The sequence below is a fragment of the Streptacidiphilus sp. BW17 genome, from assembly GCF_041262485.1.
Classification (GTDB): Bacteria; Actinomycetota; Actinomycetes; order Streptomycetales; family Streptomycetaceae; genus Streptacidiphilus.
Genome location: NZ_JBGCCR010000031.1, coordinates 1 through 95764, shown reverse-complemented (window position 1 = coordinate 95764; position 95764 = coordinate 1). Strand labels below are relative to the sequence as shown.

Sequence of the window (95764 nt, the reverse complement as noted above, 5' to 3'; positions counted from 1 at the left end):
GACCCGGGCATGGGCGTCATCCGCCACGTCGACGCCGGCTACGACCTCGCCGCCGACGTCGCCGACGAACGCCAGGTCCGCATCCCGATGCGCGAAGGCGACGCCTGATGGCGAACAGCCTTGCTGTGGCCGTCGACGTGGCCCCGACCCTGTGGTCGGGCCGCGACGACGGCCCCGGCGCCGAACACCTTCGGTGGCACCACGTGGTCTCCCTCGACCACGCCGAGGCTGCTCCCGGTGATGCGGCCTTTGTCGGCTTCCGCAGCGACGAGGGCGTGCGGCGCAACAAGGGGCGGCAGGGCGCGGCCGACGGTCCCCGCACGCTGCGGGCTGCGCTCGCGTCGATGGCGCTGCCGTCGCGTCAGCAGGCCGTGGACGTCGGTGACGTGGAGGTCGCCGACGACGATCTGGAGGCCGGCCACCGGCGCCTCGGCAGCGCGGTCGCCGAGCTGCTCGACCAGGGCCTGCGGGTCACCGTCCTCGGCGGCGGCCACGAGGTCGCCTACGGCAGCTACCTCGGGATCACCGGCAGTGGGCTGCTCCGCGACGGCGCCCGGCTGGGCGTGTTCAACCTCGACGCGCACTTCGACCTGCGCGACGAGCCCCGGCCCAGCTCCGGGACGCCGTTCCTGCAGATGGCGCAGGACGAGGAGGCAGCGGGCCGTCGGCTCAACTACTGGGTGCTCGGCATCAGTCAGCCCAGCAACACGGAGACGCTGTTCCGCACCGCGGAACGGCTCGGCGTCCGCTACCTCACCGACACCGAGTGCGGCGCGCTGGACCGGGAGCGGGTCGACGCCTTCGTCGAGGAGTTCCTGGACAGCTGCGACGTGGTGCACCTGACGATCGACCTCGACGTCCTCCCGGCCGGTGCGGCCCCGGGCGTCAGCGCACCGGCCGCCTACGGCGTGCCGATCGAGATCGTCGAGCACGTCTGCACCAAGGTCGTGGCGAGCGGCAAGCCGGTCCTCGTCGACGTCGCGGAGCTCAACCCGGACCTCGACGTCGACACCCGCACCGCCCGCGCCGCCGCGCGCCTGGTCCACCGGATCCTGGTGACCTCGGCGCCGGACGCCTCGGTGCAGGACAGGGGCTGAGGCCCCTTCCCCCGGACCGGTCGCCAGGCTGCGTGACCATGGGACAGCCGTAGCCTGGCGGCCACCAACCTCGAACCGCGTTGGCGAGCGTGTGGATCGTGCCTCCCTGCGCTCTTGACGGGCCGTCCGTTGACGCACAACGGTGTCCAGGACCACTGATTGCCACCGCCCGTGGAGGGATCATGGAGCCGCTAGAGTACGTCGGCGTCGACCCCAGCACCGACGACAGGGACTCGCCGACCATCTGGGTCGACCACGAGAAGGACGAGATCGTCGTACAGGGATGGAAGGCCGGTGAGGAGCTGCGGCAGAGGGTCAACGACTGCCCCGCCCCGCGCCACCAGCCCGGCGTCCCCGCGCACGAGGACGTCGTCCGTATCCCGGCCCGCATGGTGCCGATCCTGAGGAAGGCATGTGATGTCGCAGAGGGACTGGACGGCTGACGACCCGTTCGAGGTCTGCCGCTTCTCCGCCGTCCACCTCGAGCTCCGTGACGTGTACGGCGTTCCCGGCGAGGCCGAGCGGTTCAAGCTGTTCCGGCAGACCGGCCGCCGTGACCCCGAGCTCGACCGGATCAAGCGCGCCGGGTGGATGACCACTGTGCGCGACATGGTCGCCCGGGGAGTCGTCGTACGTCGCGCCCGCATTGTGTCGGAGCCCGTCACCGACTACATCCGGTTCGAGCACGCCGGAACCGAGGACAACCTCAACGCCGGTGAGCTGGTCCGTTGGCTGCCCCGCCGCCAGGCCGCAGACATCATGCTGCCCGCTGCTGACCTGTGGATGTGGGACAACGAAGCGGTGCAGTTCACGTTCTTCTCCGGCGACGGCCAGGTCGTCGACCGGGAGTGGTGCCTCGACCCGAACACCGTCGACGCCGTGAAGGTCGCGTTCGAGACCGTGTGGGAGCGCGCCGTCCCGCACGAGCAGTACAAGCTCCAGTAAGCCTGACCGGCAGGCCCGCGAACCCATGGCCAAGTCCCCGTCGTCCAGCGCCCAGGCAGCCCGCGAACGGGTCGCGGCGCAGATGCGGGAGCTGCGGCTGGACGCGGGTCTGTCCGGTCTGGAGCTGTCCTCGCGGTGCGGCTGGCACTCGGCGAAGACCAGCCGGATCGAGCACGCCAAGATGGTGCCGTCCGATGCTGATGTCCGCGCCTGGTGTGCCGCCTGTGGGCAGGACGGTGCGGCGACGGACCTGATCGCGGCCAGCCGTCAGGCCGATCAGATGTACGTCGAGTGGAAGCGGCAGCAGCGTGGTGGGATGCGCCGGCTTCAGGAGAGCGCCCGGCCGTTGTACGAGCGCACTCGGGTGTTCCGCGTCTACTCCTCCACGCAGGTGCCGGGACTGCTGCAGACGCCGGGGTACGTGCGGGCGCTGCTGTCAGCCATCGCCGGATTCCGGCAGGTCCCGAACGATATCGACGCCGCGGTCGAGGTGCGGCGGGAGCGCACCCTGGTGCTGCGCCAGGGAAATCACCGCATGGTGGCCCTCATCGATGAAGGTGTGCTGCGTCGTCGGGTCGGCGGCCGGAAGGTGATGGCGGAACAGCTCGCGCACCTGCAGGAGGTGATGGCCTGGCCGTCGGTGGCGCTGGGGGTGATCCCCTTCTCGGCTGACTGGACGTCGATGTGGACCCAGACAACGTTCCACATCTTCGATCAGGAGACGGTGAGCCTAGAGACGCTGTCGGCGTCGTTGACGATCACGGCGCCGGGTGAGGTCGAGTTGTACGAGCGGGCATTCACCGAGCTCGGTCAGATGGCCGTGTACGGGCCGGCCGCGCGGAAACTGCTGGAGGCCGCGGCGGAGGCGTTGAACTAACTCGCGCGCAAAAGGCCGCAAAACCGTGGAGGGCGGTCACCGGCGCTCCCTACTTTCGGTCACATGACGGTTACCGCTCTCTCGATGGCGGACCCTGCGCCCGCACCATCGCCCGCCCCCGGCCCGCTGCCGCGCCCGTACCTGACACCCCCGTGCAAGGTCGGCGCGGATCGCTGGCCTGATCTCCACCAGCAGTGCCGGGCGCCGGGATACCGGCATCACGCGCTGGGGTGGGTGCCGGTCTCCTGCGTCTGCTCCTGCCACCAGGCCGATGGCGAGGTCCAGTGGTGAGTGCGACCGTGGAGTACGACGCACGCTGGGACGTCTACCGCATCCGCGAGGACGGCCAGTTGATGGCGGACGGAGACGGCTACCCGTTGGCGTTCGACCACCGCGCCGACGCCGAGGACATGGTGACCCGCCGCACCGAGCTGTTCGCGGAGATCGCACGGCAGCGGCGGTGCCGGTGAGCGCGCGCACGCTGCCTGGGCGCGGCCACGAGGCGGTCTCCCCGCGTCCGGACTACCCGGAGACGAAGCAGCCGTTCACGTGGCCCACGCCCGGTGTGCGGACGTGGCAGCCGTCCAACGGCGGCACCTGCGTCTTCCCCGGCTGCACCGGGGTGACGGACTGCGCCTGTGGCTGCGGCGTCGGCGTCTACAAGGTCAACGGCCGGGTGCACGGCTGTGACTGCCCCGGACACGACGCCCGGCGTGCCCGGCTCGTGCGTGCCGACTGCTGACGAGGAGGAGCGGCGGTGGCTGGGCGGTGCCGGCGCCTCACGCCTCCGGAATGATCAGCTCTGCGTGCTGGTCGGCGCCGAGCGGGAAGAACCCGAAGAAGACCACGTCGCTCTCGCCGACCGGCTCGAAGGTCGCGATACGGACGTCCTGCGGTTCGTAGAAGACGTCGCCGGGACCCAGGAGGGTCGGTTCCTCGCCCTCGATCTGGTAGAGCGCGCTGCCGGACTCGATGGTGCCGAAGACCGGACCGTTGTGGATGTGCAGGCCGGTCGAGTGCCCGGCGGCGATGGTGATGCGGCGGATCTCGACGCGCTCGACGGTCAGCGGCTCCAGCAGTTTCTGGTTCATGACGATCACTCGGCTGAGCGGCGGCGCGGACTGGTCGGTCTCGGTGGCCATGCTGGCGATGTCCTTCCTGGACGCGGTCAGTGCGGTGCGGAGGCGCGGAGCAGGGCGAGGATGCCCGCGACGGCCTGGTCGAAGGGCTGGGCGCTGTCGGCCGCGCGGGCGAGGACGTAGCCGCCCTGGAGCGTGGCGACGATGGACGACGCCGTGGCTGCCGGATCGAGCGCGGGGCTCAACTCCCCGGCGGCGATGCCTTCGGCGACGACCTGCGCCAGGCGCGCGCGCAGCCAGGAGAGGGTCCGGTCGACCGGCTCCCGGAGGGCGGGCGTGGCCATGACCTCCGCGTCCTGGGTGAGTCCGCCGATCGGGCAGCCGCGCAGGACCTCGCGTTCGCGGAGCAGGTAGGCGGAGATGCGCTCCAGCGCCGTGCCCGGACCGGCGAGCTGGGCGTCGACGGCCGCGCGCATCTCCTCGGCGGTGCGGTCGATGGCGGCGCGCGCCAGCTCCTCCTTGCCGGAGAAGTGGTGGTACATGCTGCCCTGCCCGGCCCCGGCCGCGTGCTGGATTGCCTTGGGGCTCGTGCCGACGTAGCCGCGCTCCCACAGCAGTTCGCGCGTGCTCTCGATGAGGCGGTCCTTCGTGCTCATGGAGCCATCTTACATACTAGTAGGTACAGACTGCGCGCGAACGAGCGAAGAAGTCCCGGAGCGGGACGACACCGCAACCGGACTTCACCGCAACGGGACGTCAATGCATCTGGCGGCGGGCCAGCTGGTGGAACAAGCCCTCGGTGTCGGCGAGGAGTTCGGCGGGTGCGCCCTGCTGGACGATGCGGCCGTCCGCCATGACCACCACGCGGTCCGCGTCCAGCACGGTGGAGAGCCGGTGGGCGATCACCACGCGGGTGGCCTGCAGTTCGCGGGTGCTCTCGATGACGATGCGCTGGGTCTCGTTGTCCAGGGCGCTGGTGGCCTCGTCGAGGAAGAGGAGGCGCGGGCGGCGGATCAACGCCTGGGCCAGCATCAGGCGTTGGCGCTGGCCGCCGGAGACGGTGCCGCCGCCGTCGGTCAGCACGGTGTGCATGCCCATGGGTAGCCGCTTGATGTCCTCGGCCAGGCCCGCCATCGCCGCCGCCTCCCATGCCTCCTCGACGGTGAAGGACTCGGTGCCGCGGATGCAGTCGAGGATGGAGCCGGTCAGCGGCTGCGCGTTCTGCAGCACCACGCCGCACTGGCGGCGCACCGCCGTCCGGTCCAGGGCGGTCAGATCCTGGCCGTCGTAGCGGACGCTGCCGGACACCGGCTTCTCGAAGCCGATCAACAGCCGCAGCAGGGTCGACTTGCCGCTGCCGCTCGCGCCCACCACGGCGACGAACTCGCCCGGCAGCACCCGGAGCGACACGTCGTCCAGCACCGACGGCCCGTCGCCGTACCGGAAGCTGAGGTGCTCCACCTCGATCGCGCCGGTCAGCCGTCCAGGGTCGGCGTCGCCCTCGGCGACCTCGGGGAGTTCGTCGAGCACCGGCTTGATCTGCTCGAAGAGCGGCAGCACCGCCACCGCCGAAACCAGCGCGCCGGTCAGCTGGGTGATCGACGCGAGCAGTGTGGTGACTGCCGAGGTGAAGGTCAGGAAGCTGCTCGCGTCCAGTGCGCCCTTTGCGGGACCGGCGAGCAGGGCGAACATCACCAGCGTCGTCAGCGGCAGGCAGACCGCGTTGAGCACGGTGGTCAGGTTCTTGATCCGGCCCACCTTGCGCTGCAGCTCCCGGCTGCGGGCGAACTCGTCCGCCCAGGCGGCGTACGCGAAGCTCTCGGCCGCCGCCACGCGCAGCTTGGGCAGCCCGCGCAGGGTCTGGAAGGAGCGGTTGCTGAGCTTGTTGGTGAGCTCCACCAGCCGCCGCTGCCACCGGACCTGCCACAGGCCCAGCCCGAGGAACGCGGCTCCGACCAGGATCAGCAGCCCGAGGGTCGCCAGCGCCAGCGGGACGCTGTAGCAGAGCAGCAGCACCAGGTTGACGGTGGCGGCAGCGCCCGCCTGCACGGCCACCGAGCTGATCCCGGACAGCACCTTGCGGACCGCGCTGATGCCCATCGCCGCGCTGGCCAGCTCACCGGTGGAGCGGTCCGCGAAGAAGGATGTCGGCAGCCGCAACAGCCGGTCCCAGACCGCCGGTTGGAGGGAGCCCTCGACACGCCCCTCCAGGCGCAGCAGGGAGACGTTCTGCAGCATCATGAACGCCGCGGACACGACCGAGGCCACCACCAGCGCCGACGAGACCTGCACGATCAGGTCGTTGCGCGCGTCGGGCACCAGGACGCCCAGCACCTGACCGGTCGCGATCGGGACCAGCGCGCCGAGCAGGACGGCGACCAGGCCGCCGATCGTCAGGTCGCGCAGGTCCGCCCGGCTGCCGCGGACGCCGAAGGCGAGCAACCGCCAGGCGGTGAGCGGGCGTTCCGGGAGCGGCCGGTAGAGCATGACGGCGCGCGGGGCGAACGACTCGGCGTTGCCCGCGTTCACCGTGGTGCGGCGACCCGAGCTGGGGCTGACCGTCCGGTACGCGCCACGCTGCCAGAGCAGCGCCACCGGCGTGCCGCTGGCCGCGCGGTAGCCCACCAGCGGGCCTGCGTTCTCCTTCCACCACGCGCCGCTGAGCCGGATCGTGCGGATCCGGACGCGTGAGCTGTCGGCGATCCGCTCGACCGGATCCGCACGGTCGTCCGCTCCGGTAGCGACCCCGGCACCGACCCCGGCACCGGCGTGCGGCGCGACGACGGTGATCCCGGCGACGGCGGCGACCTGGCGGAAGGCGGTCAGCGCGGCGTCGTAGGACTCTGCGGCGGAGAGCGGGTCGGACTTCTGGTGGGCGGCGTCGGCGGTCCTTCTGCGGCCCTCGATGGAGGTCAGCAGGGTCCGGTCGGCCTCCGCTCGGATCGCCTCGCCGGCCCGGAGACCGGCCGACGCGCGGTCCTCGTGGGCGCGTTCGGTCTCCTCGATCCAGCGGTCCATCGCGTGGAGCAGCCTGGTCTGCTGGTTCACCAGGTCCTGCCAGAGCGAGGGGTCGATCAGCAGGTCGATGGGCAGTCCGGGCACTGGCACGGTGCCGTACTGGAGTTGGCCCGCCGCGACCGGGACGTCCAGCACCTCGTCCAGACCGTGACCCGACGTCATGTCACGGGTGCCGAAGAGGATGCTCAGCCCGCGACCGAAGCCGAGCGAGAAGGCCTGCTCCAGCGGGCCGGGTGCGGCGTCCGTGGGCCACTGCTGGTACCCCTGGCCTGCCTGGCCGTAGTCCTGCGGGTACCCCTGCTGGTACCCCTGTGCATAGCCCTGCGGGTAGGTCTGCGGGTGCGTCTGCTGGTAGCCCATGGTGTTGAGCTGCCGCAGCGGGACGCGGTGCAGCACGCAGCCGGGGACGGGCCTGCCGACGAGGGTGTGCTGCGGGCCGGGGACCGCGCCCAGCAGCAGCGTTCCGGTCTCGAGGCGGCCGAGGAAGTGCCAGCGGCCCTCGTGGGCGGCGTCGACGGCGAAGAGGTCCATGGCGCCGTCCATGACCAGCCAGAGCGCCTCCGGCCCGGCCAGCGGGAGGGCGCGCACTCCCGTGCAGTCCACGACGTTGCCGAGGGCGCCGAAGGCGTGGACGACGGGATCGAGCGGCGTCTGCGGTGCGATCGGTGCGGCCGTCGGTGCCGTGGCGGCCTGTGCGGTGGCCTGTGCGGCGGCCCCGGGCTGGGCCCATATCTGGCCCGTTGCCAGCTGACCCGTCGTCGCAGGGTCGGTCCAGATCTCACCGGTGGACGCAGGGTCGGTCCAGATCTCGCCCGTGGACGACGGATCGCCCCAGGTCCCGTCCGCAGCCGTGTGGTCCGTGGAGGACATCTCAGCGCTCCCTGACCAGTTGTGCGTACGGGCCGCCGACGGCGACCAGCTGTTCGTGACGGCCGCGCTCGACCACGCGGCCGTGGTCGAGGACCAGGATCTCGTCGCTGTCGCGGACGGTGCTGAGGCGGTGCGCGATGACCACGCAGGCGCAGCCGCGTCGCCGCAGGTTGTCGATGATCTGCTGCTCGGTCTCCGCGTCCAGGGCGCTGGTCACCTCGTCGAGGACCAGGATGCTGGGGTCGCGGACCAGGGCCCGCGCCAGCTCCAGCCGTTGCCGCTGGCCGCCGGAGAAGTTGCGCCCGTCCTGCTCCACCCGGCTGCGGATGCCGCCGGGACGGCGGGAGACCACGTCCAGCACGGCGGCGTCGCGCAGTGCGGCGGTGACCGCCTCGTCGGAGATCGAGGGGTCCCACAGCGCGACGTTGTCGCGGACGGTGCCCTCGAAGAGGAAGACGTCCTGGTCGACGAAGGAGACCGAGGCCGACAGCGAACCGCGCGGGATCTCGGTGAGGCGGCGGCCGTCGATGCGGATCTCGCCCTCCCACGGCTCGTAGAGCCCGGCGATCAGCCGCGACACGGTCGACTTGCCGCTGCCCGACCCGCCGACCAGGGCGACCTGGCGGCCCGGCCCGACGGTCAGCGAGAAGTCGGTGAGCAGCGCGTCGTCCAGCGGGCTGTAGCCGAAGGTGACGTCGGAGAGGGTGAGGTGGCCGCTGAGGCGGCGGCTGTCCGGCGCCGCCTCCCGGCGCGAGAAGACCGGGTCGACCGGGTAGTTCTCGACGTCCTTGAGCCGGGCGACGTCGGCCGCGAAGTCCTGGACGCGTCCGGCCACACCGTTGAGCCGGGTGACGGGCGCGGTGAAGCTGGTGATCAGCGCCTGGAAGGCGACCAGCAGACCGATGGAGATCTGCCCGTCCACCGCGCGCAGCCCGCCGAGCAGCAGGATCAGCGCGCTGTTGACCGCCGCGAGGGTCGGCGCGACGACGGCCAGCACCGCGCTCGGCATGCCGAGCCGCTGCTGCCCGTCCAGGGTGGTCGCGTGCTGCCCGGCCCAGCGCCGGAACCAGCCGTTCTCGCCGCCGGTGGCCTTCATCGTCTCGATCAGCTGGATACCGCTGAACGAGGTGGTGGTCAGCCGCGCGCTGTCGACCCGCAGCTTCTGCACGCCGCTGGCCCTGACCCGGACCACCACGCGCAGCGCCACCACGTTGAGCAGCGCGATCAGCACGCCCAGCAGGGTGAGTTGGGGATCGTAGCTCCACAGCAGGATCGCGTAGACCACGACCACGACCGCGTCCACGCCGGCTCCGGCGAGGTCCCGGGCGAGGGTCTCGGCGACGCTGTCGTTGGACTGCAGGCGTTGCACCAGGTCGGCCGGGCTGCGCTGGGCGAAGAAGCCGACCGGTAGTCGGAGCAGATGGCGTAGGAACCGGGCGCTGCTCAGCGTGGAGGAGATCATGCGGGCGCGCAGCAGGTTGGCCTGTTGCAGCGAGGTCAGCACGAGCGTCAGCACCAGCGCCGCGCCCATCGAGGCGAGCAGGATCGGCAGCAACGAGTCCTGACGGCCGATCAGGAACGCGTCGATGAACGTCCGGCTGAGCGCGGGCGTCACCACGCCGACGACGACCAGCAGGAAGCTGGTCAGCAGCGCCGCGAACATCGGCCCGGACAGCCCGCGCAGGCGCAGCGGCACCGCACTGCCGAACCCCGGCTTCCGACCGCCGCGCCGGAAGTCGGGTCCGGGCTCCATGGTCAGCACCACGCCGGTGAAGCTGGTGTCGAAGTCCTCCATGGAGACGAACCGTCGGCCCCGGGCGGGGTCGTTGATACGCACCCCGGGACGGCCGAAGTGCCGTCCCATGCCGTCGTAGACGACGAAGTGGTTGAACTCCCAGAAGAGCACGGCCGGGGCCGGCAGCAGTGCCAGCGCGGCCGGCTCCATCTGCATGCCCTTGGCGGTCAGGCCGTAACCACGGGCCGCCTTCAGCACGTTGCTCGCACGCGAACCGTCGCGGGAGACGCCGCAGGCGACCCGCAGTTCCTCGAGCGGCACATGGCGGCCGAAATGACCGAGCACCATGGCGAGCGAGGCCGCCCCGCACTCCACGGCCTCCATCTGCAGCACGCTGGGGCTGCGGACGGGCCGGGGCTTGCGCTGGCGCGGCTGCTTGGGAGCCTTCCGCGAGGGGCGGGCGGTGGGCTGCTGCGCGGCGCGTCGTGCCCCGCTCATGACGGGACCTCCGCGCTCCGCTCGCCGCTCACGGCAGGATCCAGCTGATCGGATGCTGAGCTGTCAGGTGCACGGTCCCGCTCACGATGGTGGTGTCGGTGATGGCGTAGGGCGGGCCCGGCGGGCGGGACCAGGTGTAGCCGGAGGAGGTTCCCGGCGAGCGTTCGAGCTTGATCACCACGGCCAGCGGTTGGCCCTGCGCCGTGAACTGGGAGGCGAGTTGGGCGTCGCCGAGGAAGTCCGCGATCTGCTGCTGGGTCTGCGGGACCGTGCCGGCGGCGAGGACCTGGCCCTCCAGCACGCCGTACCGGTCCGAGGGGACCGACTGCACCGTCAGATCGACCGTGGCTCCCACCGGGATCGTCGGAGCGCTGCCGCTTTGCGGGTAGAGGACCGCCACCAGTGGGTCGTTGGGGCTGTTCACCTTTTCCAGGGTGGCCAGATTCGCGCCGACGGTGACCACCGCGCCGATGTTGGCGCCCAGTTCGGTCACCCGGCCGGCGGCGACGGCCCGCACGGTCTCGTCGGTGCCGCGGTCGGTGCGGACCGTCAGCAGCGGGGCGTTCGCGGCCACCAGGTCGCCGGGGTTGACCAGGAGCGTGGTGACCTGACCGGCCACCGGGCTTTGCAGCGTGTAGCTGCCCTCGCCGTAGGTGAGGATTCCCGAGGCGGTGAGAACCGGGGAGACGGAACCCTGGAATGCCCAGAAAATGGCAGCGGCCATCACCACCACGGTGACGGCGAGAACCATTCGTCCCTGCGGTCGCGCCAAATGCACCGGAAGATCGAGATCATCAGGTGACTGCAGCTTGGAAAGCGCCTTCTGTCGAAACTGCACTTCCCTGTTCCTTCAACCGCATTACATGTTCGTGAATTCTTGCAGAACCGCCGGCGCAGGCGCGGACGGACACGACTCCGCCGCCCCGGAGCACGAGTGCGTCCGGGGCAGCGGAGTGAGGTATCACAGACCGGCGAGACCGGTGACCTGCGACGGGATCAGCGCGCCGGCGCCGGCGACGAGGCCGCCGACCGGGAGGACCGACTCGACAGCGCCGAGGACGGGGGTGACAACACCAGTGGCGTCCAGGCCCAGCAGGCCGATACCACCGGAGACGTTGTCCAGCTCGTTGTCGGAGATCTCACGGGTCTCGACCTGGGGGGTGACGTTGCGCACGTGCGTTTCCCTTCGTTGCTTTGGTGCACTGCACTTGGTTTCGCCGAATCGCTTCGGCGGTAATCGACGGAGTAGCAGGGCGCGGGCGGTCAGGCTCGGCCGGATTCCTGAGAATTCCGATCGCTCCCTTGCGGTTCCGTGATTGGAATGATCCAAGCACGGCAGCCCGAACCGCGTCGAGTTGGGGTGCCGGATATTCCGTGAAAGTTTTCGACCGAAAAGTGGGGGTGGCGGCCACGGCTTGTGTGTGGCGTCGACACGTTCTTCACACTTCGGTGCGGATGCCCGGCAGGTGCGGATAAATCGTGCATGTCGTACGCAGTGGATCTGTACTAAATCGAACGGCCTTGTCCGATTTGGGTGGTGCGGCGGGTGAGGAGAGATGTTTGTTCAACTGTCCGCACAGGTAAGAGGTCAGATGGGCAGTCATGCCAGCCGGTCGAGGTGGGCCAGGACGCCGATCGTGCCGTCCTCGGCGCGGATGAGGGCGCCCAACTGGCGTGCCCGGTCCCGGTGAAGGCCTGTGCGCGTGGCCCGGCGCAGGGCGACGGCCAGTGCGTCCACGGTGAGGCGGCGCAGCGGGACGGCGTCCGGGGCGACGCCGAGCGTGGTCAGACGACGTGCCCAGAACGCCGCGTCGAACTGGACCGGTAGCGGTACGGAGGGAACGCCGGCACGGAGCACCGCGGCCGTGGTGCCCGCACCGGCGTGGTGGACCACGGCCGCGGTGTGCGGGAAGACGCGGGAATGCGGCAGTTCGTCGACGGTGAGCATGTCGTCGCCCTCGGCGTGCAGCCCGGCCCAGCCGCGTTGGACCAGCCCGCGCAGGCCCGCCGCGCGCAGTGCGGCGACGATCAGGGCGCTGGTGCGGTCGGGGTCGGGGACGGTGGCGCTGCCCAGGCCGACGAAGACGGGCGGAGGCCCGGAGGCGAGGAAGTCCCGTAGCTCGGTGGGGAGTTCGACATCAGGCCGGTCACCTGGCCGGTGCGGCTGGTCATCCGCCGGGTCGTACGGCCACCAGTAGCCGCAGATCTCCAGGCCGGGCCGCCAGTCCCGGGGGCGGGGGACCACCAGCGGGCTGAAGCCGTGCAGGACCGGCCATCCCTGCTGCTCGCGCGCGCGGCGAGTCGCCCGCACGCCCGCGCGCGGCAGGCCCAGGCGGGTGCGCAGCATCCGGGCGGCCTCGACGAAGATCGCGTCGACGCCCGCGTTGACCAGCCGTCCGCTGACCCGGTTGCCGACCGGCCCCCAGGAGTGCGTGCCCGTCACGGGTGCGACGAACTCGCCTGTGGGAGCCAGTGGTTGGAGATAGACGCCGAGAGTGTGCAGGCCGATCCCCTCGGCCAGGACATGGCCCAGGGGTGCGAGCACGGCGGAGAGCAGCAGCACGTCCGCGTGCTGTGCGGGCTCGACGAGCGCCTCGGCGAGGTCCATCACGCTGCTCCGGGCGAGCGCGACCAGTCGGGCCAGTTTGCCCGCGCCGGTCGCACTGCGGTGCAGTCCGCGTCCGGCCGAGGACTCCAGCACCGCGCGCGGGTCCACGGGGAGGGGGTGGAAACCCAGTCCGGCGGCGCTCGCCAGCGGTGCGAACCGCGCGTGCGTCACCAGGGTCACCTCGTGACCGGCCCGGAGCAGGGCGTGGCCAAGTCCGGTGTAGGGGGCGACATCGCCCCGCGATCCTGCCGTCAGCACTGCCACGCGCATGACGCCACTATCCCGCGTCGGTCGGCCTTCCGGCAGACGGCGCGCCCCGGCCGTGGTGCGGACGTGGTCCGGAAGGGGCGCGTCGACCGGGCCGGCCCGGGTCAGGACGCCGGGCGGCAGTTGCTCAACTGCATGGGCAGGAAGGCGGGCAGCGAGTCGGAGGCGCCGGCGATGTCGTTCGTCTGGACGACCGCGGTCGTGTCCGAGTCGTTGACGTTGCACACGTACTTCTGCGTCTGCGGGTACGACGAGCCCGAGTCGGCCGAGTCGGCCGACGCTGTCGTCGGCGCGGCCGCCAGGCCCGCGAGGGACAGCATCCCGCCTACCAGAAGTGCGGCGATCCGCCGGTTCATGACGTCTCCTCATACTCACGGAACGATGGTGAGAAACCGGTTAAAGTTACCGCTTTTCGCCCATACTGTGGTGAGTACGACACGCCGACGGAGGGTGACCGTTCCGGACAGCATGCCCGGACGCTGGTGCCACGGCGGCGTCCGGTCAGCGGGCCACGATGCGCAGCGTCAGATCGGAGTGCATCGCCTCCGCAAGGCGCGCCAGCATGTCCACGGTCGGGTTCAGGCGTCCGGACTCGATCCTCGACACGACGGACTGCGCGGTCCCTGCGGCCTCGGCCAACTGTGCCTGGGACCAGCTGAGTTCCTCACGCCGTCTGCGGATCAGGGCCCCGGGGGTCACGGCCGGTCCGCGTCGTCGTACAGGGGAAGGACGGAGGTGTCGATCCGCAGGTCACCGATCGGAATGACGTCACCGAAGCTGTAGGAGACCTGGTTGTCGTACACCGGGCGGCCGTCCTTGACGACGATGTGCCACAGGTGACGGGCCGTGCCGTTGCGGGGGTCGACGATGAGGTAGTCGGGGATTTCCATCGCCGCGTAGTCGGCGACCTTCCTCACGTAGTCGTTGTCGGGGTTCGACCGCGAGACGATCTCCACCGCGAGGGCGATCTCGCGCGGATCCAGAGGGTTGGCCGTGTTCATGACTTCCTCTGCCACCACCACGATGTCCGGGATCCGCAGCTTGCCCAGATGCTCGTCGTCGGTATCGGTGTTCCTGAACGCCGCCAGCGGCACCGGCAGCTGGGCGTCGAGCTGGCGGACGATGCGCTTGGCCGCCAGGCCGTGCTGCGGCACCGGGCTCATCATCATGACGACCTCGCCGTCGCTGATCTCGCCGAAGCGGCCCGTCTCGGCGGCAAGGTGATCGCGAAGCTCACGCAGATGCCGGTAGATCTGCTCCCTCGTCTCCATCACCCCACTATGTATGACCTATCAGTCATGGAACGGCCGCCGGCACGCCGGAAGCACGCCGAAGATGAACCCGACCAGGTGACGGACACGCGCTGACCTCAGATGGTGACCGGTCCGTGCGCGGTGTCGAACTCGACGGCGACCAGGCCCGGATCCTCGTCCTCGACCCAGGTGACGTCGACCTGGTCGAGCGGATGGTCGGCGGGCTCGCCGAGGAACTCCGCGATCGCGGCCGCGTCCCCGGCGATGGAGAGGCCCTTGATGGTCGACGCGGTCCGCGGGTCGGCCGAGGGACGCTCCGCCGGGTCCACCAACCACTGCAGGAAGTAGGGGAGTTGCGGGTCATCCAGCAGCTCCAGCAGGCCGATCTGCTTCCAGCGCAGGTCGAAGCCGTCCGGTCGGACCCGGTGGCCCTCGGCCGCCTGGCGGCCCAGGCGGGCCTCGACCGGAGCGATGTCGTCGACCGAGACCACCCAGCCGAGCCAGCCGCCGCCCTCCTCCGCGCGCCGGGCCACCGCGCGTCCGAACGGCGCGCGGTCGGCGGCCGGGTGGTCGAGCGTGGTCACCACCTCGACGTAGGTGCCGGAGGCGAGGGGGAGCACGAAGTTCCGGGTGCCGAAGCGCGGATGCACACCCCCGTCGACGAAGCCCGCGCCGAGCGCCGAGCCGAGTCGCTGGACGGTCGAGACGAAGCTGTCGCGGGCCACTGCGTAGGACACATGATCAAGTCGCACCCGGCCATCATCAGCCACGCGTTCGCCCGAGCGGCCCCGCCGCGCCCACGGTTAGCGCGTCTGGCGGAGCCGACGGTCTACTGACCGCCGGGCGTTCAGTGCCCGGGGCGGACCAGGCCGGACTCGTAGGCGAAGACGGCGGCCTGGGTGCGGTCGCGCAGACCGAGCTTGACCAGGATCCGGCTGACATGGGTCTTCACCGTCTGCTCGGCGACGACCAGGTTGGCGGCGATCTCCGCGTTGGAGAGGCCCTGCGCGATCAGCGACAGCACCTCGGTCTCACGCTCCGTCAGCTCGCCGATCCGCTCGCGTGTCGGCTGACGCGGAGTGCCGGGCATCCGGGTGAACTCGGAGATCAGCCGCTTGGTGATGTTCGGCGCCAGCAGCGCGTCGCCTGCGGCCACGACCCGGACCGCCTGGGCGAGTTCGCTCGCCGAGGCCTCCTTGAGCAGGAAGCCGGACGCGCCCGCGCGCAGCGCCTCGTAGACGTACTCGTCCAGGTCGAAGGTGGTCAGGATCAGCACCTTGACGGTGTTGTCCGTCGCGGGTCCGACGATGCGCCGGGTGGCCTCGATCCCGCCGAGGCCGGGCATCCGGATGTCCATCAGCACCACGTCCGGTCTGAGCTCGGCGACCTTGGCGATGGCCTCGTTGCCGTCCACGGCCTGGCCGACGACCTCGATGTCCGGCTCCAGGTTGAGCAGCACGGTGAATCCCTGGCGGACCATCATCTGGTCGTCGGCGATCATCACGCGGATCGTCATGAGCGGTCCTCCGAGAGTGGACGCAACGCTGTGGCGGCCGGTGCGGCCGGTGCAGCCAGGGGAAGCAGGGCCGTGACCTGGTAGCCGCCCTGCGGGGTGGGTCCGGCCGTGAGCTCGCCGCCGAGCATCGCCGCGCGTTCGCGCATCCCGAGCAGCCCGTGCCTCGCGCCGGGCGAGGGCGGCGCGGGGCTCCGCGGCGGCTCGTTGGCGACGGTGACGCCGAGCGCGGCGGGTCGGTAGTCGAGGGTGATCGCGACGGCCGCGTCCGGCGCATGCCGCATCGCGTTGCTCACCGCCTCCTGGATGATCCGGTACGCGGAGAGTTCGACGCCCGGTGCGAGCGGACGCTCTTTGCCGGTCACCGTGACGTCGACGGTCAGTCCGGCGCCGCGCACGTTCTCCAGCAGGTCGGGCAGCCGGGCCAGGGTGGGCTGCGGGGCCTCGTCCACGCCGTCGGCGAGCGGGTCCTCGGCGCGCAGCACGCCCAGGACGCGGCGTAGTTCGGTCAGTGCCTCGACGGCGTTCTGCCGGATGCCGTCGAGCGTCTCGCGCAGCTCCTGCGGCGGGTCCTCGACCAGGTGCGGGGCGACCTGCGCCTGGATGGAGATCACCGACATGTGGTGGGCGACCACATCGTGCAGCTCCCGGGCGATCCGGCTGCGCTCCTCCAGCACGGTGCGCCGCGCGCGCTCCTCGGCGGTCAGCTCCTCCTGGGCCACCAGCTCGGTGCGGGCGGCCCGCAACCCGCGCAGGGAGGAGCCGACCAGCACGGCGACGGAGAAGGTCAGCACGGCTGCCCCGATCGACGAGCTCTCGTCGGGCGAGCGGTAGAGCCCGGCCAGCAGCCCGGCGAAGAGCGAGAGGCCGAGCGCCTCCATCGCGACGCGCGGGCGCAACCGCAGCGCCAGGAGCAGCAGGACGCCGGACTGGAGCAGGATGGTGACGGCAGTCCAGCCGGGCTCCCCGAGGCTCACGAGGCCGGCGGTCACATCGCCGTGGAGGGCCGTTGCGGTCAACGCCCCGGCGAGCATGGTGGCCGTCGACAGCCACCAGGCCGGGACCGGCTCCCACAACGCCCAGACCAGGGCGAAGGACTGACCGGCGGCCAGCACGATGCCGACCGGCAGCCCGAGGTGGAAGGCGAAGGCGTACTGGTTGCCGTTGAGGATCAGCGCGGCGGCGCCGAGCAGGACGAGCAAGGTGACGACCGACTTCCGGACCCGCCACGGCGGTTCCCGCATGTCCGCGGTCGGTGCGGAGCGGTTGAGGACGGGCCGCACCAGGTCCTGCCGGACATTCCGGCCGAGCAGCCGGGCCAGCCCCCTGAGTTGTTCCGCGCGTTCCGCCCACGCCGTCCCGTTCGGCCCGTTCGGCCCGTTCACGCCACCCTCCTGGTGCCCGTTCACGTCGCCACCTTATGGCCATCGGTCGAACGGGCGTCGGAGTTCGCGTGTCGCGAGGACCGGACGATGTGGCTGCGCCTGCGGGCGCTGCGCGGCCTGCGCGGCTGCTCGTAGTGCCGGAAGGCGGCCCAGCATCCGGCCAGCACGGTCGCGAAGGCGGGCAGCCAGAGCAACCGGGCCAGCACCCAGGCGCCGGTGTCGGGCGCGGTGTGCAGACCGACGACCGGGCCGCCGGCGACGAGCAGGCCGAGCGCGGTGGTCGCGATCATCGCCGTCTGGTGCCACAGGAAGATCGTCATCGCGGACAGGTTGACCAGCGCCACCAGCGCCCACGCGCCCGGCCGCGCGAGCCACCGGCGCAGCGGGCCGAGCAGCAGCAGAGCCGCGCCGCACTGGGCCAGGCCGAAGGTGACCGAGGCCAGCGTCGGCGGGTTGAGGTTGGAGATCCGCCCGCCGGGCACGCCCACCATCGAGGCGGGGTAGCCGGCGTAACGCACCAGCAGGACCGTGGCCGCCGCGCCGCCGAGCAGCAGCACCCAGCCGGTGCGGCGGCTCGACATCCCCTCCCTGGCCCAGGCCGCGCCCAGGCAGTACGGGACCAGCCATCCGGCGGGCAGGTTGAACCAGCCCAGCCAGCCCGGCTGGTGGAAGCCGAACCGTGCGAGGTCGACATAGAGGACGACGGCCAGCGGCCAGAGCGGGTGCAGCCTGCGGACCAGCGGGGTGGCCGCCGTCAGCGCGGCGAAGACGAGCAGGAACCAGAGCGGGGAGAGGACCAGCTTCACCAGCATCACCACGGTCCCGGTGTTGACGCCGCTGACCAGCAGCGCTCCCGCGACCACGGCCCAGACCACCAGCACGGCCGCGACCGGCCTGGTCAGCCGGGCGAACCGCGCGGCCAGCCAGCTCCCGTACCCGGTGCCGCGGGCCTGCGCGGCGGCGTAGCTGCGCGCCGCGACATGGCCGCCGACCAGGAAGAAGACCGCGAGGGTCTGGAACAGCCAGGAGACCCAGTCGAGTTGCGGCAGGTGCTGGAGCGGGCTGCTGTCCTTGAGCGTGCCGGAGTCGAGGACGAGCGCGGTGACCAGCCAGTGGCCGAGCACCACCCCGAGGATGGCGAAGGCGCGCAGCGCGTCGATGGCCCGGTCGCGCTGCGGCGGCGTGGCAGCGTCGATCCGCGCGGCGACGGAGCGGTAGGTGGCGCGGTAGGGGGAGAGCGGACTGGTCACAACGCACCCCCCTTGCCGTTCGCCGAGCCGTCCGCCGTGCCGTTCGCCGTGCCGTCAGCCGTGCCGGAGACGATGGCGGCGATGCTGCGCAGAGCGGGCGAGCCGGGGCTGAGGTACTGGCTGTGCGTGCCGCTCCCGGCGGCGAAGATCCGTGCGCCGAAGCCGGGCGCGACCGGGTCGGTGCCGAGACCGAGCGTGGTGAAGCCGAGCGGGACGCGGACGTGCGGCACGTCGGCGATCCAGTCACCGCTGCTGCGCCCGGCCCAGACCGTGGCGGTGGTGTGCAGACCGGCCACGGTCGAGGCGTCGCTGCCGACGCCGGGGCTGCCGTAGAGGACCAGGTCCGCGACGTGGAGCCCGCTCGCCGCGCGGGCACAGACGACGGAGCCGTAGGAGTGGCACGCGAGCGTGGTCCGGGCGTCCGGTTCGAGCCGTTGCAACTGCCGTACGAAGGACACCAGTTGCGGGGCGGCCTGGTTCGCGCGGCCCACGGTGAGGACCGCCGGCGAGACGGTCTCGGGCGTCTGGTAGCCGAGCCAGGCGACCACGGCGGTGTGCGTCGCGTCGCCGCCCGCGGCCTGTTCCAGTGCGGCGGCGTCGGCGTGGAAGCGCTCGTAGGTGTCGAGGTTGGTGTCGGAGCCCGGCACCAGCACGGCGATGCGCCGGGCGTGGGCGAGGTCGCCGAGCACCTCGACGGTGCGACCGCCGTCGCGTCCGTCGAAGGAGAGGAAGTGGCGCGACGGCCCGGCGAGGACGCGGAGTTCGGCTGCGCGGGTGGGATCGCCCGCGGCGTCGGCGAAGCGCTCGGCGGCCTGGATGTCGGCGCGGGACGCGGCATAACGGGCGCCGAGGGCGGCCACGCCTCCGTTGGCGAGCGGCGGTTGGACGCCGGGCACGGGCGCGGGGACGTCCGACGCCTGCGCTGCCCCCGCCAGCGGTACCACGACCGCCGCCGCGAGGAGCGCGCCGGCCAGCGTCCGGCGCGCTCGTGGGCCGAGGAAATGCTGTGCCATGACCGGTCCCCCTTGTTCCTGCTTCGGTTCTTGCTGCGGACGCGTTGGTGCGTCGCTCTCGAAGCTAGGAATCGGGGCCCCTGGTCGGCGTCACGCTGCGGAGCGCTCCTGCGGCGTAGTCCGGAAGTACTACGGGGATGCAGGGCAGGGGAGTTCGGGGTTCGCGGTTCGCGGTCTGCTGTCGGACGGTCAGATCAACGCTGCTGGCGGCCCGCCGCCTGCCATCGTCGGCCGGTGGGGTCGTCCCGTGGTCAGCCGAGCGACTCCTGGAGCGCTCCGGCGAGGATCGCGCTGCCGGTCATGTCGAGCGCGGGCTCGCTGGACTGCCAGGAGCGGACGTCGTCGACGTACTCGCCGCCATGACCGGTGAAGGCGGTGAAGCCGTCCCGCTCGCAGGACTTCATGCCGGATTGGAGCGATCCGAGGCCGCCGCTGAAGTTGTCCGTCCCGTTGGGGCCGTTGACGACGGCGCCGCTGTCGATCGGGCTGCGGCCGTCGGTGGAGCCGGACAGGTTGGGTATCTGTGAGCCCATGCAGTCGGGGAACGTCGTGCCCTCGCCGACCATGAAGCTGGTGCCCCAGGCGTTGCCGCCGAGCAGCCAGTCGCGCTGCTCGCCCGCGAAGGCGGCGAACTCGGTGTCCCCGCTGGCCTGCTGGTAGAGCGCCTCGGCGGAGATGAAGCCGAAGGTGTGCGAGTCGACGTCGAAGTTGGCGTAGTCGCCGCCCTCGCGGAAGATGTCGGCCGCGGAGGTCTTGGCCGCCGAGGCGACCTGGGACTTCAGATTGGCGATCAGCGCCGCCTTGGTGACGGCCAGTCCGGACGGACTCCCGGTGCTGGTGATCGCCGCGGCGAGGTCGGCATGGGCGAGGGCGCTGACGTCGTAGAGGTTGAGTGTGTCCTTGCCCGAGTCGTGGGCGATGTAGTCGGATGCCCAGGTCGCCGCCTGCTTCAGATAGGGCAGCGAGGTGGAGCCCGGGTCGCCGAGGGCCTGCTGGGCACGGGCGATCTCCGTTGCGCCCAGCTCCATGGCGTCGTGCCAGATCGTCTCGGGGTAGTAGGCCGAGGGCAGCGCGGACTCCAGAGTGCCCGAGGGGCTGGTGTTCGCCATCGCGTAGAGCGAGGTGGCGTCGGCCAGTTCGGTCCTGGCGCCCGAGGTGTTCCCGGCAGCGGCGTCGGACCGGGCGGCCAGGGCGAACGCGGCGGCGACGCGGCCGACCACGTCCGGGTCGATCCTCCCGCCCGGAGCGGCGGCCTCGAAGACCGGGCGGTGCGCGGCGGCGTAGTAGTCCGTCTTGGCCGTGTCCGAGTCGTCCGCCTGCGGCAGTCGCCACAGGTCGTGGTCGCCGTAGTACGTCGTCTCGTTGCCCGCGCCGATGCCGACCTGGAGGTAGAGCGTCTTCGTCGACGGGTTCCACATGCGATTCAGCCACGACGAGCCGTACGCGGCCTCGGCGGTGAGCGAGGCGGGAGCGGTGTGGCCGAGCGCGAGGGCGGAGGAGTAGAGCAGGTCGTCGGCGTAGGCGGCGGTGAAGGTGAACTTGAGGTAGTCGCCCGCGTCGAACCAGCCGCCCTCGACGTCGATCCTGGGTGCGCCCGCGATCGGCACCAGGTTGCCGCTGATCTGGTCCCCGGTGCCGCCGTCGCTGTTGGGGATGAAGGCCGGGGTCCGGTAGACCGTCGCACTCGCGTCGTTCAGGTGCGACGGCTTCCGGTTGAGGGCGCCGGAGATCACGTCCTTGCCGTCGCGGTGGTTCTGATAGAACGTCACCCCGTCGGTCACCAGGGAGCCGTAGAGCGCGGCGGCGCTCTCCACCCGGAAGGTGTCGGACGAGGCGCCCACCGCGCCGCTGACGACCACGCGGTAGCTGCCGTCCGCGGTCACCTTGGAGAAGTCGATCGGATAGACGTCCCGGTAGGCCGAGTTCCACGAACCGCGGCTGGTGGTGGTCACCGTGCCGCCGGCCACCGTCGAGCCCGCGGCATCGACCACCTTCCAGTGCTCGCCGGAGACCGTGGCGCCCGTCATCAGGTACGCGATCTTCGTGTCCGTCGGCAGATAGCCGACCTGGTCGATGCGCAGTTGCGCGGCGGTGCTGGCGTGGGCGGCCGTGGTGGGCGCGACCAGTGCCAGGAGGAGGCCGGCGCCGGCGGTTGAAGCGGTCAGGGGACCGCGTCCCGGTCGAATTCCCATGGGGGCTCCTGAGGACGGTCAGTTAAGTAGTAAAGGTTCCTAACTGAATCGCGGGAACCGTATCGACCACCTCACTGACCGTCAAGAGCCGTGGCGGCTCACTGAGTCAGGGCGTAGGCCCCGGCAGCGATGTCCTCGAAGAGCGTCGGGCCGGTGGGCGTCCAGTCGAGCAACTCCCGGGTGTGGGCGCTGGATGCGACGATGTCCATCCCGAAGAACCGCCCGATCCAGCCGAAGTGGGCGTCTGCCTCCTCCGGGGCGACCGAGACCGTGGGCACGCCGAGCTGGTCGCCGATCGCGGCGGCGATCTCGCGGGAGGGCAGGCCGCTCTCCGCCACGGCGTGCAGTCGCGCCCCGGCCGGGGCCTTCTCCAGCCCGAGCCGGACCATGCGGGCCGCGTCCGAGCGGTGGACCGCCGCCCAGTGCGTCGAGCCGTCGCCTATGTAGCCGGCGGCCCCGCGCTCCCTGGCGATCTTCGTCAGCTGCGCGGTGAAGCCGTGGTCGCGCATGCCGTGGACGGTCGGCGCGAAGCGCAGCGCCACCGGGCGGACGCCGCGCTCGGCGTAGGAGAGCGCGAGGTTCTCGCTGCCGCCGCGCATGGAGTCGGCGCCGTGGAACGGCGATGCGTCCTCCTCCGTCACGGCACGCCCGGTGACGCCGGTGGCGAGGCCGGAGGCCACCAGGAACGGCCGGTCGCTGCCCTCCAGGACGTCGAGCATCCGCAGGACGGCGGCGTGCTCGCTGTGGCCCGCCCCGACGTAGTCGGAGAAGTCGTGCTTGAAGGCCAGGTGGATGACCCCGTCGGCCGCCTCGGCCGCGGCGGCGAGGCTGTCGAGGTCGTCGAGGCTGCCGCGGTGGGCGACGGCGCCCTTGGCGTCGAGGGCGGCCGCGGCCTCGTCCGAGCGGGCCAGGCCGACGACCTTGTGGCCCTGGGAGAGGAGTTCGTCGGTGACGGCGGAGCCGATCCAGCCGGAGGCACCGGTGACGAAGACGCGCATGGCGGACTTCCTTCCACTGGAATGCCACTGCGATGTCAGTGACTGTCGTCAACGGTAGCACCGATGTCAGCGACTGTCATGCGATTCGCCGGGCCGCTAGACTTCCCGCATGGGGAGATGGCAACCGGACGCGCGGGGACGGATGATCGGCGCCGCGATGGAACTCTTCGCCGAGCGTGGTTTCGAGCAGACCACCGCCGGTGACATCGCCGAGCGCGCCGGGGTCACCGAGCGCACGTTCTTCCGGCACTTCGCGGACAAACGCGAGGTCCTGTTCGACGGATCGCCGATCATGGTGCAGACCGCGCGCGACGCGATCCTCGACGCGCCGGAGAGGTTCACTCCGCTGGAGGCGGCGCTCGCCGGCATGGTCGCGGGCGGCGGCCTGCTGGAGGACCGGCGCGAGCACGCCGTCCGCCGCAGCGGGATCATCGCGGCCAACCCCGGGCTCCAGGAGCGCGAACTGCTCAAGCTCGCGACCCTGACCGAGACGGCCACCGACGCCCTGCACGAACGCGGTGTGGCCGAGCCGGTCGCGAGCCTCGCCGCCCACAGCGCGGTGACGGTCTTCCACGTCGCCTTCGCCCACTGGGTCGCGGCCGACGAGCCGCCGACCTTCGCCGCCTGTGTCGACGAGGCCGCGGCGGCGCTGCGCTCCCTGACCTGATCCGCCGGGCTTGCCCTGCTCTGACCCGCTCTGACCCGCTCCGCCCCGGTGGTCAGCCGGTGACGGCCAGAGCCGGACGGCGACCGGCCCAGGGGAGCGCGGCCTCCAGCGTCCCGGACACCTGGAGCAGCAGGTCCTCGCGCCAGGGTGCGCCCACGAGTTGGACGCCGACGGGGAGCCCCGTGGCGTCGTCGTGGTGGAGCGGCAGCGAGATGGCCGGCTGTCCGGTCACGTTGAACACCGAGGTGAACACCCCCATCGGGTAGCTGTTGTGCAGCGCCCGGAGCGGGTCGTCGTCGGTACCGGCCCGCCAGGCGCCGATGCGCGGCGGCAGGCAGGCCATGGTCGGCGTGACCAGGAGATCGAACCCGGCCAGGAACCCCTCGACGATGCGCCGGGACAGCTGTTGGGTCGTCAACACCGCTTCCGCGTAGGTCCACGAGTCGATCGACCGGGCCGCCTCCCGCAGCGCGCGGTTGTGCGGCTCGATGCGGTCCGGATCGGCGAGCGGGACGCCCGCGGCGCCGCAGTTCCAGAGGGTCGTGAACGCCCCGAGCAACTCCTCGGTCGGCGGCAGCGGGAGTCGGGCGTCGACGACGTGGTGACCGAGGGATTCGAGGGCGCGGAGCGTCGCGTGGACGGCCGCCGCGCACGCCGGATCCACGGGGACTCCCTCGACCGGGGAGTCGGTGAGCGCACCGATCCGCAGCCCGGTCGGCGGCCCCTGCCGCACCGTGGCGGTGTACGGCGTCCGCCGATCCGGTGGTGACCACCAGGCGCCCGGGTCGTGGCAGGCCAGCACGTCGAGGAGGGCGGCGCTGTCCGTCACCGTGCGGGTGACCACGCCGCTGACCGCCAGGCCCTCGCCGACCACGGTGGTCCGGGGCACCAGCCCGCGGGTGGCCTTCAGCCCGACCAGGCCGGTGCAGGACGCGGGGATGCGGATCGACCCACCGCCGTCCTCGGCGTGGGCGAGGGGCGCCATCCCGGCGGCGACGGCCACGCCCGCTCCGCTCGACGAGCCGCCCGGCGACCGGTCCGGGGCCCAGGGGTTGCGCGTGACGCCCAGGGCCTCGCTCTCGGTGAAGGGCACGGCGCCGAACTCGGAGGTGGTGGTCTTGCCGAGCAGGACGAAGCCGGCGTCCACGAACCGCCGCACCACCAGGTCGGACGCCGTGGCCGGGCGCCGGTGCGCTCCGGCCGATCCGTAGCTGGTGGGCCAACCCGCCACGTCGAGAAGGTCCTTGATCGGCAGCGGCACGCCGAGGAACGGCGGGAGGTCCTCGGCGGAGTCCGCCCGCGCCACGGAGTCAGCCGCCGCTGCAGCCGCCTTGCGGACGTCGTCGTCGGCGCGGTGGCAGAAGGCGTTCAGCGCGGGGTCGAGCGCGTCGATCCGGTCGAGGTAGCAGTCGGCCACCTCGACCGGGCTCACCTCCTTGCGGCGGATGGCCTCGGCGAGTTCGACGGCGGGTGTGAACGGGTCGATCGACGGGTGGGGCATGAGTGCTGGTCCTCTCCCGAACGGAGCGGTGCGTGCCCGGTCTTGAACACAGTCCTGGGCACGGTCCTGCGCTCAGCGTCGTCGGGTTCGGGGTCCGGGTCTTGGACGAATGTCCGCTCGTGGGTACACGCGTCCGGCAGTGCCGCGGCGCGTAGCCTGTTCGGTATGCGAGCCGTCGAGTCGGCGCAGGACGCCGTGGACGTGTGGGACATCGCAACGCCGTCGCGGCCAGGCCGGTTGCGCGGGGTCGGCATGGCCGGGTTCCGGGCGCGGACCGCGGATCGCGTCGACCTGGCCGTGGTCCCTTACCCGGCCGTCACGCTGGCCTTCGACGTCGGTGCCGGGACGCTCGCCGTCGTCGACTCCGGGGGGCGCGAGCAGCACGACAGCGCCGTCATCGGCATGGCCGCCGACGGTGTGCGGGGCCTCGGGCGCGATGTCGCCTGCCTCCAACTGCGGCTGTCGCCCCTGCTGGCCCACGCGGTGCTGGGTGGCGCCTCGGCGGAGTCGGGCGGGAGCGTGGTGTCCCTCGACGACCTCTGGGGGCGGGAGGCCGCACGCCTGCGGGAGCGACTGTGCGCCGCAGGCACCTGGGAGGAGCGGTTCGGGATCGCGGAGGCCGCGCTCGCACAGCGGTGCGGGGAGGGCCGCATCGTCGATCCGGAAGTCGCCCACTGCTGGCGGCAGATCGTGAGGCACCAAGGAGCGGTACGCGTCGACCGGCTGGCGGACGAGGTCGGCTGGAGTCGCAAGCGTCTCTGGTCCCGGTTCCGGTCGCAGCTCGGCGTCAATCCCAAGCGGGCCGCGCAGTTGGTGCGTTTCGACCACGCCGCGCACCACCTGGCCGCCGGGCACGCCGCGGCACGGGTCGCGGCGGAGATCGGTTACGTCGACCAGTCGCACCTCCACCGCGACGTCATGGCCTTCGCCGGGGCGACGCCCAGGGCGGTCGCGGTCGCCCCCTGGCTCGCGGTCGACGACATCGCCTGGGCTGCTCCCGGCTACCTGCGCGGTTGCTGACGGATCATCAACGATGCCCGGCTGGCAGGTGGGAGGAACATTTCTCCAAGACGGCCGACCGCCGGGCCGGTGACACTGCGGGCATGTCCGAGAACGAGACTGTGCCCGAGAACGAAAAGCTGAACGACCCGCCACTGCCGCGCCTCGACCGGCCACGCTACGGCGTCGACGCGCCCGCCTTCCCCGCCGCGATCGCCGCCCTCGGCACCGCGTCCCTCCTGGCCGCCACGCGGTGGCGCAAGGGACGCGCCGTGACGGCTGCCACCGGCGCGGTGCTGCTCGCCAGCACCGGCGTCTACCTGCACACCACGCTGTGCGGCAAACTGCGCGTCTGGGAAAGGGAACTGGACCGGATCGGGCTGAAGGGCCACGAGCAGCTGCTGGACCTCGGCTGCGGCCGTGGCGCGGTGCTGATCGCCGCGGCCCGGCGGCTGCCCGAGGGGCGCGCCGTCGGCGCGGACCTGTGGCTGGGCAAGGACCAGAGCGGCAACACCCCCGACGCCACCCGTGCCAACGCGTCCGCGGCCGGGGTCCTGGACCGGGTCGAGGTGCACACCGCCGACATCACCGCCCTGCCTTTCGCGGACGCCTCCTTCGACGTCGTGACGAGCGCGCTGGTGATCCACAACATCCCGGCGGACGAAGACCGGTACCGCGCGCTCGACGAGGCCGTGCGCGTGCTCCGTCCCGGCGGTCGGCTGCTGGTCGCGGACTTCTGGCCGATGGCCAGGAAGTACGCCGAGCACCTGCGGCACGCGCACCTGGCGCAGGCGACGCTGCGCCCGCTCGGTCCGGCCTACTGGTACGGCGGCCCGTGGTTGGGGATCACGCTGCTCGACGTGATCAAGTGACGGGCGGCCTCGGCAGCTTCAGTGCAACTGCGCAGGTGACAGGGTGTCCATGCGCCCGACGGCAGGGCCGTGATGCTTCGGTGGGCGCCGAAGCATCACGGTTTGGTGAGGTTCACCTGCGCCCGTAGCGGCGCTCGAAGCGCTCGACGCGACCGGCGGTGTCCATCACGCGGGCGTTGCCGGTGTAGAAGGGGTGGCTCGCCGACGAGATCTCGACGTCGACGACGGGGTAGGCGTTGCCGTCCTCCCACTCGACGGTCTTGGTGCTCGCGATCGTGGAGCGGGTCAGGAACGCGACGTCGCCCGCGCGGTCGCGGAAGACGACGGGGCGGTAGGCGGGGTGGATTCCGGGCTTTATGGGGCTGTGCCTCTCAGTAGCGGGCTGCTGGGTGGTGGCGCGTTGCGGGTTGCCGGGTGGTGACGGGACGTTCCGGCTCGCGCTCAGCGCTCCTCGCGGAACTCGGTGTGGCGGCCGAGGACCGGGTCGTACTTGCGCAGGACCACGCGGTCGGGGTCGTTGCGGCGGTTCTTGCGGGTGACGTAGGTGTAGCCGGTTCCGGCGGTGGAACGGAGCTTGATGATCGGGCGGAGTTCGTTGCGTGCCATGGTCGGCGGTTCTCCAGTCGGGGACGGTGGCCGGTGCCTGTCCGGATCACTCCGGACCGGTCCGGCTCACTCCGGATCTCTCGGTGTCACTCCGGTGGGCTGTCCATCGGAGTGAAATGGAAGTCATTTTCATTTAGTGTACCGTCAGAACGCCCGCCCGCCGTCGCGTATTCCCGCCGTCGACCGGGTGCTCGGTCCTGTCCGCCACGCCAGCTCCGGGGAGACCCACCGTGTCCGCCCACTGCCAGTTGACCGGCCGCAAGCCCGGCTTCGGTCACTCGATCTCGCACTCGCACCGGCGCACCAAGCGCCGTTTCGACCCCAACATCCAGCACAAGCGCTACTGGCTGCCGAGCGAGAGCCGGTTCGTCCGGCTCACGCTGAGCACCAAGGGCATCAAGACCGTCGACAAGATCGGCATCGAGAAGGCCGTCGCCCGCCTTCGCTCCCAGGGGGTGCGCGTCTGATGGCCAAGGCAAGCAAGATCGCCAAGAACGAGCAGCGCCGCGTGATCGTCGCCCGCTACGCCGAGCGCCGGACGGAGCTGAAGAAGATCATCGCCTCCCCGCGCAGCAGCGAGGACGAGCGCGCCGCCGCCCAGCGCGAGTTGGCGCGGCAGCCCCGCGACGCGAGCGCCACGCGCGTCCGCAACCGCGACGCCGTGGACGGCCGCCCGCGCGGCTACCAGGGGGCGTTCGGCCTGTCCCGGATCAACCTGCGCACCATGGCCCACGCGGGCCAGCTGCCGGGCGTGCGGAAGTCCAGCTGGTGACGGGGGACTCGACGGCGCGAGCGCCCAGGGACGGCGGTGCCCTGCTCCCGGTCGTGGTGGTAGCCGGGCTGCACGCCGAGGTGCGGCGCTGGTCCCCATGGAGGAGCGCGGCCCCTGGCTGGCGGCTCTCGACGACGACCAATGGGAGCTGTATCCGCCGCAGCGCCGCGCGACAGCCGCGCTGGAGTGGCATCCCACGTACGGGGACCGGATCCAGCAGCTGGTCTTCACAGCCGCCGGGCTCGACGCCGAGGGCATTGTCGAGCTGCTCGACTCCTGCCTGCTCAGCGACGAGGAGTTGGGCGCCGGCGAGTCCGGCTGGAAGGCGCTGCCCGACGCCTTCGAGGACCTCCTCGACCCGTGACCTGACCCGCTACCTGACGATCTGTCACCACTCTTCCAATGAACGAAGGAACGACCAGATGGCCGTGCCCAAGCGCAAGATGTCCCGTAGCAACACCCGGCACCGCCGGGCCCAGTGGAAGGCGACCGTCCCGCAGCTCGTCCCGATCACCGTGGACGGCCAGGAGCACCTGGTGCCGCAGCACCTCGTCAAGGCCTACCAGCGTGGGCTGTTGAAGCCCTGAGAAGGAGGTCCGTGTGTCCGTGAGCTACCTGCGGGTCCGAGCCCGTCACCACCGTGGCCTGTGCAGCAGTCCCTGCCGCCGCAACGCCGCAGCGGAAGCCGCCCGCCCCTGGCCCGGGCCGCCTGACCTCGGCCCCGACCCGACCCGGCCCACCGGCGGCGGCGTCGTCATCGACCCGGGCCGCCGGACGGCCTGGGCCGGGAGCCGGGCGCTGGAGTTGACGCGGCGTGAGTTCGACCTGCTGGCCCACCTGGTGGGCCGTCCCCAGCAGGTCTTCTCGCGGGCGCAGTTGCTCCATGCGGTGTGGCAGCAGCCCGACGTCGGCGACGGCCGGACCATAGACGTCCACATGACCCGCCTGGCGGCACAAGCTCGGCGACGCCCACCGGGAGTTGCTCGTGACCGTGCGCGGCGTCGGCTACACGTACGAACCCGCACCCACCTGAACGAACGGAGCAGTCCACCACGTCCAAGCGCATCACTCCGCCGTTCGGCGGAGGAGGCGGGGACAGGTCGGTCGCCGGTTCCTCCGTTCGGCGGTGGGCCTGCCACCGGACGGAGGTACCGCCCCACCGGGCGGATTCGGCAGCATGGAATGCGGAACGCCCGCCCGCGCCCAGTGGGCGGGGGCCGCCCCGGCCGTCGTGCTCGGCCGGGGCTTTTGCGTGCCCACGTTCCTCGGCGTGCTCAGAGCGGCTGGTCCAGCGGGAGTTGGGCGGCGCTCGGGAGGTGGCGGTCCAACTCGCCGGGCTCGAACCGGCTCATGCCGATCACCTGCCAGAACTCGCCCGCCGTGGACCCCTGATGCTTGTAGCGTCCCGACGGGGTGAACATGGCCCAGCCCTCGGCCGCGCCGATCAGCGTGGCCTGCGGCACCGGTGCCGTCGTCGCGTCCGGCTCGACGGACCACAGCCGGATCGTGCCGTCCTCGCCGCCCGCCGCCAACTGACCGCCGTCGGGGCGGAAGGAGAGCGTCAGCACGCGTCCCACCGGGCCGGTGAGGGTATGGAGCAGTGTGCCCGTGCGGACGTCCCAGAGGCGGACCACCCCGTCGTCGCCGGCCGTGGCCAGCAGCGGGAGACTCGGGTGCGCGGCGGCGGTCCAGATCGCCCCGGCGTGGCCTCGCAGCCGGTGCACCGGCTCGCCGTCGCGCCAGACGACGGCGGTGCCGTCCCAGGAGGCGCTGGCCATCCAGTGGCCAGCCGAGACCTCGCCCGAGGGTCCGCCGCCGTCGCGGCCGTCGTCGCTGCCGAAGGTCCCGAAGACCACGGTGTAGACGCGGTCGGTGTGCCCCGCGAGTTCGGCGACGAGTTCGCCCTGGAGGTCCCACACCCGGACCAGCCGGTCGTCCGCGCCGGTGACGACGTGGCGGCCGTCGGGGCTGAACGCGATGGACCGGACCCGGCCCTGGTGCTGGGCGAGCGACGTCACCCGCGCGCCCGTGGTCCGGTACCAGAGCTGGACCGAGTCGTCGTCGTTGGCCGTGGCCAGGATGTCGCCGGTCGCGTCGAAGGCCTCGGCCCAGGTGTGGTCGGTCTCGGCGTCGATCTCGCGCTGGAACTCGCCGGTGACCGCGTTCCACAGGTAGACGTCGCCGTCGTTGCTTGCCGTGGCCAGCAGCGCGTCGATGGGGCCGAAGACGGCGGAGACCAGCTGGTCGTTGTTGCCCCGCAGCGTCGAGGTGAGCACACCGGTCGCCGTGTTCCACACCCGGATCCGGCCGTCGTTGCCCGCGACGGCGAGCAGGGAGCCGTCGGGGCTGTAGGTGAGTGAGAAGACCTTGCGGCCGTGGCCGTTGAGGATCCGGCGGCTGCGGCTGGTCGCGGTGTCCCAGAGCCGCACCGCCCCGTCGTTGGCGAGCGTGACCAGGACCGGTCCGGCTCCGGCGGGTTCGCCCTCGGTCGGCGGACGGAACCGGCAGACCCAGACCGAGCCGCGGTGCTGCGGCGGCTGGTGCGGGAGCGGGCTGAGCGGCAGGTCGGGGGGCAGGTCCGGGTCTCGCTCGGAGCGCGGGCTGACGGAGGTGACACCGGGGCCGACGGGCTCCGGGGACTGCCAGGTCCGCACCAGGCCGGTGCTGTCGCCCGCCGCGAGCAGGCCGCCGTCCGGCGAGAAGCTGACCTGGTAGACGGAGCCGACGCAGCCGACCCCCACCCCCGCCGGTCGGCCGGAGACCAGGTCCCACACCCGGACGCTGCCCGCCGTGTCGCCGCTGGCCAGCAGCGTGCCGGAGGGGTGGAAGTCGAGGGTGTAGACGCGGCCGGGGTGGCCGGTGAAGTGGTGCAGCAGGCTCCAGTCCTCCGTGGACCAGACCCGGACGTTGCCGTTCCGTCCGCGTCCGCTGCGTGGGGAGACGCCGATGCCCTGGTCGCCGGTGGCCAGCAGGCGGCCGTCTGGGCTGAACCTGGCCCGGTAGACCGTGCCGTCGTGGTCTTCCAGGCTCGCCAGCCGTCGTCCGTCGGTGGTGTCCCACACCGTCAGCCTGGAGCTGGCGTCGCCGAGCGCCAACAGCCGTCCGTCCGCGCTGAACTGGGCGGTCAGGGTCAGCTTGCCGTGGCCGGGCAGCTTGAGCCGGACGGTGCCGGTGGCCACGTCCCACAGCGTCACCGCGCCGGTCGGGTCGCCGGTGGCGAGCAGGGTGCCCGACTGGTCCAGGGTGACCGGCCAGACGCCGTCGGGGTGCACGTCGAGCCGGTGCAGGCAGGCGCCGGTGACCGGGTCCCAGAGCCGGACGGTGCCGTCGGAGGCGCCCGTCGCCAGCACCGTGGGGCGGAACTTGACCGAGTAGACCCGGCCGGTGTGCCCGGACAGCGTGCGCAGCGCGGCACCGGTCCCCGCGTCGCAGACCAGCACACTGCCGTCCTCGTTGCCGATCGCCAGCAACTCGCCGTCGGGCGCGTAGGTGAGCGGCTCGGGCAGGCGGGCGACGTTCGAGCCGAAGCCGTAGGGGACGCCGACCTTGGCGGGCCGCAGCCCGACCTCGACCGGCATGCCCGGGCTGATCGCGGCCGTGGCCAGCTCCGGCAGTTCGGTCAGCGGGCGGTCGGCCCGGCAGTCGATCAGCGACGCGCGGTTCCAGCGGCTGCCGGTCAGCTGGGCGCCGCTCAGATCGCTGCGGCCGAGGCGGGAGCGGCGCAGGTCGGCGCCGGTGAGGTCGGCGTCGGTGAGCCGGGTGCCGTCCATGGTGGTGCCGACCAGCCGGGCGTCGCGCAGCCGGGCGCCCTTGAAGTTGGCGCCGTCCAGCCGGGCGTCGGACAGGTCGGCCCCGGTCAGGTCGACGCCGGTGAAGTCGCGGTGCGACAGGTCCTCGCCGACGAGCCGCGCGCCGCGCAGATCGGTGTGGGCGGGTATGCGCAGGCGGCTGATCACCCTGGCGGCGTTGGCCCGGGCGACGGCGGAGCGTTCGCCGGGGTCGGCAGCGTCGGCTGCGGCAGTCGCCGTAGCGGGCCGCTCGTCCGTCCCGGTGTCCCGCAACACCGACTGGGCCCAGGTCAGGCAGTCCTGACGATCCGCCAGATCGCAGAGGAACTCCACCGTCAGCTGGCTGAGCACCCGGTGCTCCAGCAACTCGTGGTCGCCGCCCGCCAGTCGCGCCGCCGCCTCCCTGGCGACCAGCCAGTCGGCCACCGAGCGGTGGATGAAGTGGAAGGTTCCCTCGGGCGAGCGGATCAGCAGGGTGCCGGAGCCCATCGCATGCGCCGCGTGCGGGACCGAGAGGCGGTGCTCGGTGAGTGTGCTCAGTATCTCGGCGATGTCGGTGAGTTCGTCCATCCGCAGCGAGGTCCGGCCGGTCTCCCACAGTCGCACCGCCAGCGCCGAAGCGGCGTGCCAGAGCTGATCGATCGTCAGTCCTGGTGGCGCGCCCGGGACGCTGACGCGCTCGCGCTCGTACTGCAGCCAGGCGTCGAAGACCTCCTGGTAGAGGCCGGCGGCGCTCAGCGCCCGGCCCGCCCCGGCCACGGCGCGCAGCCGCTCCTCGTCCAGCTGGGAGACGAAGCTGAGCAGGCGCGGGTTGCCGCACAGGGCCAGCAGGTCCGGGATGCCGTGCAGCAGCCGCATCCGGTCGTCGGCCGCCTGGGCGTCGCCGTAGCGGTTCTCCAGATAGCGGCGGATCTGCTGCTCGTTGAAGGACTCCAACTGCATCACGCGTCGCTGCGGCAGCAGTCCGACCCGCTCGCCGAGCGCGGTCAGCACCTGAGCCTGGGACTTGAAGTGCTGGGTGCGGCTGCTGACGACGATCTTGGCGTTGTCGGTGGCCGCGTCGAGCAGGATCTGCAGGTGGTCCGCGGCGCGGTCGTAGCTGATCTGGTTGACCAACTCGTCGAAGCCGTCGAAGAGCAGGATGATCCGGCCCTGCCGCAGCATGTAGCGGAAGGCGCGCAGCTCGATGGTGTCGACGCCGTGGGCGGCCAGATGGGCGGCGACCAGCCCGTCCAGGGTGTAGGCCTTGTCGAGGGTGCCGAGGTCGATCAGCAGCGGGGTGATGTGCGGGAGCTCCTCCGGCAGCCGCCGGGCCAGCTCGTGCAGAGCAAAGGTCTTTCCGTGCCCGAAGTCGCCCAGCAGCAGCAGGAACCGGCCGTGGTCGGTGTCGAGCAGCCGGATCAGGTCGCCGATCAGGTCCGGGTACTCCACGCCTCCGGCGGGCGCGGTCTCCCGGTAGCGCTGCGGCAGGTAGAGGTGGGGCGGGTACCGGAGGTCGCGCAGCAGCCGCTCGGTCTGCGCACGGGTGTACTCGCGCAGGTCCAACAGCCCCTGGAACTCGGTGAAACTGCGGATCCGGACACCCAACCGCCGGGCCCGGTCCCGCAGTTCGGGCGCGGGGGGCGGGCCGAGATGGACCAGCTCGGCGTCCGGCTCCGTGCCCGAGGCGCGGACCTGGTCAGCGAAGGCCTCGACCAGGTCCGGACCCGGGGTGCCGACGACGGCGGCGATGCGCTCCTGGCGGACGAAGCCGGACTCCTGCCAGGTGGCCAGCAGTTGCGGCGGTGTGCCGCGCAGCCGACGCAGCGTCACCGAGTCGTGGCGGGTGCGGCAGACCTCGGCGATCCGGTCCAGCAGTTCGTCCACCGGCGCGGCCACGGTCCGCGGCTCCCGCGCCGCACCCTGGCCGCCGAAACCCTGGCCGCCGAACGGCCCGGACGACGCGGTCGGCCCGGCCTCCGTCGCGGGCGTGTCGTCCGCAGCCTCGGCGCCGTCGGCGCTGTCGCCGTCGTCCGTGCCCGCCGCGCTGTCGGTGCCGTGCCCGGCGGGCGGGAAGGCCGTCTCCGCGCGGCTCCAGCGGGCCGACAGGTCGACGGTGTCCGATCCGGCCTGGCGGCAGCGCAGGCCGTCGGCGCTGAGCTGGATCAGCCGGCGCTCGGCGGGGTTCTTCGCGCCGAGCACCAGCAACTCGCCACCGGTGACCGCGATCCGGTGCGGCGTCCCGGCGTCCGGGGCGGTGTCGGGGCCGTGCAGCAGCAGGTTGAGCCGCGGCGCGGCCAGGCGCAGGAACAGGTCGCTGTCCCGCAGCGCCTCACGACGCGGACGCGGCGCCTGGTCCAGCGGATGCCGGACCGCGCCGATCCGCAGCCAGCCCGCGTCCTGGTAGGGGCGCAGTGCCTGGGCGAACCAGGTGATCTGCTCGTTGCCGAGACTGCCGAACTGCTCCTCGGTCCGATGGCTGTACGCCATCGAGGAGTTGAAGCCCGCCACGACCGTGTGCAGGTCGGGCACGGGGAAGAGCGACCACGGCTGGTCGGCGTCGAAGACCAGGTCGAGGCCCTGGTAGAGCTCCTGGAAGAGCCGGGTGTAGTGGCGCCACTTGGGCCAGTACGGCGCACGCGGATGGATCTCGTCCGCCTCGCAGCTGTGGAAGTACGCCCGGCACGCGGCCTGGCTCACGTCGTGGCCGCCCGGGACGACGGCCAGCCGCTGCGGTTCCAGGGCGAGCCGGGAGCGCAGCTTGGTGAGGAAGTCCAGCGCCTGCTCGCACTCGCGCGGGCTTCCGGAGGCGGTGAGGTCTCCGGTGACGACGACCAGGTCCGGTGCGGGCGCGCCGCTGTCGGTCAGCTCGACCAGGTCGCTCCAGATCGCGGCCCGCAGCGTGTCCGGCTCCTGACCCCGCCCGAAGGCGGGACCGGCCAGATGCAGCACGGTCAGCGTCTCGCCCTCACGTGCGGTGTGCGGCGCGGCCGGATAGCGCGGCGCGACGGTGGGACGCCGGCGGCCTCCCCAGCCCAGCCCGCCGAAGGGGCTGCGCTGCGAGGGTCCGCGCTGCGACGGTATGGACGCCGTGCGCGGGCCGGAGAGACCGGAGACGCCGGAGACGTCGGGCAGGCCCGGCAGACCGGGCCCGGCCGGGTCGCCGGGGAACTGCGGTCGCTCCTCGGGCCGGGACCGGCCGGTCACGGTGCTCTCGATCCGGGTGAGCAGCAGGTCCTTGGCCGCGGCGGCGTCCTGCACGCCGACCAGGTCGATGTAGGTGATGGTGGCGAGCAGTCCTTCGACTGTGGTGTCGGCCACACGCACGGTGAGTAGTCGCGGGTTGGGCGGCTGCGGTGAGGAGCGCAGCGCGGCCTGCCACTCCATCCGCCCGTACGTCGAGTTCTTGTAGTGGTCCGACAGCACGGCGATCACGGCCGTCGACTCGGTGACCCCGCGGTCCATGAAGTCGATGAAGTCGGTGCCGGGGACGAAGTCCCAGGCCTGGAGCAGCGTGCGGTGACCGGCCTCCTCCAAGGTCCAGGCGATCCAGGCCGCCCACCGTTCGTCGGCGGGCGAGTAGCTGATGAAGAAGTCGAACGGGGCCGAATCACTGTTCGCCATGGGAGAATGGTAGATCCGGCCGCCGTCCGCGGTGGCGGATCGTGAGCGATTGGTGACGTAATCTGTTGACGTGGATGCGGAAGTGACGGATTCTCGGGGCGTGGGGACGCCAGGCCCGGGTGATGTCGAGGACCGGAAGCCCGACCCGTCCTCCGGCCGTTCCGTCCCGACCCCTCGGGGCCGGCTGCATCCGCTGGACTGGCTGGCGCTCGGCCTGCTCGCGGGCGGCCTGGTGGCCGTCGTCACCGGCCTGCTGCCGCACGCGTCCGCCTGGGACGCGATGCAGCGCATCGCACCACTGCTCGGCTTCCTCGCCTCGGTCATCCTGCTGGCCGAACTGACCTCCAAGGCCGAGGTCTTCGACGTCCTCGCCACCCGCGTCGCGCGGTGGGGCGGGGGCAGCTACGTACGGCTCTTCGTGCTCTGCGTGCTGTTCGCCTCGGCGACCACGGTGGCGCTCAACCTCGACACCACCGCCGTGCTGCTGACGCCGGTCATGCTGGCCCTGGCCACCCGGGTCCGGATCCCGCCGGTGCCGCTGGCGATGACCACGGTCTGGCTGGCCAACACCGCCAGCCTGCTGCTGCCCGCGTCCAACCTGACCAACCTGCTGGCCGCCAACCGGGTCGCGCTCTCCCCGCTGGGCCTGGTCTGGGTGATGTGGCTGCCCGAACTGGCCTCGGTCGCGGTGACCATGGCGCTGCTGTGGTGGTTCTTCTGGCGCCGCCGCCGACGAGGCGCGGACGCCGGGAGCTACACCCCGCCGCCGGACCACCGGCCAGGAGACCCTCTCCTGTTCCGGATCTGCGCCGTGGCCACGGCGGGATTCCTCGTCACCGTGCTGACCGGCGCGGTGTCGCTGTGGATGGCTTCCACCGCTGCCGCGCTGCTGGTCGTGGCGGCTTTCGCGGTGCGCCGGCGGCAGGAGCTGCGGCTCTCGCTGATCCCCTGGCGGCTGCTGATCATGGTGCCGGGCATGTTCCTGGTCGTCGAGACGCTCGACGCGCACGGCCTGCACCAGGTGCTCGCCGCGGCGATCGGTTCCGACGGCGGCACCGGCGGGGTCCTGCGCGCCTCGGCCGTCGGCGGCGGGCTGTCGAACGTGCTGAACAACCTGCCGGTCTACCTGGCGGGAGAGTCGGTGGTGCCCACGGCCAACCACCTCCAGCTGCTGGGCCTGCTGATCGGCACCAACGTCGGCCCCGTGATCACCCCGTGGGCCTCCCTGGCGATCCTCCTCTGGTTCGAACGCTGCCGCGCCTTCGGCGTCCGGATCCCCCTGCGGACCTTCATGCTCACCGGCACAGCGCTGGCGATCGGCACGGTCGCCGCCGCGACGCTGGCGCTTACAGCCGTGGGCTGAGCAGACAGTTGCACTACTCAGGGCGCGGGCCTCTGCTTGATCAACTGCGCGCGCGAACAACCACCCTGTGCGGATGGCCCTGACGGTTCGGCCTGCCACCTGCGTGGGTGGCTTGTCGCGCAGTTCCCCGCGCCCCTGGGAGTTGCCACCACCTGCGGGATCGAAGACCTCACCCCTGCGCAGCGACCAACGCCAGCAGCTCGTCCACCACTTCCCGCCGCCCGGCGACAAAGCTGAGCTCCGCGCCCGGCCCCAGGCGGTCCGCGAACGGCGTGCCGTCGAAGCCGCGCACGTCCACGCCCGCCTCCAGGGCGAGCAGCAGCCCCGCCGGTAGGTCGACGTACTCGCTGCGGTAGCCCACGAAGCCGTCGATGGTGCCGCCGGCGAGCAGCGCCCATGCGGACAGCGGTGCCCACAGCTGGAGCAGGCGGCGTGCCCGCAGCTCCAGCGCCCCCTTGAGCGCGCTCGCGCGCTCCTCGCCCCGGCCGACGGCGTAGCCCTGCGTCCACGCGAGCAGCGGTCCGGCGGCAGCTCGCACGGACGGACGCGGGGGAGGGCCGGTCATGGGTCCGTCCGGCCCCTGGGCTCCGCCGCCCAGCCGCGCGCTCCAGGTGCGGCCCAGGACCGGATCGTGGACGACACCCACCACCGGTCTGTCCGCCACGCACAGGGCGATGCCGACGCTCCACACCGGCAGTCCGATCGCGACGTTGTTGGTGCCGTCCAGCGGATCGACCAGCCAGGTCCTTCGGGCGTCCGTTCCGGCGTTCTCGAGGACGCCCGCCTCCTCGGAGACGATCCGGTCGGCCGGGTACCGGGCCTGGAGTCGGGCGACGATCAGCTCCTCCGCCGCCAGGTCCAGATCGGTGACCACGTCGCCGCGGTCGCCCTTGGGATGGACGGCACAGGCGCCTAAGCCGCTGCCGAGCCGTCGGCGCAGCAGTCTGCCCGCCGCCCGCGCCGCCGCGACCGCGGTGTGCTGCTCATCCGCATAGGCCGGGAGGAGTGCCGGGATCGGCTCCGGTACCGGAGCGTGGGCCGCGCTCGGGACGGCCCGGTCTGGGCCGAGGACGGGGAGCGGGTCGTGCCGTGGGGCGTGATGCGGACTCATCCATCCTCCTGAGAACCCCTCGAGCGATGTCAGCCGACCGGGCCGGAGCCAGTCTTCGGCGCTCCACCCGGTGCGGCAGACCGTGCAGTGGCCCGAGGGCCAGATCCACGGCATCCTCGACGGACCGGCCGAGCACGACGGTGGCACTGGCCCCGTCGGACTCCCCGGAGACGCCCACAGTGCTGTGGAACTCGCCCGCGGCCATGGTGAAGATCTGTTCGGGGCCGTGCTCCCGCACCGGCTCGGCGCTGAAGCGCACCAGACGTGCCGTCGGCCGCAGGTCGTCGACCCCGTCGGGCGTGCTGGCCACGGCGAAGATCCGGTGGGTCGGCCGGCGCTCCTCGTCGACCACCCGTACCGGTACGTTCCCTATCGCGCCGAAGAGTACGCAGCTGATCAGGTCCCAGCTGTGCGCGTGGATCGCCGAGGTCGTCAGCGCGCCGGTCCCGGGTCGGCCGCCACCCCCCGATGACCCGCCGCCTCCGGATGACCCGCCGTGCAGGTGGACGCAGACGCCGTCCCCGCCCTCGCGCAGTACCGGGAGGCAGACGAAGCCCAGCGGGTGTACCACCGCCCGGAGTCGGGTGCGGCCCTGGACCACCGCTTCGAGGGCCGCGCGGGCGTAGCCCAGGAGGCAGGCGGTCTCGCCGCGCTGCGCCGCCCGTTCCAGGGTCGGGTAGTCCGAGCCGCTGTCCATCATCCATCGCTCCGGTGGCGTTGACTGATCGGCCGTCAGGTGCGCAGCTGTCAGGAGTACGGGTTCTCCGGGTGCAGGGCCTTGTCGACGATCTCGCGTACCTCCGCGTCCGACCAGGACATCGGCAGGGGCAGGTCGACGGCGCGGAAGAACTGCTGGACCTCGGACACGGTCGGCTCCTGCGACAGCTGCTCGGGAGCTTTCAGGTCGAGCCGCCGGGCCTGGTCGCAGGAGAGCCGGAGCTCGGTGACGTAGTAGTCGTAGAGCGCACGGTCCCGGTCCACGCGGAGGCTGACGCGCCGCGGGTCGTCCTGGGTGATCACCAGGCAGGAATCGGAGAGGTCGAAGCGGAGCGAGGACGCCACGGACGACAGATAGACGTCGATCTCCATCTCGTTGGTCCACTGCCGGTACCAGCAGGCGGCCAGCACCGTCGCACAGGCCTCCTTGCGGGCCCGGTCCTCGGTCCACTCGCGCTCGGTGCCGATGTCGCGCGGATCCGCGTGCGTCCGGCGGAAGTGCGCATAGGTCCGGCAGGCCGCCTCGTCGGAGGGGTCGATGATGTTCACCTTCACCTCGAGCGGGCGCCGCGTCCGCTGCGCCTCGCGCACGCACTCCGGCAGCGTCACGGCCCGGAGGTAGGTGCCGGTGCCACCGCGGAACCACCAGCGTTTGGTGTCGGCGCGCGCACGGCGCAGCGCCTCCTCGACGTCGGGGCCGGACAACGACCGCACCATCGCCGTGTCGCTGATGGCCAGCCGGGTCTCGGTCAGGGCCCGCCGCATGTCCACGGTGCGCCGCTTGCGCTCCGCGAGCGAGGCGTACACCAACGAGGCCAGGACCAGCAGGATCGAGCCCGAGGTGACCGAGCTGCTCAGATTGTTGGAGAAGATGTCGAGCAGGCCGACGACGACCGCGACGCCCAACCCGACCAGGCCGTCGAGGTTGTGCAGCGCCCACATCACGGCGCGCTCGACCCGACTGCGCTCCTCCAGGCTCTGCTGTTCCACCCGCTGCTGTTCGGCGCTGTGTTGCTCGGTTGCCATCGTCCCCCTCAGGTGCCCGGCACTGCTTCCGGTCGGACCCGGTCGTACCCAGTCGTGCCCAATTCGCCCAGTAGCGAGTCGAGTTCGCGCAGATGGTTCGTCCCGACACTGCTTGGCATGAGCATCCCGCAGGGGACCGATCACGCGCAACGCTCGGGATGTGCGCGTGCTGTGCGCGACAGCTCGTCGAAAATATGACTTGAAGCTTCAAGTTGAACGGTCTAGGGTCGAACTTGAAGGTTCAAGTCGTAGGAGTCGCAGGAGTCCGTCCCGTTCAGCCGAATCACCGAAGGGAGCGTTCGACATGAGCACGCTCAAGATCGCCGTGATCCTTGGTTCCACCCGCCCCGGCCGCAACGGGAAGGCCGTCGCCGACTGGATCGTCGACCGGGCGGGCGCGCGCACCGGCGCGGAGTACGAGCTGGTCGACCTGGCCGACTGGCCGCTGCCCTACATGGACGAGCCCATGCCGCCCTCGATGGGGCAGTACCAGGGCGAGCACACCAAGTCCTGGGCCGCCAAGATCGCCGAGTACGACGGGTACGTCTTCGTGACGCCCGAGTACAACCACTCCATCCCCGGCGTACTCAAGAACGCGATCGACTTCGCCTACGCGGAGTGGAACAACAAGGCCGCCGCCTTCGTCTCCTACGGGACGGTCGGCGGCGTGCGCGCGGTCGAGCACCTGCGCGGTGTCGCCACCGCGGTCCAACTCGCACACGTCAACGCCCAGTTGTGCTTCTCGCTGTTCACGGACTTCGAGAACCTCCAGCTCTTCAAGCCCGGCGGGCACCACGACGCCGTCACGGTCAGGCTGTTCGACCAGCTCGAGGCCTGGTCGACGGCGATGCGAACGCTGCGCGAGGGGTCCCGATGAGCTCCCCCGAGGCCGGAGCCGCCGCTGCCGCACAGCGAATGGACGCCGCAGGGTCGTTCGGGATCGGTCCGTGGCAGGTGCGCCGGATCGGCTACGGCGCGATGCAGCTCGCGGGCGACAACGTCTTCGGGCCGCCGCGCGACCGCGACGAGGCACTGCGGGTGCTGCGCGCCGCCGTCGCGGGTGGCGTCAACCACATCGACACCGCGCAGTACTACGGGCCCGGCGTCGTCAACGAGCTGATCCGCGAGGCGCTGCACCCCTACCCGGCCGACTTGGCCCTGGTCAGCAAGGTCGCGGCCCGCCGCGACGAGAACGGCGCGATCCTGCCCTTCGACGAGCCGGACCAGCTCCGCCTGGGCATCGAGGAGAACCTCGCCACCCTGGGTGTCGACCGCCTGGCCGCGGTCAACCTGCGCATGGTCGACCGGTCCGCCGCGCCCGGCAGCAGGTTCGACGCCCAGGTGGAGGCGATGGTCCGGGCCCGCGACGAGGGCCTGATCGACGGGATCGGCCTCAGCAACATCTCGCGGGCGCACCTGCTCCGCGCGGTGGACCGGACGGAGATCGTCTGCGTCCAGAACCTCTTCAACCTGGCGGACCAGGGCTCGCGCGACGTGCTGCAGGAGTGCACGGACCGCGGCATCGCGTTCGTGCCGTTCTGCCCGCTGGGCTGGCCGCGCGGCGAACAGCACGGGCTGCTGGCCGACCCGGTGCTCACGGCGGTGGCCGAACGGCTGCGGGCCACCCCGGTGCAGACCGCCCTCGCCTGGCTGCTCGACCTGGCGCCGAACATCCTGCTGATCGCCGGCACCCGTTCACGCGGTCATCTCGCCGAGAACCTCGCCACCGCCCAGGTCGCGCTGGACACCGAGGCCCGGGCGGCGCTGTCCCGTCGCTTCCCGGGCGGGCAGCCGTGACTTTCCGGGCGCAGGAGCGTTTCCCTAGTGCCTGGAATGCGTGGGAGTCGGCAGACGACAGGGCGTCCGTGGTGGGTATGGTGCACGACGTTTACGTGAGCGACGTGTAACAGTCCGTCCACAATACGGGCCCGGGCTCAGATCGTTGCGACAGGTCCCATACGATCTCCACGCTCCACTTCGTCCATCCGCCGCGCGGCAGGCCGGGCTCGTCCGAGTTCCGGGCCGAGGGCCGCGTCCAGCTCCCGGGGAGATCATGCAGCGCGATCCCGACATGCCCATGTGGCCGGGTCAGGAGGCCCCTGGTTCCCGGCGGCGGAGCAGCAGGAAATGGGTCATCGGCGCGGTGGCCGGTGTGGCCCTGGTCGGTGCGGGCGGCGTGGCCGCCGCGTTCGCGCTGCAGAGCCCCGCGAAGAAGCCCTCCGACAACCTCTCCGCGGACCAGGCCCGGGCGGCCGTGACCGTCACCACGCCCACCGCCGCGCAGGCGGCGGCGACCACCCAGCAGTTCCTCGCCTCCTGGGCGGGAGCGCAGACCACCGCCGCCGCGCAGGCCACCGACCAGCCCGGCGCGGCACAGTCCGCCCTCCAGGGCTACGCCACCGGCCTGCACGCCACGAAGGTCGCCTTCACCGGGGTGACCGCGGGCGCCGCCGATCCGGGGGTCGCGCACGCGGTGCGCACGACGTTCCACGCGACGGCCACAATCGACGGCGGCAATGCCCTCAGCTACGCGGGCTCCGCCGACGTGGTCGTCGTCAACGGCAAGCCGGAGATCCACTGGCAGCCGAGCGTGCTCTACCCCGGGCTCCAGGCCGGGCAGACGCTCACCTACGGCAAGATCTCGGCCACCTCCGCCACGGTGGTGGACCGCCACGGTGCGACGCTGACCGTCAAGGCGTACCCGTCGCTGGTCGGTGTCATCAGCGCGCTCCAGGCCGAGGACGCGGGCAAGGTGACGCAGACGCCGGGCGAGGGCATCGCGATCACCGGGGCGGACGGGAAGACCGTCAAGGTGCTCAAGACCATCCGCGCCGCGGTGCCGGGGACGATCAAGACCACGCTGGACGCGGGGATCCAGGCCGCGGCCGAGCGGGCCGTGAACGACACCAACATCGGCAAGATGCCCGCCGACGTGGTGGCGATCGACTACACCACGGGCGAGATCCGCGCGGCGGCCTTCCGGGGCGGCGACGCCGCGCTGAACGGTGCGGCGGCGCCCGGGTCGACGATGAAGATGATCACCTCGGCCACGCTCTTCGACAAGGCGGGCGCGCTCCCGAGCGACAAGGCCCCCTGCGTCAAGAGCACCGTGATCAACGGGCAGACGTTCCACAACTTCCAGAACGAGATGGACCCGACCGCGGACCTCACCAAGGACTTCGCGATCTCCTGCAACACCGGGTTCATCGACGAGGCCACCGGCAAACTGCACTCCGGCGACCTGCGCGAGGAGGCCCAGGACGTCTTCGGCATCGGCGACTGGCACATCGGCGTGCCGACCACCGACGGCAACGTGCCGGACGAGAACGGCAGCACCAACCTGATCGCCGCCCAGTCCATCGGGCAGGGCCAGGTGACCATGAACACGCTCGCCATGGCCTCGGTGGTCGCGACCATCGCGGACACCGGCTTCCACCAGCCGATCATCGTCCCCGGCCTGCCCCAGCAGACCGCCAAGCGTCCGATCTCCGCCACGACCGCGGCCGAGATCCGGCAGATGATGGTCGTCACGGCCACCGCCTCCTACGGCACCGCCGAGCCGCGCATGCAGGGCATCAACGGTGGCGCCAAGACCGGCACCGCGGAGACGGCGACCGGCACCAACGGCTGGTTCGCGGCGTACGACACCAGCAACCACCTCGCCGTCGACGCGCTCGTCATCGGCGGCAAGGAGGGTGTGCTCACGGCCGGTTACGTCGCGCGCGACGTGCTGCTCGCCGGCTGAGCCCGCGTCAGAAACCGCCTCTCGGCTCACGACCTGGTACGGCCGCCGCTCCCTCACCGGAGGGCGGCCGTTGCCGTCAGGGCGTTGCCCTCGGACGGCCTATGCATCAGGGCGCGTGCACGTCCGCGCGTTCGATTGGGAAGCCTCAAGCCGAGCTGTTCCGTCGTGGCCACCGAAAGGCGTACGTCATGGGCTTCGGGATGCAGGATTTTGCTGTTCGGGTACACAGACCGGTCTTCCGCCCCGCGGAGTGCACCGCGACCGTCGACGAGGTGGTCGAACTTGCGGCCCTCGCCTTCGACCGGGGCGTGCTGCCCGAACGCGTCGAGCGGATGATGCGGGCGACCGGCGTCGAGACGCGGGGCTTCGTCCGTCCGGCGAAGGCGATCTTCACCACCGGTTCCGGGCCGGCCTTCTGGGACGAGACGGCCGACCTGCTGACCCGGATGGCCCGGGAGGCCGCCGAACGCGCCCTGGCAGTGGCCGCTTTGGCGCCGGACCAGATCGACGCGCTCGTGCTGACGAGCGTCTCGGGCTGGTCCATGCCGGGCGTCGACGCCCGGCTGATCCGCAGTCTCGGGCTGCGCCCCACCGTCCGCCGACTGCCGGTTTCGGTGATCGGCTGCGCCGGTGGCGTCTACGGACTGATCCGGGCGCGGGAGCAGGTGGCCGCCCACCCGGACGCCAGGGTGCTGGTCGTGGCCACCGAGGCGTTCAGCATCGGCTTCCAGCCCGGGAACACCAGCACGCCCTCGATGATCTACAAGGCGCTCGGCGGGGACGGCGCGGCGGCTGCCGTCGTCACGTCCGTCGGCGACGTCCGTCCCGGTCCGGCGGTCGAACTGCGGGACCCCTTCGAGCTCCTGGTGCCCGACACCGAGGACGACTACCGGATGACCGTCGATCCCGGAGCGGGGCATCTCGGCTTCACCTCCACCGCCGAGGCCCCGCAGGCGATCCTGAAGGCAGAGGACCACCTCGCCGCCTGGCGCGGCCGATCGGGAGCCGTCGAACCGACGTTCATCGTGGCGCACCACGGCGGCCCGGCGATCCTCGAACGCACGGCGCAGGTCTTCGGCTGCGACCGCCAGCAGTTGCGGCATTCGTGGGAGTCGCTGCGCTGCCACGGCAACATGACGTCCGTCTCCGTGCTCGACATCCTCGCCCGCACTCTCGACGACGCCGACGGACCGCGTCCGGGGGAGGAGGGCCTGATGCTCGGCATCGGCCCGGGGGTGACCATCGCCGCTGCCCGGCTGCGCCGCGTCCCGGCGGTCTGACGCGCCGACAGACGCAGCGGGGCCCGGTGATCGGATCGGATCACCGGGCCCGCCGGGTGTGCTCGGGTGTTCTTCGGCGTGCTTGGGCGTGTCCTGCTGGGTGACCGGGTCAGCCGTGCCAGAGCAGCAGGCTGTGGCTGGAGGCGACGGTCGTGGCGAGCACGACCAGGTCGGCGACGCCGAGGGCGATGCCGAGGCCGGCCCGGAACGGGCGGTTGGTGCGGCGGACCAGGGCGAGCGTGGCCAACACGATCGCGCACGGGCCGAGCACCAGGTTGAAGACGATCAGGCCCGGCAGGCCGAGGATGAACGACGCGACGGCCATCTGGTCGGCGTCGAAGGCGCGTTGACGTTCGGTGAAGGTGTCCACGGGACGGCTCCGAAAGGTGGTCACTGCTGGTGCTTCCGGCGGGCGAGGCCTTCGCGGACACCGAAGACGAGCAGCCAGGCGGAGATCGCCGTGGCGGCGATGAGGAAGGTGGACAAGCTGCTGTGGACGGCCGCGCCCGCCAGCAGGCTGAGGGCGACGAGAGCGATCAGGAGACTCATCGAGAGGCTCTTCTCTCTTGGAGAGTGCAGACGACGGCTGAAATCTCGGCGAACACTTGTGATGACAACTGTTCGCTGACTTCTTCACTCTACGCCGAGTGGCGCATTTCGGCAAACAGTTGTTTACTCAATGGCGTGAGTCACACGCCAGGGGTCCGGGAGGCCCAGAAGCAGCAGTCCCGCCGGGCACTGATGGACGCGGCGCTGCAGTTGCTGGAGCATCAGAGCTTCTCCGGTCTGGGCATGCGCGAGGTGACCCGCGAGGCGGGCATGTCACCGGCGGGCTTCTACCGGCACTTCCGCGACCTGTCCGACCTGGGCGTCGCGCTGGTCGAGGAGGCCCTCGCCAACCTGCACGGGATGGTCCGTGCGGCCTTCGCCGAGCAGGGCGACACCGACGAACTGATCGACCACGCCGTCGATGTGATCGCCGACCACGTCCGGAGGCACCCGGCGCACATCCGGTTCATCGCGCGCGAGCGGTTCGGGGGAGTGCGACCGGTCCGCGAGGCGATAGCCGCCGAGTTGGAGAGCTTCACCGACGAGGTCGCCCAGGAGCTGGGCTCGCAGTCCAACTGTTCGGGTTGGAGCCCGGAGGACGTCCGGATGGTCGCCCGGCTCTACGTCGACCACATGGTCCTGACGGCGGCGGCGCTGCAGGAGGCCGACGCGGAGACGGCGGAGCTGATCATCGCGACCGCCCGTCGCCAGTTGCGACTCGTCAGTCTCGGTCGGCGGCACTGGACTTCGGGCTGATCGTCCGGTGGGGCTTGTCATCCGGCTGTGACAGAGGACGGACATGACCGTCGATCTTGGTCCGATATAAATGTTGGTGCCAGAACAGTCAGTAAGCCTTCCTGGCACCACTTCTATCGGGGAACTCTCATGCGCACTGCTTCACGTCTGTCCGCCGCCGCCGTCGTGCTCGCCGCAGGTCTCGCTCTGACCGCCTGCGGCTCCAGCGGGTCCGGCTCGTCCAGCAACGCGGGCGGCACCTCGTCCCCGGTCGCCTCGACCTCGACCTCGGCGTCCGCGTCGGCCTCGACCGGGACGTCGGGCAGCACGGGGAGCACCGGCACCACGGGCAGCACCGGCGGCAGCGGCACCACGGGCAGCACCGGCGGGTCGGGGAGCGGCTCGGCCAGCAGCGCGAAGTGCACGGTGCAGGACGTGAAGATGACCGTCACCGGCCCCGACGGACACGCCAACGACCAGCAGGCGGCCCGAGCCACCCTGCACGTGGTCAACAACTCCGCGCACAGCTGCACCCTCACCGGCTTCCCGGGCATCGAGCTCGCCGACGACCAGGGCAAGTCCTCGCCGATCAACGCCGACCGCCACACCGGGATGCAGGTCCAGACGGTGAACCTGGTGCCGGGTCAGTCCGCCCAGGCCGACCTGACGTTCAGCGACGTCAACACCCAGGGCACCTCCTCCGCTCGCTACGTCTGCGCGGTCCAGGGCTCCAAGGTCCAGGTGATCCTGCCGGACACCACCACCCCGAAGTCGGTGCCGGTCTCGGGCGGCATCGACAACGGCGTGCTCAGCGTCTGCGGCTCCCTGACCGTCGACCCGTTCTCCGGTCTGGCGGACTGATACCGCTTGCAACCGCATGTATCAGCTGGCTCTGACAGACCTCTGACGGTCCGTCAGAGCTGGCTGCGGCAGTCGTAGAGGGTCTCGACGCCCTGGTAGGGCATTCCGTAGGCCGCGGGCGAGACCACCGCGCAGTGCGAGGTGACCCACTCGCTCGCCGCCGTCTTCGGTCGGATCGAGGTCGTGATGACGAACCGGAGCCGGCCCTGCTGCACCAGCGTCGCCATCTGCTGCGCGGACGGGAACGGCGTGTTCCCGGTGAAGCCGCCGGTGACCAGGATCGGGTCGGATGTCGCGCGCAGCAGTGGCTCCGCGGGCTCCGCGCTCTGGGTGGCGACCAGGTAGTAGGTGGTGCCGCGGTTCTGCTGGAGGTAGGTCAGCAGCTTGCCGTAGATACCGGCCGGGGCGCCGAAGTTGATCGGGTTGCCGGGCCCGTGGTGCAGCATCTGCGTGTAGCCCGACCCGACCGGTCCCGCCAGCGGTGAGGTCGAGACCCCCGCGTACAGCGGGTTGAGGGCCGTGGAGAAACACCACGCGGCCGGTGCCAGTACCAGTGCCAGCAGGCCCGTCGCCACCGATGCCCAGGTGACCTGGTCGATCCGGGGCCGGGGCTGCGTGCCGCCGCGGGCCAGGCCCGCCGCCGCGCCGAGGGCGAGCAGGCCGACGACGGGCACCAGCCAGACGTCGAAGCTCTTGTACTTCGAACTCACCACCACCGCCCACAGCACGCCGACCAGCAGCGCCGCGAGCAGCGCCCGGGACCGGTCGCCACCCTCCCGGTAGGCGGACCAGGCCGTGGTCAGACCGGCGGCGGCCAGCGCGGCCAGGGCCGGGGCCAGCACCACCAGGTAGTAGTCGTGGATGCCCGAGGACGCCCCGAAGGCGAGGGTGTTGATGACCAGCCAGCCGCCCCAGAGCAGGTAGCCCGCGCGTCCCTGGTCGGTGCGCGGCTCCGCCCGCCGCCAGGCCAGGCCGAGACCGAGGCCCAGCAGTGCGATGGGCAGGAACCAGCTGATCTGCGGCGCGGCGGTGTGGTTGAGCAGCACCGTCCAGCCGGAGCCGCCCACGGGACGGCTCGCCGCGGTTCCCGCGACGCTGCCGAACCCGGGGTTGCTGCTCGTCGCGCTGCTGCCGAAGCGGGACAGGCCGTTGTAGCCGAAGGCCAGCGCGAACGGGTTGTTGCCGGTCGTCCCGTCCAGGTACGGGCGCTGCGACGCGGGCATGATCCAGACCCAGAGCATCCACGAGCAGGAGACGAACAACGCCGTCACGCCCGCGACGACCACATTCCTGAGCCGGCGCCAGAAGTCCCCGGGGGCGGCGAACACGACGACCAGGGCGAAGACCGGGAGGACCACCCAGGCTTGGAGCATCTTCGCCTGGAAGGCGAGCCCGGTCCACACCGCGCAGGCCAGCAGTGGACGCAGACCACCGGTCCGCACCGCGTTCATGGCGCTCCCGGCCGCCAGCACCAGCAGCAGGGTGAGCAGCGTGTCGGCGATGTCGCCCCGGTCCAGGGCGGTGGCGATGGGGGTCACCGCCAGCATCAGCGCGGCCAGCAGCCCCGCCACCGCGCCCGCCCACCGGCTGACGACGCGGTAGAGCACCAGCACCGTGGCGACGCCCTCGACCGCCTGAGGCAGCGCCACCGCCCAGACGTGCAGCCCGAAGATCCGCACCGACAGCGCCTGCGGCCACAGGTAGCCGGGGAGCTTGTCGACGGTGATGCTGCCGCTGGAGTCGAGCCCGCCGTACCAGAAGGCGTGCCAACTCGTCGCCATGGAGCGCACGGCAGCGGTGTAGTACGGGTGCACGGACGTGCCGCCGAGACCCCACCCGTAGAGGTACGCGGCCAGCAGGCCGACCAGCGCCAGTCCGACGGGGACCCAGACCGGCGTCCGTTCGGCGGCGCGGCGCGCCGCACGGGTCCGGCTGCTGCCCGCCTCGGCCGACGACGGGCCGAGATCGGTCGTGGTCATGGGGTGGCACCTCTGCGGCTGTGACGAGGAAAAGGAAGTGGTGCAACCGGAGTGTAAAGGCACTCCCGTCCGCCGAGGTCCGCGGCCTTGAATAAAACCCCCGAGGAACGGCGAAACCGGACAGGCCCTTTGGGGAGTCTTCCACAGCGCGGACACAGCCTCGAACGCGATGACGAAATTCTGGTAGGAAAGGAGTCCCTGTTGTGACGTTTTTGTGCCCCCGGGCCCGATAGCGTGCGGTTGACTGTAGGCCCCCACCGGTCGCCACGTGCCTTTCTCTCCTCCGAGAGGTGAATACCCTGTCCACGCCCGCCGTGACGCCGGGGCCGTCGCAGTACGGTCCTGGTCGGCCTCGTCGGCACCGCACCCGGCTCCGGGCCGACATGCCGCTGCTGGGCGGCGTCCGTCCTCCCCTCGCCGCGCTGCTGTGCCTGCTCCTCGCCGTCGTCGCCCTCGCCATGCTGGCGCTGGGACAGACCGTGGCCGAGGACGTGGCGCCCGCCGTGCTCAACTCGTCGCAGCACATCGCCTCCGACACCGCCTCCGACATCCGCGCCGCCGTCAACCAGGACGTGGCGGCGGTCCGTGAGGACGCCACCGCGATCGAAGGCGACCCGGCGACCACCGACGCCGCCTACCTGAAGACCCTCACCGCGCTCGGCACGTCCTGGCGCGGCGCCGCCCTGGTCGACCCGACCACCGGTCAGGAGCTGGCCACGACGGGTGAGGCGTTCCCGGCGAGCGCGGTCTCCTCGGTGGCGGCGAACGAGTCGATCCCGCCGAAGCTGGTCACCCTGAGCAACGGTCAGACCCGGCTGCTGGTCTTCGCCTCGGTCGACCTGCCCGGCCAGGGCACCCGGCTGCTGGTCGGCTCGGACGTGCTGACCGCCCCGGCGCCGGGCGGCGACCTCACCCGCACCGTCGAGGTGGCCGACCGGCACGGCAAGGTCGTCGCCGCCTCCGGCCCGGCGCTGACGACCACGCAGGACCGGCGAATACCCGCTGACGCGTCCTCCGCCGCGGCGCAGCAGGGCGACATCGCCAACAGCTCGACCCGGCCGTCCGGTTACCTGCTGGGCAGCCTGGTGGGTGGCCGCCGGACCGTCGCCGGCTGGGCGGACGTCGCCACCGTCTCCGACGGCGGCGCGGACGCCCTGCACCTGGTCGCCGTCGTGGCCGTCTCCACCCCGCAGACCTCCGCCGTCACCGGCAACTCGCTGGTCGCCCTGGTCGCCGCCGCCTCCCTGCTGGGCGCCGCCCTGCTGATCACCGCGCTGCTGATGCTCGGGTTGCAGCGCCCGCTGCTGCGGCTGCACCTCGCGGGCGCCCGGATCGCCCGCGGCGACGTCTCCCGGCCCGCACCGCAGCCGCGCCTGGGCGAGGCCGCGCGAATAGGCCGCGCGCTGGAGGGGCTGCGCCGCCAGCAGGTCGGCTCGTCCCCCAAGGTGTTCCAGCCGCTCAAGCGGACCTTCGGCGCCCGTGCCCTGGTGCTGCTGTGCGGGTTCGTCCTGGTGGCCTGGTCCGTCCCGCTGCTGTTCGTGCTGGACCGGCCCGCCGGGCCCGAGCAGGTCCCGGTGCAGCTGATCAGCGATCAGCAACTGCGCACCGTCGCCGCCGCGAACCGGGTGGAGAGCAGCCTGGCCACCGGCTACACGGACGCCGCCTCGGTCGCGGCCTCGCTCTCCGCGTCGAGCACGACCGGGCGGATGCAGCAGCTGCTCGGCAGCACGCTCAAGGAGCACAGCCGCTACCGCGCGCTCTACGTGCTGGCCCAGGACGGCTCGGTCCTCGCCTCGGTCGGCCTGCCCCCGCGCCAGCAGCTGCACCACGTCCCGCCGGGCGGCGGTGTGCTGCAGCTCAACACCGGCGGCAAGGTGCCGTCGACGGCCGTCTACGCGGTCGTGCCCAAGCCCGCGCCCGTTGCCGGGAAGCAGCCCGCCGTCACCGGGCCGGGGACGCCGGTCGCCGTGGTCGGCGAGTTCGACACCAGCTACCTGAACAGCGTCCTCAACCACGCCGGCATGGGCCATGTCTGGCTGGTGGACGCCGAGCACAAGGTGATCGGCTCCGACGGCGGCTTCCGCGCCTTCCAGAGCCTGCCCGACTCCTCGCTGACCGGGCTCGCGGTCGACAACCCGGTCCAGCCCGCGAACGCGGTCGTGCCCACCTCCGACGGCACCGCGATCGCCGCTGCCGCGCCGGTCGACGTCATCGCGAACGTGTCGCGTCAGCCCAGCTGGCAGGTGGTCAGCTCGCAGCCCGAGTCCTGGCTGGACCTGAGCGCCAACCGCACGGAGCGGCTGACCATGCTGGTCGGACTGCTCGGCCTGACCGTCTCGGTGATCTGCCTCGGCTGGCTCTTCGTCGTTGTGGTCCGGCCCCTGCGCGACCTGGCCGAGGTCGCCGAGCGCCTGGCCTCGGGTGACCGCCGCACCGTGCTGTACCCGGTCCATCACGACGAGGTCGGCTCCATCACCCGGAGCCTGGAGATCATCCGCCAGCGGCTGGGCGGTGGGAGCCGCGCGTCTGCGTCTTCCAAGGCGACCAAGGCGGGCAAGGCCGGCAACGCCACCGCGCCCCGGAACTGACAGACCATAAGGCCCTAAGGAACGATTCGGTGCTCTTCCTCTACTGCGTGCTGGTGATCTGCTGCGCCGGGCTGCTCCTGGCCGGCATCGTCGAGCAACGACGCCACTACATCTCGCTGGAGCAGATACCGGTGCGGGTGCTGGTCAACGGCATCCGCGGCAAGAGCTCCATCACCCGGCTGTGCGCGGGCGCGCTGCGCGGCGGCAACCTGGTCACGGTCGCCAAGACCACCGGTACCGCCGCTCGGTTCATCCACCCCGACGCCACCGAGGAGCCGGTCTACCGCAAGTTCGGCCTGGCCAACGTGGTCGAGCAGATCGGCATCGTGCGTCGTGCCGCCGTCTACCGGCCCGACGCGCTGGTCATCGAGTGCATGGCCGTCATGCCGGCGCTGCAGGAGATCAACCAGCAGAAGCTGATCCGCTCCACCATCGGCGTCCTGTGCAACGTGCGCGAGGACCACCTTGCCGAGATGGGCCCCACCCTGGACGACGTGGCCCGGTCGCTGTCGCGCTCCATGCCGGAGGGCGGCATCTGCGTGACCGCTGAGCGCGACCGGCTGGCGATCCTCCAGCAGGAGGCCGACAAGCGGAACTGCCGCCTGATCGCGGTGGATCCGGAGACCGTCAGCGACGAGGAGCTCCGCGGCTTCAGCTGGTTCACCTTCAAGGAGAACGTCGCCATCGCCCTGGCCGTCGCCGACCTCCTCGGCGTCGACCGGGAGACCGCCCTGCACGGCATGTGGGAGGCCCCGCCGGACCCGGGCGTGCTGTCGGTGGAGCGCTACCGCACGGACGACGACAAGCGGCTCCGCTTCGCCAACGTCTTCGCCGCCAACGACCCCGAGTCGACGCTGATGAACGTGCGGCAGCTGCTCGACCTCGGCGCGATCCGCCGCCCGCTCAACGTCGTGATCAACTGCCGTCCCGACCGGGTGGAGCGCAACGGCCAGATGGGCGCGATCGTCCCCGACCTGGCCCCCGACACGGTCTTCCTGATCGGCCATCCGACCAAGAGCGCCCGGGACGGCATCCCCGACCACTGGCAGGGCCGGATCGTCGACCTGGGCGGCGACCGGCGCGACCCGGAGGAGCTCACCCGGGACCTGCTCGCCGAACTGCCGGAGGACTCCTCGCTGGTGGCCGTCGGCAACATCCACGGCCAGGGCGAGCTCTTCCTGGACTGCCTGGCCGAGCTGCCGGCGGACGAGGAGGAGGACGACGCCTTCACGCCGCCCGCCCCGGAGGGCCGGTACGCCGAGCTCCCCGAGGGCGTCGAGGATCCCTGGGCCGTGCCTTTCGGCCTGTCCGCGGACTCGCCGACGCTGACGCTGCGCGTCCCGTTCCAGCGACGGCGCTAGCGGCCCTGTTGTGAGCATCAGCCCCACCAGTCGACCCACCGTCGGATCCCACCACGAGGAAGCCCTGTGATCCCCGCCAACGTCACCCCCCAGACCGCCGCGCTGGGTATCGCGCTCGGCCTCGTGTTCTCGCTCATCTGCTACCTCACCACCAACCTCTCGCCCGGCGGCATGATCACCCCGGGCTGGCTGGCGCTGACCCTGGTCACCGACGTCGGCCGGTTCTGGCTGGTCCTGGGCGTCACCGCGGTGACCTTCCTGGTGACGGTGGGTCTGCAACGGGTCGTGATCCTCTACGGCAAGCGGCTTTTCGCCGCGGTGGTGTTGACAGCCGTCGTGCTGCAGATGAGTGTCATGCTGGCTCTGCAACAGGAGTTCCCGCTGCTCTACACCGCACAGACGCTGGGCTTCATCGTGCCCGGCCTGATCGCCTACCAGCTCGTCCGACAGCCCAAGGCCGCCACCGTCATCTCCACCACGGCGGTGACCCTGGCCGCCTACGTCGTGCTGGCGGCGGGTCTGCTGCTGGGCGCCCTGCCCACGGCCTGACCCACGCCGGTAGCCGGCATCCCCGATCTATGGAGTTCCACCGATGTCCCCGTCGTCCCCGTCCTCTTCGTCCCCCTCCCGTCGCACCCTGCTCGCCGGTGCCGCCGGTCTCGTCCTGGCCGGAACGGCGGGGGCGCTGGGATACGAACTTCACAACCGGGGTGGCACGGGGAGCACGTCCCCCGGCGGCGGGGACGCGGCGTCGGCGGGAGACTCGGGCCCGGTGACGCAGTCCGGTGGCTACCGCTTCCAGCGCCAGAGCTCGCCGGGCCGCACCGTCGCCCTGGACGCCTCGGGCAACCAGCTCGCCGTCTTCACCGACGGCGCCCGCACCGTCGTGCTGCGCGGCCCGAGCCGGACCTTCAGCGAGCCGCGCACCACCGATGCCACGGTCACCACCGAGGCGTGGGTCCGGCTGCTGCCGAGCGAGTGGAAGCAGGGCGAGGAGAAGAGCGCCTGGTTCGCGCAGTGGTTCCCCAGGACGCTGAACGACACCAGTCCGGACGTTTTCGCCGTCGCCTTCGAGTACAGCAGCGCCGGAGCGAAGGACCAGTACAACGCACAGGGTGTCCGTTTTGCGGGAACTGCGCATTTTGGTCCGCGTAATCCGAAAGTCAGCGGACCGCTGGATTTTGCCTACCATGCGGAGCAATCGGACTTCTACGACTATCTCGGAATTCCCTGGACTTTTCCGGATGGAACGCAAGTCCAGCCCGAAAAGGCACGCTACGGCGACGTGGACTGTTCTGGATTCCAGCGGCTGCTCTGGGGCTACAGGATGGGCATGCCGATGCACAACACCGACACCACGGGCGTCGGTCTGCCCCGCCGCGCCTTCGCCATCGCCGCCTACGGCCCCGGCGTGCTGCTGATCCCCAACACCGGCACGCAGGCCACCGACCTCAGCGTGCTGCAGCCGGGTGACCTCGTCTTCTTCGGCATCCTCAAGGGCCAGCCGGACGTGATCGACCACTGCGGGTTCTACATGGGCCCGGACAGCAACGGCCGTCCGCGCTTCTACTCCAGCCGCTCGGCGGCCAACGGCCCGACCATGGGCGACCTGGCCGGGCACGCACTGCTGGACGGCACCGACTTCTACGCCCGGGGTTTCCGCGGGGCGCGAAGACTCTAGGCCTTCAGCTCCCACCACGCCGACAGGGCCCCTCGGCGGACCCTTCGGCACGGATGCCGTCGAGCTGCCAAGAGGCCCTGCTGTCCCGCCCGTTACGGGGTCGGGCTGTCCGATCGAGACCCCCGTTCAGGATCGGAACCCCTGCGCTCCGGGGCGGTCGCAGTCGCTACCGGAGCACAGGACGTGCTGCGACGCGCTGAGGACGTGCTGTCGGTGCATCCCGTGTTGCCCGTGCCGTCAGTGCAGGGTGGCGTGGGAGAGGTCGCACTCGTTGGTGTCGTTGGACCAGGTGGCCTGCTCGGCGAAGCTGCCGGTGCCCATGGAGACCATGCCCGCGCCGCCCGCGGTGCCGGGGGAGAGCCAGGCGCACTCGTCCGCGTTCTCCTGGCCGTTGTAGCTGCTGCCGGACTGCTGGTTGGTCCAACCGCCCGCCGGGTACTGGTCGGACATCATCTCCTGCCACTCGTGGCCGAGGGTCATCGTGTACCCGTCCAGCGTTCCGGGCGAGTTGATGAAGCCCACGCCGCAGCCCTGGCCGGAGTCCATGTTGTAGGGCTGGTTGGAGAAGGCCAGGTCGCCGTAGGGCGAGTTGACCGCACCGCCGGTCAGCGAGGAGTCGCCGGTGTAGTCGTGCCAGGCGCAGTACTGGCCCTGGTAGTTGTCCGGGTTGGTGCCCGTCGGCGAGAGGATGACGTAGTAGGCGTCACGGTTGGCGTCGGCGGTGGTGTTGCCGAAGTGCGTCGCCGCGTTGACGGCCTCCTGGCCGAGCTGGTTGCCGGACGCCGCGCTCGGCGAGGCCGCCGAGTTGTCGTACCAGACGCCCGACAGCACGCCACCGGTCTGGTAGGGGATGAAGCTGGCGTTGCTCGGGCAACTGGTCGCCCCGGCGCTGACGTTGGGGCCGTCGCACCACTGCGTCAGCACGGACGACCACTGCTCGCCGCCGGTGCCGATGCCCTTGAACATCTCCTGGGCGGCCGACGCCGCGCCGTCCGCGTCGCCGGAGAAGCTGGCGTCACCGTTGGAGTCGGTGGACTGGGTGCCCCACTGGTTGCCGTAGAAAACCAGGTACACCTTGGCGTGGCCGTCCAGCACGCCGACGCCGTTGATGCCGCCGCCGTAGGACAGCGTCTCCGGTCCGGTCGCGGCCTGCGGGCTCTTGTGGGCCTTGGCCCACGAGCTCATCCTGGCGGCGGTGGTGCGGTTGGGTATGACGCCGTGCCGGTAGGCGTGACCGGTCTGCGGGTCGAACGGGTTCGCGGCCACGCCCGCCGCAGCGGCGGCCGGGGCGTGCGACGGCACGGGCACGGCCGACGCGGAGGGCGCGGTCGCGGCGAGGGTCACGGCGGTGAGCAGGGAGAGGGAGGCCAGGCCGGAGACGGCGAGGCGGCGGGCACGAGGACGTGACGTAACGCCCATGGTGGGGCTCCTTCCGCTGTCGGTCCAGGATCCGGGCCACTGGTGGCGGCACGGCTGGAAGCGACTCGAACGAGGGGTTTCCGCGGATGCCCGATGGCAGACGAGAAGTCAGTGGTCCTGAACCGACTGCCCGTCACCACTGGGCGTGGTGGAGTCAACTGGTGATGACTGGGCACCGTCAATAGAAGGAACGCAGAGGTGCAGAATCCCCACAGCTCCCGCACAAGAATCGACGGTGGCCTCCGCATGGGCCGCGGGGTCGATGGCGTGGGCGGGGAGCCTGTCGGCACAGCCGTCGGTTGTCGGAGCGTCCTGCCGGTTGTTGGCCGTGGCCTGCCGCCCGGGGATCCACTGGTGCCCCACCCGTCCGCCCACTCGTCCGCCCACCCGTCCGCCCGCGCGTCGGAGCGCGGGCGGACCACCGGAACCTGGAGAGCCCTTACCCGATGACGACGTTCGTCGACACCCCCGGCCTGCTGTCCCACTTCGTCGCAGGCAACCGCTCGCGGGCGGCAGGCGCCGGAGTGGACCCCTTCGAGTACGAGCGGGTGACCGCCACGGTCGCATCGCTGCGGGAGTGGCCCGCAGCGTTCGAGCGCACCGGCCGCGCCCACCTTGAGGCGGGGGAGCGGGCGGAGGCGGCCGGACACTCCGTCACGGCGGCGGTGGCCTACCGCACCGCCGCGGCCTGGCTCCACTGCGCGACCCTCCTGCCGCACCCCGACCGCGAGGCGCTCGTCCGCGCCGAGACCGCCGCTGACGAGGCGATGCGCAGCTCGCTCGCCCTGGCGGAGCCGGACGCGGCGCGGATCGAGGGGCTCGGGTTCGTGGGCTGGCTCCGCCGTCCCGCCGGGGTGGACCGGCCGCCGGTGGTGGTGATCGTCCCCGGTCTGGACTCCAGCAAGGAGGAGTTCCACGATGTCGCCGACGCCCTGCTCGCACGGGGCCTGGCGGTCGCGGCCGTCGACGGCCCGGGGCAGGGTCTGCTCGCGGTGAGCTCGGCGCCCGAGCCTCGGTACGAGAAGGTGGTCGGCGCGGTCCTGGACCACCTTGCTGCCCGTCACAGCGGGTTGGACCACGAGCGGATCGGTGTGATCGGACTGAGCCTGGGCGGCTTCTACGCTGCCGTGGCTGGCGCCCGTGAACCGAGGGTGCGTGCGACCGCCACGGTCAGCGGTCCCACGGTCCTGCACTGGCCCGAACTGCCCGCCTTCGTCACGGAGACACTCGCCCAGCGCTGCGGATCCCTGGACGGTGCACGGGAGTTCGCGGGGCAGATAAACCTGCTGCCGCTCGCCGACGCCATCGGCGGGCCGTTGCTGGTCGTGGACGGAGGCCAGGACCGGATCCCGGGCGTGACCAACGGCGCTTCATTGGCGACTGCTGCTGCGCAGAGCGAGTACCTGCTCGTGCCGGACGGGGACCACCTGCTCGGCAACGCAAGGGCGCAGTGGCTTCCACACACTGCGGACTGGCTTGTGGCACATGTCGGTCAGGACGCCATCGCGTCGGACTCGGCCTGAGGGCACACGGGCATGACCACGTCGGCGGTCGCTTTGAGGGCCGGCTCGAAGCCGAATGCCGACGGGAAGTTGACGGACCGTCAACTGTGGTTATCGGCCTGCCCGTCGGCCCGGCGTCGCGTGGTCAGAACCAGTGCAGGCAGTGCGGGGCACGCTCGGCGCGGAAGAGGGCGTCGGCGAGGGCCGCCGCGCCGGGGCGGTGGGCGTGGATGTGTCCGGCGCGCACCAGCGTGCTCGGTGCGGTGCCGCCGAGGTAGAGCGAGGCGAGGTCACTGACGTCCAGGGACAGGTCCGGCTCCCGGTCGGTGGGAACGCAGTCGGCCTTCCCGTCCCGGACCGTCAGCAGGTAGCGGGCACGCTCGCCGAGGAACGGGTCGTCGACGTCCAGGACCAGCTCTCCGTCGGTGGACCAGCCGCGCGCGGTCAGGGCGCTCGGGATGTCGAGCAGGCGGACCCAGAGCCAGTCGGTGTCGTCACTCACCTCGGCCGCACGGAAGTCCGCCAGCTGCCAGCGCAGCGGGTGGTCGGGCGCGACCTGCTTGAACACGACCCGGCCGACCAGGTCGTGGTCGAGCGCGAACCGGGCCAGGGCGGTGGCCACGGCGTCGTCGGCGGCGATGGTCTCGTCGACCGTCAGGGTTTCCTTGTCGCGGGTGTAGCTGGCGTACCCGTCGGGGACACCGTCGGCGTTCCGGTGGACGGCGACGTAGCGCGGCGCGCGGGCGACCGGGGGCTGCCCCGCGCCCGACGCCCACCAGCGGTGCGGCCGGGACAACGCGCCGGGCTGGGCGCGGCGGTACCGGTCGTAGACCTGCTCCAGGATCTCGCCGCACTCGGCACGACGCAGCACCTCGATGGAGCCGGCCGCCTCGCGCACCTCCCCGTGGCGTGCCCTCGGGAGGGCGAAGGCGCCCTGGTGTCGCTGGACCGTCAGTTGTCCGGTGTAGGTCGCCGGTCCGTAGCCGAACCTGCGGTAGATCACGGCCTCGGAGGCCAGCAGCACCGAGAGCGACTCGCCCCGGGCGCGGAAGTCGGTGAGCTGTTGCCGCATCAGGGCGGTCAGCGCACCCTTGCGTCGGTGCGAGGGCAGCACGCCGACGCCGGTCACCCCGGTGGCCGGGACGAGGACCTCGCCGGGCAGCGTGAGCTCGAACGAGTACGCGCCGGCGGTGCCCACGGGGCGCCCGTCCGCCGCGACGGCGAGGAGGTTCCGGTCCATCTCGAACGCCGCCCAGAAGACCCCGCCGCCGTCCGCGTCCGGGGTCTGACGGAAGAGGCCGAACGCGGTGTGGAGTGTGTCGACGAAGACGTCGAGGTCCTGGTCGGTCGTGGGACGGATCTCCATCGCTGGCGCTGCCTCTCTCCGGTGCCGGGGCAGCACGACCCGTGATGCCCCGGCACAGTGCAGCGTCCGCACAGCCACAGGGTCAAGGGGTTTACGGACCGGCGGCGACCGGTCAGCTCACCCCGAGGGGCTCAGCCGAGCTGGTCGAAGAGGGAACGGTCGAAGAGGGAACGGTCGATGGCCCGCTTGAGGATCTTGCCCGTCGCGCCCTTGGGGAGCGTGTCGACGAAGGCGACCAGGTGCGGGACCTTGTACGCGGACAGCCGCTCCTTGGCCCAGGCACGCAGCGCCGCCGCGTCCGGAGTGGCGCCCGGACGCAGGGCGATCGCGGCGGCCACCTCCTCGCCGTAGTGCGCGTCCGGGACGCCGATCACGGCCGCCTCGACGACGTCGGGGTGCTCGTAGAGGACCTCCTCGACCTCGCGCGGGTAGACGTTGTAGCCGCCGCGGATCACCAACTCCTTCTTGCGGTCCACGATGTGGAGCTCTCCGGCGTCGTCGATCCGGCCGAGGTCGCCGGTGGCGAGCCAACCGTCGTGCAGCACCTCGGCGGTGGCCTCCGGACGGCCCCAGTAGCCCTTCATCACCACCGGACCGCGCACATGGACCTCGCCGATCTCGCCCGCCGCCAACTCCGCTCCGTCCAGGGCGCGGACGGCGATCTCGCAGCCGGGGATCGGCGCGCCGACCGACCCGACGGTGGTGGCGCGGTCCGCGACCTGGACCGTGGCGGAGCCGGTGGTCTCGGTCAGCCCGTAGCCCTCCAGGATCGTGCAGCCGAAGCGCTCCTCGAAGGCCCGCTTGACCTCTCCCGGCAGCGAGGCCCCGCCGGAGGAGGCGAGGCGCAGCGAGGCGAAGTCGGCCGGGTCGGCGTCGCCCGAGGCGTGCAGCAGGGCGTTCCACATCGTCGGCACGCCCGCCGTCGTGGTGAGCCGCTGGTCGCGGATCATGGCCAGCATCTCGTGCGGGTCGAACCGGGGGAGCAGCGACAGGGACGCACCGACACGCATGGTGGTCGCGAGGATGCAGGCCTGGCCGTAGACGTGGAAGAGCGGCAGTGCGATGCCCGCGCGGTCGTCGGGGCCGAGGTCGTGGATCCCCTGGTAGATCGATGCGCAGGCGTGCAGGTTGCCGTGCGTGAGCATCGCGCCCTTGGGGCGGCCGGTGGTCCCGGAGGTGTAGAGGATCGCGGCGGTGTCGTCCGGGGTCGCGTCGGTGGGTGCCACGGTCGAATTGCCCTCGGGTGTCAGGCCGTCCAACTCCCGCTGCAGCTCCCAGTACGGCACGCCGATGGCGGCTGCCGCCACCGCGGGCGCGGGGGAGACCGCGTGCCAGCCCAGGACCAGGGAGATCCCGGCGTCCGTTCCGATGTACTCCAGCTCCGGCGCGGGGGCCATGGTGTTCGCGGTGACCGCGATCGCTCCGACGGACAGCACGCCGTAGTAGGCCGCCACGAACTCGGGGACCGACGGGGCGATCAGCAGTACCCGCTCCCCGGCCCCGATCCCGGCCGCGCGCAGCCGCGTCGCGACGGCGGAGGCGTTGTCGCGCAGGGCGGCGTAGGACCAGCGCTGACCGGCGGTGCCGTGGAGGGCGGTGCGCTGCGGGGCGGACTCGGCGTGGTCCCAGACGGGTTGCGCGGCGTTCGACATGGGTTCCCTTCCGGAGGGCGGTCCGAGGGTGTTCCGTGGGTCATCCGTGCGACTGACCCCGGTATGGATGAATCCAACGTCGGGTTCAATATGCATGTCCGGGCACCGAGCGGGGAAGACGCGGAAGACATTGAATCCGACGTCAAGTTTGACTAGCCTCGCTCCCATGGCCACCGACAGCAGCACACTCGCCGCGTGGCAGAAGCTGGCCGTGCGCCAGGTCGCCACCAACGGCATCGAGCTCCGCGTCTTCGGCACCGGAGAGAGCAGCGAAGGCGACGGTGTCGCGGACCTCCCGCCCGTTGTCCTCTGCCACGGCTTCCCCGAGCTGGCGTTCTCCTGGCGTCACCAGGTCGGCGCGCTCGCCGACGCGGGGTACCGCGTGATCGTGCCCGACATGCGCGGCTACGGCGGCAGTTCCCGGCCCGCCGATCCCGCCGCCTACGACATGGTCACCCTCTGCGCCGACCTGACCGGGCTGCTCGACGCCCTCGGCCTCGCCGACGCCGTCTTCGTCGGCCACGACTGGGGCGCGGCCGTCGTCTGGCACCTGGCCCTGCTCCACCCGGACCGGGTGCGCGCCGTGGCCGGGCTCAGCGTCCCGCCCGCGCCGCGCGCGCCCGTCGCGCCGCTGTCGATCCTGCGGTCGCGGATGGGCGAGGACTTCTACATCTCCTGGTTCCAGACGGCGGAGCCCGAGACGGCGCTCCGTGCCGACGTGCGGCGCACGCTGCTCTCCCGCCGCGCGCCCACGGCCGCGTGGGCGGCCCGCGACGAACCCGCCGAGCCGCGTCCGGACTGGCTGGACGCGGACGAACTCGCGCTCTATGTCGAGACGTTCGAAGAGACCGGATTCACCGGCGGCCTCAACTACTACCGGAACATCGACCGCAACTGGCAGTTGATGGAACCGCTGGACGGCCGCACGGTCGACCAGCCGTCCTTCTTCGCGATCGGCTCCCGCGACCCGGTCGGCAAGTTCAGCGCCACCGACCGGCTGGACCGCGTGCTCACCGACCAGCGCGGGCAGCTCGTGCTGGACGGCGCGGGCCACTGGATCCAGCAGGAGCGCCCCGCCGAGGTCAACGCGGCCCTGCTGGGCTTCCTGGACTCGCTCCGCTGACCGCGGTCTACTGACCCCGTTCCGCTGACCCCGTGCCGCTGACCGCGTTGCGACGGCCGGGGCCGGGGAGGGCCGATTGCTATCATCGGCTCGTCGAGAAGCACGTCGAAGGGACACTTGTGGCAGGCCAGGTCCCGACCGACGGCGGCTCCGCTCCCTCCGCGCTCTCCGGCACCTCGCATCCGGCGGGTGAGCGGATCACCAGCCCGCGCAGCGCACGCGGTGAGCGGACCCGCAACGCGCTCGTCGCGGGCGCCCGCGAGGTCTTCGAGCGCGACGGCTATCTGGACGCGCGGATCACGGACATCTCCAAGGCCGCGGGTGTCGCGTCCGGCTCCTTCTACACGTACTTCACCAACAAGGAGGAGATCTTCGCGGCCGTCGTCGAGCAGGTGCAGGAGGAGATGCTCCATCCGCACCTGCGCGAGCGGACCGGGATCACCGACGCCCGCGAGCTGATCGACGCCTCGAACCGCGAGTACCTGCGCTCCTACAAGCAGAACGCCCGCCTGATGGCCCTGTTCGAGCAGGTCGCGCAGATCGACCCGACCTTCCGCGCGTTGCGCATCCGGCGCGGCAACGCGTTCGCGCAGCGCAACGCCAAGCTGATCAAGCAGCTCCAGGAACGCGGCGAGGCCGATCCGTCGCTGGACCCGCTGGTGACCGCGCACGCGCTGTCGAACATGGTGAGCCGGATGGCCTACACCGTCTACGTGCTGGAGCAGCGCATCGCCTTCGAGCGGTTGGTGACCACGCTCAACCAGATCTGGTGCAACGGACTCCAGCTGCGCGAGCCGGGTGGCCACGGGTCGGACTAGCCCCGGAGTAAGCCCGAACCAGCTGTACCGCAAAGGGATCTGACGTCATGTCGGGTCCCTTTCCGCTGTCCGTGCGCAGGTCCGGCCACGCCAGGGAGTACTTGAACTTGACGTTGGATTCAACTATACAGGGAACGTATCCGGTCGCCCATGACCTGGCGGCGGCCCGAACCTCCTGGCAGGAGCCCGTCATGTCCCTGTTCGAGCTGTCGGAGCGCGCCCAGAAGTACCAGGCCGAGCTGCTGGACTTCATGGACACGCACGTCTACCCCGCCGAGGCGGTCTACGAGGAGCAGATGCGTGCGGCGGGCGACCCGCACGCGCAGCCGCCGGTGCTGGAGGAGCTCAAGGCCGAGGCGCGCCGCCGGGGTCTGTGGAACCTCTTCCACCCGGACCCGAAGTGGGGCGCGGGCCTGACCAACCTGGAGTACGCGCCGCTCGCCGAGATCATGGGCCGCAGCGCCCACCTCGCGCCGGAGGCGACCAACTGCGCGGCGCCCGACACCGGCAACATGGAGGTGCTGACGCTCTTCGGCACCGAGGAGCACCAGGAGAAGTACCTGCGGCCGCTGCTGGACGGCACCATCCGCTCCGCCTTCGCGATGACGGAGCCGGCCGTCGCCAGCTCCGATGCCACCAACATCGAGCTGCGGATGGAGCGCGACGGCGACCACTACGTCCTCAACGGCCGCAAGTGGTTCGCCTCCAACGCGCTGCACGCCAACTGCACCGTCATGATCGTGATGGGCAAGACCGACCCGACCGCGCAGCGCCACCGCCAGCAGTCGATGATGGTCGTCCCGATCGACGCCCCCGGCGTCACCGTACTGCGCGGCCTGCCGGTCTTCGGCTACCAGGACCGCGAGGGCCACGCGGAGATCACCTTCGAGAACGTGCGCGTGCCGCTCACCGACGTGCTCAAGGGCGAGGGCGAGGGCTTCGCCATCAGCCAGGCCCGGCTCGGTCCGGGGCGCATCCACCACTGCATGCGCGCCATCGGCATGGCCGAGCGGGCCCTGGAGCTGCTGTGCCGCCGCGCCCTGTCCCGGACCACCTTCGGGAAGCCGATCGCCGAGCGCGGCAACATCCAGGACTGGATCGCCGAGGCGCGCATCGATATCGAGCAGATCCGGCTGCTGACCCTGAAGGCAGCCTGGATGATGGACACCGTCGGCAACAAGGCCGCCCGCACCGAGATCGCCGCCATCAAGGTGGCCGCGCCCAACGTCGCGCTCAAGATCGTCGACCGGGCCATCCAGGTCTTCGGCGCCGCCGGGGTCACCGACGACTTCCCGCTCGCCAGCGCCTACGCCCACCTGCGCACGCTGCGGATCGCCGACGGCCCGGACGAGGTACACAAGGCGGCGATCGCCAAGCAGGAGCTGGCCAAGTACCGAAACGCCGAAGCCCGAAACGCCGCAGCCGGCAACGCCTGAGCCTTCGGGAGGACGCGTCATGGAGACCTCACTCGCCGCCGCGACGGTGCTCGCCGAGCGCCGCGGCTCGGTCCTCGTCCTGACGTTGAACCGCCCGGAGCGGCTCAACGCCTGGACCTACGCCCTGGAGGACCGCTACTTCGACCTGCTCGACCAGGCGGAGGCCGACCCCGGCGTCCGCGCCGTCGTGGTGACCGGAGCCGGGCGCGGCTTCTGCGCCGGCGCCGACCTGGAGGACCTCGAGGCCGCCGGGAACGCGGACGCGGAGACGCTCGCGCGGATCCCCGCCCGCAGTCGCCCGCGCACCCGTCCGCTCACGCTGCGCAAGCCGCTGATCGCCGCGGTCAACGGCGCGGCGGCCGGGCTCGGCCTGGTCCAGGCGCTCTACTGCGACATCCGCTTCGCTACGCCCGAGGCCAAGTTCACCACGGCGTTCGCGCGTCGCGGACTGATCGCCGAGTACGGCATCGCCTGGCTGCTGCCACGCCTGGTCGGGGTGAGCCGGGCGACGGACCTGCTGCTCTCCAGCCGGGTCGTGCGCGGCCAGGAGGCCCTGGCGATGGGCCTGGTGGACTTCGTCGCCGAGCCGGACCAGCTGCTGGACGCCGCCGTCGCCTACGCGACGGACCTGGCGGAGAACTGTTCCCCGTGGTCGATGAGCGTGATCAAGCAGCAGGTGCAGCGCAGCCTGGACAGCAGCTTCGCCGCCTCCGTGGCTGAGGCGGACGCGCTGATGCTGGAGGGCTTCCAGCGCCCGGACGTGCGCGAGGGCGTCGCCAGCTACCTCGAACACCGTGCCCCGGCCTTCCCGCCCCTGGAGCCGGAGGCGCTGACGTGACGTCAACTCTCTTCAACGACCCGCTCCCCAAGGCTGTGCTGACGGACTTCGGCGGGGTGCTCACCACCGACATCTTCGCCTCGTTCCGGGCCTTCTCCGCGCGCGTCACCGGCGACCCGCACGCGGTGGAGCGGCTCTTCCGGGAGGACGAGGACGTCTCCCGCGCCCTTGTCGAGCACGAACGCGGACGCGTGCCGCAGGCGGAGTTCGAGCAGGCGCTCGCCAAGGGGCTGCGGGGGCGTGGTACGGACGTCGCGCCGGACGGCCTGCTGGCCGCGCTGAGCGCGGACATCCGTCCGGACACGCGGATGGTGGACGCGATCCGCCGCCTGCACGCGGCGGGGGTGCCGGTGGCGCTGGTGTCCAACGCCCTCGGCGACGATCTGTACCGAGACGTCGACCTTCCGGCGCTCTGCGACGTCGCGGTCATCTCCAGCGAGGTGGGCGAACGCAAGCCGGGACGCCGGATCTACACGATCGCCTGCGAGCGGCTGGGCGTCGCGCCGGAGGACTGCGTGCTGATCGACGACCTGGAGCAGAACCTCAACGGTGCGGCGCGCCTGGGCATCCGTGGGCTGCACCACGTCGACAGCGCGGCCACCGTCCGGGCCCTCCAGCAGCTCTTTCCGCAGGCCTTCCCGCAGGCCTTCCCGGAGAGCGGGGCCGGATCCGTCACTCCTTGAGGTCGGTGCCCGCCTTCATCAGCAGTTCGCTCGCGAGCGCGTTGAGCGCGCGGGCCGCCGCGGTCTCCTCACCGACGCGCAGTTGCTCGGGGTCGTTCTCGTGCCGGGTCGCGTGACCGCGTGCCCGCAGCTCCGTGCCGTCGGGGAGTCTCAGCATGGCGGCGGCCCGGGTCTTGCGGTCGACCTCTTCGAACTCCATCTCGATGTGCCAGCCGACGATGGTCTGCATGGTGCCCACCTCCTGGCGTAGCCGTACACCCATCCAGCCTGCGCCCGCCCTGGTGCGACGGCATCCGGAACCACGGGCCGTGCCGGCCCCTACGCTGGCACCGTGACCGATCCCCTGCTGCCCGGACTGACTGGCCTGACCGGACTGGACGGCCTGACCGACGTCGACGCCGACGCGTCCGGCGAGAAGCTCGTCCGCTGCTCGGGATGCGGTCGCCCGCTCCGCGACCCCGCGAGCCGGGCGCGCGGTCACGGCCCCGTCTGCACCGAGATCCGCCTCCTCGAACCGCCGCGCGGCGAGCAGCAGGAGACGCTGCCGGGACTTTAGGCCCCGTCGAGCCCGGCTCATGGAGGGTTGCCTACCGTCGGGGACGAGGCTGAGCTGAGCAGCCTGCGGGCGGCCCCGGCGCGTACCCCCGTCGCGCCGGGGCCACAAAACGCCCGAGCCAAAAGGCCAAAGCGCCAAGGGCCACGAAAAAGCCAAGGGGCCCCTCACCGCTGCTGCGGAGAGGGGCCCCTGGCGTCGACCGAGTCAGTACGCCGAGACGTGCTCCCGCTCCAGCTCGGGCTCCGGCGTGCTCTGGACGTCGACCTTGGTGACGGCCAGGTACGCGACGCCCACCACGATCAGCGCGGCGAGCGCCAGCGCCACCGGGCCGTCGCCGAAGCCCAGGCCGCCGGTTGCGGTGGGCTTGCCGAAGCCGTCGGCCAGGGACGCGCCCAGCGGCCGGGTGATCACGTAGGCGGCCCAGAAGCAGGCGACCGGGTTCCAGTTCAGGAAGCGGTAGCCGAGGGCCGGGACCAGGATCAGCGCCGCGAAGATACCCGCCGAGGTGAAGTACCCCAGGTGCAGCGTGAAGGCGGTGAAGTCGCCGAGCGCGGTGCCCATGGCGAAGGTGGCCACGACCGTCGCCCAGTAGAACGCCTCGCGCCGCGGGTTGTCGATGCTGTGGATCGACAGGGTGCCCTCGGTGCGCTTCCACACGAAGAAGACCAGGAACAGCAGCACCGCGTACAGCGCACTGGAGAGGGTGTACGGCACGCCGAGCGCGACGTGCATCACATCAGCGGCCATCGTGCCGAAGATGCCCACCATGGCGACGGAGAACCAGTACGTCCACGCCCAGTAGCGGCGCATCCGGAACTGGAACGCCAGCGCGACGACGAACGCGACGAAGCCGATCCCCACCGCTATCTGCGGCACCATGGCCCCGACCAGGTAGTCCGAGGTCGCCTCACCCATGGCGGTGGACAGTCCCTTGACGATCCAGAAAGCGGCGACGATCCCGGGGACACGTAGAGCGGCGCCCTGGACACCGGCGGCAGCGGTGACCGAACGGGCGTGACGAGCGGGAGAAGTCATCCGCTCACCTTAAGGGGCCACCGTAAACGTAGGGTGAGCGCCCCGCCCGATCGTCGTCTCCGCACGCTCCCTCCTTGATCCGCGCCCGTGGCAAAATCGCCGGGTGCAGATCGGGATGCTGGGCCCACTGGAGGTTCACACGGACGACGGCGGCCTGGCCGACGTGCCGGGCGCGCGGTTGCGGGGACTGCTGGTCGCCCTCGCGCTCAAGCCGGGGCACGTGGTGCCGAAGGCGACGCTCGTCGACTGGATCTGGGGCGAGTACCCGCCCGCCGACGCCACCAACGCGCTGCAACGCCTGGTCTCCCGGCTGCGGAAGGTGCTGCCGGAGGGTGCGGTCGAGGGGCAGCCGGACGGCTACCGGTTGACGGTGGCGCCCGACGCCGTCGACGCCGTGCGGTTCGAGCGGCTGGTCAGCGCCAGTCAGGCAAGCCGCCCGAGCGGGGCGAGCCGGGTGCGCGGGGCGAGCGAGGCCCGCACCGAGGACGGCTCCCGTCACGTGCCGCTGCTCCGCGAGGCGCTCGACCTGTGGCGCGGCGCGGCGCTGCAGGACGTGGGGCTGCAGGACAGCGCCGCGTTCGACGCGGCCGTCGCCCGGCTCGAAGCGCTGCGCCTGACCGCCACGGAGGAGCGGCTCGACGCGGAGGTCGCCCTGGGACGCGGCGCGGCGCTGGTCACCGAGCTGAGCGACCTGGTGGCCGCGCATCCGGTCCGCGAGCGGCTGGTCGCCGCGCTGATGCGGGCGCTCGTCGCGGCCGGTCGCGACAGCGAGGCGCTGCAGGCGTTCCAGCGCGCCCGCGAGGCGCTGGTGGACGAGCTGGGCGTCGACCCCTCGCCGGAGCTGTCCGCGCTCCATGTCGCGCTGCTGCGCGGGGAGTTGCATGGGCTGCGTGAGGTGCGTGAGTTGGGTGAGGTGCGTGACGCCACGCGCGGGGAGTCGGGCCGGCCCGGGGAGCCGGAGGCCCGTCGCACCAACCTCCGTGCGGAGCTGACCAGTTACGTCGGCAAGGACGCCGACGTCGTCGCCGTCCGCGAGCTCCTCGGCGGGCACCGGCTCACCACCCTGATCGGGCCCGGTGGTTCGGGCAAGACCCGGCTCGCCGGGGAGACCGCACGCACCATGCTCGGCGAACTGCCGGACGGCGCCTGGCTGGTGGAGCTCGCCCCGATCGGCCCGGACGGCGACGTCGCGCAGGCGACGCTCTCGGGGCTCGGTCTGCGCGACACCCTGCTCGGCGACACGCCGAACGCGGCGGATCTGACGGAGCGTCTGATCACGGCGATCCGCGAGCGCGAGGCGCTGCTGATCCTGGACAACTGCGAGCACGTGATCGAGCCCGCCGCGGTCTTCGCCCATCGGGTACTCGGCGAGTGCCGGCGCCTGCGAATCCTGGCGACCAGCCGGGAACCGCTCGGCATCACCGGGGAGGCGCTGTTCCCGGTCGAGCCGCTGGCCCTGCCGGACGCCGACGCGGACGCGGCCGAGATCGCGGCCTCGCCCGCCGTCCGGCTGTTGCAGGACCGGGCCGGGGCGGTGCGCCGGGACCTCGCCGTCAGTGCCGTCAGCGCCGTCACTGCCGCCAGCGCCGTCGACGCCCGGACGCCGGCGACCGTCGCGACGATGGCGCGCGTCTGCCGGGCGCTGGACGGTATGCCGCTGGCGATCGAACTGGCCGCGGCCCGGCTGCGGACGATGTCCGTCGAGCAGCTCGCCAACCGGCTCGACGACCGGTTCCGGCTGCTGACCGGTGGCAGCCGCACCGCCCTGCCGCATCACCGGACGCTGCGCGCGGTGGTCGACTGGAGCTGGGAGCTGCTCACCGAGGCCGAACGCGCGGTGCTGCGGCGGCTCTCGGTCTTCGCGGGTGGCGCGAGCCTGGAGGCCGCCGAGCGCGTCTGCGCGGGCGACGGGGGCGACGGGGGCGACGGGGGCGAACAATATGGGGTCGAACAGAACGGGGTCGAGCAGGCGGAGGTGCTCGACCTGCTCACCGCGCTGACCGAGAAGTCGCTGCTGGTCACGGCGGGCGGCGCGGTTCCGCGCTACCGCATGCTCGGCACGATCAAGGAGTACGCGGGGCACCGGCTCGCCGAGGCGGGTGAGGCGGAGTCGGCGCGGCAGGCGCATCTCGCCTACGTCACCGAGCTCACCGAGACCGCGGACCCGCATCTGCGTCGTGCCGAACAACTGGAGTGGCTGGCCGTGCTGGAGGCGGAGCACGACAACATCGGTTCGGCGATGCGCGGTGCGCTCGCGGCCGGTGAGGCGCAGGCGGCGATGCGGCTCGCGGCGGGCGCCGGCTGGTACTGGTGGCTCAGCGGGCAGCGCACCGAGGGCATGGAGCTGATCACCGCCGCCGCCGGTGCGCCCGGCGAGGTGACCGACGAGGTCCGGGCCATGGTGTACGGCCTGGTCGTGCTGTTCGTGAGCTCCGGGCGCGGCGACGCGCAGGAGGCTGCGGAGTGGATCCACGAGGCGTCCCGGTTGAGCCTGCGCGGCCGGGGCGGCTACCCGTTGCTGGCGCTCGTCGTCGCAATGGAGCGCCTGCTCCAGGGACCCGACCAGCTGCTGTCGGCCTGGGAGCCGCTGCTGGAGGAGGAGGACCCCTGGGTGCGGGCCCTCGCCCGGCTGCATCTCGGCAAGACCCGGATCCTGCTCGGCGAGGGCGGATCCGAGGCGGAGGCATACCTGGAGGCGGCCCTCGCCGAGTTCCGGGCCATCGGCGAGCGGTTCGGGATCTCGTTCGCGCTGTCCGAGCTGGCGGACCGGATCGCCACCCGCGGGGAGTTCGCTGCCGCGTGCGATCTCTACGAGGAGGCGATCGCCGTCGTCACCGAGCTCGGCGCCACCGAGGACCTCATCCGGATGCGCTCGCTCCAGGCCAAGTTGTACTGGCTGCTGGGCGAGGAGGAGGCTGTCGCCGCCGCCCTCGCCGAGGCCCAGCGGTGGGCGGAGCAGGTGACCTGGCCGAACGCACTGGCCGAACTGGCCCTCGCGAAGGCGGAGCTGGCCCGGTGGGGCGGGGCTGCCGATGACGCTCGCAGCCAACTGGACGTCGCCCTGGTGCTGTTGGGCGAGGATGCCGAGCTTGTGCAGATCCGGGCGCTGAGGCACGACATGCTCGGCTACCTGGTCGGTGATCTCGGTGACCTCGGCGAGGCACGGGCGCACCGTGCGGCGGCCTGCGCGGCGGCGGCCGAGGCGGGACACGCCTTGCTGATCGGGCAGGTGCTCGTCGGCGTCGCGGACTACGCGCTCCGCCGCGACCAGCCGGAACAGGCAGCGAAGCTGCTTGCGGCGAGCGCGGCCGTGCGCGGCCTTACGGACCGGTCGAATCCGGACGCGGCCCGGATCGAACGGACCGCGCGGAACCGCCTCGGCGAACCGGAGTTCGCCGAGGCGGTTCAGCAGGGGACGCAGACCGAGTGGTCCCGGCTGGTCGAGGCTGTGCTGGCCAGCTGACGTCAGGCTCGCTTCCTGAAGGTGGAGACCGCCCACAGGTACCCGACGAGGGCCAGCCCGATGCACCATGCGAGGGCCTGGATCGTGGTGCCGGTCGCCACGTGGCCTCCCGACAGCAGCCCGCGCAGAGTCTCGATGATCGGCGTGAAGGGCTGGTACTCAGCGAACTGCCGGATGCCGGGGCCCATCTTGGCGGCGGGCACGAACGCGCTGCTGAGGAACGGCAGCATGATCAGCGGCACGGTGCCCATGCCCGCCGACTCGGGGGACTTCGCGGCCAGGCCCATGGCGACCGTGAGCCAGCTGGCCGCGAAGCCGAGCAGCAGCGACAGCCCGACGACGCCGAGCCAGTCGAGGGCAGTCGCGTCCGAGCGGAACCCCATCGCGAAGCCGACGCCGACGATGACCGCGTCAGCGATCAGGCCGCGCACTGTCGTTGCGACGACATGCCCGGTCAGCACCGCGCCGTGGGAGACGTCCATGGTCCTGAAGCGGTTGATGATGCCCTTCGTCATGTCGTCGTTCACGGCTGTCGCGGTCGGCCCCATGCCGTAGCTGAGGGCCATCACGATCAGACCCGGCACCGCGTAGTCGACGTACTTCCCACCGACGTTGAAGGCGTCACCGAAGACATAGACGAACATGAACATCATCACGACTGGAAACAGCACCGCCTGGAAGACCGTGGCGGGGTTCCGGACCGTGTGCTTGAAGTTCCGGCGCAGCATGATCGCCGAGTCGCCGAGGGAAACCGAGAGCGTGCTCATCGTGCGATCGCCTCCGTGGTGGTGGTCGAGGTGGTGGTCGAGGTGCTGCTGCTGGGGTTCGCGCGGCCGGTCAGGGCGAAGAAGACGTCGTCCAGGTCCGGGGTGTGCACCGAGAACTCCTCGGCGTTGACCGCGTGTTCGTCGAGCCGGTCCAACAGGGCCCGCAGCGACCGGGATCCGCCGTCGCTCGGTACGCGCAGCGTCAACTCCTGGTCGTCCCGCGTCGATTCGGGCAGGAACCCGGCCGCGGTGTCCAGCGTCCGGGCGTCGGCGAAGCGGAGCCGGACGTGGGTGCCGGGGATCTGCCGCTTGAGCTCCAGCGGCGTGCCCTGGGCGACGATCCGGCCCTGGTCCAGCACCGCGATCCGGTCGGCCAACTGGTCGGCCTCCTCCAGGTACTGCGTGGTGAGGAAGATGGTGGTGCCCTCGGCCACCAGCTCGCGGACGATGTCCCACATGGTGCGCCGGCTGCGCGGGTCTAGACCCGTGGTCGGCTCGTCCAGGAAGATGATCTGCGGGTTGCCGACCAGCGTCATCGCCAGGTCCAGCTTGCGGCGCATGCCGCCCGAGTAGGTCGACGCCATCTTGTCGGCCGACTCCACCAGGTCGAACCGCTCCAGCAGGCCCGCGACGACCTTCTCGGCGGAGCGGATCCGCTTCAGGTCCGCCATCATCCGCAGGTTCTCACGACCCGTCAGCAGCTCGTCCACAGCGGCGAACTGGCCGGTCACGCCGATGACCTTGCGCACTTCCCTGGTCGCTGTCACCACGTCGTGCCCGCCGACGCGCGCGCCGCCCGCGTCGGCCTTCGTCAGCGTCGTCAGGATGTTGACCGTCGTCGTCTTCCCGGCCCCGTTCGGGCCGAGCATCGAGAAGACCGACCCCGCCTCGACGTCGAAGTCGACGCCGTCGAGAACGATCTTGTCCCCGTAGGTCTTCTGCAGCCCCGAGGCTGCGATCACCGTGTTCCTCATGCCGACTACGATCCCGAGCGGCCCTGACACGCCTCTGTCACGCCGCTGACACGGCCACTGACACGGTGATGTGCGGCATCACCGCAGGTCAGCGGCGTGTGATGCAGGGGTGCGGGTGACCTTCGGATGCCGAAGAGTTCCCGGTGGCGCTCCAGCATCTGCTCAGCCTCGTTCGCGGACTCGAACCGCAACGGCCGCCCGTACTCGCCCTGCAGCACGGTGCCGTCGACGACGACCAGGTACATGCCGTCACGGTCAGGTTCCACACGTGTGTTCACGCCGCCGTCTCCCCGCCGTCGAGCCGACGGACGTGCCGAGCACAGGCCTTCACCGGCCAGCCCAATCGGCCGCCGTCGCCCGTGCAGGTGTACGCGTGTCCGGCCGCCGTCAGGCTGTCGCGCTCGCTGCCGCACACCACGCATGCCCGCCCGTGGAGTTGGGCACTCGTCAGCTCGATCCGGCCGGGAGGCCCAGCGATCGGCTCGTACTCGGCCGGAACCGGCCCTTGGGTCGCGTTCATGATCCGAGGGTGCGCCCGGCCGGGGAACGGAGGGGGTACGGCCCGTACCCCCTCGTTTGTGAAGATCCGCCGTATGCCTATCCGGCGAGCAGACCGACCTTCGTCGCCAGTTCGGACGCGCGACGACGCCGGTCGGGCGCCGGTGCCTCCACACTCTCCAGGATGATCCGCTTCGCATAGCCGTTGTAGCGGATCGTCTCGGGCGCTGCCTCGAAGGCCTGGTCCAGGATTGTGAGGGCGGTGTCGGGCTGGCCGTCGAGATGGTAGGCGCGCGCCTGCTCGATCCGGTGCCGCGCACGTCGCGGCCGGGAGGGGATCACCGTGGCCTCGCTACGGGCGGCCTGACGCACGCTCTCTCCGCCCGCGTGCAACTCGACCGCGACTGTTGTGGCGTGGGCACCCATGATGGCCCTGGAGAACGAGGTGATGGGGTCGTAGTAGTCGGCAGGCAGACGTTCCGCGGTCTTCCGCGCCTGGTCCCAGAACGACCACGCACGTGGGTTGTCCCCGCGCCTCGCCGCTGTGTATCCCGCCTCGAACTGCAGAGCCCCGGCGATCGAGAGCACCGAATCGGCGGCGTCCGGCAGGAGCGGCTGCAGATAGGTGAGGACGTCCATCGTGATGCTGTCCGCTGCTTCGAAACGGTCAGGTCCGCTGTCGCGGTGGGCTTGGGCGAGGAGCCATGCGGACACGCCGATTGCGTGTGGGTCCTCCGACTCCTGGGCGGCGACCATGCCGCGCTCCGCGACCCGCCACAGCAGCGCGGAGTCGGGTTGGTAGGCGACGAAGAACTGCGTGAGCGCATACACCTCCGCCAGCACAGCCTGCGCGGCGCGGCGCTCTGTCGGAGCGGCGGCATGCCGGGACGCGAGCTGTGCGTCAAGGATCAGATCGGGAAGCAGCGCGCCGATCCTCTCCCGGTGGTTCGGAGCGCTGTGACGGGCCTTCCACGCCGCGTCCAGGCGCGCACGGACGTGCGCGGTGGGTGGCGCGGGTCGGTTACTCAGCGCAGGCATCGCGTTCACCGCCGCCGCAACGGCAGCGAGACGCGGGTGCCCGGGGCCGACGAACAAGCCTTGGTCTGCCACATGACGGCCAGTCAGATCAGCCAGATCCCGTACTCGGAGGGCCTCGGCGATGGCCAGGACGGTGTCGAAGCGGGGAACCTGCAGCCGTCCGTTCTCAAGGGCCTTGACCCACTCCGTGCTCCTGCCGAGAAGGCCGGCGAGGACCTCCCGGGTCATCCCTCGGCGTGTGCGCAGGATCTTCAGACGCTGGCCGAACGCCAGAGGCGTCTGGCTCGGGTCGGGGGTGGCAGCATCTGTGGACATGGCCTCGCCTCACGATCTGTTGCAGCTCGACGCTGCTCAGCGTAGAGGGCGGGGCCGTTCAGGTGTCAGGGAACAAGTTCAGACGGTGACCTCTCACCACGGCCGTGTGTACGTCTTGCGTTGCCTCTTGGGCAGGCGTGGCTTGATGACCACGAACCAGAGGGAGAACGGCAGCCAGATCTCGCCGAAGACCGCGGGGACCGCGCTGGGGCCGTGGATCCCGGCGATGATCATCACGATGGGCAGGGCGACCACTCCGACGCGCACGGACGCGTCGTGGTGGCTGCTGAGGCGCGCATTGTTCCAGTGCACCCGGGGCTGTGGCGGTTCGTTGCTCATGGCCGCACAGTGTCGAAGGCGGCCCCGGACTCGACGGCCCCGTCACGGATCAGGTCGACGACCTCGGCCGTGGGGCGGACGTCGCCGAAGCTGCGGTAGACCACGCGGAGGCTGGCGTTGTGGGCCTCGTCGGTGCCGCCCGCGCAGGCGTCGGCGACCATGATCACCCGGTAGCCCAGCTGGGCCGCGTCGCGGGCGGTGCCCTCCACACACACGCCGGTGACGGTGCCGCAGAGCACGACGGTGGTGATCTCGCGTTGTCGCAGCAGCGCGCCGAGTTCGCTGCTGCCCGGGAAGAGCGCGCTGGTCGCCGTCTTCTCCATCAGCACGTCGCGCTTCTCGTCCACGGCCAGGTCGGGCCAGAGGCGTTCGGGCAGTGGGCCGGTGCCGCCGGAGGTGCGGAAATTCTCGGCGGCGACGGGTCCGTAGAACTCCTCGCGGACCGGCAGCGCGCCGCCCTCACCGGGCAGCACCCACACCACGCTGCCGCCCGCCTCGCGCAGCTCGTCGGCGAGCCGGTTGACCTGGGGCACGACGCCACGGAAGTAGGACCCGTCGAAGAACGGCACCATGTCGACCACCACCAGCGCGGTGCGCTGCGGGTCGAGGTGGGTGAACGCGTGGCGGCGTCCGCGCCGTTGCTCGTGCCGCCGGTACTCGTACGGGTCGATCCGCCATTGGTGCAGGTGCGGTTCGATGTCGAAGTCGGTCACGGGCCCTCCTCTGACGCGCGACGGCGCGGCACCGCCATCGGGGTGTTGGGTTCCCGGATCCGGAGGAAGTAGTCACCCCGTGCGGTGACCGACCCGCGGCCCGCGCTGCGCCTTCGTTGAACTCCAGCCCGCCTAAAGGTCTTTGGCGTACACCCGAAAACGCGATGGGCACCACCGTCAGGACGCCAGGAGGGGCACGCGATGGAAGAGTTCTTCGAGTACGCCGTGCGGACGGAACGCCCCGGACGTCGCCCGCATGTCGTCGAGTTCAGCCGGTTCCACGGCGACGCCGAAGCCTACCGGCGGCACGAGGCGGCGCAGTGGGGTGACGAACGGGTCCACCTGCTCACCCGGTTGGTGCGTCGCACGCCCTGGCAGCAGGCGCCGAACGTACCCGCGGTGCCGGTCGCCGTCGTGGCCGGCGGCTGAGACGTGGGCTGAGACGTTGGCTCGGGCTCAGCGCACGTCCACGTCGACCACCCACAGGACGGCCATGAACGGGCAGATGGCGCCCGGGCCGGGAACGCACCTGCGGACGGCGGTGATCCGCCCCGTCCCGGGGCCGGTGGCGTGGAACAGCGCCTCCGCGTCGCCACTGGGTGACGTGGTCCCGACCGACTGCGCCAGCACGTCGGCGGACGACGACATCGGCGTGCTCCAGGCCCAGGTGTCGTTCTCGCCCCGGGCCCCGCTCAGGCGGACCTCGATCACGTCGCCGCTGGTCACGTCCACCGTCCGTCCACTGTCGGCGTTGGTCAGCACCACGGCGGCGACGGTGGGGGCGGCGCCGACGGAGGCACGGACGTCCGGCCGGTGGGCCGCGACAGCGTCCGAGGTGACGGTCAGTGTGAGCGCGGTGGCGGCCAGTGCCGCGACGGTGGCGAGCTTCTTCACATCATCCCCAACGAGAGGGTGTACGGATTCGTCACCGCAATGCCTCGGCGTACGCATGTGCGGCTGCGAGATCGCCGCTGTCGGGCCGCGTCCTGTTGATACCACCGATGAGCCTGAAGGGCAGCCAGGTGTCGTAGCCACGGCAGGAGAAGGCGTCCGCCACCGTGAAGCCCTTCTGTTCGAGCCGCCGTGCCAGCGGACGGGTGAACGGCCGGAACGGCGGCTCGGGCAGACCGCTGGTGGCGAACACGAACGCCCTGCCGTGCCCACCCACGGGGAGCTCTCCGGCGAACCGGCGCAGGCTCGGATGGAACCTGCCCGAGAAGATCCCGGAACCGAGACCCACAAGGTCGTAGGCGGCCAGCTCGGCCGGATCGATCTCCTCGGGCTGGACCACGGGGGCGGACAGGACCTTGCCCATGACCTCGGCGATCCGCTTCGTGTTCCCGTGCGACACGGACGCGCAGACGATGACGGCCTTCATGACGAGCTCCTCGCACTTCGGACTCCCGCGTGACGTTGCGACATTGCGATGCTGTGACGCGTCACGCGCGGCGCCGCCGTGTCGGCCACGCCCGAAAGGTGGACAGGATGCGGCCGCAGGATGTGACATCGCGCGGAAGGTCGAGCACCGGTCGGCGCAGAGGAGCAGGTCACAGCCCGGAGCCGGACCAGTCCACCGACTGGGGCGGCACGTTGGGCGAGCCGACGTTCAGTTGGATGTCCTCGTGCGGCTGGAGCGTGATGTCGCGCGGGTTGCCCGAGTACTGCTTGCCGTTGACGTAGGCGGTGACGGGGCCCTTGGCCGGGCCCACCTGGTCCGTCGAGAGCGGCTGGCCCCAGATGTCGAAGAATTGACCCAGCGTGTACTTCGCCTCGGTCGGCGACTCGACGTGGATGATGCCGTCGGACACGTGGGTGTGCAGCCAGTAGTAGCAGTTGCTCGCGGAGACGAACGTGCCGCCGTTGGCGGCCTGCGGCACGGGCTGCACCACGCCGATGCCGTACGGGACGGAGCGCAGCTGCCCGTTCACGTACACGGCGAGGTGGGTGTGGATGTGGTAGGCGACCTGTTCGCTCGCGTCGCAGGAGATGCCGTCCACGGGCTTTCCGCTCGCTGCGGAGCTGATGGAGGCCAGCGCCGGGCCGCTCTCCACCGTGATGCCCTCGGGGCCGCGGTTGGAGGTCGTCGACGACTTCGGGAAGTTCAGCACGATGACCACGACGACGGCGGCCGCCACGATCACCGCTCCCACGATCAGCAGCAGGCGCCGTCGACGTTCGGCCTGGCGGGCCGCAGCCTGCTGGGCCGCTATCTTGGCCCGGCGGCTCTGGCGGCCAGGTTCGTCACCGTCCCTCGCCATACCCACTCCCGGTGGTGTCCGACGTCGCGCACCTCACTCCACACTCCAGCGTGGACGCCCCACCGAGGGCACGCCACCCGAGCCGGGCGGGACGGGCCTCGCGATCCGGCCTCAGGGGTGGGTCGGCAGGTGGAACAGCTGCTGGAAGATCAGCATGGCGACCTTGTCGGCCGGGGCCGATCCGTCGGGGGACTGGTTGAGGTCCAGCAGCACGACCACGGTGGCCTTGAGCGCCGGATCGTAGGCCTCGAAGCTGTTGTAGCCCGGAATCTGGCCGTCATGGCCGAGGAAGCCCAGGAAGTCGACGATGCCCAGGCCGTAGCCGGGACCGTTGGGGGAGGTCCGGACGAAGGTCAGCCGCTCCCGCTGCAGCTCGGGGCTGAGCATCGTCCCCTCGGCCAGTGCGGGCGCCCAGCACAGCATGTCGTGGACGTCGGAGTAGGCCTCGCCCGCCGCCCAGGTCCACGACGGGCTGGCGGTGGTGACGTCGTCGGGGACGCCCGCGGACCAGTCCGCCCAGGCGGCGTCCTTGCCGGTCAGCATCGGCGCCGTGAGGCTCGCCACGTTGGAGACGGCGAGGTATCCGTGCGAGTAGGGGCGCGGCAGCTCCGTGCCGTTCGGCATCCCGGTCCCGTCCATGCCGAGCGGACGGGTGATGCGCTGCTGGAACTCGTAGGCGAGCGGGTGGTGGGTGAGCTGCTCGATGATCAGGCCCAGCAGGACGTAGTTGGTGTTCGAGTAGTGGAATCCGCGGCCCGGGTCGAAGTAGGAGCGGTGACGGAACGCGATCCGCAGCAGTTGGTCCGGCGTCCACCGCGTTTGCGGCGCCTGGTCCAGCACGCGGTTGATGCCCAGGTCCTCGCTGTAGTTGTAGAGGCCGCTGGTCATGTTGAGCAGCTGACGGACCGTCATGTTCGGTCCGTCGGGCACGTCGTGGCGGAAGCGGCTGACCTTGTCGTCGAGCGTCAGCAGATGCTCCTGCACCAGCTGGAGGATCACGGTCGCTGTGAAGGTCTTGGTGATGCTGCCCACCCGGAAGTGGTCGGCCGGGTCCATCGGCCGTCCCGTGGCGAGGTCGGAGGTGCCGAGCGCCTTGATCCAGGTGCCCGAGCCGGGCGTGCTGACGGCGATGACGCCGCCGGGGACGCGGAGCCGCTGCAGCTCCGCGACGAGTTCGGGCGTCAGCGTGGCGGCGTAGGACGGCTCGCTGCGGACCTGCCGCAGGCCGGTAGCTGTGGGGGTTGCCGGGGTTGCCGGGGCGGGCGTCGCCAGGGCCAGCGGCAGCAGTGTGGCTCCGGCCGCAAGCAGGGCACCGAACCGGCGGCGTGCGAAGGCCGGACGAGCGAAAGTCGGACGAGCGAAGACTGAGCGAAGGGGCATGGTCGCCTTCCTTGGTCACCCGATCCACTCTCCGGACAGGCTGTTCCTGAGCGGCGTCGGTGCTGTGTCGATGAAACGACCGCAGTGCGACTCGCTCGGCGGGTTGCTCCAGCAGTGGGCGTGTCCGCGTAACTGGTCCAGACCTCATATATTGGTCCAGACCTTGACAACAGTGCTGGTCCAGCCCCACATTGACGATGTCTCAGTGCAGAGCGGCGCCGCCTGCATCACTCTCCACCCGTTATGTCAACGTCGGCTTACCTCACGTTCCCCCAGACGAAGGTGACGAGATGCGAAGACTGGGAGCGATGCTTCCCGCGACGGCTGTCGCGACGCTGCTCACGGCGGGCACCCTGGTGGTGACCGCCGGCACCGGGCACGCCTCCACCACGGCGGCGCTCGGCAGCAACTGGTACGGCTCCGCGCCGTACTACTACACGCTCGACTCCAGCGCCCCGGACCTGGGCCAGGTGATGTCCGCGACCGGACAGAAGGCGTTCGAGCTGGCCTTCGTCCTGGCCCCCAACGGCGGCGGCTGCACGCCGACCTGGGACGGCACGGACCCGGTGTCCTCCGACACCCAGGTCGCCGCGGTCGTCAACGAGGTCCGCGCCGACGGCGGGGACGTCTCCGTCTCGGCGGGCGGCTACGGCGGCACCAAGCTCGGCCAGGAGTGCGGCACCCCGGCGGCCACCGCCGCCGCGTACCAACAGGTCATCAGCGCCTACGGGTTGCACGCGATCGACTTCGACCTGGAGGAGCCGGAGATCGAGAACTCCACGGCGATCAACAACGAGTTGGGCGCCGCGCAGATCCTCCAGGCGAACAACCCGGGGCTGTACGTCTCGGTGACGATCCCGTCGACCACGTCCGGTGCCAACTACTTCGGGCAGCAACTGCTCGACAACGCGAAGACGCTCGGCTTCACCCCGGACAACTACTCCATCATGCCCTTCGACGGGGGCTTCTCCGGTGCGGCCAGCCAGATCACTGCGCTCCAGGACTTCAACACCCAGCTGACGAACACCTTCGGCTGGAGCTCGGCGACGGCGTACGCGCACGAGGGTGTCTCCGGCATGAACGGCCGGACGGACAGCGCCGAGTACTTCTACCAGTCCGACTTCCAGACGGTGTTGAACTTCGCGGAGTCCAACGGCATGTCCCGGTACACGTTCTGGGACGTCAACCGCGACCGCGAGTGCAACCCGCCGAACAACAACGGCAACCTGTCCGGTGAGTGCAGCAGCGTCACCCAGAACGCCTACGACTTCACCAAGTACACGGCCGAGTTCGCGGGCGCGACCCCGCCCACCCCCTCGCCGACCCCCACCCCGACGGCGACGCCCACACCTACACCTACTCCCACCTCCACGTCGACCTCCGGCGGAGGCGGTAGCTGCGCGGCGGCGTGGAGTGCCTCGACCGCGTACACCGCCGGCCAGCAGGTCTCGTACAACGGCCACAACTGGACCGCGAACCAGTGGAACGACGACGAGGCCCCCGGCGGCCCGTCCGGCGCCTGGAACGATGACGGCACCTGCTGACCTGCCGGAATGGCAATGCTGACGCGCCGCCCGGTGACCTCACCGGGCGGCGCGTTGCACGTCAGCGGGCGGAGAGCTCGAGGCCCCCTCAGGATCGGGAACGGCCAGGAAGCGGCCCCGGCTGCTGCCGCGTGGCACTCGGCAGACGCCGATCCTGTCGGACTCCCGGCGTAGCCTGCGATCCATGACCAAAGTGCTGTGGCACATCACCATGTCCCTGGACGGCTTCATCGCCGCGCCCAACGACGACATGGCCTGGATCGCCGACTACGTCGGGCCGAACCCGGCCGTGACCGAGGTGATGAGCCGGATCGGCGCCCTGCTCATCGGCGCCCGCACCTACCGGATCGCCAGGGCGGAAGGCGGCAGGCCCTACGGCGGGGCCTGGACCGGCCCGCAGGTGGTGCTCACCCACGCCGCGCCCGAGGCGGCAGCCCCCGGGTTCACCTTCGTCGACGGTGTCGAAAAGGCGGTCGCGGCGGCCAGATCCGCGGCCGCACCGGGCAAGGACGTGGTGGTCCTCGGCGCGAACGCCGCACGGCAGTGCCTTGACGCGGGCCTGCTGGACGAAGTGCTCGTCCACAGCGTGCCGCTGTTGCTCGGCGACGGAGTCCGCATGTTCGAACGCCCCGGCGGCGCGGGCATCCAGCTCGATCCGATCAGCGTGACGCAGGCGGGAGCCGTCACAAATCTCCTCGCCCGCATCCGAAGCTAGGTGTGCCATCTCGTGAGATTGGTGCCAGTTGGCCGACTGCGCATGCGAGCTGTCCATGCAACGGGGGAGCTATGGGCGCCGGTAGTGGCCCGCCTGCGGCTGGGTCAGCGGAGCAATCTGCCCGGGAATGTGCGCTGTTCGCCCGTGGGCAGCTCGACTACCAGTGCGTCTGGACTGCGCCAGAAGCGGCAGCCGGCGGGGATGAACACAGGATGCTCCAGCTCGAACCACCCAATGCGGCTCGCAAGGAGGAGTCGCGGAGCGACCGGACGTGAACCCTCGAATTCCACAGGCTCATTCTGGCGGAGGGTCAGCGCAGCGGGTAGGCGCTGAGCTTGGGAAATGAATCCAAGCGCGGTCGGTTGCGACATATGATGTCGCATCTGCTAGGGGGATGCAAGATTGATCCTTGCAAGTGCCAGCTCTGAAGAGTGATTGCATGGGTATCTGCGTCCACCCATGGGTACCACTTCGGCAACCTTCGGTCGTCCGGTTGTAGGGAGTGGTTCTGTGAGCAGATCCGACGCGTCCGCGCTTGCGCCGACCCACCCGTCCGTGCGGTTGCACGGGCTGCTCGACGCGCCTGGCGAGGTGACGGTCACTCAGTTGCGTGAGCTGCCCGTGAGCCGGGTCGAGGCGCGGTTCGACTGCCTCGGGAGTGGGGAGCAGCGGCACCGGTTCGAAAGGCCGCGGTTGTGGGACGTGGTGCGGGCGGCGCGGCCGGTGGTGGATCTGCGGGGGCGCAAGGCGCGGCTGAGGTTCCTGCTGGCGGTGACCGGGGCGGACGGGCACTGCGCCGTCGTGTCCTGGGCGGAGATCGACCCGGACTTCGGTGGGCAGCAGATCCTGCTGGCCACCAGCGTCGACGGGACGCCGCTCGACGAGCACGGGCCGCAGCTGGTGGTGCCCGGGGATCACAGTGGGGCGCGCTACATCAGCGGGATCACCGACGTGTGGGTGGGTCCCTTCGAGCGGTGAGCCGTTGCGGCGGTGAGCCGTAGGAGGCTCCTGATCCCGTAGGCTCGGCGGATGGCGAAGTACTTCGACGTGCATCCGCAGAATCCGCAGTCGCGCATCCTCGACAACGTGGTCGACCTGGTCCGGGGCGGGGCGCTCGTCGCCTATCCGACGGACTCGTGTTTCGCGCTCGGATGTCAGCTCGGCAACCGTGACGGGATCGCCCGGATCCGGACGATCCGTCAGCTCGACGATCGTCACCACTTCACGCTGGTGTGCGAGAACTTCGCCCAGCTGGGTCAGTTCGTGCATGTCGACAACCGCGTGTTCCGCGCGATCAAGGCGGCGACGCCCGGGAGTTACACGTTCATCCTGCCCGCGACCAACGAGGTGCCGAAGCAGCTGCTGCACCCGAAGAAGAAGACGGTCGGCGTGCGGATCCCGGACCACGTCGTCACCCAGGCGCTGCTGGCGGAGCTGGGCGAGCCGCTGCTTTCCAGCACCCTGCTGCTGCCCGGCGAGGAGGAGCCGATGACGCAGGGCTGGGAGATCAAGGAGCGGCTCGACCACGTGGTCGACGCGGTGCTGGACTCCGGGGACTGCGGCACCGAGCCGACCACGGTCGTCGACTTCTCCGGCGGGGACGCCGAGATCGTGCGCCGGGGCGCGGGCGACCCCGCGCGGTTCGAGTAGCGCGCGTCAGGACCCGGCCGCCTGGCGACCCGGCAGCATGGCGAGTGCCTGTGACCGCTGGGCGACCAGCTCGTCGTAGGTGCCGTCGCGTTCGGCCCGGCGGTGCATCAGCACGCCCTTGACCAGGATCTCGTGTGGCGTGGGGTCGGCCTGGAGCAGGTCCATCACATCGGCGGCGTAGTCGTCCAGGTCCAGCGCGCGGGGGTTGAGCTCGGCCTGCTCGGGCGTGGTGGCGACGGCTGGCGGGACCAGCTCGGCGACCTCGACACCCGTGCCGAGCAGCTGCGCCCGCAGCGCCTCGGAGTAGGCGTGCACACCGGCCTTCGTCGCGGCGTAGGTGGGCATCGGCGGGAACGGCAGGAACGCGATGCCGGAGGTGACCGTGATGATCGTTCCGGTGCCGCGCGCGATCAGGTGCGGGGTGAACGCGTCGACGACGCGGATGGTCCCGAGCAGGTTGGTGTCGACCGTCCGCTGCGCGGCCTCGAAGTGGGCGGGATCGCGCAGGTCCTCCAGGAGCATGACGCCGGACATCGTCATGACGGTGTCGAGGTCCGGATGGTCGGCGAGGATCGTGTCGCGGGCCCGGTCGACGCTCTCCTGGTCGGTCACGTCGAGGGGAACGGTGGCGAAACCCTCGGCGGCGAGCCCGTCGAGCAGGTCGGTACGGCGACCGCCGATGACGACGGTGCTGCCCGCGGCGCGGAAGCGGCGGGCGAGTTCGAGTCCGATTCCCGAGGTGGAACCGGCGATGAAGATGGTGCGGTCGGAGATGTCCATGGCTTCAGCGTCGACCGGTACGCCCGCGGCAACCAGTGCCCCCGCTGTCCGGGGTCCTGACAGGGCCCCTCTCAGACCGTCGGTTCGTACGGAACCGGACCTACGATGGGGCCATGAGCGAGGACGACCGCGTCAGCCTGCTCGGCGAGTACCTCCGTGCCCGGCGGGCGCTGGTCACGCCCGAGCAGGCGGGGATCCCGGCGGGCACCAACCGGCGCGTCCCCGGGCTGCGCCGCGAGGAGGTCGCCATGCTCGCGGGCATCAGCGCCGACTACTACCTGCGGCTGGAGCGGGGCCGGGACAAGAACCCCTCGGCGCAGGTCCTGGAAGCGCTCGCGCGGGTGCTGCAGCTCGACGACCTCGAACGCGAGTACCTGCTCGACCTGGGCCTGGCCGGCTCACGCCCGAGGCGACGCCCGCGTCGGAAGCCCGAACGCGTGCCCGCGCGGCTGCACCAGCTGCTCTCGGCGGTGCAGGTCCCCGCGTTCGTCGAGGGGCGCGCGTTCGACGTGCTGGCCTCCAACCGGCTCGCGGTCGTGTTCAACCCGCGCCTCCAGCCCGGTCAGAACCGGCTCCGCTCGCTGATGCTCGACCCCGAGGAGCAGGCGTTCCAGCAGGACTGGGTGCGGTCCTCGGAGGGGTTCGTCGCCGCCTTCAGGAAGTCCGTCGGCGACGACATCGACAACCCGCGCTTCGTGGAACTGGTGGGTGAACTCGCCCTGGCGAGTGAACGGTTCCGCACGCTCTGGGCGCGCCACGACGTCCGGGGCCTGGACGGCGGCACCACCACGGTGAACCACCCCGTCGTCGGCGAGCTGCAGCTGCACCGGGAGAAACTCCCGGTCGAGGGCGTGCTCCTGGTCCTCTACTACGCCGACGAGGGCAGCGAGAGCGACGAGAAGCTCCGCTTGCTCGCCTCCATGGCCTCCGTCCCCTCCACAGCCTCCACAGCCTCCACGTCCACCGACACGGCGGCTCGTACGCTGGGGACATGACGGTTCTTCAGCTGGACGACATCGGCGCCGTCGTGGAGGACCTTCCGGCGCCGTCGGGCCGGCCCAGCGGATCGGCTGACGCCTGAGCCACCGGGTCGAGCCGCCGGGCCGAGCGACGGAACCGTGCTCCGCGCTACGGTGCGGGCTGGGGCTGGGTGACGCAGTGGATGCCGCCGCCCTGGTTGCCGAGGTTGTCGATGTTGAGCTGGACGACGGTCCGGCCGGGGAAGGCGCTCTGCAGCACGGACTTGGCGTTGGCGTCGGCGGTGGTGTCGCCGAACTGCGCGGAGATGACCGCGCCGTTGCAGACGTAGTAGTTGGCGTAGGAGTCGACGAAGTCGGCGCTGGTGGCGCGGATCAGGTTGTAGTCCGGCGACTCCAGCGCGGTGACCGCGATCGCCGCGCCCTGCGCGTCGGTGGCCGCCGACAGCGTGCCGTACTGCTGCTGCTCGTCGTTGGACCAGATGTCCGGCGGGTCGGCGGGGTTGGGGGTCTGGACGAGGCCGCCGCCGGGGGAGAGGAAGCGGGACGTGGCGTCGACGTGGTCGTCGGTGATGTCCTGGCCGCTGATGCCGGTGAACCAGATGACCTCGGACGCGCCGTAGGCGGCGCACATGGCCTGCTCGATCTGGGCCTGCGTCAGGCCGGGGTTGCGGTTGGAGTTGATGATGCTGCTGCGGGTCGCCATCAGCGTGCCCGCGCCGTCGGCCTCGATCGCGCCGCCCTCGCTGACCAGCCCGGCGGCGGTGAAGTCGACGCCGAGGTAGGCGGCGACCCGCTGGGCGACCAGGGCGTCGTGGGCGTGGGTCTGTTTGTTGCCCCAGCCGTTGAAGTTCAGACCGACCGCGTCCAGGCCGCCCGCTCCGTTCGTGCGGAAGACCGGGCCGGAGTCGCGCATCCAGCAGTCGTCGATCGGGATGGTCCCGATCACGGTCACGTGCGGGTTGGTGCAGGCCCGCTTCGCCGCCGCGACGCTGGCGGAGTTGGCGAGCAGGTAGACCGGCTCGTACGTGGCGATGGTGTTGGCGATACGCGCGATGTCCGTCTGCATGCCCGCGAGCTTGCGGCCGTAGATGGCGGTGCTGTCGGGCCAGGCCATCCAGGTCCGGGTGTGCGGGACGCTGTCGAGCGGGACGGCGAACGTGCCGGTGGCTGCGGACCGCGGGTTCCGGGCGCGGACGCCGGGTGCGGCGGTCGCGGCGCGGGCCGTTCCGGCGAGGCCGGTGGCGACCCAGGCGGCGCCGGCCGCGGTCAGTCCGGTGGCGGCGAGGAAGCGGCGCCGGTCGAGCGGGCGGGCGTGGGGTGTGCTCACGGGCGATGTGCCCCCGGGCGGTGTACTCACGGGGTCGTGCGGGCCGTCTGCTCTGCCGTGCTGGTCCATCCCAGGCCTCCCTTGGTCGGGGCGCGCAGCTGCGCGGCTGACCCGGAAGCTATAACTAACCATGCGCTCGGTCAATAAAGCGCGCAAGAGTGGGTTCGGCCCACCCCGTCGGTCGGCGTGGCTAAGGTGGGCGAGTGGCGACGGAAGCAGGCGGAGACGTGGAAGACAGCGCACCTCAGGGGGCCAGGAGCGCAGGCGCGGAGGTCCGCGCCGCCCGCAAGCCGCGGGTGTCGGCGAAGGGCGAGCAGACCCGGGCCCGGCTGATCGCCGCCGCGCGGAGCCTGCTCGCCGGGACGGACGACGTCCCGTTCACCACCCGCAACGTCTCGGCGCTCGCCGGGGTGACGCACGGGATGTGCCACTACCACTTCAAGGACCGCAGCGACCTGATCGTCGCCGTCGTCGCGGACATCCGCCCGGAGTGGATCACGCCGATGGAGCAGGCGGTCGCCGAGCCCGGCACCTTCGCCGCGCGTGCCGAGCGCGTGAGCGCACTGCTCGCACAGCCGGAGGCGGCGGACCTGGCGCGGATGCACTCGGCGCTGCACTGGTTCTCGCTGACCGACGACCGGGTGCGGGTCGCCGTCGAGGCGGAGTACGGGCGTTGGCGCGAATGCTTCGTGGACCTATTCCGGGTGCTGGCGCTCGAACGCGCCGAGCGTGGTGGGAAAGCAGGCGTGGTGGACGCGTTGACGCTCGGTGAGGCGCTGGCCGCAGCGGCGGACGGACTCGCCGCCATCCAGTCCCTCGGGTCGGAGGTGGACGCGCAGGCGGTGGTGCGGGCGCTGGTCCACGGCCTGGCCGCCGGCGCGGACCGGCTGGCTTCGGCCACCTGACGGACCGTCAAGCAGTGGGCGGCGGTGCCGTATCCGACGCCCGCGCCGCCTTCTCCGCAGCGTGGGCGCGGCGTTCGGCGCGTACGCCCAGCGCCACGGTGACGGCGAGGCTGGCGGCGATGATCGCCTCGGCCCAGAAGAAGGCGACGTAGTCCATCAGCGAGCCGATGGGCGGGCTGCCCGGTGCCGCGTTGCGCAGTCCGACCAGGGCGAACAGGGTCGCGGCCATCCAGCCGAGCGCGGGCCAGACCATCCCCTGTCGCCTGCGGACGAGGACCTCGGCGCCGCCGAGCACCGCAAGTGCGAGCGCCCACATGGCGAGCATCATGAACCACGCGAGGATGAACGTCCCGCGCGAGCGGCCGACCCGGGCGTCCAGCCGGGCCACCTGGCCCGCCGAGGCGCTCTTGGTGGGGCGCACGACGAAGAACGGGTCGGAGTCGCTGAACGTGATGGCCAGTGGCACGGGCCGGCCGTCCACGGTGGCGATCCAACCTGCCGACAGGTCGTAGTGGTCGAACGGGTAGTCCGTCGACGTGCCGTCGTAGAGTCCGGCGCTGACCACCTGGAGCGGGGCGGGCTCGCCGGAGATGGTGTGGAAGGTGGTGGTGGTCAGCGAGACGGTGGTGATCTCGACGTTCTTGGTGAAGACGAGCGAGTCCGGCTCCGCCGCGAGGCTGCCGTGCGGGATCGCGGTGACCGACAGCGAGAGCTCCAGGGCCGAGGTGTCCACGCCCTGGCTGGTGATGTCGAGTTCGACCCAGTCGGGGGCGGACGGGTTGCCGACGACGGTGACCTGCTGACGGCTGCTGCGCTCGTTGAGGTACAGGCCCACGCCCGCGCCGCAGAGCAGCGCCACGACCAACGCCAGGACCAGCGGATTCCGGAACGGACGCAGCACTCGCCAGCGGGAGGGCCGACCGCCGACCGCCTTCACGACGCGGACGCCTCGGGCGACGCTTCGCTCGACGCGGCGTCCGCCGCCGGGTCCGAGGGGGCCGAGGCGTCGGAGGACGCAGCCGAGGCCGAGGAGGAGCAGCCGGTCAGAGCGGCGGCAGCGGCGCGTCCCGCTCCGGTGCGGAGCAGGGTGCGACGGTTCAGGCCCGGCTGGAGCATGGCGTCCCGATCGGTGGTGACGGGTATTCAGGTGTTCAGGCGCTTTGCACCATTATCTCCGCACGGACAGCGGTCACAGCGCTCGGCGCGCGGCGGCGATGAGCTTGGGGTTCCAGCCCGGGCGCGGGACGGAGTCCAGCAGCAGCCGGGTGTAGGCGTGCTGCGGGTCGGCGAGGACGTCGGCGGTGCGGCCCGCCTCGACGATCCGGCCGTGTCGCATCACCACGACCTCGTCGGTGACGCAGCGGACCACCCCGAGGTCGTGGGTGATGAAGAGGTAGCCGATCCCGGTGTCCCGGCGGATGTCACCCAGCAGGTTGAGGATCTGCGCCTGCACCGAGACGTCCAGCGCCGCCACCGCCTCGTCCAGCGCCAGGACGGCCGGTTCGACCGCCAACGCGCGGGCGATGGCCACGCGTTGGCGCTGGCCGCCGGAGAGCTGCCGGGGGAGGGCTGCGGCTTCCCGCGCGCCGAGGCCGACCTGGTCGAGCAGCTCGCCCACCCGGCGGTCGTGGTCGGCCCTCCTCTCGGGGAAGTGCAGCCGCAGCGTCTCGCGCAGCACGCCGCCGACGGGCACTCGCGGATCGAGGGAGAGGAACGGGTCCTGGAAGACCATCTGCACCTCACGGGCGCGTTCCAGTCGCGTCGAGCGGCCGTGTCCCGCCGGGCCGGACCGGTCCTGGCCCCAGACCAGGACGCGGCCCGCGTCGGCGCGTTCGAGTCCGACGATGATCCGCGCGGTCGTCGTCTTGCCGGAACCGGACTCCCCGACGATCCCCAGCGATCCGCCCCGAGCCAGGTGGAAGGAGACGTCGTGGACCGCCTGGACGCTGCCGAAGCTCCGGTGCAGGCCGGTGATGTCGAGCACCGGGTCGCCGCCGGCGCTGTCGGCGCTGTCGGCGGGCAGGGCGCCGGCCGCAGTGGTGTCAGTCATGGAGGGCGCTTTCTGCGAGCTGGTCGGCGAGCCGGTCGCTGTGGTGGCAGGCGACGAGCCGGGACGGTTCGTCCGGCACCGGCAGGTGGGGCGGCAGGTCCTCGGTGCACACCTGGGTGGCGAAGGGGCAGCGCGCGGCGAACAGACAGCCCGTCAGCTCCTCGCGCAGGCTGGGCGGTTGGCCCTGGATCGCGGCCAGCCGCCCGGCCGGAGCGTCGAGACGGGGGGTCGAGCGCAGCAGCGCGGCCGTGTAGGGGTGGCGGGGCTGTTCGAACAGCGCCTCGGCCGGACCGGTCTCGGCGATCCGGCCCGCGTACATCACGTAGACGCGGTCGCTGATGGCGGCGGCCAGGCCCAGGTCGTGGGTGACGAAAAGCAGACCGGTGCCGAACCGTTCGCGCAGGTCGTCCAGGAGGCCGACGACCTCGGCCTGGGTGGTCACGTCCAGCGCGGTGGTGGGCTCGTCCGCCAGGATCAGTGCCGGGTCGCCCATCAACGCGGCGGCGATCATGACGCGTTGCAGCATCCCGCCGGACAGCTGCCCCGGGTACTGCCGCAGCACCCGGTCGGTCAGACCGACCGCTTCGAGCATCCGCACGGCGCGCTCGGTCGCGTCCGCGTCCGGGGTCCCGGCGTTCAGGCGCAGGCTCTCGGTGAGGAAGTCGCCGACGCGACGCAGCGGGTTGATGGCGGCCCGAGGGTCCTGGAAGATCATGGCCGCCGTGTGGGTGCGCAGCCGCCGCAACTGCTTCGCGTCCATCGTCAGCACGTCCTCGCCCTGGACGGCCACGGTGCCCTCGGTCGTCGCGCCCGGAGGCAGCAGCCGCAGCACACTGCGCGAGGTGAGACTCTTGCCGGAGCCCGACTCGCCGACCAGCGCCACGGTCTCCCGCGCGCCGACGGTGAGATCGACCCCGGCCAGCACCGGGCGTGCGGCACCGGGGAGTTGCAGCCGCAGCCCACGGACGTCCAACGTGAACTCAGGTGTTTTCGCTGGTGTGGTGGTCATCGGTCCCTCCGGGCGACCTGGTCGGCCCAGCGTTCGCCGACGACGTTGAAGGCGACGACGGTCAGCACGATCGCGGCGCACGGCAGGATCGCCGAGAGCGGGTAGCCGGACTGGATGGCGCTCTCGCCGTCGAAGACCATCCGCCCCCAGTCGGGCGTCAGCGCGGGCACGCCGAGACCGAGGAAGGAGAGGCCGGCCAGGTCGATCAGGGCGTAGCCGAAGTTGATGGTGGACTGCGCCAGCACCACCGGTGCGATGTTGGGCAGCACATGGCGCAGGCAGATCTGCAGCCCGGAGTGCCCCTGCACCCGATACGCCTCCACGTACGGCCGTTTACGCTCGGCCAGCACCAACGAGCGGGTGAGACGGCTGACATAGGGCAGGTAGGCCACGCCCAGCGCGACGACCGGCGCGATCAGCCCCTCCCCGTAGATCGAGACGATCAGGATCGCCAGCAGCAACCCCGGGAAGGCGAAGACGAGTTCGGTCGTGCGCGAGAGCAGCGAGTCCAGCCAGCCGCCGCGCCATCCCGCCGTGACGCCGACGACGACGCCCACGACGGTGGAGAAGACGACCACGCCCAGCGGTCCGAGCAGCGAGGTGCGGGCGCCGGTGATCAGCCGCGACGCGGTGTCGCGTCCGGAGCCGTCGACGCCGAGCGGATGGCTGGCGGACGGTCCGGCCAGCGCGTTGCCGAGGTCCACGGCATTGGGGTCGTGCGGGGAGAGCCACGGCGCGAGCAGTGCCAGCAGCACGACGACGGCGAGGAAGCCCAGGCAGAGCAGGTAGAGCCAGGGGCGGCCCGTCCTGTTCCGGGACAGCCGGAGCCGGGCCAGCCCCGGTCGGCGGACGAGTGCGGTGGTCATCCGGTCGCTCCTCTCGCGCCGAGGGCGACCCGGGGGTCGACCAGTGGGAGCAGCAGGTCGACGACGAAGTTCACGAGCATGAAGATCCCGACGATGATCAGCGAGATGGCCTGGACGACGGGGAAGTCCTTCGTGGTCGTCGACAGGTCGAGCAACTGCCCGATGCCGTCGACGCTGAAGGCCGTCTCCACCAGGACGGTGCAGATGAGCAGGGTGGAGACGATCAGGCCGCCCATGGTCAGCACGGTGCCGAGGGTGTTGCGGAAGACATGACGGTGAATCACCTGACGCTCGGTCACGCCCCGGCTGCGGGCCACGGTGACGTGCTCGTGGCCCATCGCCTCCAGCATCGCGCTGCGGGTGACCCGGGCCAGCATGCCGATCAGGTAGAGCGCCAACGCCAGTGCGGGAAGCGTGAGATGCCAGAGCATCGAGCCGAACCCGCTACCACTGCCGCCACTCGGGAACCAGCCCAGCTCGACCGAGAAGAGCCCCTGCAGCAGCACGGCCGCCACGAACGAGGGCGTGCCGACGGCGAAGGTGGTGCCGACCAGGATCGCTCCGTCGGTCGCGCCGCCGCGCACCGCGCCGATCCAGCCGAGCGCCAGGCCGACGGCCACGACCAGCACCAGCGCCAGGCCCACCAGCAGCAGCGTGCTGGGCAAGCGGGCGCCGATCAGCGTCGAGACCGGCGTCCGGTACTCGATGGAGCGGCCGAAGTCGCCGTGCAGCACCTGGCCGAGCCAGCGCAGATACTGCTGCCAGAACGGGTCGTTGAGGTGGTACTGATCGTTGATCGCCTGGTACGCCGCGGGGGAGGCGGAGCGTCCGGAGAGCAGGAAGCTCGCCGGGTTCCCCGGGGCCAGGTACATGGCTCCGAAGATCAGGAACGAGGCGGCGAGCAGGGTCGCGGCCATCTCCGCCAGGCGTCGCAGGGCGAAGCGGGTGAACGTCATCCCGCAGCCCCGATGTCGGCGGCCCACGGGTAGTACAGGTAGGAGATGGTGGTGGGCGCGCCCGTGATCCGCTTGTTCAGGAAGACCGCGGTGGGCCAGTTCGCCACCGGGATCCACAGGTTCTGCTGCACCGCCAGTTGCTGCAACTTCGCCTCGACCGCCAGGCGCTGGGCGGTCTTGTCGGTGCCCGTGGCCTGCCGGACCAGCTTGTCGTAGGCGGGACTGCTGTAGCCCGCGTAGTTCTGGTAGTTGCCCGTCTCGAAGTTGGAGAGCAGGTCCATCGGGTCGGTGATGGACAGGTAGTACGTCTCGGGGAACATGTCGATGCCCTGGCGCGCCTTGGGGTCGGTGAACAGTGCCGAGAAGGCGTCCGGGGCGATCGTCCTCACCTGGACGTTCAGCCCGATCTCGGTCCCGGCCGCCTGCACGGCGGTCGCCAGCAGCGAGACGTCCTGACCGATCGCGCTGGTGGCGATCGTCACCGTCTTGCCCGTCGCCCCGGCCTCCTTGACCAGCTCCTTGGCCTTGGCCAGGTCGGGCGTCGTCGAGGGCAGCGAGTCGAAGGCGGCCCGCAGCGTCGCCGGGTCGGCCCCCGCCCAGGAGGCCTTGTCCGTCAGCGCGTCGGTGGCCTGGCCGTTGCCCGCCAGCCCTTGCTTGACGAAGCCCGACCGGTCCAGCGCCAGCGACAGCGCCTGCCGCACCCGGGCATCACCGAGCACGCCCTTCATGTTGGTGACGTTGACGTTGACGGTGCTCAGGCTCTCGCCGAAGTAGAGGGTGCCCACCCCGCTGTCGCGCAGCCGTTGGTAGCTCTCGGTCGGGATCAGGTAGCCGCCGTCGACCGCGCCGGTGAGCATGGCGTTGGTCCGGGCCGAGGGGTCGGTCAGGAACTCGAACGTCACCTTGGCGGACTTGGCCGGGGTTCCCCAGTAGTCGGCGAACCGGTCCAACTCGATGGACTGGCCCTTGTTCCAGGCCCCGAGCTTGAACGGCCCGGTGCAGTCGAGGCTGCCGGTGCCCCAGTTCGCCCCGGCCGCCTTGATGCCCTTCTCGCTGGCCACCACGCCGGCGGCCGTGGCCATGTACTGCGGAAAGAGGGCGTCCGGCGTCCTCAGTTTCACCGTCACCTGGAGCGGCCCGGTGCTGGTGATCGAGGCGACGTTCTGGAAGACGCCCGCCCAGGCCGCGCCGACCTTCGGGTCCGTCTGCCGGTCCAGGCTGTAGACGACGTCGTCGGCCGTCATCACGCTGCCGTCGTGGAAGTGCACGTTCGGGCGCAGGTCGTAGACCCAGGTGGTCGGGTTCGGGTGCAGCGCCTGCTGCGCCAGGCCCGGGACCTCCTTGAGCTGCGGCGTCCACTTCATCAGGCTCTCGCAGACGTTGGACAGGATGGTGTTCGACGGGTAGTCGAAGGCCATCGCGTAATCCAGGGTCAGCGGCTCCGCGTACGAGGCCCAGGTGAACGAGGCGAGGTCGCCCTTGGGGAGCGGCGTCCGGGCCGACAGCGCGAAGGCGCTCGCAGGCAGGCCCGTTCCGGTGCTGGGCGGGCCGGAGCAGGCGGCGACCAGTCCGAGCGCGGCGGCGCCCGCCACGACGGCTGCGGCGCGGCGCCTGCTGCGGCGCCCGGTGCGGCGCCCGGTTGTGGGGCGGTCCGATCTGCCGGACGGGGGCTGGGGTTGGGGCATCGGAGCTCTCTTCCATCTTCCGGCCCACCGGGGAAGGCGGCGGGGGGAGGTCAGCGGCCATGGGTGACGGAGCGTGCCAGCGTGAGAGGGACGACCTGAGGGACGGCTTGAGGGACGACTTGAGGTATGACCTGACACACGGTCAGGCGCGGGGAACCTGTTGGGTGATGCAGTGGATGCCGCCGCCGCCCCAGGCGACGCCGGAGGTGGGGACGCCGACCACCTTGCGGTCGGGGAAGGCGGAGGCGAGGACGGCCAGCGCGCCCTTGTCCTCCTCGGGAACGCCGCCGACGGGGACCACGACGCCGCCGTTGGCGAGGTAGAAGTTCAGGTAGCCGACCTCGGTCCGGCGGCCGTCGACCTCGACGAAGACGCTCTGCGGCAGGTCGACGATCTCCAGCCGGCGGCCCTTGGCGTCCACGACGCGCTCCAGCACCGCGCGGTTGGCGCGCATCCGCTCGTGGTCGGGGTGCTCCGGGTCGCTGGGCAGCTGGACCACGACCTTGCCGGGCGCGACGAAGGCGCAGACGCCGTCCACGTGGCCGTCGGTCTCGGTGTCCTCCAGGCCGCCGTAGGGGAGCCAGATGATCGTGGTGACGCCGAGCATCGCTTTGAGCTCGTCCTCGATCTGCTCGCGGCTCAGGCCGGGGTTGCGGTTGGGGTGGAGCAGGCACTGCTCGGTGGTGATCAGCGTGCCCTCGCCGTCCACCGTGATCGCGCCGCCTTCGAGGATCATCCCGGAGGGGAGGCGCGGGACCTCGAAGTGCTCCAGCAACAGGGCGGAGACGCGGTCGTCGGCGTCGCACGGGTGGTGCTTGCCGCCCCACGCGTTGAAGCGGAAGTCGACGCCCGCGCGTCCGCCCTTCCCGTCGAGGACGAAGATTGGGCCGGAGTCGCGGAACCAGGAGTCGTCGATGGGCATCTCGATCACCTCGACACCGTCGCCGCACAGCTCGGCGGCGTGCTTGCCCTGGCCGGGCAGGGCGACCATGGTGACGGGCTCGAACTCGGCTATCGCGCGGGCCACCGCGGCGTACTCGCACCGGACGTCGTCCAGCACCGCGCCCCACAGGTCCAGGCGGGTGGGCCAGGCCATCAGACAGCGCTCGTGCTCGGCCCACTCGGCCGGCATACGGAAGGACACGGGGATCTCCTCAGGGTGCGGGAGGCGGGTTGGGTGCCCCGAATCATCCATCGAACTGAAACTTCAGTCAATACAGCGTCGCCGAGCAAATTCGACCCCAACAAACAGTGGAAATTCGGGCATTACGCTGCACGAAGGCGCAGAGATCCGAATGCGACGACGCGCTCGGGGCCGTGGATCACGCCTGGAGGGGGTCGGTCGGTGCAAGGTACTGAAGAACTGGTCAGCTTTCTCGTGCGGTGGCGTAGTCTCTCCGTCTGTGTCAGACCGTCGAACCGAGATCCTGAGAGCCGCGACCCGAGTGATCGCCCGCCGCGGAGTGCGCGGACTGCGCGTGGGCGAGCTGGCCGCCGAGGCGGGCGTCTCGACGTCCTTGATCTACTACCACTTCGTCGACCGCGCCGGGATCCTGCGCCGGACGCTGGAGTACATCAACGACCGCGCCGACCGCTATACCGCCGAGCGCGGCGCGGAGGAGCTCGATCCCCGCGCCGACCTGGAGCAGGCCCTGCTGCTGGAGCTCCAGGACACCGCGGAGGTGCGCGAGAACAGCACGGCCTGGGGCGAGTTGCGTGCCAGCGCGATCTTCGAACCGGACCTGCGCGAGGCGCTCGCCAAGGCCACCCTGACCTGGATCCACGAGACCGCCGAGCTGATCGGCCGGGTCCGCCCGCAGGGCACCGCCCCGGCCCATGCCGCAGCCGCCGAGCGGCTCACCTCGCTGCTGGAGGGCCTGAGCATGCGCTGGCTCAGCGGCTCGCTCCCCATCGAGCACGCCCGCCGCCTGCTCGCGGAGGCGATAGCCGTCGAGCTGGACGCCATTGGGTCGGAGGCCCTTTCCCTGGGAGGCAGCGCCCCGGAGGTCGGCGTCCCGGAGGCCGTCGCCGACTCGGACCGACAGAGCTTGACTGAATTTTCAGTCGATGCCACTGTGAAGGCATGAACGAACCGCGCTCCCTGTTCGGCCGCCTCTTCGGCGGGGCACAGCGGCCCGCCGCACGGATGCCGGCGGAGCAGCGGGGGAGGGTGCAGGCCGACGACGTCCCGCACGCCCGTACGTGGATGTCCTGGCCCGCGTCCCGGTCGATCTGAACCTCCACCTCGTCAACGGTGCGGTCATCACGGCCCAGTTCGGCGACGCTTTCGTCTCCTCCTACATCAACTTCTTCGTCGCCAACGGGGCCGTCTTCATGCCCAAGTTCGGCGACACGGACGCCGACGCGAACGCGCAGCAGATCATGCGCGACCACTTCCCGAACCGTGACGTCGTCGCGCTGAACATCGACAACATCGCCTCGGGCGGCGGCGGCATCGACTGCTCGACCCACGACCAGCCCGGCACCCCGGCCCAGTCCTGATCCCGATTCCCCTTCGGCTTCCCCTTTAGCGAGGCATCCGCACATGCGACTCACCCCCACGGAGAAGGACCGGCTGCTGCTCTTCACGGCAGCCCAACTCGCCCGCTCCCGCCAAGCACGCGGCCTGCGGCTGAATGTGCCGGAGGCGACGGCGTTGATTGCGGACACGGTGTGTGAGGCGGCTCGGGACGGGCGGCGGTTGGCGGAGGCGATCGAGGCC

97 protein-coding genes and 1 pseudogene are annotated in these 95764 nt (G+C 71.3%); 44 read left to right on the top strand and 54 right to left on the bottom strand.

Annotated elements, in window-relative coordinates; all coding sequences use genetic code 11:
* Nucleotides 1–107 precede the first annotated feature (107 nt).
* The 6 genes from hutG (at nt 108) to ABH940_RS29320 (ending at nt 3661) form a co-directional block, all read left to right on the top strand.
* Nucleotides 108–1097 carry a formimidoylglutamase gene (gene hutG, locus ABH940_RS29345; protein ID WP_370106641.1) on the top strand — a complete coding sequence of 330 codons (990 nt, stop codon included), beginning with the start codon at nt 108–110 and terminating at the stop codon, nt 1095–1097.
* Nucleotides 1098–1279: 182 nt separating this feature from the next.
* Nucleotides 1280–1540: a hypothetical protein gene (locus tag ABH940_RS29340; RefSeq protein ID WP_370106640.1), complete on the top strand. Its 261-nt coding sequence runs from the start codon at nt 1280–1282 to the stop codon at nt 1538–1540.
* Nucleotides 1515–2042: a DUF6879 family protein gene (locus ABH940_RS29335; protein ID WP_370106639.1), complete on the top strand. Its 528-nt coding sequence runs from the start codon at nt 1515–1517 to the stop codon at nt 2040–2042. Before ABH940_RS29340 ends, ABH940_RS29335 begins: the two co-directional genes overlap by 26 nt.
* A 25-nt stretch (nt 2043–2067) precedes the next feature.
* Nucleotides 2068–2919: a helix-turn-helix domain-containing protein gene (locus ABH940_RS29330; protein WP_370106638.1), complete on the top strand. Its 852-nt coding sequence runs from the start codon at nt 2068–2070 to the stop codon at nt 2917–2919.
* A gap of 287 nt (nt 2920–3206) precedes the next feature.
* Nucleotides 3207–3389 carry a hypothetical protein gene (locus ABH940_RS29325; RefSeq protein ID WP_370106637.1) on the top strand — a complete coding sequence of 61 codons (183 nt, stop codon included), beginning with the start codon at nt 3207–3209 and terminating at the stop codon, nt 3387–3389.
* Nucleotides 3386–3661 (top strand): hypothetical protein, encoded by a 276-nt coding sequence (locus tag ABH940_RS29320; protein WP_370106636.1) that lies wholly within the window; start codon nt 3386–3388, stop codon nt 3659–3661. Before ABH940_RS29325 ends, ABH940_RS29320 begins: the two co-directional genes overlap by 4 nt.
* 37 nt (nt 3662–3698) lie before the next feature.
* On the opposite strand, the gene ABH940_RS29315 is transcribed toward ABH940_RS29320, so the two are convergent.
* From ABH940_RS29315 to ABH940_RS29235, 17 genes are all read right to left on the bottom strand, one after another.
* Nucleotides 3699–4061, bottom strand: coding sequence for a cupin domain-containing protein (locus tag ABH940_RS29315; RefSeq protein ID WP_370106635.1), 363 nt, complete (start codon nt 4059–4061; stop codon nt 3699–3701).
* 26 nt (nt 4062–4087) lie between these two features.
* Nucleotides 4088–4654, bottom strand: coding sequence for a TetR/AcrR family transcriptional regulator (locus ABH940_RS29310; RefSeq protein ID WP_370106634.1), 567 nt, complete (start codon nt 4652–4654; stop codon nt 4088–4090).
* Between the two features lie 100 nt (nt 4655–4754).
* Nucleotides 4755–7886 carry an NHLP bacteriocin export ABC transporter permease/ATPase subunit gene (locus ABH940_RS29305; protein ID WP_370106633.1) on the bottom strand — a complete coding sequence of 1044 codons (3132 nt, stop codon included), beginning with the start codon at nt 7884–7886 and terminating at the stop codon, nt 4755–4757.
* A gap of 1 nt (nt 7887) precedes the next feature.
* Nucleotides 7888–10119: an NHLP family bacteriocin export ABC transporter peptidase/permease/ATPase subunit gene (locus ABH940_RS29300; protein ID WP_370071674.1), complete on the bottom strand. Its 2232-nt coding sequence runs from the start codon at nt 10117–10119 to the stop codon at nt 7888–7890.
* Between the two features lie 28 nt (nt 10120–10147).
* Complete coding sequence (locus tag ABH940_RS29295) at nt 10148–10957, bottom strand: HlyD family efflux transporter periplasmic adaptor subunit (protein WP_370071675.1); 810 nt, start codon at nt 10955–10957, stop codon at nt 10148–10150.
* A 123-nt stretch (nt 10958–11080) separates the two neighbouring features.
* Nucleotides 11081–11293 carry a bacteriocin gene (locus tag ABH940_RS29290; protein WP_370071676.1) on the bottom strand — a complete coding sequence of 71 codons (213 nt, stop codon included), beginning with the start codon at nt 11291–11293 and terminating at the stop codon, nt 11081–11083.
* A gap of 426 nt (nt 11294–11719) precedes the next feature.
* Nucleotides 11720–12997, bottom strand: a complete 1278-nt coding sequence (locus ABH940_RS29285; RefSeq protein ID WP_370106632.1) for a glycosyltransferase — start codon at nt 12995–12997, stop codon at nt 11720–11722.
* A gap of 101 nt (nt 12998–13098) precedes the next feature.
* A complete protein-coding gene (locus ABH940_RS29280) occupies nt 13099–13350 on the bottom strand; it encodes a hypothetical protein (protein ID WP_370071678.1) in 252 nt (83 codons plus the stop codon).
* 145 nt (nt 13351–13495) lie between these two features.
* Nucleotides 13496–13693, bottom strand: coding sequence for a multiprotein-bridging factor 1 family protein (locus ABH940_RS29275; RefSeq protein ID WP_370106631.1), 198 nt, complete (start codon nt 13691–13693; stop codon nt 13496–13498).
* Nucleotides 13690–14265: a Uma2 family endonuclease gene (locus ABH940_RS29270; protein WP_370071680.1), complete on the bottom strand. Its 576-nt coding sequence runs from the start codon at nt 14263–14265 to the stop codon at nt 13690–13692. Before ABH940_RS29270 ends, ABH940_RS29275 begins: the two co-directional genes overlap by 4 nt.
* Nucleotides 14266–14363: 98 nt before the next feature.
* Entirely contained in the window at nt 14364–14999 is a 636-nt protein-coding gene (locus ABH940_RS29265) for a VOC family protein (RefSeq protein WP_370071681.1), read from the bottom strand.
* 95 nt (nt 15000–15094) lie between these two features.
* Nucleotides 15095–15763 carry a response regulator gene (locus ABH940_RS29260; RefSeq protein ID WP_370071682.1) on the bottom strand — a complete coding sequence of 223 codons (669 nt, stop codon included), beginning with the start codon at nt 15761–15763 and terminating at the stop codon, nt 15095–15097.
* The gene (locus ABH940_RS29255; protein ID WP_370106630.1) at nt 15760–17145 is read right to left on the bottom strand and encodes a sensor histidine kinase; all 1386 of its coding nucleotides are present in this window, start codon (nt 17143–17145) and stop codon (nt 15760–15762) included. The genes ABH940_RS29260 and ABH940_RS29255 overlap by 4 nt, the downstream gene beginning before the upstream one ends.
* A 20-nt stretch (nt 17146–17165) precedes the next feature.
* The gene (locus ABH940_RS29250) at nt 17166–18395 is read right to left on the bottom strand and encodes an acyltransferase (RefSeq protein ID WP_370071684.1); all 1230 of its coding nucleotides are present in this window, start codon (nt 18393–18395) and stop codon (nt 17166–17168) included.
* Nucleotides 18392–19408, bottom strand: coding sequence for an alpha/beta hydrolase (locus ABH940_RS29245; protein WP_370106629.1), 1017 nt, complete (start codon nt 19406–19408; stop codon nt 18392–18394). The genes ABH940_RS29250 and ABH940_RS29245 overlap by 4 nt, the downstream gene beginning before the upstream one ends.
* 251 nt (nt 19409–19659) lie before the next feature.
* Nucleotides 19660–21600 (bottom strand): glycoside hydrolase family 9 protein, encoded by a 1941-nt coding sequence (locus ABH940_RS29240; RefSeq protein WP_370106628.1) that lies wholly within the window; start codon nt 21598–21600, stop codon nt 19660–19662.
* Between the two features lie 98 nt (nt 21601–21698).
* On the bottom strand, nt 21699–22598 hold the full coding sequence (locus tag ABH940_RS29235) for an SDR family oxidoreductase (RefSeq protein ID WP_370106627.1): 900 nt from the start codon (nt 22596–22598) through the stop codon (nt 21699–21701).
* A gap of 109 nt (nt 22599–22707) precedes the next feature.
* Between ABH940_RS29235 and ABH940_RS29230 the strand changes: the two genes are divergently transcribed.
* Nucleotides 22708–23265, top strand: coding sequence for a TetR family transcriptional regulator (locus ABH940_RS29230; protein WP_370071688.1), 558 nt, complete (start codon nt 22708–22710; stop codon nt 23263–23265).
* 52 nt (nt 23266–23317) lie between these two features.
* On the opposite strand, the gene ABH940_RS29225 is transcribed toward ABH940_RS29230, so the two are convergent.
* Complete coding sequence (locus tag ABH940_RS29225) at nt 23318–24766, bottom strand: amidase (protein ID WP_370106626.1); 1449 nt, start codon at nt 24764–24766, stop codon at nt 23318–23320.
* Between the two features lie 165 nt (nt 24767–24931).
* Between ABH940_RS29225 and ABH940_RS29220 the strand changes: the two genes are divergently transcribed.
* Both ABH940_RS29220 and ABH940_RS29215 read left to right on the top strand, forming a co-directional pair.
* Nucleotides 24932–25786 carry a helix-turn-helix domain-containing protein gene (locus ABH940_RS29220; RefSeq protein WP_370071690.1) on the top strand — a complete coding sequence of 285 codons (855 nt, stop codon included), beginning with the start codon at nt 24932–24934 and terminating at the stop codon, nt 25784–25786.
* 83 nt (nt 25787–25869) lie between these two features.
* Nucleotides 25870–26637 (top strand): class I SAM-dependent methyltransferase, encoded by a 768-nt coding sequence (locus ABH940_RS29215; RefSeq protein WP_370106625.1) that lies wholly within the window; start codon nt 25870–25872, stop codon nt 26635–26637.
* Between the two features lie 112 nt (nt 26638–26749).
* Here ABH940_RS29215 and ABH940_RS29210 read toward each other — a convergent pair whose 3' ends face one another.
* Both ABH940_RS29210 and rpmG read right to left on the bottom strand, forming a co-directional pair.
* Nucleotides 26750–26995 (bottom strand): type B 50S ribosomal protein L31, encoded by a 246-nt coding sequence (locus ABH940_RS29210; RefSeq protein WP_370106643.1) that lies wholly within the window; start codon nt 26993–26995, stop codon nt 26750–26752.
* 83 nt (nt 26996–27078) lie between these two features.
* Nucleotides 27079–27243: a 50S ribosomal protein L33 gene (rpmG, locus tag ABH940_RS29205; RefSeq protein WP_370071693.1), complete on the bottom strand. Its 165-nt coding sequence runs from the start codon at nt 27241–27243 to the stop codon at nt 27079–27081.
* A gap of 230 nt (nt 27244–27473) precedes the next feature.
* Here rpmG and rpmB point away from each other — a divergent pair, with 230 nt between their 5' ends.
* From rpmB to ABH940_RS29180, 5 genes are all read left to right on the top strand, one after another.
* Entirely contained in the window at nt 27474–27710 is a 237-nt protein-coding gene (gene rpmB, locus ABH940_RS29200; protein WP_370106624.1) for a 50S ribosomal protein L28, read from the top strand.
* Nucleotides 27710–28015, top strand: coding sequence for a 30S ribosomal protein S14 (gene rpsN / locus ABH940_RS29195; protein ID WP_370106623.1), 306 nt, complete (start codon nt 27710–27712; stop codon nt 28013–28015). The genes rpmB and rpsN overlap by 1 nt, the downstream gene beginning before the upstream one ends.
* A gap of 97 nt (nt 28016–28112) precedes the next feature.
* Nucleotides 28113–28379, top strand: coding sequence for a GTP-binding protein (locus ABH940_RS29190; protein ID WP_370106622.1), 267 nt, complete (start codon nt 28113–28115; stop codon nt 28377–28379).
* Between the two features lie 58 nt (nt 28380–28437).
* Nucleotides 28438–28602, top strand: coding sequence for a 50S ribosomal protein L32 (rpmF, locus tag ABH940_RS29185; protein WP_370071697.1), 165 nt, complete (start codon nt 28438–28440; stop codon nt 28600–28602).
* 13 nt (nt 28603–28615) lie between these two features.
* Entirely contained in the window at nt 28616–29407 is a 792-nt protein-coding gene (locus ABH940_RS29180; RefSeq protein WP_370106621.1) for a winged helix-turn-helix domain-containing protein, read from the top strand.
* On the opposite strand, the gene ABH940_RS29175 is transcribed toward ABH940_RS29180, so the two are convergent.
* Nucleotides 29290–35406 (bottom strand): TIR domain-containing protein, encoded by a 6117-nt coding sequence (locus tag ABH940_RS29175; RefSeq protein WP_370071698.1) that lies wholly within the window; start codon nt 35404–35406, stop codon nt 29290–29292. The genes ABH940_RS29180 and ABH940_RS29175 overlap by 118 nt on opposite strands.
* A 193-nt stretch (nt 35407–35599) precedes the next feature.
* Between ABH940_RS29175 and ABH940_RS29170 the strand changes: the two genes are divergently transcribed.
* Nucleotides 35600–36769 (top strand): SLC13 family permease, encoded by a 1170-nt coding sequence (locus ABH940_RS29170; protein ID WP_370071755.1) that lies wholly within the window; start codon nt 35600–35602, stop codon nt 36767–36769.
* Nucleotides 36770–36938: 169 nt separating this feature from the next.
* Here the strand turns inward: ABH940_RS29170 and ABH940_RS29165 are convergent, their stop codons facing one another.
* The 3 genes from ABH940_RS29165 to ABH940_RS29155 are packed head-to-tail and all read right to left on the bottom strand — an operon-like array spanning nt 36939 to nt 39623.
* Nucleotides 36939–37784: an inositol monophosphatase gene (locus ABH940_RS29165; RefSeq protein WP_370071756.1), complete on the bottom strand. Its 846-nt coding sequence runs from the start codon at nt 37782–37784 to the stop codon at nt 36939–36941.
* On the bottom strand, nt 37753–38580 hold the full coding sequence (locus tag ABH940_RS29160; protein ID WP_370106620.1) for a hypothetical protein: 828 nt from the start codon (nt 38578–38580) through the stop codon (nt 37753–37755). The genes ABH940_RS29165 and ABH940_RS29160 overlap by 32 nt, the downstream gene beginning before the upstream one ends.
* A 47-nt stretch (nt 38581–38627) precedes the next feature.
* Nucleotides 38628–39623 (bottom strand): hypothetical protein, encoded by a 996-nt coding sequence (locus ABH940_RS29155; protein WP_370106619.1) that lies wholly within the window; start codon nt 39621–39623, stop codon nt 38628–38630.
* A 304-nt stretch (nt 39624–39927) separates the two neighbouring features.
* Here ABH940_RS29155 and ABH940_RS29150 point away from each other — a divergent pair, with 304 nt between their 5' ends.
* The 4 genes from ABH940_RS29150 (at nt 39928) to ABH940_RS29135 (ending at nt 44648) form a co-directional block, all read left to right on the top strand.
* Nucleotides 39928–40500, top strand: coding sequence for an NADPH-dependent FMN reductase (locus tag ABH940_RS29150; RefSeq protein WP_370106618.1), 573 nt, complete (start codon nt 39928–39930; stop codon nt 40498–40500).
* Nucleotides 40497–41420 (top strand): oxidoreductase, encoded by a 924-nt coding sequence (locus ABH940_RS29145; protein ID WP_370071701.1) that lies wholly within the window; start codon nt 40497–40499, stop codon nt 41418–41420. The genes ABH940_RS29150 and ABH940_RS29145 overlap by 4 nt, the downstream gene beginning before the upstream one ends.
* 256 nt (nt 41421–41676) lie before the next feature.
* Nucleotides 41677–43368: a penicillin-binding transpeptidase domain-containing protein gene (locus ABH940_RS29140; protein ID WP_370071702.1), complete on the top strand. Its 1692-nt coding sequence runs from the start codon at nt 41677–41679 to the stop codon at nt 43366–43368.
* Nucleotides 43369–43640: 272 nt separating this feature from the next.
* On the top strand, nt 43641–44648 hold the full coding sequence (locus tag ABH940_RS29135) for a PhlD (protein WP_370071703.1): 1008 nt from the start codon (nt 43641–43643) through the stop codon (nt 44646–44648).
* Nucleotides 44649–44757: 109 nt separating this feature from the next.
* On the opposite strand, the gene ABH940_RS29130 is transcribed toward ABH940_RS29135, so the two are convergent.
* On the bottom strand, nt 44758–45042 hold the full coding sequence (locus tag ABH940_RS29130) for a DUF4190 domain-containing protein (RefSeq protein ID WP_370071704.1): 285 nt from the start codon (nt 45040–45042) through the stop codon (nt 44758–44760).
* Entirely contained in the window at nt 45039–45197 is a 159-nt protein-coding gene (locus ABH940_RS29125; protein ID WP_370071705.1) for a hypothetical protein, read from the bottom strand. Before ABH940_RS29125 ends, ABH940_RS29130 begins: the two co-directional genes overlap by 4 nt.
* 135 nt (nt 45198–45332) lie before the next feature.
* Here ABH940_RS29125 and ABH940_RS29120 point away from each other — a divergent pair, with 135 nt between their 5' ends.
* The gene (locus ABH940_RS29120) at nt 45333–45953 is read left to right on the top strand and encodes a TetR family transcriptional regulator (protein ID WP_370106617.1); all 621 of its coding nucleotides are present in this window, start codon (nt 45333–45335) and stop codon (nt 45951–45953) included.
* A gap of 113 nt (nt 45954–46066) precedes the next feature.
* On the opposite strand, the gene ABH940_RS29115 is transcribed toward ABH940_RS29120, so the two are convergent.
* Nucleotides 46067–46384: a hypothetical protein gene (locus ABH940_RS29115; protein ID WP_370106616.1), complete on the bottom strand. Its 318-nt coding sequence runs from the start codon at nt 46382–46384 to the stop codon at nt 46067–46069.
* On the opposite strand from ABH940_RS29115, the gene ABH940_RS29110 reads away from it, so the two are divergent.
* Nucleotides 46374–46793: a DUF4232 domain-containing protein gene (locus ABH940_RS29110; RefSeq protein WP_370071708.1), complete on the top strand. Its 420-nt coding sequence runs from the start codon at nt 46374–46376 to the stop codon at nt 46791–46793. The genes ABH940_RS29115 and ABH940_RS29110 overlap by 11 nt on opposite strands.
* A 53-nt stretch (nt 46794–46846) precedes the next feature.
* Here the strand turns inward: ABH940_RS29110 and ABH940_RS29105 are convergent, their stop codons facing one another.
* The gene (locus ABH940_RS29105) at nt 46847–48772 is read right to left on the bottom strand and encodes an ArnT family glycosyltransferase (RefSeq protein ID WP_370071709.1); all 1926 of its coding nucleotides are present in this window, start codon (nt 48770–48772) and stop codon (nt 46847–46849) included.
* A gap of 290 nt (nt 48773–49062) precedes the next feature.
* Here ABH940_RS29105 and ABH940_RS29100 point away from each other — a divergent pair, with 290 nt between their 5' ends.
* The 4 genes from ABH940_RS29100 to ABH940_RS29085 all read left to right on the top strand — a co-directional run bounded on the left by ABH940_RS29100 (nt 49063) and on the right by ABH940_RS29085 (nt 54402).
* Complete coding sequence (locus ABH940_RS29100; RefSeq protein WP_370071710.1) at nt 49063–51360, top strand: HAMP domain-containing protein; 2298 nt, start codon at nt 49063–49065, stop codon at nt 51358–51360.
* Between the two features lie 29 nt (nt 51361–51389).
* Entirely contained in the window at nt 51390–52721 is a 1332-nt protein-coding gene (gene pgsB, locus ABH940_RS29095; protein WP_370071711.1) for a poly-gamma-glutamate synthase PgsB, read from the top strand.
* Between the two features lie 66 nt (nt 52722–52787).
* Nucleotides 52788–53270, top strand: a complete 483-nt coding sequence (locus tag ABH940_RS29090; protein ID WP_370071712.1) for a poly-gamma-glutamate biosynthesis protein PgsC/CapC — start codon at nt 52788–52790, stop codon at nt 53268–53270.
* Between the two features lie 43 nt (nt 53271–53313).
* Entirely contained in the window at nt 53314–54402 is a 1089-nt protein-coding gene (locus ABH940_RS29085) for a hypothetical protein (RefSeq protein WP_370106615.1), read from the top strand.
* A 237-nt stretch (nt 54403–54639) separates the two neighbouring features.
* On the opposite strand, the gene ABH940_RS29080 is transcribed toward ABH940_RS29085, so the two are convergent.
* A complete protein-coding gene (locus tag ABH940_RS29080; RefSeq protein ID WP_370071714.1) occupies nt 54640–55821 on the bottom strand; it encodes a hypothetical protein in 1182 nt (393 codons plus the stop codon).
* 446 nt (nt 55822–56267) lie between these two features.
* On the opposite strand from ABH940_RS29080, the gene ABH940_RS29075 reads away from it, so the two are divergent.
* Nucleotides 56268–57344: an alpha/beta hydrolase family protein gene (locus ABH940_RS29075; protein WP_370071715.1), complete on the top strand. Its 1077-nt coding sequence runs from the start codon at nt 56268–56270 to the stop codon at nt 57342–57344.
* Nucleotides 57345–57468: 124 nt separating this feature from the next.
* Here the strand turns inward: ABH940_RS29075 and ABH940_RS29070 are convergent, their stop codons facing one another.
* Both ABH940_RS29070 and ABH940_RS29065 read right to left on the bottom strand, forming a co-directional pair.
* Nucleotides 57469–58689: a GNAT family N-acetyltransferase gene (locus tag ABH940_RS29070; protein WP_370071716.1), complete on the bottom strand. Its 1221-nt coding sequence runs from the start codon at nt 58687–58689 to the stop codon at nt 57469–57471.
* Between the two features lie 131 nt (nt 58690–58820).
* A complete protein-coding gene (locus ABH940_RS29065; protein ID WP_370071717.1) occupies nt 58821–60341 on the bottom strand; it encodes a long-chain fatty acid--CoA ligase in 1521 nt (506 codons plus the stop codon).
* A 166-nt stretch (nt 60342–60507) separates the two neighbouring features.
* On the opposite strand from ABH940_RS29065, the gene ABH940_RS29060 reads away from it, so the two are divergent.
* The 5 genes from ABH940_RS29060 to ABH940_RS29040 all read left to right on the top strand — a co-directional run bounded on the left by ABH940_RS29060 (nt 60508) and on the right by ABH940_RS29040 (nt 65239).
* Nucleotides 60508–61464 (top strand): alpha/beta fold hydrolase, encoded by a 957-nt coding sequence (locus tag ABH940_RS29060; protein WP_370106614.1) that lies wholly within the window; start codon nt 60508–60510, stop codon nt 61462–61464.
* 119 nt (nt 61465–61583) lie between these two features.
* Entirely contained in the window at nt 61584–62282 is a 699-nt protein-coding gene (locus tag ABH940_RS29055; RefSeq protein WP_370106613.1) for a TetR/AcrR family transcriptional regulator, read from the top strand.
* Nucleotides 62283–62473: 191 nt separating this feature from the next.
* Complete coding sequence (locus ABH940_RS29050; RefSeq protein WP_370106612.1) at nt 62474–63718, top strand: acyl-CoA dehydrogenase family protein; 1245 nt, start codon at nt 62474–62476, stop codon at nt 63716–63718.
* 19 nt (nt 63719–63737) lie between these two features.
* On the top strand, nt 63738–64556 hold the full coding sequence (locus tag ABH940_RS29045) for an enoyl-CoA hydratase-related protein (protein WP_370071721.1): 819 nt from the start codon (nt 63738–63740) through the stop codon (nt 64554–64556).
* On the top strand, nt 64553–65239 hold the full coding sequence (locus ABH940_RS29040) for an HAD family hydrolase (RefSeq protein WP_370106611.1): 687 nt from the start codon (nt 64553–64555) through the stop codon (nt 65237–65239). The genes ABH940_RS29045 and ABH940_RS29040 overlap by 4 nt, the downstream gene beginning before the upstream one ends.
* Here the strand turns inward: ABH940_RS29040 and ABH940_RS29035 are convergent.
* Nucleotides 65229–65468: a dsRBD fold-containing protein gene (locus ABH940_RS29035; protein ID WP_370071723.1), complete on the bottom strand. Its 240-nt coding sequence runs from the start codon at nt 65466–65468 to the stop codon at nt 65229–65231. The two genes, ABH940_RS29040 and ABH940_RS29035, sit on opposite strands and share 11 nt — an antisense overlap.
* A 102-nt stretch (nt 65469–65570) precedes the next feature.
* Between ABH940_RS29035 and ABH940_RS29030 the strand changes: the two genes are divergently transcribed.
* Nucleotides 65571–65795, top strand: coding sequence for a DUF6011 domain-containing protein (locus tag ABH940_RS29030; RefSeq protein ID WP_370106610.1), 225 nt, complete (start codon nt 65571–65573; stop codon nt 65793–65795).
* A gap of 204 nt (nt 65796–65999) precedes the next feature.
* Here ABH940_RS29030 and ABH940_RS29025 read toward each other — a convergent pair whose 3' ends face one another.
* Nucleotides 66000–66830, bottom strand: coding sequence for a hypothetical protein (locus tag ABH940_RS29025; protein WP_370106609.1), 831 nt, complete (start codon nt 66828–66830; stop codon nt 66000–66002).
* 103 nt (nt 66831–66933) lie between these two features.
* Here ABH940_RS29025 and ABH940_RS29020 point away from each other — a divergent pair, with 103 nt between their 5' ends.
* A complete protein-coding gene (locus ABH940_RS29020) occupies nt 66934–70293 on the top strand; it encodes a BTAD domain-containing putative transcriptional regulator (protein ID WP_370106608.1) in 3360 nt (1119 codons plus the stop codon).
* Between the two features lie 2 nt (nt 70294–70295).
* Here the strand turns inward: ABH940_RS29020 and ABH940_RS29015 are convergent, their stop codons facing one another.
* The 7 genes from ABH940_RS29015 to ABH940_RS28985 all read right to left on the bottom strand — a co-directional run bounded on the left by ABH940_RS29015 (nt 70296) and on the right by ABH940_RS28985 (nt 74937).
* Entirely contained in the window at nt 70296–71060 is a 765-nt protein-coding gene (locus tag ABH940_RS29015) for an ABC transporter permease (RefSeq protein WP_370106607.1), read from the bottom strand.
* Complete coding sequence (locus ABH940_RS29010) at nt 71057–72034, bottom strand: ATP-binding cassette domain-containing protein (RefSeq protein WP_370106606.1); 978 nt, start codon at nt 72032–72034, stop codon at nt 71057–71059. Before ABH940_RS29010 ends, ABH940_RS29015 begins: the two co-directional genes overlap by 4 nt.
* A 5-nt stretch (nt 72035–72039) precedes the next feature.
* The gene (locus ABH940_RS29005; protein ID WP_370106605.1) at nt 72040–72279 is read right to left on the bottom strand and encodes a hypothetical protein; all 240 of its coding nucleotides are present in this window, start codon (nt 72277–72279) and stop codon (nt 72040–72042) included.
* A gap of 29 nt (nt 72280–72308) precedes the next feature.
* Nucleotides 72309–72554, bottom strand: coding sequence for a hypothetical protein (locus tag ABH940_RS29000; RefSeq protein WP_370106604.1), 246 nt, complete (start codon nt 72552–72554; stop codon nt 72309–72311).
* A 77-nt stretch (nt 72555–72631) separates the two neighbouring features.
* Nucleotides 72632–73885, bottom strand: coding sequence for a helix-turn-helix domain-containing protein (locus tag ABH940_RS28995; RefSeq protein ID WP_370106603.1), 1254 nt, complete (start codon nt 73883–73885; stop codon nt 72632–72634).
* A 93-nt stretch (nt 73886–73978) separates the two neighbouring features.
* A complete protein-coding gene (locus tag ABH940_RS28990) occupies nt 73979–74224 on the bottom strand; it encodes a hypothetical protein (protein ID WP_370106602.1) in 246 nt (81 codons plus the stop codon).
* Nucleotides 74221–74937, bottom strand: a complete 717-nt coding sequence (locus tag ABH940_RS28985) for an isochorismatase family protein (RefSeq protein WP_370106601.1) — start codon at nt 74935–74937, stop codon at nt 74221–74223. Before ABH940_RS28985 ends, ABH940_RS28990 begins: the two co-directional genes overlap by 4 nt.
* 201 nt (nt 74938–75138) lie before the next feature.
* On the opposite strand from ABH940_RS28985, the gene ABH940_RS28980 reads away from it, so the two are divergent.
* Complete coding sequence (locus tag ABH940_RS28980; RefSeq protein WP_370106600.1) at nt 75139–75366, top strand: hypothetical protein; 228 nt, start codon at nt 75139–75141, stop codon at nt 75364–75366.
* 27 nt (nt 75367–75393) lie between these two features.
* Here ABH940_RS28980 and ABH940_RS28975 read toward each other — a convergent pair whose 3' ends face one another.
* From ABH940_RS28975 to ABH940_RS28960, 4 genes are all read right to left on the bottom strand, one after another.
* The gene (locus ABH940_RS28975) at nt 75394–75831 is read right to left on the bottom strand and encodes a hypothetical protein (protein WP_370071731.1); all 438 of its coding nucleotides are present in this window, start codon (nt 75829–75831) and stop codon (nt 75394–75396) included.
* A 31-nt stretch (nt 75832–75862) separates the two neighbouring features.
* Entirely contained in the window at nt 75863–76315 is a 453-nt protein-coding gene (locus tag ABH940_RS28970; RefSeq protein ID WP_370071732.1) for a flavodoxin family protein, read from the bottom strand.
* A gap of 169 nt (nt 76316–76484) precedes the next feature.
* Entirely contained in the window at nt 76485–77195 is a 711-nt protein-coding gene (locus tag ABH940_RS28965) for a hypothetical protein (RefSeq protein WP_370071733.1), read from the bottom strand.
* 111 nt (nt 77196–77306) lie between these two features.
* Complete coding sequence (locus tag ABH940_RS28960) at nt 77307–78575, bottom strand: serine hydrolase domain-containing protein (RefSeq protein WP_370106599.1); 1269 nt, start codon at nt 78573–78575, stop codon at nt 77307–77309.
* A 290-nt stretch (nt 78576–78865) separates the two neighbouring features.
* Here ABH940_RS28960 and ABH940_RS28955 point away from each other — a divergent pair, with 290 nt between their 5' ends.
* The 4 genes from ABH940_RS28955 to ABH940_RS28940 all read left to right on the top strand — a co-directional run bounded on the left by ABH940_RS28955 (nt 78866) and on the right by ABH940_RS28940 (nt 82484).
* Nucleotides 78866–80119, top strand: coding sequence for a chitinase (locus ABH940_RS28955; RefSeq protein WP_370106598.1), 1254 nt, complete (start codon nt 78866–78868; stop codon nt 80117–80119).
* Nucleotides 80120–80303: 184 nt separating this feature from the next.
* A complete protein-coding gene (locus ABH940_RS28950; protein WP_370071736.1) occupies nt 80304–80834 on the top strand; it encodes a dihydrofolate reductase family protein in 531 nt (176 codons plus the stop codon).
* Between the two features lie 510 nt (nt 80835–81344).
* Nucleotides 81345–81812 carry a hypothetical protein gene (locus tag ABH940_RS28945; protein ID WP_370106597.1) on the top strand — a complete coding sequence of 156 codons (468 nt, stop codon included), beginning with the start codon at nt 81345–81347 and terminating at the stop codon, nt 81810–81812.
* Nucleotides 81813–81863: 51 nt separating this feature from the next.
* Nucleotides 81864–82484, top strand: a complete 621-nt coding sequence (locus ABH940_RS28940) for an L-threonylcarbamoyladenylate synthase (protein WP_370071738.1) — start codon at nt 81864–81866, stop codon at nt 82482–82484.
* Between the two features lie 6 nt (nt 82485–82490).
* Here ABH940_RS28940 and ABH940_RS28935 read toward each other — a convergent pair whose 3' ends face one another.
* Nucleotides 82491–83264, bottom strand: a complete 774-nt coding sequence (locus ABH940_RS28935; RefSeq protein WP_370071739.1) for an SDR family oxidoreductase — start codon at nt 83262–83264, stop codon at nt 82491–82493.
* Nucleotides 83265–83377: 113 nt separating this feature from the next.
* Between ABH940_RS28935 and ABH940_RS28930 the strand changes: the two genes are divergently transcribed.
* Nucleotides 83378–84259 (top strand): helix-turn-helix transcriptional regulator, encoded by an 882-nt coding sequence (locus tag ABH940_RS28930; RefSeq protein WP_370071740.1) that lies wholly within the window; start codon nt 83378–83380, stop codon nt 84257–84259.
* Nucleotides 84260–84392: 133 nt separating this feature from the next.
* Here ABH940_RS28930 and ABH940_RS28925 read toward each other — a convergent pair whose 3' ends face one another.
* Entirely contained in the window at nt 84393–85571 is a 1179-nt protein-coding gene (locus ABH940_RS28925) for an agmatine/peptidylarginine deiminase (RefSeq protein WP_370071741.1), read from the bottom strand.
* Between the two features lie 203 nt (nt 85572–85774).
* Between ABH940_RS28925 and ABH940_RS28920 the strand changes: the two genes are divergently transcribed.
* Entirely contained in the window at nt 85775–86476 is a 702-nt protein-coding gene (locus tag ABH940_RS28920; RefSeq protein ID WP_370106596.1) for a hypothetical protein, read from the top strand.
* A gap of 7 nt (nt 86477–86483) precedes the next feature.
* Here the strand turns inward: ABH940_RS28920 and ABH940_RS28915 are convergent, their stop codons facing one another.
* From ABH940_RS28915 to ABH940_RS28880, 8 genes are all read right to left on the bottom strand, one after another.
* Nucleotides 86484–87413: a DUF4436 family protein gene (locus ABH940_RS28915; RefSeq protein WP_370106595.1), complete on the bottom strand. Its 930-nt coding sequence runs from the start codon at nt 87411–87413 to the stop codon at nt 86484–86486.
* Nucleotides 87410–87592, bottom strand: coding sequence for a hypothetical protein (locus ABH940_RS28910; protein WP_370071744.1), 183 nt, complete (start codon nt 87590–87592; stop codon nt 87410–87412). Before ABH940_RS28910 ends, ABH940_RS28915 begins: the two co-directional genes overlap by 4 nt.
* Before the next feature lie 73 nt (nt 87593–87665).
* On the bottom strand, nt 87666–88526 hold the full coding sequence (locus ABH940_RS28905; protein ID WP_370071745.1) for an ABC transporter ATP-binding protein: 861 nt from the start codon (nt 88524–88526) through the stop codon (nt 87666–87668).
* Entirely contained in the window at nt 88519–89535 is a 1017-nt protein-coding gene (locus ABH940_RS28900) for an ABC transporter ATP-binding protein (protein ID WP_370071746.1), read from the bottom strand. The genes ABH940_RS28905 and ABH940_RS28900 overlap by 8 nt, the downstream gene beginning before the upstream one ends.
* Nucleotides 89532–90401 carry an ABC transporter permease gene (locus ABH940_RS28895; protein ID WP_370071747.1) on the bottom strand — a complete coding sequence of 290 codons (870 nt, stop codon included), beginning with the start codon at nt 90399–90401 and terminating at the stop codon, nt 89532–89534. Before ABH940_RS28895 ends, ABH940_RS28900 begins: the two co-directional genes overlap by 4 nt.
* Nucleotides 90398–91357: an ABC transporter permease gene (locus ABH940_RS28890; protein WP_370071748.1), complete on the bottom strand. Its 960-nt coding sequence runs from the start codon at nt 91355–91357 to the stop codon at nt 90398–90400. The genes ABH940_RS28895 and ABH940_RS28890 overlap by 4 nt, the downstream gene beginning before the upstream one ends.
* Nucleotides 91354–93042 carry an ABC transporter substrate-binding protein gene (locus ABH940_RS28885; RefSeq protein ID WP_370071749.1) on the bottom strand — a complete coding sequence of 563 codons (1689 nt, stop codon included), beginning with the start codon at nt 93040–93042 and terminating at the stop codon, nt 91354–91356. Before ABH940_RS28885 ends, ABH940_RS28890 begins: the two co-directional genes overlap by 4 nt.
* 142 nt (nt 93043–93184) lie before the next feature.
* Nucleotides 93185–94186 (bottom strand): agmatine/peptidylarginine deiminase, encoded by a 1002-nt coding sequence (locus ABH940_RS28880; RefSeq protein WP_370071750.1) that lies wholly within the window; start codon nt 94184–94186, stop codon nt 93185–93187.
* Nucleotides 94187–94445: 259 nt separating this feature from the next.
* Here ABH940_RS28880 and ABH940_RS28875 point away from each other — a divergent pair.
* From ABH940_RS28875 to ABH940_RS28860, 4 genes and pseudogenes are all read left to right on the top strand, one after another.
* A pseudogene (locus ABH940_RS28875) lies at nt 94446–95009 on the top strand (TetR/AcrR family transcriptional regulator); the annotation flags it as partial.
* Between the two features lie 116 nt (nt 95010–95125).
* Nucleotides 95126–95278, top strand: a complete 153-nt coding sequence (locus ABH940_RS28870) for a hypothetical protein (RefSeq protein WP_370071751.1) — start codon at nt 95126–95128, stop codon at nt 95276–95278.
* Nucleotides 95245–95544, top strand: a complete 300-nt coding sequence (locus tag ABH940_RS28865) for an agmatine deiminase family protein (RefSeq protein ID WP_370071752.1) — start codon at nt 95245–95247, stop codon at nt 95542–95544. Before ABH940_RS28870 ends, ABH940_RS28865 begins: the two co-directional genes overlap by 34 nt.
* Before the next feature lie 43 nt (nt 95545–95587).
* Nucleotides 95588–95764 (top strand): urease subunit gamma (locus tag ABH940_RS28860; protein WP_370106642.1); only part of this gene is annotated, 177 nt, incomplete at its 3' end.

What these genes read in the sequence shown, in the direction of transcription:
- ABH940_RS29060 (WP_370106614.1), top strand. Translation starts at nt 60,508, where the DNA reads ATGGCCACCGACAGCAGCACACTCGCCGCGTGGCAGAAGCTGGCCGTG.
- ABH940_RS28885 (WP_370071749.1), bottom strand. Translation starts at nt 93,042, where the DNA reads ATGCCCCAACCCCAGCCCCCGTCCGGCAGATCGGACCGCCCCACAACC.
- ABH940_RS29245 (WP_370106629.1), bottom strand. Translation starts at nt 19,408, where the DNA reads ATGGCACAGCATTTCCTCGGCCCACGAGCGCGCCGGACGCTGGCCGGC.
- ABH940_RS28970 (WP_370071732.1), bottom strand. Translation starts at nt 76,315, where the DNA reads ATGAAGGCCGTCATCGTCTGCGCGTCCGTGTCGCACGGGAACACGAAG.
- ABH940_RS29050 (WP_370106612.1), top strand. Translation starts at nt 62,474, where the DNA reads ATGTCCCTGTTCGAGCTGTCGGAGCGCGCCCAGAAGTACCAGGCCGAG.
- ABH940_RS28995 (WP_370106603.1), bottom strand. Translation starts at nt 73,885, where the DNA reads ATGTCCACAGATGCTGCCACCCCCGACCCGAGCCAGACGCCTCTGGCG.
- ABH940_RS29125 (WP_370071705.1), bottom strand. Translation starts at nt 45,197, where the DNA reads ATGAGTCTCCTGATCGCTCTCGTCGCCCTCAGCCTGCTGGCGGGCGCG.
- ABH940_RS29315 (WP_370106635.1), bottom strand. Translation starts at nt 4,061, where the DNA reads ATGGCCACCGAGACCGACCAGTCCGCGCCGCCGCTCAGCCGAGTGATC.
- ABH940_RS28950 (WP_370071736.1), top strand. Translation starts at nt 80,304, where the DNA reads ATGACCAAAGTGCTGTGGCACATCACCATGTCCCTGGACGGCTTCATC.
- ABH940_RS29075 (WP_370071715.1), top strand. Translation starts at nt 56,268, where the DNA reads ATGACGACGTTCGTCGACACCCCCGGCCTGCTGTCCCACTTCGTCGCA.
- ABH940_RS29000 (WP_370106604.1), bottom strand. Translation starts at nt 72,554, where the DNA reads ATGAACGCGACCCAAGGGCCGGTTCCGGCCGAGTACGAGCCGATCGCT.
- ABH940_RS28890 (WP_370071748.1), bottom strand. Translation starts at nt 91,357, where the DNA reads ATGACGTTCACCCGCTTCGCCCTGCGACGCCTGGCGGAGATGGCCGCG.
- ABH940_RS28895 (WP_370071747.1), bottom strand. Translation starts at nt 90,401, where the DNA reads ATGACCACCGCACTCGTCCGCCGACCGGGGCTGGCCCGGCTCCGGCTG.
- rpmF (WP_370071697.1), top strand. Translation starts at nt 28,438, where the DNA reads ATGGCCGTGCCCAAGCGCAAGATGTCCCGTAGCAACACCCGGCACCGC.
- ABH940_RS29155 (WP_370106619.1), bottom strand. Translation starts at nt 39,623, where the DNA reads ATGGCAACCGAGCAACACAGCGCCGAACAGCAGCGGGTGGAACAGCAG.
- ABH940_RS29270 (WP_370071680.1), bottom strand. Translation starts at nt 14,265, where the DNA reads ATGGAGACGAGGGAGCAGATCTACCGGCATCTGCGTGAGCTTCGCGAT.
- ABH940_RS29010 (WP_370106606.1), bottom strand. Translation starts at nt 72,034, where the DNA reads ATGAGGAACACGGTGATCGCAGCCTCGGGGCTGCAGAAGACCTACGGG.
- ABH940_RS29005 (WP_370106605.1), bottom strand. Translation starts at nt 72,279, where the DNA reads ATGTACCTGGTCGTCGTCGACGGCACCGTGCTGCAGGGCGAGTACGGG.
- ABH940_RS28900 (WP_370071746.1), bottom strand. Translation starts at nt 89,535, where the DNA reads ATGACCACCACACCAGCGAAAACACCTGAGTTCACGTTGGACGTCCGT.
- ABH940_RS29300 (WP_370071674.1), bottom strand. Translation starts at nt 10,119, where the DNA reads ATGAGCGGGGCACGACGCGCCGCGCAGCAGCCCACCGCCCGCCCCTCG.
- ABH940_RS29285 (WP_370106632.1), bottom strand. Translation starts at nt 12,997, where the DNA reads ATGCGCGTGGCAGTGCTGACGGCAGGATCGCGGGGCGATGTCGCCCCC.
- ABH940_RS28990 (WP_370106602.1), bottom strand. Translation starts at nt 74,224, where the DNA reads ATGAGCAACGAACCGCCACAGCCCCGGGTGCACTGGAACAATGCGCGC.
- ABH940_RS29065 (WP_370071717.1), bottom strand. Translation starts at nt 60,341, where the DNA reads ATGTCGAACGCCGCGCAACCCGTCTGGGACCACGCCGAGTCCGCCCCG.
- ABH940_RS28905 (WP_370071745.1), bottom strand. Translation starts at nt 88,526, where the DNA reads ATGACTGACACCACTGCGGCCGGCGCCCTGCCCGCCGACAGCGCCGAC.
- ABH940_RS29070 (WP_370071716.1), bottom strand. Translation starts at nt 58,689, where the DNA reads ATGGAGATCCGTCCCACGACCGACCAGGACCTCGACGTCTTCGTCGAC.
- ABH940_RS29025 (WP_370106609.1), bottom strand. Translation starts at nt 66,830, where the DNA reads ATGACTTCTCCCGCTCGTCACGCCCGTTCGGTCACCGCTGCCGCCGGT.
- ABH940_RS29330 (WP_370106638.1), top strand. Translation starts at nt 2,068, where the DNA reads ATGGCCAAGTCCCCGTCGTCCAGCGCCCAGGCAGCCCGCGAACGGGTC.
- ABH940_RS29175 (WP_370071698.1), bottom strand. Translation starts at nt 35,406, where the DNA reads ATGGCGAACAGTGATTCGGCCCCGTTCGACTTCTTCATCAGCTACTCG.
- ABH940_RS29215 (WP_370106625.1), top strand. Translation starts at nt 25,870, where the DNA reads ATGTCCGAGAACGAGACTGTGCCCGAGAACGAAAAGCTGAACGACCCG.
- ABH940_RS28980 (WP_370106600.1), top strand. Translation starts at nt 75,139, where the DNA reads ATGGAAGAGTTCTTCGAGTACGCCGTGCGGACGGAACGCCCCGGACGT.
- ABH940_RS29225 (WP_370106626.1), bottom strand. Translation starts at nt 24,766, where the DNA reads ATGCCCCACCCGTCGATCGACCCGTTCACACCCGCCGTCGAACTCGCC.
- ABH940_RS29045 (WP_370071721.1), top strand. Translation starts at nt 63,738, where the DNA reads ATGGAGACCTCACTCGCCGCCGCGACGGTGCTCGCCGAGCGCCGCGGC.
- ABH940_RS28965 (WP_370071733.1), bottom strand. Translation starts at nt 77,195, where the DNA reads ATGGCGAGGGACGGTGACGAACCTGGCCGCCAGAGCCGCCGGGCCAAG.
- ABH940_RS29085 (WP_370106615.1), top strand. Translation starts at nt 53,314, where the DNA reads ATGTCCCCGTCGTCCCCGTCCTCTTCGTCCCCCTCCCGTCGCACCCTG.
- ABH940_RS29015 (WP_370106607.1), bottom strand. Translation starts at nt 71,060, where the DNA reads ATGAGCACGCTCTCGGTTTCCCTCGGCGACTCGGCGATCATGCTGCGC.
- ABH940_RS28910 (WP_370071744.1), bottom strand. Translation starts at nt 87,592, where the DNA reads ATGCTCCAGCCGGGCCTGAACCGTCGCACCCTGCTCCGCACCGGAGCG.
- ABH940_RS29080 (WP_370071714.1), bottom strand. Translation starts at nt 55,821, where the DNA reads ATGGGCGTTACGTCACGTCCTCGTGCCCGCCGCCTCGCCGTCTCCGGC.
- rpsN (WP_370106623.1), top strand. Translation starts at nt 27,710, where the DNA reads ATGGCCAAGGCAAGCAAGATCGCCAAGAACGAGCAGCGCCGCGTGATC.
- ABH940_RS29110 (WP_370071708.1), top strand. Translation starts at nt 46,374, where the DNA reads ATGACCGTCACCGGCCCCGACGGACACGCCAACGACCAGCAGGCGGCC.
- ABH940_RS29340 (WP_370106640.1), top strand. Translation starts at nt 1,280, where the DNA reads ATGGAGCCGCTAGAGTACGTCGGCGTCGACCCCAGCACCGACGACAGG.
- ABH940_RS28955 (WP_370106598.1), top strand. Translation starts at nt 78,866, where the DNA reads ATGCGAAGACTGGGAGCGATGCTTCCCGCGACGGCTGTCGCGACGCTG.
- ABH940_RS29260 (WP_370071682.1), bottom strand. Translation starts at nt 15,763, where the DNA reads ATGACGATCCGCGTGATGATCGCCGACGACCAGATGATGGTCCGCCAG.
- ABH940_RS29035 (WP_370071723.1), bottom strand. Translation starts at nt 65,468, where the DNA reads ATGCAGACCATCGTCGGCTGGCACATCGAGATGGAGTTCGAAGAGGTC.
- ABH940_RS29105 (WP_370071709.1), bottom strand. Translation starts at nt 48,772, where the DNA reads ATGACCACGACCGATCTCGGCCCGTCGTCGGCCGAGGCGGGCAGCAGC.
- ABH940_RS29150 (WP_370106618.1), top strand. Translation starts at nt 39,928, where the DNA reads ATGAGCACGCTCAAGATCGCCGTGATCCTTGGTTCCACCCGCCCCGGC.
- ABH940_RS29145 (WP_370071701.1), top strand. Translation starts at nt 40,497, where the DNA reads ATGAGCTCCCCCGAGGCCGGAGCCGCCGCTGCCGCACAGCGAATGGAC.
- ABH940_RS29280 (WP_370071678.1), bottom strand. Translation starts at nt 13,350, where the DNA reads ATGAACCGGCGGATCGCCGCACTTCTGGTAGGCGGGATGCTGTCCCTC.
- hutG (WP_370106641.1), top strand. Translation starts at nt 108, where the DNA reads ATGGCGAACAGCCTTGCTGTGGCCGTCGACGTGGCCCCGACCCTGTGG.
- ABH940_RS29230 (WP_370071688.1), top strand. Translation starts at nt 22,708, where the DNA reads ATGGGGAGATGGCAACCGGACGCGCGGGGACGGATGATCGGCGCCGCG.
- ABH940_RS28930 (WP_370071740.1), top strand. Translation starts at nt 83,378, where the DNA reads ATGAGCGAGGACGACCGCGTCAGCCTGCTCGGCGAGTACCTCCGTGCC.
- ABH940_RS28960 (WP_370106599.1), bottom strand. Translation starts at nt 78,575, where the DNA reads ATGCCCCTTCGCTCAGTCTTCGCTCGTCCGACTTTCGCTCGTCCGGCC.
- rpmG (WP_370071693.1), bottom strand. Translation starts at nt 27,243, where the DNA reads ATGGCACGCAACGAACTCCGCCCGATCATCAAGCTCCGTTCCACCGCC.
- ABH940_RS29160 (WP_370106620.1), bottom strand. Translation starts at nt 38,580, where the DNA reads ATGATGGACAGCGGCTCGGACTACCCGACCCTGGAACGGGCGGCGCAG.
- ABH940_RS29305 (WP_370106633.1), bottom strand. Translation starts at nt 7,886, where the DNA reads ATGTCCTCCACGGACCACACGGCTGCGGACGGGACCTGGGGCGATCCG.
- ABH940_RS29310 (WP_370106634.1), bottom strand. Translation starts at nt 4,654, where the DNA reads ATGAGCACGAAGGACCGCCTCATCGAGAGCACGCGCGAACTGCTGTGG.
- ABH940_RS28935 (WP_370071739.1), bottom strand. Translation starts at nt 83,264, where the DNA reads ATGGACATCTCCGACCGCACCATCTTCATCGCCGGTTCCACCTCGGGA.
- ABH940_RS29335 (WP_370106639.1), top strand. Translation starts at nt 1,515, where the DNA reads ATGTCGCAGAGGGACTGGACGGCTGACGACCCGTTCGAGGTCTGCCGC.
- ABH940_RS29190 (WP_370106622.1), top strand. Translation starts at nt 28,113, where the DNA reads ATGGAGGAGCGCGGCCCCTGGCTGGCGGCTCTCGACGACGACCAATGG.
- ABH940_RS28940 (WP_370071738.1), top strand. Translation starts at nt 81,864, where the DNA reads ATGGCGAAGTACTTCGACGTGCATCCGCAGAATCCGCAGTCGCGCATC.
- ABH940_RS29235 (WP_370106627.1), bottom strand. Translation starts at nt 22,598, where the DNA reads ATGCGCGTCTTCGTCACCGGTGCCTCCGGCTGGATCGGCTCCGCCGTC.
- ABH940_RS28870 (WP_370071751.1), top strand. Translation starts at nt 95,126, where the DNA reads ATGAACGAACCGCGCTCCCTGTTCGGCCGCCTCTTCGGCGGGGCACAG.
- ABH940_RS29140 (WP_370071702.1), top strand. Translation starts at nt 41,677, where the DNA reads ATGCAGCGCGATCCCGACATGCCCATGTGGCCGGGTCAGGAGGCCCCT.
- ABH940_RS29240 (WP_370106628.1), bottom strand. Translation starts at nt 21,600, where the DNA reads ATGGGAATTCGACCGGGACGCGGTCCCCTGACCGCTTCAACCGCCGGC.
- ABH940_RS29220 (WP_370071690.1), top strand. Translation starts at nt 24,932, where the DNA reads ATGCGAGCCGTCGAGTCGGCGCAGGACGCCGTGGACGTGTGGGACATC.